General features: G+C 72.4%; 100 protein-coding genes and 1 pseudogene (2 of these 101 running past the window's edge). 53 read left to right on the forward strand and 48 right to left on the reverse strand.

Annotated elements, in window-relative coordinates; genetic code table 11:
* Positions 1-638, forward strand: partial view of a glycoside hydrolase family 26 protein gene (locus Actob_RS14080; protein WP_284920611.1) — the 3' portion only. Its footprint begins 385 nt before the window's first position; the window shows 638 of its 1,023 coding nt (coding positions 386-1,023); its start codon lies beyond the left edge, outside the window; the stop codon is at positions 636-638.
* Here the strand turns inward: Actob_RS14080 and Actob_RS14085 are convergent.
* The 6 genes from Actob_RS14085 to Actob_RS14110 form a co-directional block, all read right to left on the reverse strand.
* Entirely contained in the window at positions 635-1,771 is a 1,137-nt protein-coding gene (locus Actob_RS14085; RefSeq protein WP_284920612.1) for a glycoside hydrolase family 26 protein, read from the reverse strand. The genes Actob_RS14080 and Actob_RS14085 overlap by 4 nt on opposite strands.
* On the reverse strand, positions 1,768-2,577 hold the full coding sequence (locus tag Actob_RS14090) for a DUF1616 domain-containing protein (RefSeq protein ID WP_284920613.1): 810 nt from the start codon (positions 2,575-2,577) through the stop codon (positions 1,768-1,770). Before Actob_RS14090 ends, Actob_RS14085 begins: the two co-directional genes overlap by 4 nt.
* Positions 2,574-4,925 (reverse strand): hypothetical protein, encoded by a 2,352-nt coding sequence (locus tag Actob_RS14095; RefSeq protein WP_284920614.1) that lies wholly within the window; start codon positions 4,923-4,925, stop codon positions 2,574-2,576. The genes Actob_RS14090 and Actob_RS14095 overlap by 4 nt, the downstream gene beginning before the upstream one ends.
* Positions 4,926-5,038: 113 nt before the next feature.
* Positions 5,039-6,346 (reverse strand): glycosyltransferase, encoded by a 1,308-nt coding sequence (locus Actob_RS14100; RefSeq protein ID WP_284920615.1) that lies wholly within the window; start codon positions 6,344-6,346, stop codon positions 5,039-5,041.
* Complete coding sequence (locus Actob_RS14105; RefSeq protein ID WP_284920616.1) at positions 6,343-7,290, reverse strand: glycosyltransferase family 2 protein; 948 nt, start codon at positions 7,288-7,290, stop codon at positions 6,343-6,345. The genes Actob_RS14100 and Actob_RS14105 overlap by 4 nt, the downstream gene beginning before the upstream one ends.
* Before the next feature lie 15 nt (positions 7,291-7,305).
* Positions 7,306-8,181, reverse strand: coding sequence for a glycosyltransferase family 2 protein (locus Actob_RS14110; RefSeq protein WP_284920617.1), 876 nt, complete (start codon positions 8,179-8,181; stop codon positions 7,306-7,308).
* Between the two features lie 480 nt (positions 8,182-8,661).
* Between Actob_RS14110 and Actob_RS14115 the strand changes: the two genes are divergently transcribed.
* The 4 genes from Actob_RS14115 (at position 8,662) to Actob_RS14130 (ending at position 12,040) form a co-directional block, all read left to right on the forward strand.
* A complete protein-coding gene (locus Actob_RS14115; protein WP_284920618.1) occupies positions 8,662-8,814 on the forward strand; it encodes a hypothetical protein in 153 nt (50 codons plus the stop codon).
* Between the two features lie 64 nt (positions 8,815-8,878).
* The gene (locus tag Actob_RS14120; protein WP_284920619.1) at positions 8,879-9,832 is read left to right on the forward strand and encodes a sulfotransferase family protein; all 954 of its coding nucleotides are present in this window, start codon (positions 8,879-8,881) and stop codon (positions 9,830-9,832) included.
* Between the two features lie 48 nt (positions 9,833-9,880).
* Complete coding sequence (locus Actob_RS14125) at positions 9,881-10,792, forward strand: glycoside hydrolase family protein (RefSeq protein WP_284920620.1); 912 nt, start codon at positions 9,881-9,883, stop codon at positions 10,790-10,792.
* A gap of 279 nt (positions 10,793-11,071) precedes the next feature.
* Complete coding sequence (locus Actob_RS14130; RefSeq protein WP_284920621.1) at positions 11,072-12,040, forward strand: serine/threonine-protein kinase; 969 nt, start codon at positions 11,072-11,074, stop codon at positions 12,038-12,040.
* Here the strand turns inward: Actob_RS14130 and Actob_RS14135 are convergent.
* Both Actob_RS14135 and Actob_RS14140 read right to left on the reverse strand, forming a co-directional pair.
* Positions 11,969-12,832, reverse strand: coding sequence for a universal stress protein (locus Actob_RS14135; RefSeq protein ID WP_284920622.1), 864 nt, complete (start codon positions 12,830-12,832; stop codon positions 11,969-11,971). The genes Actob_RS14130 and Actob_RS14135 overlap by 72 nt on opposite strands.
* Entirely contained in the window at positions 12,829-14,244 is a 1,416-nt protein-coding gene (locus Actob_RS14140; protein ID WP_284920623.1) for an amino acid permease, read from the reverse strand. The genes Actob_RS14135 and Actob_RS14140 overlap by 4 nt, the downstream gene beginning before the upstream one ends.
* Positions 14,245-14,617: 373 nt before the next feature.
* Here Actob_RS14140 and Actob_RS14145 point away from each other — a divergent pair, with 373 nt between their 5' ends.
* Positions 14,618-14,920, forward strand: coding sequence for an STAS domain-containing protein (locus Actob_RS14145; protein WP_284920624.1), 303 nt, complete (start codon positions 14,618-14,620; stop codon positions 14,918-14,920).
* 739 nt (positions 14,921-15,659) lie between these two features.
* Here Actob_RS14145 and Actob_RS14150 read toward each other — a convergent pair.
* From Actob_RS14150 to Actob_RS14170, 5 genes are read right to left on the reverse strand one after another with little or no spacing between them, the layout of a single operon-like run.
* Entirely contained in the window at positions 15,660-16,916 is a 1,257-nt protein-coding gene (locus Actob_RS14150) for a cytochrome P450 (protein WP_284920625.1), read from the reverse strand.
* Positions 16,917-16,961: 45 nt separating this feature from the next.
* Entirely contained in the window at positions 16,962-19,154 is a 2,193-nt protein-coding gene (locus Actob_RS14155; RefSeq protein ID WP_284920626.1) for a glycoside hydrolase family 9 protein, read from the reverse strand.
* A 32-nt stretch (positions 19,155-19,186) separates the two neighbouring features.
* Positions 19,187-20,425, reverse strand: a complete 1,239-nt coding sequence (locus tag Actob_RS14160) for an ATP-grasp domain-containing protein (RefSeq protein WP_284920627.1) — start codon at positions 20,423-20,425, stop codon at positions 19,187-19,189.
* Positions 20,426-20,438: 13 nt separating this feature from the next.
* Positions 20,439-21,128 (reverse strand): alpha/beta hydrolase, encoded by a 690-nt coding sequence (locus Actob_RS14165; RefSeq protein WP_284920628.1) that lies wholly within the window; start codon positions 21,126-21,128, stop codon positions 20,439-20,441.
* Positions 21,129-21,137: 9 nt separating this feature from the next.
* Positions 21,138-22,154, reverse strand: a complete 1,017-nt coding sequence (locus Actob_RS14170) for a tetratricopeptide repeat protein (RefSeq protein WP_284920629.1) — start codon at positions 22,152-22,154, stop codon at positions 21,138-21,140.
* A gap of 464 nt (positions 22,155-22,618) precedes the next feature.
* On the opposite strand from Actob_RS14170, the gene Actob_RS14175 reads away from it, so the two are divergent.
* From Actob_RS14175 to Actob_RS14190, 4 genes are all read left to right on the forward strand, one after another.
* A complete protein-coding gene (locus Actob_RS14175) occupies positions 22,619-23,044 on the forward strand; it encodes a DUF5990 family protein (RefSeq protein ID WP_284920630.1) in 426 nt (141 codons plus the stop codon).
* A gap of 48 nt (positions 23,045-23,092) precedes the next feature.
* Complete coding sequence (locus Actob_RS14180; RefSeq protein WP_284920631.1) at positions 23,093-26,101, forward strand: DEAD/DEAH box helicase; 3,009 nt, start codon at positions 23,093-23,095, stop codon at positions 26,099-26,101.
* A 38-nt stretch (positions 26,102-26,139) separates the two neighbouring features.
* Complete coding sequence (locus Actob_RS14185) at positions 26,140-26,979, forward strand: SWIM zinc finger family protein (RefSeq protein ID WP_284920632.1); 840 nt, start codon at positions 26,140-26,142, stop codon at positions 26,977-26,979.
* 80 nt (positions 26,980-27,059) lie between these two features.
* Positions 27,060-27,776, forward strand: a complete 717-nt coding sequence (locus tag Actob_RS14190) for a hypothetical protein (RefSeq protein ID WP_284920633.1) — start codon at positions 27,060-27,062, stop codon at positions 27,774-27,776.
* A gap of 49 nt (positions 27,777-27,825) precedes the next feature.
* Here Actob_RS14190 and Actob_RS14195 read toward each other — a convergent pair whose 3' ends face one another.
* The 3 genes from Actob_RS14195 to Actob_RS14205 form a co-directional block, all read right to left on the reverse strand.
* Positions 27,826-29,235: an SDR family NAD(P)-dependent oxidoreductase gene (locus Actob_RS14195; protein WP_284920634.1), complete on the reverse strand. Its 1,410-nt coding sequence runs from the start codon at positions 29,233-29,235 to the stop codon at positions 27,826-27,828.
* A gap of 211 nt (positions 29,236-29,446) precedes the next feature.
* Entirely contained in the window at positions 29,447-33,760 is a 4,314-nt protein-coding gene (locus tag Actob_RS14200; RefSeq protein ID WP_284920635.1) for an MMPL family transporter, read from the reverse strand.
* Positions 33,761-33,805: 45 nt separating this feature from the next.
* Positions 33,806-34,579: a hypothetical protein gene (locus Actob_RS14205; protein WP_284920636.1), complete on the reverse strand. Its 774-nt coding sequence runs from the start codon at positions 34,577-34,579 to the stop codon at positions 33,806-33,808.
* A gap of 241 nt (positions 34,580-34,820) precedes the next feature.
* Between Actob_RS14205 and Actob_RS14210 the strand changes: the two genes are divergently transcribed.
* Entirely contained in the window at positions 34,821-35,399 is a 579-nt protein-coding gene (locus tag Actob_RS14210) for an FKBP-type peptidyl-prolyl cis-trans isomerase (protein ID WP_284920637.1), read from the forward strand.
* Positions 35,400-35,411: 12 nt separating this feature from the next.
* Here the strand turns inward: Actob_RS14210 and yaaA are convergent, their stop codons facing one another.
* From yaaA to Actob_RS14225, 3 genes are all read right to left on the reverse strand, one after another.
* Positions 35,412-36,218 carry a peroxide stress protein YaaA gene (yaaA, locus tag Actob_RS14215; RefSeq protein ID WP_284920638.1) on the reverse strand — a complete coding sequence of 269 codons (807 nt, stop codon included), beginning with the start codon at positions 36,216-36,218 and terminating at the stop codon, positions 35,412-35,414.
* 89 nt (positions 36,219-36,307) lie between these two features.
* The gene (locus tag Actob_RS14220) at positions 36,308-36,652 is read right to left on the reverse strand and encodes an STAS domain-containing protein (protein ID WP_284920639.1); all 345 of its coding nucleotides are present in this window, start codon (positions 36,650-36,652) and stop codon (positions 36,308-36,310) included.
* A 56-nt stretch (positions 36,653-36,708) separates the two neighbouring features.
* A complete protein-coding gene (locus Actob_RS14225; RefSeq protein WP_284920640.1) occupies positions 36,709-37,296 on the reverse strand; it encodes a TetR/AcrR family transcriptional regulator in 588 nt (195 codons plus the stop codon).
* Between the two features lie 52 nt (positions 37,297-37,348).
* On the opposite strand from Actob_RS14225, the gene Actob_RS14230 reads away from it, so the two are divergent.
* Complete coding sequence (locus Actob_RS14230; protein ID WP_284920641.1) at positions 37,349-38,134, forward strand: class I SAM-dependent methyltransferase; 786 nt, start codon at positions 37,349-37,351, stop codon at positions 38,132-38,134.
* A gap of 225 nt (positions 38,135-38,359) precedes the next feature.
* Here the strand turns inward: Actob_RS14230 and Actob_RS14235 are convergent, their stop codons facing one another.
* Positions 38,360-40,048, reverse strand: a complete 1,689-nt coding sequence (locus tag Actob_RS14235) for a copper resistance CopC/CopD family protein (protein ID WP_284920642.1) — start codon at positions 40,046-40,048, stop codon at positions 38,360-38,362.
* 84 nt (positions 40,049-40,132) lie between these two features.
* Between Actob_RS14235 and pgm the strand changes: the two genes are divergently transcribed.
* A complete protein-coding gene (pgm, locus tag Actob_RS14240; protein WP_284920643.1) occupies positions 40,133-41,773 on the forward strand; it encodes a phosphoglucomutase (alpha-D-glucose-1,6-bisphosphate-dependent) in 1,641 nt (546 codons plus the stop codon).
* 46 nt (positions 41,774-41,819) lie between these two features.
* Positions 41,820-44,135, forward strand: coding sequence for a putative bifunctional diguanylate cyclase/phosphodiesterase (locus tag Actob_RS14245; protein ID WP_284920644.1), 2,316 nt, complete (start codon positions 41,820-41,822; stop codon positions 44,133-44,135).
* 254 nt (positions 44,136-44,389) lie between these two features.
* Here Actob_RS14245 and Actob_RS14250 read toward each other — a convergent pair whose 3' ends face one another.
* Together Actob_RS14250 and gndA are read right to left on the reverse strand one after the other, a co-directional pair.
* Positions 44,390-45,655, reverse strand: a complete 1,266-nt coding sequence (locus tag Actob_RS14250; RefSeq protein ID WP_284920645.1) for a hypothetical protein — start codon at positions 45,653-45,655, stop codon at positions 44,390-44,392.
* A gap of 127 nt (positions 45,656-45,782) precedes the next feature.
* Entirely contained in the window at positions 45,783-47,222 is a 1,440-nt protein-coding gene (gene gndA / locus Actob_RS14255; protein WP_284920646.1) for an NADP-dependent phosphogluconate dehydrogenase, read from the reverse strand.
* 230 nt (positions 47,223-47,452) lie between these two features.
* Here gndA and Actob_RS14260 point away from each other — a divergent pair, with 230 nt between their 5' ends.
* From Actob_RS14260 to Actob_RS14280, 5 genes are all read left to right on the forward strand, one after another.
* Positions 47,453-47,767: a type II toxin-antitoxin system PemK/MazF family toxin gene (locus Actob_RS14260; protein ID WP_284920647.1), complete on the forward strand. Its 315-nt coding sequence runs from the start codon at positions 47,453-47,455 to the stop codon at positions 47,765-47,767.
* Positions 47,768-47,926: 159 nt separating this feature from the next.
* A complete protein-coding gene (locus Actob_RS14265) occupies positions 47,927-49,153 on the forward strand; it encodes a PP2C family protein-serine/threonine phosphatase (RefSeq protein WP_284920648.1) in 1,227 nt (408 codons plus the stop codon).
* 163 nt (positions 49,154-49,316) lie between these two features.
* Positions 49,317-49,685, forward strand: coding sequence for a nuclear transport factor 2 family protein (locus tag Actob_RS14270; protein ID WP_284920649.1), 369 nt, complete (start codon positions 49,317-49,319; stop codon positions 49,683-49,685).
* An 84-nt stretch (positions 49,686-49,769) separates the two neighbouring features.
* A complete protein-coding gene (locus Actob_RS14275; RefSeq protein WP_284920650.1) occupies positions 49,770-51,023 on the forward strand; it encodes a hypothetical protein in 1,254 nt (417 codons plus the stop codon).
* Positions 51,020-51,997, forward strand: a complete 978-nt coding sequence (locus Actob_RS14280; RefSeq protein WP_284920651.1) for a glutamate ABC transporter substrate-binding protein — start codon at positions 51,020-51,022, stop codon at positions 51,995-51,997. Before Actob_RS14275 ends, Actob_RS14280 begins: the two co-directional genes overlap by 4 nt.
* A gap of 12 nt (positions 51,998-52,009) precedes the next feature.
* Here Actob_RS14280 and Actob_RS14285 read toward each other — a convergent pair whose 3' ends face one another.
* Entirely contained in the window at positions 52,010-53,599 is a 1,590-nt protein-coding gene (locus tag Actob_RS14285; protein ID WP_284920652.1) for an MFS transporter, read from the reverse strand.
* 78 nt (positions 53,600-53,677) lie between these two features.
* Here Actob_RS14285 and Actob_RS14290 point away from each other — a divergent pair, with 78 nt between their 5' ends.
* On the forward strand, positions 53,678-54,316 hold the full coding sequence (locus Actob_RS14290) for a TetR/AcrR family transcriptional regulator (RefSeq protein WP_284920653.1): 639 nt from the start codon (positions 53,678-53,680) through the stop codon (positions 54,314-54,316).
* On the opposite strand, the gene Actob_RS14295 is transcribed toward Actob_RS14290, so the two are convergent.
* On the reverse strand, positions 54,281-54,748 hold the full coding sequence (locus Actob_RS14295) for a GNAT family N-acetyltransferase (RefSeq protein WP_284920654.1): 468 nt from the start codon (positions 54,746-54,748) through the stop codon (positions 54,281-54,283). The two genes, Actob_RS14290 and Actob_RS14295, sit on opposite strands and share 36 nt — an antisense overlap.
* A gap of 45 nt (positions 54,749-54,793) precedes the next feature.
* Here Actob_RS14295 and Actob_RS14300 point away from each other — a divergent pair, with 45 nt between their 5' ends.
* Positions 54,794-55,204, forward strand: coding sequence for an NUDIX domain-containing protein (locus tag Actob_RS14300; RefSeq protein WP_284920655.1), 411 nt, complete (start codon positions 54,794-54,796; stop codon positions 55,202-55,204).
* A 157-nt stretch (positions 55,205-55,361) separates the two neighbouring features.
* Positions 55,362-58,385, forward strand: a complete 3,024-nt coding sequence (locus tag Actob_RS14305; protein WP_284920656.1) for an ATP-binding protein — start codon at positions 55,362-55,364, stop codon at positions 58,383-58,385.
* A 57-nt stretch (positions 58,386-58,442) separates the two neighbouring features.
* On the opposite strand, the gene Actob_RS14310 is transcribed toward Actob_RS14305, so the two are convergent.
* Positions 58,443-59,195 carry an ABC transporter permease gene (locus tag Actob_RS14310; RefSeq protein WP_284920657.1) on the reverse strand — a complete coding sequence of 251 codons (753 nt, stop codon included), beginning with the start codon at positions 59,193-59,195 and terminating at the stop codon, positions 58,443-58,445.
* Positions 59,192-60,115 carry an ATP-binding cassette domain-containing protein gene (locus Actob_RS14315; protein ID WP_284920658.1) on the reverse strand — a complete coding sequence of 308 codons (924 nt, stop codon included), beginning with the start codon at positions 60,113-60,115 and terminating at the stop codon, positions 59,192-59,194. The genes Actob_RS14310 and Actob_RS14315 overlap by 4 nt, the downstream gene beginning before the upstream one ends.
* Positions 60,116-60,315: 200 nt before the next feature.
* Here Actob_RS14315 and Actob_RS14320 point away from each other — a divergent pair, with 200 nt between their 5' ends.
* Positions 60,316-60,735, forward strand: coding sequence for an RDD family protein (locus Actob_RS14320; RefSeq protein WP_284920659.1), 420 nt, complete (start codon positions 60,316-60,318; stop codon positions 60,733-60,735).
* A 112-nt stretch (positions 60,736-60,847) separates the two neighbouring features.
* Positions 60,848-61,588: a hypothetical protein gene (locus tag Actob_RS14325; protein ID WP_284920660.1), complete on the forward strand. Its 741-nt coding sequence runs from the start codon at positions 60,848-60,850 to the stop codon at positions 61,586-61,588.
* Positions 61,589-61,668: 80 nt separating this feature from the next.
* Here Actob_RS14325 and Actob_RS14330 read toward each other — a convergent pair whose 3' ends face one another.
* Both Actob_RS14330 and Actob_RS14335 read right to left on the reverse strand, forming a co-directional pair.
* Positions 61,669-61,980 (reverse strand): NIPSNAP family protein, encoded by a 312-nt coding sequence (locus tag Actob_RS14330; RefSeq protein ID WP_284920661.1) that lies wholly within the window; start codon positions 61,978-61,980, stop codon positions 61,669-61,671.
* Positions 61,977-62,429, reverse strand: a complete 453-nt coding sequence (locus Actob_RS14335) for a group II truncated hemoglobin (RefSeq protein ID WP_284920662.1) — start codon at positions 62,427-62,429, stop codon at positions 61,977-61,979. The genes Actob_RS14330 and Actob_RS14335 overlap by 4 nt, the downstream gene beginning before the upstream one ends.
* An 86-nt stretch (positions 62,430-62,515) precedes the next feature.
* Here Actob_RS14335 and Actob_RS14340 point away from each other — a divergent pair, with 86 nt between their 5' ends.
* Complete coding sequence (locus Actob_RS14340; RefSeq protein WP_407653642.1) at positions 62,516-63,784, forward strand: erythromycin esterase family protein; 1,269 nt, start codon at positions 62,516-62,518, stop codon at positions 63,782-63,784.
* A 189-nt stretch (positions 63,785-63,973) separates the two neighbouring features.
* Positions 63,974-65,092, forward strand: coding sequence for a lipase family protein (locus Actob_RS14345; RefSeq protein WP_284920663.1), 1,119 nt, complete (start codon positions 63,974-63,976; stop codon positions 65,090-65,092).
* 198 nt (positions 65,093-65,290) lie between these two features.
* Here Actob_RS14345 and Actob_RS14350 read toward each other — a convergent pair whose 3' ends face one another.
* Positions 65,291-65,911, reverse strand: coding sequence for an acetyltransferase (locus Actob_RS14350; RefSeq protein ID WP_284920664.1), 621 nt, complete (start codon positions 65,909-65,911; stop codon positions 65,291-65,293).
* Positions 65,912-66,032: 121 nt separating this feature from the next.
* Between Actob_RS14350 and glgX the strand changes: the two genes are divergently transcribed.
* Positions 66,033-68,141, forward strand: coding sequence for a glycogen debranching protein GlgX (gene glgX / locus Actob_RS14355; protein WP_284922321.1), 2,109 nt, complete (start codon positions 66,033-66,035; stop codon positions 68,139-68,141).
* Between the two features lie 180 nt (positions 68,142-68,321).
* Here glgX and Actob_RS44005 read toward each other — a convergent pair.
* Positions 68,322-68,399, reverse strand: a pseudogene (locus Actob_RS44005) (hypothetical protein); the annotation flags it as partial.
* 302 nt (positions 68,400-68,701) lie between these two features.
* On the opposite strand from Actob_RS44005, the gene Actob_RS14360 reads away from it, so the two are divergent.
* Both Actob_RS14360 and Actob_RS14365 read left to right on the forward strand, forming a co-directional pair.
* Complete coding sequence (locus tag Actob_RS14360) at positions 68,702-69,157, forward strand: hypothetical protein (RefSeq protein ID WP_284920665.1); 456 nt, start codon at positions 68,702-68,704, stop codon at positions 69,155-69,157.
* A gap of 276 nt (positions 69,158-69,433) precedes the next feature.
* Entirely contained in the window at positions 69,434-69,661 is a 228-nt protein-coding gene (locus Actob_RS14365; protein ID WP_284920666.1) for a hypothetical protein, read from the forward strand.
* 852 nt (positions 69,662-70,513) lie between these two features.
* Here the strand turns inward: Actob_RS14365 and Actob_RS14370 are convergent.
* From Actob_RS14370 to Actob_RS14380, 3 genes are all read right to left on the reverse strand, one after another.
* Positions 70,514-71,491 (reverse strand): hypothetical protein, encoded by a 978-nt coding sequence (locus Actob_RS14370; protein WP_284920667.1) that lies wholly within the window; start codon positions 71,489-71,491, stop codon positions 70,514-70,516.
* A 455-nt stretch (positions 71,492-71,946) separates the two neighbouring features.
* Positions 71,947-72,603: an aggregation-promoting factor C-terminal-like domain-containing protein gene (locus Actob_RS14375; protein WP_284920668.1), complete on the reverse strand. Its 657-nt coding sequence runs from the start codon at positions 72,601-72,603 to the stop codon at positions 71,947-71,949.
* Positions 72,600-72,977, reverse strand: coding sequence for a MerR family transcriptional regulator (locus Actob_RS14380; RefSeq protein ID WP_284920669.1), 378 nt, complete (start codon positions 72,975-72,977; stop codon positions 72,600-72,602). The genes Actob_RS14375 and Actob_RS14380 overlap by 4 nt, the downstream gene beginning before the upstream one ends.
* Positions 72,978-73,066: 89 nt before the next feature.
* Between Actob_RS14380 and Actob_RS14385 the strand changes: the two genes are divergently transcribed.
* The 7 genes from Actob_RS14385 (at position 73,067) to bluB (ending at position 78,551) form a co-directional block, all read left to right on the forward strand.
* Positions 73,067-73,882, forward strand: a complete 816-nt coding sequence (locus Actob_RS14385; protein ID WP_284922322.1) for a DUF72 domain-containing protein — start codon at positions 73,067-73,069, stop codon at positions 73,880-73,882.
* 263 nt (positions 73,883-74,145) lie between these two features.
* On the forward strand, positions 74,146-74,367 hold the full coding sequence (locus Actob_RS14390; protein WP_284920670.1) for a DUF397 domain-containing protein: 222 nt from the start codon (positions 74,146-74,148) through the stop codon (positions 74,365-74,367).
* Positions 74,368-74,460: 93 nt separating this feature from the next.
* Positions 74,461-75,513, forward strand: coding sequence for a glycoside hydrolase family 32 protein (locus Actob_RS14395; RefSeq protein ID WP_284920671.1), 1,053 nt, complete (start codon positions 74,461-74,463; stop codon positions 75,511-75,513).
* A 9-nt stretch (positions 75,514-75,522) separates the two neighbouring features.
* Positions 75,523-75,939, forward strand: a complete 417-nt coding sequence (locus Actob_RS14400) for a DUF1810 domain-containing protein (protein WP_284920672.1) — start codon at positions 75,523-75,525, stop codon at positions 75,937-75,939.
* Positions 75,940-76,055: 116 nt separating this feature from the next.
* A complete protein-coding gene (locus tag Actob_RS14405; protein ID WP_284920673.1) occupies positions 76,056-76,763 on the forward strand; it encodes an HAD family hydrolase in 708 nt (235 codons plus the stop codon).
* A 200-nt stretch (positions 76,764-76,963) separates the two neighbouring features.
* Entirely contained in the window at positions 76,964-77,848 is an 885-nt protein-coding gene (locus tag Actob_RS14410; RefSeq protein WP_284920674.1) for an RNA polymerase sigma-70 factor, read from the forward strand.
* Positions 77,849-77,930: 82 nt separating this feature from the next.
* A complete protein-coding gene (bluB, locus tag Actob_RS14415; RefSeq protein WP_284920675.1) occupies positions 77,931-78,551 on the forward strand; it encodes a 5,6-dimethylbenzimidazole synthase in 621 nt (206 codons plus the stop codon).
* Between the two features lie 117 nt (positions 78,552-78,668).
* Here bluB and Actob_RS14420 read toward each other — a convergent pair whose 3' ends face one another.
* Positions 78,669-79,043 (reverse strand): MmcQ/YjbR family DNA-binding protein, encoded by a 375-nt coding sequence (locus tag Actob_RS14420; protein ID WP_284920676.1) that lies wholly within the window; start codon positions 79,041-79,043, stop codon positions 78,669-78,671.
* 23 nt (positions 79,044-79,066) lie between these two features.
* Here Actob_RS14420 and cutA point away from each other — a divergent pair, with 23 nt between their 5' ends.
* Positions 79,067-79,399 (forward strand): divalent-cation tolerance protein CutA, encoded by a 333-nt coding sequence (gene cutA / locus Actob_RS14425; protein ID WP_284920677.1) that lies wholly within the window; start codon positions 79,067-79,069, stop codon positions 79,397-79,399.
* 25 nt (positions 79,400-79,424) lie between these two features.
* On the opposite strand, the gene Actob_RS14430 is transcribed toward cutA, so the two are convergent.
* Complete coding sequence (locus Actob_RS14430; protein ID WP_284920678.1) at positions 79,425-80,195, reverse strand: discoidin domain-containing protein; 771 nt, start codon at positions 80,193-80,195, stop codon at positions 79,425-79,427.
* Positions 80,192-81,715 (reverse strand): alkaline phosphatase D family protein, encoded by a 1,524-nt coding sequence (locus Actob_RS14435; RefSeq protein WP_284920679.1) that lies wholly within the window; start codon positions 81,713-81,715, stop codon positions 80,192-80,194. The genes Actob_RS14430 and Actob_RS14435 overlap by 4 nt, the downstream gene beginning before the upstream one ends.
* A gap of 825 nt (positions 81,716-82,540) precedes the next feature.
* On the opposite strand from Actob_RS14435, the gene Actob_RS14440 reads away from it, so the two are divergent.
* The 3 genes from Actob_RS14440 to Actob_RS14450 all read left to right on the forward strand — a co-directional run bounded on the left by Actob_RS14440 (position 82,541) and on the right by Actob_RS14450 (position 84,768).
* Positions 82,541-83,350, forward strand: a complete 810-nt coding sequence (locus Actob_RS14440; protein ID WP_284920680.1) for a CPBP family intramembrane glutamic endopeptidase — start codon at positions 82,541-82,543, stop codon at positions 83,348-83,350.
* A gap of 687 nt (positions 83,351-84,037) precedes the next feature.
* Complete coding sequence (locus tag Actob_RS14445) at positions 84,038-84,343, forward strand: hypothetical protein (RefSeq protein ID WP_284920681.1); 306 nt, start codon at positions 84,038-84,040, stop codon at positions 84,341-84,343.
* Positions 84,344-84,447: 104 nt separating this feature from the next.
* Positions 84,448-84,768: a hypothetical protein gene (locus tag Actob_RS14450; protein WP_284920682.1), complete on the forward strand. Its 321-nt coding sequence runs from the start codon at positions 84,448-84,450 to the stop codon at positions 84,766-84,768.
* A gap of 170 nt (positions 84,769-84,938) precedes the next feature.
* Here Actob_RS14450 and Actob_RS14455 read toward each other — a convergent pair whose 3' ends face one another.
* Positions 84,939-86,612 (reverse strand): discoidin domain-containing protein, encoded by a 1,674-nt coding sequence (locus Actob_RS14455; protein ID WP_284920683.1) that lies wholly within the window; start codon positions 86,610-86,612, stop codon positions 84,939-84,941.
* Positions 86,613-86,841: 229 nt separating this feature from the next.
* Between Actob_RS14455 and Actob_RS14460 the strand changes: the two genes are divergently transcribed.
* A complete protein-coding gene (locus Actob_RS14460; protein WP_284920684.1) occupies positions 86,842-87,408 on the forward strand; it encodes a sugar O-acetyltransferase in 567 nt (188 codons plus the stop codon).
* Entirely contained in the window at positions 87,401-87,949 is a 549-nt protein-coding gene (locus Actob_RS14465; RefSeq protein ID WP_284920685.1) for a TetR/AcrR family transcriptional regulator, read from the forward strand. Before Actob_RS14460 ends, Actob_RS14465 begins: the two co-directional genes overlap by 8 nt.
* Here the strand turns inward: Actob_RS14465 and Actob_RS14470 are convergent.
* Positions 87,937-91,710 carry a hypothetical protein gene (locus Actob_RS14470; RefSeq protein WP_284920686.1) on the reverse strand — a complete coding sequence of 1,258 codons (3,774 nt, stop codon included), beginning with the start codon at positions 91,708-91,710 and terminating at the stop codon, positions 87,937-87,939. The two genes, Actob_RS14465 and Actob_RS14470, sit on opposite strands and share 13 nt — an antisense overlap.
* Before the next feature lie 63 nt (positions 91,711-91,773).
* On the reverse strand, positions 91,774-92,397 hold the full coding sequence (locus Actob_RS14475; RefSeq protein ID WP_284920687.1) for a GGDEF domain-containing protein: 624 nt from the start codon (positions 92,395-92,397) through the stop codon (positions 91,774-91,776).
* Positions 92,398-92,482: 85 nt separating this feature from the next.
* Here Actob_RS14475 and Actob_RS14480 point away from each other — a divergent pair, with 85 nt between their 5' ends.
* Positions 92,483-93,664: an acyl-CoA dehydrogenase family protein gene (locus tag Actob_RS14480; protein WP_284920688.1), complete on the forward strand. Its 1,182-nt coding sequence runs from the start codon at positions 92,483-92,485 to the stop codon at positions 93,662-93,664.
* A gap of 223 nt (positions 93,665-93,887) precedes the next feature.
* On the opposite strand, the gene Actob_RS14485 is transcribed toward Actob_RS14480, so the two are convergent.
* Complete coding sequence (locus Actob_RS14485; protein ID WP_284920689.1) at positions 93,888-94,550, reverse strand: GNAT family N-acetyltransferase; 663 nt, start codon at positions 94,548-94,550, stop codon at positions 93,888-93,890.
* A 147-nt stretch (positions 94,551-94,697) separates the two neighbouring features.
* A complete protein-coding gene (locus tag Actob_RS14490) occupies positions 94,698-97,751 on the reverse strand; it encodes a putative bifunctional diguanylate cyclase/phosphodiesterase (protein ID WP_284920690.1) in 3,054 nt (1,017 codons plus the stop codon).
* Between the two features lie 176 nt (positions 97,752-97,927).
* Here Actob_RS14490 and Actob_RS14495 point away from each other — a divergent pair, with 176 nt between their 5' ends.
* From Actob_RS14495 to Actob_RS14515, 5 genes are all read left to right on the forward strand, one after another.
* A complete protein-coding gene (locus Actob_RS14495) occupies positions 97,928-98,761 on the forward strand; it encodes an alkaline phosphatase family protein (protein WP_284920691.1) in 834 nt (277 codons plus the stop codon).
* 4 nt (positions 98,762-98,765) lie between these two features.
* Complete coding sequence (locus Actob_RS14500) at positions 98,766-99,992, forward strand: MFS transporter (protein ID WP_284920692.1); 1,227 nt, start codon at positions 98,766-98,768, stop codon at positions 99,990-99,992.
* The gene (locus tag Actob_RS14505) at positions 99,985-100,971 is read left to right on the forward strand and encodes a hypothetical protein (protein ID WP_284920693.1); all 987 of its coding nucleotides are present in this window, start codon (positions 99,985-99,987) and stop codon (positions 100,969-100,971) included. Before Actob_RS14500 ends, Actob_RS14505 begins: the two co-directional genes overlap by 8 nt.
* An 8-nt stretch (positions 100,972-100,979) precedes the next feature.
* On the forward strand, positions 100,980-101,363 hold the full coding sequence (locus Actob_RS14510; protein WP_284920694.1) for a PRC-barrel domain-containing protein: 384 nt from the start codon (positions 100,980-100,982) through the stop codon (positions 101,361-101,363).
* A gap of 232 nt (positions 101,364-101,595) precedes the next feature.
* Positions 101,596-101,958 carry a DUF6401 family natural product biosynthesis protein gene (locus Actob_RS14515; RefSeq protein WP_284920695.1) on the forward strand — a complete coding sequence of 121 codons (363 nt, stop codon included), beginning with the start codon at positions 101,596-101,598 and terminating at the stop codon, positions 101,956-101,958.
* Between the two features lie 123 nt (positions 101,959-102,081).
* Here the strand turns inward: Actob_RS14515 and Actob_RS14520 are convergent, their stop codons facing one another.
* The gene (locus tag Actob_RS14520; RefSeq protein WP_284920696.1) at positions 102,082-102,936 is read right to left on the reverse strand and encodes a PRC and DUF2382 domain-containing protein; all 855 of its coding nucleotides are present in this window, start codon (positions 102,934-102,936) and stop codon (positions 102,082-102,084) included.
* A gap of 617 nt (positions 102,937-103,553) precedes the next feature.
* Positions 103,554-104,123 (reverse strand): TetR family transcriptional regulator, encoded by a 570-nt coding sequence (locus Actob_RS14525; RefSeq protein ID WP_284920697.1) that lies wholly within the window; start codon positions 104,121-104,123, stop codon positions 103,554-103,556.
* A gap of 36 nt (positions 104,124-104,159) precedes the next feature.
* Here Actob_RS14525 and Actob_RS14530 point away from each other — a divergent pair, with 36 nt between their 5' ends.
* Positions 104,160-105,044: an SDR family oxidoreductase gene (locus Actob_RS14530; RefSeq protein WP_284920698.1), complete on the forward strand. Its 885-nt coding sequence runs from the start codon at positions 104,160-104,162 to the stop codon at positions 105,042-105,044.
* 117 nt (positions 105,045-105,161) lie between these two features.
* On the opposite strand, the gene Actob_RS14535 is transcribed toward Actob_RS14530, so the two are convergent.
* Positions 105,162-106,070, reverse strand: coding sequence for a 5'-3' exonuclease (locus tag Actob_RS14535; RefSeq protein WP_284920699.1), 909 nt, complete (start codon positions 106,068-106,070; stop codon positions 105,162-105,164).
* A gap of 147 nt (positions 106,071-106,217) precedes the next feature.
* Positions 106,218-107,414: an alpha/beta hydrolase family protein gene (locus Actob_RS14540; RefSeq protein WP_284920700.1), complete on the reverse strand. Its 1,197-nt coding sequence runs from the start codon at positions 107,412-107,414 to the stop codon at positions 106,218-106,220.
* Positions 107,415-107,578: 164 nt separating this feature from the next.
* On the opposite strand from Actob_RS14540, the gene Actob_RS14545 reads away from it, so the two are divergent.
* Both Actob_RS14545 and Actob_RS14550 read left to right on the forward strand, forming a co-directional pair.
* Complete coding sequence (locus Actob_RS14545) at positions 107,579-108,766, forward strand: sensor histidine kinase (protein ID WP_284920701.1); 1,188 nt, start codon at positions 107,579-107,581, stop codon at positions 108,764-108,766.
* Entirely contained in the window at positions 108,754-109,395 is a 642-nt protein-coding gene (locus Actob_RS14550) for a response regulator (protein WP_284920702.1), read from the forward strand. The genes Actob_RS14545 and Actob_RS14550 overlap by 13 nt, the downstream gene beginning before the upstream one ends.
* Before the next feature lie 18 nt (positions 109,396-109,413).
* On the opposite strand, the gene Actob_RS14555 is transcribed toward Actob_RS14550, so the two are convergent.
* The 3 genes from Actob_RS14555 to Actob_RS14565 all read right to left on the reverse strand — a co-directional run bounded on the left by Actob_RS14555 (position 109,414) and on the right by Actob_RS14565 (position 113,464).
* Positions 109,414-110,379 (reverse strand): aldo/keto reductase, encoded by a 966-nt coding sequence (locus tag Actob_RS14555; RefSeq protein WP_284920703.1) that lies wholly within the window; start codon positions 110,377-110,379, stop codon positions 109,414-109,416.
* Positions 110,380-110,447: 68 nt separating this feature from the next.
* Positions 110,448-112,778 carry an ABC transporter permease gene (locus Actob_RS14560; RefSeq protein WP_284920704.1) on the reverse strand — a complete coding sequence of 777 codons (2,331 nt, stop codon included), beginning with the start codon at positions 112,776-112,778 and terminating at the stop codon, positions 110,448-110,450.
* Positions 112,775-113,464, reverse strand: coding sequence for an ABC transporter ATP-binding protein (locus Actob_RS14565; protein WP_284920705.1), 690 nt, complete (start codon positions 113,462-113,464; stop codon positions 112,775-112,777). The genes Actob_RS14560 and Actob_RS14565 overlap by 4 nt, the downstream gene beginning before the upstream one ends.
* A 240-nt stretch (positions 113,465-113,704) precedes the next feature.
* Here Actob_RS14565 and Actob_RS14570 point away from each other — a divergent pair, with 240 nt between their 5' ends.
* Positions 113,705-114,421, forward strand: coding sequence for a sensor histidine kinase (locus tag Actob_RS14570; RefSeq protein ID WP_284922323.1), 717 nt, complete (start codon positions 113,705-113,707; stop codon positions 114,419-114,421).
* Positions 114,418-114,746: the start of a response regulator gene (locus Actob_RS14575; RefSeq protein WP_284920706.1), read on the forward strand. 379 nt of this gene lie beyond the right edge of the window; only the first 329 of its 708 coding nucleotides appear in the window; the start codon lies at positions 114,418-114,420; the stop codon falls past the right edge of the window. The genes Actob_RS14570 and Actob_RS14575 overlap by 4 nt, the downstream gene beginning before the upstream one ends.

Genomic DNA, 114,746 nt, shown 5'->3' on the forward strand with positions numbered 1-114,746 from the left:
GGCGGGGCACGGCGTACGCGGAGATCACCAGCGGACGCAGCGACAAGCTGATCGCCGCGGCGGCCCGCAACCTCAGGCGGTTCGGCCGGCCGGTGCTGCTGCGCTGGGCCTGGGAGATGAACGGCAACTGGTTCGACTGGTGCGGCGCGCGGAACGGCGACGACCCGGCCGGCTACGTCACCGCGTGGCGGCGGATCCACCGGATCTTCCAGGAGCAGGACGCCACCAACGTGGCCTGGGTGTGGAGTCCGAACTGGAACTCCTGGCCGCGTACCGACTGGAACGTCTACGCGAGCTATTACCCGGGCGACAAGTACGTCGACTGGGTCGGCGTCTCCGGCTACAACCTGGAGGGCGAGCGCCCCGGCACGCTGTACGACCCGATCTACCGGGCGTACGCCAAGCGTAAGCCGATCATCCTGAGCGAGATCGGCGCGGTCGATCACGGCGGCTCCACCAAGGCCGACTGGATCGCCGAGTTCAGCCGGTACATGCGGACCCGGCCGAAGATCGGCGCGGTGGTCTGGTTCGACACCGACACGCACCCCGGTTACGCGGAACGCTGGCGGATCGACACCGACAGCGCGTCGCTGGCCGCGTTCAAGGCGATGGGCCGCACGCCGCGGTTCAGCGCCTAGGGCTGCCGGTACAGCGAGCGGTACGTCTCCGACGACCCGGTGTTCGGCAGGCAGTCCGGGTCGTCGGGGCGCAGCAGGCTGGACTGCGCCTCGGTCCCGTCGCACCGCTGGAAGTACGCCTCGTACGCCAGGTAGGGCGCGTGCGCCGCGAACCAGTCGTACATCCAGCGGACGAAGTCCGGGTTCTCCCGGCCGGCGTCCCCGGTCGGCACCACGCCCCACTCGCCGACCGAGAACAGCTTGCCGTGCCGGCGGGCGAACGCGTAGAGCCAGTCCAGGCCCTCCGGGGCGGCGGCGGTCCGGGCGAAGTCGGCCTTCGTCGGCGACCACGGGTAGTGGTCGTAGTTGTCGATGCCGACGATGTCGACGTAGTCGTCACCCGGGTAGCAGCCGGTGCTGACCCCGCCGCACAGGCCGCTCGGCGTGGTGTGCGCGTTGATCGTCCAGTCCAGCAGCACGTCCGGGTCGGTGGCCCGGATCGCGTCGGCGGCGTGCCGGTAGCAGGCCAGGTAATCGGCGGTGTCCCGGCCGCGCCAGGCCATCGTCGGCTCGTTCATCTCCCAGCCGAGGCGGACGATCGAGTCACCCCGGCCCTCGGCGACCATCAGGCTGCCGAAGGCGCGCCAGCGGTCGTCGTACCGGCCGGCCGCGCAACCGGCGAGCAGGTCCTCGCCGCCGTCCGGGACCAGCCCCTGGGAGACCACCAGCACCCCGTCGAAGTCAGCGAACTCGGCGAACGTCCACCCCGTCCCGCTGGTCATCGAGGCGTACGAGGTGCGGTCGGTGTAGGTCTGCGCGACGGTGCAGGCCCGTTCCCGGGCGGTGCAGAACTCGCGTACCGCGGCGCCGGTCAGCAGCGGATAGCCGTTCACCCCGGAGAGCCCGGCGGTACCCGGCCAGCTGCCGGCGGTCCGGGCGCGGGTGACCTGGCTGCGGGCCGAGCGCAGCCGCCGGCTCGCCGCGCTCAGCGAGGGCACCGAGATCGACGGCTGGGGGGTCGCGGACGGCTGGGCCGGCGGCGTGCCGGCCCGCTCGTCGCCGCCGGTCGCCAGGACCACCCCGGCGGCCAGCACCCCGGCGGCGATGCCGAGCGTCAGCAGAGCGAGCCGGCGGCGCCCGCGGGCCTCGCTCACCGCCGCGCGGCCGCCGCCGCGGCGATGACGAGTTCCCGGTACGCCCTGGCCGGCGTCCCCGTGAGCAGCTTGACGGTGACCCGCTGGTCGGCCGGGTATTTCACGGTCGCCGACCAGGAGCCGCGCGCGTCCGCCTCGACCTTGCGCCGGTCGATCTGCTCGCCCACGCTGTCCGTGGCGACCAGCGTGTACGGCCCGGCGCCGGTCAGCCCGGTCACGCTGAGCCGGACCGCCCGATTGCCGTCGGCGGCCACCGGCCCGGGCGGGGCGGCCGAGAGGGACACCACCGCCATGTTGTAGGTCCGTTCCGAGTCGCGGAACGAGTACCACCCGAACCCGGCCAGCAACGCCACCACGAACACCAGCGGCAGCACCTCGTGGACCAGCCGCGGGCGGGTCAGGCGCGGCCGGCGGGCGGCCGGGCCGTCCCCGGCGGGCTCCGGCCGGTCGCCGGCCGGGGCGCCCCAGCGCTGCCGGGCGACGGCCACGGCGACCGCGACCAGGGTGGTGGCGGCGCTGAGGCCGAGCCAGCCGACCCGGTTCAGCGTGCCGCCGACCGCCCACAGCAGCAGCCCGCCGAGCACCAGCGTGGCCAGGCTCAGCGCCGGGATCAGCACCAGCCGTTCCACCCCGCCCAGGTCGTCCGGCCGGTCCCGGCGGAACAGCGCGCCGACCAGGGCGGCGCCCGGCAGCACCAGGCTGAGCAGCAACCCGGCCGGCGCCGACACCGGCAGCGGGCCGAGCAGCACGGCGGCCCCGGACACCACGGTCAGGCCGGTCAGCACACCGGCACGCACCGCGTTCACGACGTTCCCATCTGGTAGATCCGGACGTTCCCGTTGTCGTAGAGCCGGGACAGGCCGGCCGCGGTGTCGAACTTGCCGAGCTGGGCGGCGGTCAGCGGCTCGGTGATCCGCCCGGCGTTCGGGTCGGCCTCGAAGTACGCGCCCTCGGCCGGCAGCGCGTCGCCCAGCCGTTCGTCGACCACCAGGTAGTCCAGGCCGAACGCCTCGGCGAGCCGGCCCTGCGCGGTGCCCCAGGTGCGGGCGTAGAAGAGTTCGCCGACCTCGCGGACCGGGTCCTGCCGGCCGTACGTGGAGGAGAGCGCCACCGCGGTCAGGTCGCCGCCGACCCGGTTGCCCGGGCCGAGCGTGCGTTTCTGCCAGTAGGCCGCCTCGACGCCGTACGCGTCCACCGACCGCTCGTAGGCGGCCGGCAGGTAGTCGCCCGGCAGCAGCGCGGAGACCGGGGGATAACCGCCGGTCCGGGCGCCGATCATCAGGATGGTGATCAGCGCGGTGCCGAGCCAGACCTGCTGCGACAACCGGCGGCCGGTGGTGATCGAGTACCCGGGGACCAGCGCGGAGCGCCACCGCCGGCCGTGCTCGTCCTTGGGCGGGATGATCTGTACGGCGTAGACGATCGCGCTCGCCGCGACCATCGAGATCGGGATGTAGGTGAAGGTGGAGAGCCGGCCGGCGATCTCCGGCCCGTTGGTGCCCAGGAAGCGGGCGCCGTTGCCGGCGAAGAAGACCGCGCCGCCGATCAGTGCGGCCCACCGCCAGACGTCCCGGTCCCGGCGCAGGATCATGTCCCGGGCCACCGCCAGGAACAGCACCAGCAGGCCGAGCAGGCCCAGGCCCTGCACGGCGAGCTGGATCAGCGGCACCGGCACCGAGGCCGAGGAGTCGGCGCCGGCCGCGCCGCCGAACATGGTCCGCAGCGAGGCGATCATGCGCTGCGCCGGCGACTCCAGGTAGGCGATCACGTCGTGCGCCACGAAGAGGATCCAGCCCAGCACCACGATCAGCGAGACGCCGGGCAGGATCAGCGCGTTCCACGGCCGCGGCCGCCGCATCGCCAGCTCCGTGCCGGCCAGCAGCACCAGCGTGGCGACCAGCGCGAACGCTGTCACGTGGTGGCTCACCGTGGTCATCACCGCGCCGACCGAGCCGAGCACCAGGAAGCGGCGCCCGCCGCCGGTGCGCCAGCGGCGGGACGCCCAGATCGTCATCATGAAGAACGGCAGCGCGGCGGTCTGGTACAGGAACATCGAGTTGAAGAACAGGTAGTGCATCGCCGTCGCGTAGGTCACGCAGGTCACCCCGGCCATCGCGGGGGAGTTGCTGGCCCGCAGCACGGTGACGAAGAGCAGGCCGACGAAGACCAGGTGGGTCACCCCGGCCACCAGGATGCCGGCGGCGGTGACCGGCAGGCCGGTCAGCTCGGCGAGCGCGGCACCCATCTCGGCCAGTCCGGGGAAGTGCACCGCGGGTGGCAGCGCCGCGTTCGGCCGGAACAGCTCGCCGGTCTCGGTGATCAGGGTGGTGGCCAGCCAGTGCTGCAGCTCGTCGGGGAACCGGAACTGGTCCGGGCTGTACATCCACTTCAGCATGTACTGGTTCGCGGCCAGGCCGATCACCAGCACGAACGACTCGGTGGCCCCGGGCATCCGGCTGAGCAGGCGGAACACCACGGGGGTGAAGACGATGACCTGGCCGGTCCAGTAGGCGGTCAGGGCCACGTCGTTGCCCGCGCGGCCACCGACGTACGCCATGGCGACCAGCACCACGCCGAGGCTGGAGAGCAGCAGCACCCAGGGCGCGTAGCCGAGGCCGGCGGAGGTCGCCGCCGGGTCGTCCTCGACCACCACCGCCGGGGCGGCGGCCCTCTCCTTCGGCTCCTTGTGCGGGAGCTTGATGATGACGGTGTCGTCGGCCGGCTCGGTGACCGGGGCGGAGCCGCGCGGCTTGGCCTTGCCGGACTGGGACTTCGGGCCCTGGGGGAGCCGGATGATGACCGTGTCGTCACCGGCCGGCCGCTTGCGCACGCCGCCGGCGGGCAGGCTGATGATCGCGGTGTCGTCCGGTCTCGGCGTGCGACCCGCCAGCGGGACCGAGTCGACACCGGGCAGCCGGATGATCACGGTCTCCTCGCCGGCCGGTTTCGCCGGCTGGGGCTTCGGGATGACCTGGGTCTGTTCGCCGACCGGCTTCTCGGGCGGAAGTTTCGGGATGACCTGGGTCTGTTCGCCGACCGGTTTCGCCGGCTCGAGCTTCGGGATCACCTGTGTCTGCTCGCCCACCGGCGGCTTCGACTCGGCGGTGACGTCTTCCGGCGTCCGTTTCGGGTCGGACGTCGGCTGGTCCCCCATGAAAAGAGCCTCCACGGTATGTCTCGATCGAGCAGGGTGGGACGGCCCGCATCACTCCTCGCGATGATACGAGCCGATATGCCGGATTTTCCGGGCAATCCGCGAGTCCGCGGTCAGCTCCCGGCGGCCCGCAGTTTGGCCCGGGCGGCCCGCCGCCCCCGCAGGTAGGCGCGCGGACCGGCGATCATCCCCTTGCGGTTGGCGCCGAGCAGCTCACGGGGGAAGTCGTCGCGCAGGGTGGAGACCCGCAGGCTGTCCGAGCCGGTCAGATCCCGGTACGCGGTGGGCGCCAGCTTGAGCAGCCGCCAGATCAGCCCCGGCCGGCCCAGCAGCAGGCTGGTGTACGCCGCGGTCAGCCCGGTGCCGTACCCGACCATCTGCTTCTCCAGCCCGGCGAAGTCCCGCCGGTGGAAGTGGTGGGTCACCGCGGTCGGCTGGTAGACGATCGTCCCGCCGGCCAGCAGCACCTGGGTGAAGGCCAGGGTGTCCTCGGACCCCATCGCCGGGGTGCCGGCGCCGAGCGCGGTGTCCCAGCCGCCGACCCGCTCGATCACGCCGGGCCGGAACGTCATGTTCGCCCCGGTGCCGAACGGCGGCAGCGGGTAGAGCGGGCTCTGCGGGTGCCGCGGGCCGAACACGTCGGGGACGAACCCGCGGCCCTTGCTGTGCCCGCCGAACTGCTCGAACCAGATCTGCGCCCGGGTCTCCAGCTCGGCCGGGACGATCACGCCGGAGACCACGTCGGCCTCCGGGTGCTCGACCAGCGCCCGGGCCACCTCGGCCAGCCAGTGCGGGTCGGCCAGCTCGTCGTCGTCGATCCAGGCCATGATCTCGCCCGGGCAGGCGGCGACCGCCGCGTTACGGGCGAACGACAGGCCGGCCTTGGGCTCCTTGAGGTAGGTGACCGGGCCGCGCCGGGCCGCCGACCGGACCACCTCGGCGGTGGCGTCGGTGACCGGGGCGTTGTCCACCACCAGGATCGTGAAGTTCGGGTACCGCTGGGCCAGCAGGCTGTCCAGGCAGCGGGCGAGCGCGCCGGGCCGTTCCCGGGTGCAGACCACCACGGTGATGTCCGGGGCGACGGCCAGCACCGCGCGCCGGCTCGCCAGGAACGCCGGCTCGGTCGCCGGGGTGAAACCGTTGGCCGGGATGGCGGCGCCGCCGAGCCGGGGGCGCACCACGTCGCCCAGCTCGTCGTCGATGGCGGCGGCCAGGTCGACCGGGCTCAGGCCGTACTCCGGGACGTCCACCAGGATGGTGCCGAGCGGCTCGGTGAAGAGCCGGACCAGCGCCCAGGCCTGCTGCACCCGGCGGCCGTCCGCGGTGGCCGGGCCGACCCGCGGCAGCGGCTCGGACAGTTCCAGGTCGAGCACGACGGCGGGCAGCGGGGTGTCCGTCTCGAAAACGGGTGCGGTGGTCACGGGGCGGCCTTCACTGCGGGGCGCCGGGCGGACCGGCGCGAACTGACGGTTTCCACGACGCCGCCGACGCCGGCGGCGGCCACTCCGGCGGCCACGCCGCCGGCACGCAGCAGCTGGTTCAGGCCCTGGCCGCGGGCGGCGCCGGCGAGGTGCCGCAGGAACGCCTTGGGCAGCGACCACAGGTAGCTGCGCTCGGCGCCCAGGGCGTCGTTGTCGTGCAGGCCGGCCATCTGCACCTTGCCCCGCCCCTCGGCGTAGCAGCGGCGCACGAAGAACCGGAACGAGGCCCGCTCGGCGGGGACCTCGTGCTGGATGACGGCGCTCGGCACGTACATCCAGCGGCCGCCGGCCAGCTGGCTCATCCGCAGGCAGAGGTCGGTGTCCTCGGGCCGGTTGCGGTCGCCGAGCTTGCCGAAGCCCAGCCGGAAGCCACCGACGGCGAGGAACGCGTCCCGCCGCACGATCATGTTGGCCGACCAGACGTTGCGGATCGGTGCGGTCTCGGTGGGCATTCCGGCGTACGACCCGCCGACGGCCCACAGGAACTCGGCGGGCATCCAGCGCGGCTCGGCACCCTCCCACGCCGGGACGATGGCGCCACCGGTGCCGACCACCGCCGGATCCGCGAACGGCTCGATCTGCCGGGCCAGCCAGTGCCGGTCGGCGATGATGTCGTCGTCCAGGAACGCCACCAGCGGCGTAACCGCGTGCTCGGCGCCGGTGTTCCGGTTGCCCGAGACGCCCCGGGGGTAGGCGTTCGGCAACACGGTGACGCCGGTCAGCTCGGCCTTGGCCCGGGCGTACATGTCCGGGTTGTGGTCGACGGCCACGACGATCTCGTCCGGCCGGTGGGTCTGCGCGCGGGCCGACTCCAGCGTGCGCAGCAGGTAACCCCAGCGCTTCTCGGTGTACGTGGGGATGACGATCGTGGTGGGGTGGGTCACGAGGGGGGTGCCGTCCTACTTCTGCCGCGACCGCAGGTCTCGGGTGGGCTGGTTGCCGAGGTCGTCCACTGCCGAGTGCCGCGGCTTGTTGATGTCCTGGGCGGTACGGGCGGCGCGGTTGACGTGACCGCGGGGGTCGACCGGGTGCGGCCCGCTGGCGTTCGTCGCCTGGCGGGCGGCGGTCTGCTTGGCCAGCTTCACGGCGAACAGCTCGACGCCGGCCTTACGGCGTGACCGGGCGCGGCCGAACTCGCTGAAGATGGTGCGCAGCACGCGGAAGCCGTCGCGGAAGGTGTTCAGGTTGCTCTGCCCGTGGATCCGCTCGTGCTCGGTGCTGCCGACCTCGCCGACCTTGAGCTGCTCGGCCACCGCGCGGATGTTGATCATCGTCTCGATCTCGAAGCCGTCGCCCCACAGCTTGCTGCCGTCGGCCGGCCGGGGCAGCTCCACGGCGGGCAGGTCGAGGGCCGGCACCACGTCGCGCCAGAACGCGTTGTAGCCGTAGCAGAGGTCGGTGAACTTCGTCTTGAACAGGACGTTGACCACCAGGTTGAGCCCGTCGTTGCCGAGCTTGCGCAGCCGGGTGATGTCGTGGCTGTGGCCGCCGAAGTTGAACCGGGTGCCCTTCACGAACTGGTCGCCGCCGGTCAGCTTGGCGACGAACAGCGGGATCTCGGCCGGGTCGGTGGAGCCGTCGGCGTCGATCATCACGATGATGTCGCCGGTGCAGGCCGCGAAGCCGCAGGCCAGGGCGTTGCCCTTGCCGATCCGGGTCTGCTGCACGACCACCACGTCGGGGCGCAGCTCGCGAGCCACCTCGACGGTCCGGTCCTTCGATCCGCCGTCGACCAGGATCACCTCGGTGATCATCGGCGGGAGCTTCGCGAACACGTGGGGCAGGTTCCGCTCCTCATTCAGCGCGGGAATGACCACGCTTACGGTCGGTGAGTGGGGGCGGTCACTGTCGGTACTCGTGGGCACGTGCGAAAGCTCCATGTCGGTCCCTTCCGGGGGCGGCAATACGGCCGATGGCGCGGATTCTGAATCGAAGTCCGCGTGGCCGCTCGCTTCAGGCAACGAATTTAGCAACGCATTACGCTGCGTCAACAGCCGACGAGTTGGTCTCACGTCACAGCCGTTCGTCTGAGCGTGAGATCTGTCCGACGGAGGGGCGATCTTGGTCACACCGCTACGTTGAGTAACTGACATACCGGCGCTGGGTGGATCTTCCCGGCGATCCCGGCGCGAGTCTTCCTATCGCCAGAAAAACGGATCTGTCGGATATTCGCGATACGTTGGCATATCGTCACACTGGGTAGGCGAGCCCGAGGCGTGTGACGGCGCGTGAGGTGGCACCCTGAGGGAGTGGGAATGACGAGCGAGGCCGCCGGCTGCGTGTGCGGGCACCCCTTCGAGGCGCACCAGCACTACCGGGCGGGCAGCGAGTGCACCTTCTGCGGACCTCAGCGGTGCCCGCGGTTCCGGCGTCCGCGCTGGTGGCGGCGGTTCCTGCCGGCCTCCTGAGCGCCCGGGTGGCGAAAGCCTATTAGTTCTGTAGGCTTAGCTCACTTTGACGCAGGGAGGCACCATGTCACTTCCCGACTTCCTGATCGCCGGAGTCCCCAAGGCGGGCACGACGGCCCTGCACGCGGCCCTGACCGCGCACCCTCAGCTGTTCCTGCCGCCGGTGAAGGAACCCAAGTTCTTCCTCTCCGACGGACCGCCCCCGGCCCACGGCGGACCCGGTGACGTGCAGACCTACCAGGAGCACGTCTGGCGCCGCGCCGACTACGAGGCGCTGTTCGCGCCGGCCCCGCCGGGCGCCAGGAAGGGCGAGGCCACCCCGTTCTACCTGCACGACCTGGCCGCCCACGACCGGATCAAGGCACTGGTCCCGGACGTGCGGATCATTCTGCTGCTGCGCGACCCGGTGGACCGGGCGCACTCCAACTGGACCCACCTGTGGAACGCGGGCCTGGAGCCGGAGGCCGACTTCCTGGCCGCCTGCCGGGCCGAGCCGGGTCGCCGGGCGGCCGGCTGGGCGCAGTTCTGGCACTACCTCGACCTGGGCCGGTACGGCCACCAGGTGGAGCACCTCTACCAGCGGTTCTCCCGCGACCAGGTGCTGCTGCTGCGGTACCGCGAGCTGAAGGACGCGCCGCGCGCCACCCTGGACCGGGTCTGCGCGTTCCTCGGCGTGCGCACCGGCCTGCTCGGCGCGATCCCGCGGGAGAACGTGAACCGGCACGTCGTCGAGGACACCGCTGTCAACCGGGTGCTGCGCGGCCTGCTCCGCTCCGGCGGGAACTTCGGCCACCGCTTCCCGGTGCCCCTGCGGCTGGCCGCCCGCGGCCCGCTGCTCACCCTGCTGCACCGCAAGACGGGCACCCGGCCGGTGACCACCCCGGCCGAGCGCGCCGAGCTGCTGCCGCACTTCGCCGCGGACATCGCGCTGCTGCAGGACGTCACCGGTGAGCGGTACGACGACTGGCTCAGCGTGGACCGACACGCCCGGACCGCAGATACTCCACCAATTCAATAGGTTATGTCACCATTGTGCCCGTCGTACCGAAATGACCGGGAGGCGAAGTTGTCCGTCGGAACCACCACCCTGCCCCTGCCCAGCTGGGACGACTCCACGGTGGTGGTGGAGCCGCCCGGCACCGAGCCGGGAGCCTGGTCCGGGGCCCCGAGCACGATCACCGTGGACGGTCACGTCTACCTGGCGTACCGGCTGCGGCTGCCGATCGGCGCCGGGCGGGGCATCGCCAACGTGGTCGCCCGGTCCGCCGACGGGCTGGCCTTCACCGTGGTGGCCGAGGTGAGCAAGGACCGCTTCGGCGCCGAGTCGCTGGAACGGCCGGCGCTGGTGCACACCCCGGACGGGCGCTGGCGGCTCTACGTCAGCGCGGCCACCCCGGGCACCAAGCACTGGCGGGTCGACCTGCTCGAGGCGGACACCCCGGAGGGGCTGGCCACCGCGACCCCCCGGACCGTACTGGCCGGTGACGAGACCGCCGGCGTCAAGGACCCGGTGCTGCACCACGACGAGCACGGCTGGCACCTGTGGGCCTCGGTGCACCCGCTGGAGTCCTGGGACGACGCCGACCGGATGACCACCGAGTACGCCACCAGCCCGGACGGCGTGCACTGGACCTGGCGGCGGACCGCGCTGGCCGGGCGGCCGGGCCGGTGGGACGCGCGCGGGGTGCGGGTGTCCTCGGTGCACGTGGTGGGCGACGAGATCACGGTGGCCTACGACGGGCGGGCCACGGCGGGGGAGAACTGGGAGGAGCGGACCGGGGTGGCCCGCGGCACCCGCCTGCCGGACGGCACGTTCGGCGCGCTCACCGCCGAGGAGCACGAGCCGGTGGGCAGCCCGCACCCGCCGTACGGCCTGCGCTACCTGAGCCTGGCCGACGCGCCGGACGGGAGCCGGCGGCTGTACTACGAGGCGACGCGGGCGGACGGGGCGCACGACTTGCGTACCGAAAAGGTCTGAGAGGGTTGTCACTCTCCGTGGGGGCGCTGAGTAGCGGCCGGAGCGCTGCGGCATAGCGTGGAGCACGGCGCTGGCGGTTGCGCACAGTGACGGCGCGTCGATGAGGCGGAATCGGGCTCACCAGGCCCGGTTCCGCCTTCGCATTTCTGCGGAATAGATGGACGACAATTCTTCGGCCACTGTGGAGTCCATTGTTCGTCCCGATCGGTGGACAGCGACGTTTGTGTCCGGAGCGCGAGGGTATCGGCGACACCATCGAAATCATGGGAGGGAGCGCCGGTGCGGACGCTGGGCGGGCGGTATGAACTGGTGCACCGCATCGGCCTGGGCGGCATGTCCGAGGTGTGGCGCGGGCACGACCAGGTCCTCGATCGCCCGGTCGCTGTCAAGATCATGGCGCCGGCGGTGGAGGGCACCCTGGGTGCGGCCGGCGTCGAGCTGATCCGCGCCGAGGCCCGCTCGGCGGCCCGGCTGGCCCACCCGAACGTGGCCGGCGTGCACGACTTCGGCACGTCGCCGGCGCCCGGGCGGCGCGACGTGCCGTACATCGTGATGGAGCTGGTCGAGGGCCAGACGCTGGGCCAGCACCTGGCGCTCGGCCCGCTCGACTGGCGGATCGGGGTGCGGATCTGCGCCGAGGTGGCCGCCGCCCTGGCCGCCGCGCACGCCGAGCAGGTGGTGCACCGCGACATCAAGCCGGCCAACGTGATGCTCACGCCCAGCGGCGCCAAGGTCCTCGACTTCGGGATCGCCGCGGCGGTCGGCGCCCCCGAGCCGGACCCGGACGGCCCGGTGATGGGCACCCCGGCCTACGTCGCACCGGAACGCTTCGAGGGCCGCCCGGCCACCCCGGCCTCCGACATGTTCGGGCTCGGCTCGCTGCTCTACCACTGCCTGGCCGGCCGGGTGCCGTGGACCACGAAATCGCACACCGAGCTGATCCACGCCCAGCGGTACTGGGACCCGGAGCCGCTGCCGCGCCTGGACGGGCTGCCGCCCGAGGTGCTCGACCTGTGCTTCCGCTGCCTGCGCCGCGATCCCACGCAACGGCCCACCGCGCTGGTCGCCGCGCTGCTGCTGGCCGAGGCGGTGGACGCGCGGGTGTACGTACCGATGTCCGATCTCGATCCGGCGCCGCCGACCTGGGACCGGCGGGCGATGGAGGAGCCGACCTACTCAGGCCCGCGGCACCACGACCAGTGGCAGACCCGCCCGACGCAGCATGCGGCCCGACACGCCGCCGAGTAGCACCCGCCGGGCGGGGCCGTAGCCGCGGGACCCGCAGAACAGCAGGTCCAGTCCGGTCAGCGCGGCCAGCTCCTCGACCACGTCACCGGCCCGCAACTCCCACTCCACCGGCACGTCCGGGACACTGGCGGCGGCCTTGCGCAGGGCGTCCTCGTACGTCTCCCGGGCGGTGTCCAGGAACGCCCGCTCCGCGTCGTCACCGATCAGGAACGGCAGCGCCGCGTCGCCCGCGGCCACCACGGTGACCAGCAGCAGCGGGAGCCCGGTACGCCGGGCCAACTCGGCCGCCGCGTCCAGCGCCGCCCGCCCGTCCGGGGTGTCCACGTAGGCGACCCCGATCCGCCCGGCGCTGCCCGGCGCCGCCGGACCGCCGGCCGGAGTGACCGCGACCGGGCAGACACTGCCGGCCAGCAGCCGCTCGGCGGTGCTGCCGGCGAAGAGCCGGGCGGCCGGCGCCGCCGCACCCGAGCCGACCACCAGCATCGCCGCCCCGGTCTGCTCGGCCAGGTCGTGCAGGCCGTGCGCCGCCGAGCTGGACGCCACGATCCGGTACTCCACCCCGGGCGGGTCGCCCAGCGTGGAGCGGGCCTGCGCCAGGATCCGCTCGGCGGCCCGGTGCCGGTCGGCGATCCACTCGGCGTCCACCCGGCCGGAGCCGATGGCCGAGGGTGCCGGGTGGACGACCACGACGACCAGCGGCGCCTGCCGGGCCTCGGCCAGCCAGCGTCCGAGGGCCAGCGCGTCGGCCGCACCCGGACTGTGATCCACCCCGACGACCACCGGCCCGCTCATGACTCGGCCCCCTCCCGGTTACGGAGCCGGGAGTGCCGGTACCCGTAGAGCCCGTAGATGATCAGGCCGACCGCCAGCCACACCACGAACCGGAGCCAGGTGTCCCAGGGCAGGTCGGACATCAGGTAGACGGCGAACGCCACGCCGATCAGCGGGAGCACCGGCGACCACGGCACCCGATACGGCCGGGGCATCTCCGGCCGCGTCCGGCGCAGCACTATCACCCCGATGTTGACCAGCACGAACGCGAACAGCGTGCCGATGTTGACCAGCTCCACGATGGTGCCCAGCGGGACCAGCGCGGCCAGGATCGCGATCAGGCCGCCCAGGACGAAGGTCAGCTTGGCCGGGGTGCCGTACCGAGGGTGCACGGTGGCCATCCGGCGGGGCAGCAGACCGTCCCGGCACATCGCGAAGAAGATCCGCGTCTGACCGTAGAAGATCACCAGCACCACGCTGGTGATCGCGACCACCGCGCCCAGCGCCAGGATCCCGGCCGCCCAGCTCATCCCGGCGCCCTGGTCGAGGGCCGCGGCGAGCGGCGCGTCGCTGTCCTTCATCTGGTCCGGGGTGGCGATGCCGAGCGCGCCCACCGTGGTGAGCACGTAGAACACCGTGCAGATGGCGAGCGAGCCGATGATCGCCCAGGGCAGGTCGCGGGCCGGGTTGCGGGCCTCCTCACTGCCGGTGGAGACCGCGTCGAACCCGATGTAGGCGAAGAAGATGATCGCCGCGGCCGCGGTTATCCCGTCCACCCCGGCCGGTGCGAACGGGTGGAAGTTGCCGGTGCCGAAGTTCGCGAACGCCACCACGATGAAGAAGACCAGCACGACCAGCTTGATCACGACCATCACCAGGTTCACCCGGACGCTCTCGGTCACGCCGCGGACCAGCAGGAACGTGATGGCCAGGACCACGAAGACGGCGGGCAGGTTGAAGATGCCGCCGTCCTCCGGGGACTTGGCGATCGCGTCCGGCAGGCTGACCCCGAACGCCGCGTCGAGGAACGCGTTCAGGTTGCCGCCCCAGCCGATGGCGATGCCGGCCACCGACACGCCGTACTCCAGGATGAGGTCCCAGCCGATGATCCAGGCGACGATCTCGCCGAGGGTGGCGTAGGTGTAGGTGTACGCGCTGCCGGAGACCGGGATCGACGACGCCAGCTCGGCGTAGGACAGCGCCGAGAACGTGCAGGCCACCGCCGCCAGGACGAACGAGAGGATCACCGCGGGCCCGGCGATGCCGGACCCCTTGCCGATCACCACGAAGATCCCGGTACCGATGATGGCGCCGACCCCCATCGCGGTCAGCTGGGTCACCCCGACCGCCTTCTTGAGCTCGCTGCCCTCCTCGGATGTCTCGTGGATCAGCGACCCCACGTCCCGGATGGCGAACAGTCCGGATCCGGCCATGCCGTGCCCCCTTCCGCTGCGTCAGATCACCGTCATCCCGCGATCACCCCGACCGCAAGCGGAACGGGGAGACGATCGGCGCGATGTGGGAAGTTCGGTTTCCCGGCTTGCCCCCGGACAGACCCGGTGGATGAAAAAACCTTCGGCGTACGCGGTGTGCGCCGTCCCCGACAAACCGCGCGGCAGCCTGCGAGGGGTACGGCGGGGCGGGTACGGTGGGTAGGTCGGGCAAAACGCCCGACTCGGAGTTTTTGCCCGGTTCGGAGCTTCTGGCCACGTCCAGATGGGTTCCTCCGGTCGGCTCGGAGTTTCTGGTCAGCTCGGGCTTCTGCCGGGCTTCTCGTGGGGCGAGGTCACGATGGGGCAGGCCGTGATGACGACACGGCAGCAGGCCGACGGCGCCATGGTCGTCGACGTACGAGGCAGCCTGGACGCGGCGACCGTCGACTCGCTGCGCGAGCTCCTGCGCGAGACTCTGCAGCGCGACCGTCCCACGGCGATGATCGTCGACCTGACGTACGTCACCTTCATGGACTCGGTGGGGATCGGCGCCCTGGTCGCCGGCCAGCGTGCGGCCCGCGACATCGGGACCCGCTTCCAGCTGCGCAACCCGAGCGAATTCGTCCATCGGCAGCTCCGCGTGACCGGGCTGACCGAGCTCCTCGGCTGCATCTGACCCCTGCTCGCGGGTCTGCACTCCTTCTTTCGCCGCACCCGGGGCTGCTCAGGGTCCGCGGCCGGTCGCGGTCCGGCCTGGGGGTTGTTGGTCGCGGTCCCGGCCGCCGGTTGTGGTCCGTGGTTGGTTGCGGTTGGGCTGCCAGGCCAGGGGGTTGTTGGTGGCGGTCTCGGCCGCCGGTTGTGGTCCGTGGTTGGTTGCGGTTGGGCTGCCAGGCCAGGGGGTTGTTGGTGGCGGTCTCGGCCGCCGGTCGTGGTCCGTGGTTGGTTGCGGTTGGGCTGCCAGGCCAGGGGGCTGTTTGTCGCGGTCCCGGCCGCCGGTCGCGGCCCGCCGACGATCTGGCCCGATCTGGTGTGCGGTCCGTGGGCCGGCTTTCCGGCCGAGCCCCTACATTCCCGGTACGCCCCACGCCCGGCACCGCCACCACCCCGCCCCGCACCGCCCGGCTGGTCGTCACGGTGGTGTCCGGGCTCGGGATAGGGCGCTCAGTGCCAGCCGGGGTTGTCCGGCTGGTCGTGGTGGTGGTGTCCGGGCTCGGGATAGGGCGCTCAGTGCCAGCCGGGGGTGTGTGGCTGGTGGTCACGGTGGTGTCCGGGGCCGGGATAGGGCGTTGGGTGCCAGCCGGGGTGTGTGGCTGGTGGTCACGGTGGTGTGCGGGGCCGGGATAGGGCGTTGGGTGCCAGCCGGGTGTTCGGCTGGTTGTCACGGTGGTGTGCGGAGCGGTGGGGACTGGCCGGGGTCAGTGGCTGACCAGGACTCGGGCGCGGACCGGGAGGGAGAGCGGGCCCCGGATGATGCTGGCGTCGCGGCGGCGGAGCGGGCTGGCGCGCCGCAGGTCGGGCATCCGTTCGGCGAGCATGCGCAGGGCGATGCTCGCCTCCAGGCGGGCCAGGGGAGCGCCGACGCAGTAGTGGATGCCGCTGGAGAAGGCCAGGTGGTCGGCCTCCGGGACGCGGTGGATGTCGAACTGGTCGGCGCGGGAGTAGACGGACGGGTCGCGGTTGGCGCCGCCGAGCAGGGCGACGACGAACTGGCCGCGGCGGACCGGGACGCCGGCGATCTCGACGTCCTCGCGGGCGCAGCGGGCGGTGCGCTGCACCGGCGGGTCCCAGCGCAGCGTCTCCTCGACCGCGGCGTCGGCCAGGCCGGCCGGGTCGGCGCCGAGCGCGGCCCACTGGGTGGGGTGGTCGAGCAGGGCGTTGACGGCGTTGCCGATCAGGTTGACGGTGGTCTCGAAGCCCGCCACGAGCAGCAGCCGGCACATGGGCAGCAGCTCGTGTGACTGGATCTGATCACCCTCGGCGGCGAGGATGCGGCTCACCGCGTCGTCCGCCGGTTCGCGGCGGCGCAGCACGAAGAGCCGGATGAAGACCTCGTCGATGGCGTTGCTGGCGGCCACCAGCCGGGCCGCGTGGCGCAGCGAGCGGACCCCGTCGAGGGCGCTGCCGACGACCGCGCCGTGCGCCGCGAACGCCTCGGCGTCCGCGTCCGGTATGCCCATCAGGTCGGTGATCACCGCGATCGGCAGCGGTGCCGCGAAGTCGCTGACCAGGTCGAACGTGCCCTTGGCGGCGGCCCGGTCGAGCAGCTCGCCGACCACCCGCTCGACACGCGGCCGGTAACCGGCGATCTGTTTCGGGCTGAACGCCGGCTGGGCGAGCCGGCGCAGCCGGGTGTGCTCGGGCGGGTCCTTGTCCAGGAACGACATGTCGATCTCGTCGCCCGGCGCGCCCGGCCCGTTCATCGCCACCGCGCGCGGCCCGAACCGCCTGTCGCGCAGCACGCTGTTGCAGACGGTGTGCGTCGCTGTCGTGTAGTTGCCGAGCCGGGTCGGCATCAGCGGCCCGTACGCCCGCACCTCGTCGTAGACGGCGTACGGATTCTCCCGGCCCTCGGCCAGGTGCAGGCGGGACAGTGGATCCCGCCGCACCCGGCCCCAGTAGTTGATGGCGAGCTGACGGCCGTACAGGGCGGCGGCGAATCGCAGCGCTTGCATGCTGGGCACGTTACGCCACGAGACGCCGCCGTCGCGGTAAGTGATCTAGTGGATTTCGGCGACGTACCCGGTCAGGCGAGCCAGCGCCGCGTTCCAGTTGATGGCCAGCTCGTTGGTGGACCAGGACTGGATGTCGTCGATGTAGCAGAACTGCCCGACGCAGCCCTTCAGCTTCTCCTGCGCGAGCGGGTCCTGGATCGACGAGTTCGGGCCACCGGCCAGGCTGCCGGCCGGCGGGTGCGGCAGCGCCGGGTCGAGCTGGGCGGCGTACCAGCGGCTGTGCTCGTTCTGCGCGCTGACCTCGCCGTACCCGGTGACGTAGGACCGGTTCAGCGCGTTGCGGCCGAGCAGGTAGTCCAGGCCGGTGAGCACGCCGTCACGGTACTTGGCGCGCCCGGTCAGCTGGTGCGCCGCGGTGAGCACCACCAGGTTGTTGGCGATGATGCTGTTCGAGCCCCAGTCCCAGACGTTGTTCGCGGGGGCGTACGCGACGCCGTACGGATGCGCCCGCTGCACCGCCAGGTACTTGTCGGCACCGGCCACCACCTGCGCCTTGACCCCGTTCAGGCCGGGCAGCTTGTTCGGGAGCAGCGCCAGGTCCATCTTCGCCGGGGCCGCGGTGGCGGCCCAGTCGAACGCGGCCGGCCCGAACGAGTCGGCGGTGTGCTCGGGCGAGGTGATCACGTCGGTGGCGTACCGCTTCTCGCCGGTGGTCAGGTAGAGCTCGGCGGCCGCCCAGTAGAAGTCGTCGGTCACCTTGGTGTCGTTGTACGCGCCGCCGCCGACCCCGTCGGACTCCGGGGCGAGCGCGATCGGGTGGGTCTTGGCGGCGGTGTACGCCTTCGTCGCGGCGGCGAGCGCCCGCTTGGCGAACGCCGGGTCGTACCGCGAGTAGATCCGGGCGGCCTGGGCGGCGGTGGCGGCCAGGTTCAGCGTCGCCGCGGTGGAGACCGGGTGCAGCTCGCGGGGCTGCGGGTCGGCCGACGGCAGCAGCGGCAGGCCGGTCCACGCCTGGTCATGGATCTTGTGGTGCACCATGCCGTCCGGCGCCTGCATCTCGAGCAGGAAGTCCAGCTCCCAGCGGGCCTCGTCGAGGATGTCCGGGATCCGGTCGCCGCTCTCCGGGATGTTCAGACTCACCTTGCGTACGCCACGGGACTGCTCGTACTCGCTGAGCAGGCCCCACACGGAGATGCCGCCGTTGACCACGTACTTGCCGTGGTCGCCCGCGTCGTACCAGCCGCCGCGCACGTCCAGGCGGTAGTCGCAGACGCCGGGCTGGCAGGGGACGTCGCCGTCACCCTGGTTGGGGGCGACGTCGACGTGGCCGGCCGGGCGGCCGTAACCGGGGCGCAGGGCGTCGTCGATGGCGATACCGGAGCGCTGGGTGTAGAAGAACTTCAGCGAGTCGGCGCGCAGCCGGTCGTAGGCGGCGGCGCCGATGTCGAACGGCCGGGAGGTCTCGCCGTCCGCCGTCAGGGTGTAACCGCTGCCCGGCTTGGTGAAGCGCGAGAAGTCGATGCTGTGCACGTTCTGTCCGGAGGAGGCGTCGACGCCGCGCGGCACCGACCGCCCGCTCGCCACGACCTTGCCGTTGTCGTCGGACAGGTGCCACGGCAGGGCGCTGGTGGCCTCGGTGACCAGCGTGGCGCCCTTCGGCCCGGCCGGCAGGTAGGCGACCTGGTTCACCCGGACCCGGGGCCCGGTGTCCGGCACGTAGACCTCCGGCGGCACCCCGCCCACCAGCGAGACGTTGTCCACGCAGAAGTGCCACGGCTCGGCACTGCCGCCCACCTGGAACGCGACCTGCCCCTGAGCCGTGCTGGTCGAGGCGGTGAACGTGTACTCGTAGTGCTGGAGCCCGCCGAGCGCCGGCGACTGCTCGAAGTACGTGTCGTACGGGCTGACCGCGAGCCCGGTGACCGCCCGCACCACGTGCCCGGCGTCGCCGCTCGCGTCGAAGGCGAACCGGTACGTCTCACCGGCCACGAGGTCGATGTCGTTCTGCCCGATCGCGGCGTCCCACCGGTTGGCGGTGCCGCCGGGCACGTCCACGCAGGCCTGCCCGTCGCTGAGCGCGATGGGCATGCCGGACGTGGACCAGAAAGGGTCGGTACCGCTGTCGAAACCGCCGTTGACCACCTGCTCGACCTCGTCCGCCAGGGCGGGGACGACGGCGGCGCCGACGAGTAAGAGGGTTGTCGCACTGATGGCGAGGGAGCGCTCCCATAGATGCATGGAGACATACTGATGACCGGTGTGTTGCCACGTCAACGCCCTTGGTCACGAATCCAGGCGTCGATCAGGCCACCGAAGTGCGCGAGGAACTTCTCGTGCTCGTGCACCGGGTACGTGGCCCGCACCGTCTCGCGCAGCAGCGAGCGGAACTCCTCCGAGGTCACCCAGTCGTAGACGATGTCGTCGAGGTTGCTCAGGTGCTTGTCGCAGAACTCGCGGTACCTGTCGATCTCGAAATACCGGTCGGCCAGCTCCCGATAGCCGGACAACTTGTCGGCGTACGTCCGCGACGGGTCGTCGGCGATCGCGAAGTAGTCCCGGGTGTCGGTGTCCAGCCGCATCCGCCGCCCGGTCACCACGCAGAACACCGTCCAGCGCACCAGCGCGGTCATCGCCCACGGGAAGTAGTAGTGCAGCGAGGTGAGCGCCACGTCGGGGCAGGCGTTCGCGTAGTCGATCGGGAACACGTCGTCGCCGCGCACCAGTGACTCGCAGGAGTTGAACTCCCACCTGAAGAACGCGTTGACCAGCCGGGACACCGTCACCACCTCGTCGCCCGCGGTGTCCGACAAGAAGTTGTGGTCGACCTGGTAGCGGGCGTGCATCGGCTGGTCCGGCTGGAACCGCATCACCATGGTCTCCGGCCCGATGGTCAGCGAGCGGGCGAACACGTCGTAGTCCTCGACCGACGCCTGCAGGTGCATCAGCCGCTCACCGGACGCGTCGTACGCGGCGTGCAGCTCGTCCGTGTTGCGGATCTTCGAGACGCCGACCCAGGCGCCGCCGTCGTACGGCTTCATGTAGAGCGGATAGCCGATCGACGCCGCGGTGGCCTCCAGGTCGAACGACTTGTTGTAGCGCGCCGCGGTGTACGCCCACCGCGAGTTGTCCAGCGGGTTCTTGAACGGGACCAGCACCGTCTCCGGCACCTTGAGCCCGAGCCGCATCATCGCGCAGTACGCCGCGTGCTTCTCCATCGACTGGAACGTGAACGGGCTGTTCAGCAGGTACACGTCGTCCATCAGCGCGATCTTCTTGAGCCACTCGCGCGGGTGGTAGTACCAGTACGCCAGCCGGTCGATGACCAGCTCGTGCCGTGGCTGGTCGCGCAGGTTGAACGGCTCGATGGTGACCCGCACCGGCCGGGTCCGGTGGGTGCGCCCGTCGGCGGCGCTCACGTTGCCGAGCCGGCGCAGCAACGCCTCGTAGGCACGTGGCCAGTCGTCCTCGGTACCCAGCAACAGTCCGATGGTGTGCTCGACGTCGGCCACGGTCGCCTCCGATTCAGTCCGGCCAGACCCGGTCCAGCAGGGTGGTCAGGTGTGGATCAAGGGTGTTTCGCCAGTTGTCCCAGTCGTGCCCGCCCCGGGTGACGGCGAGATCCACGGGATACCCGTGTTTCGCCAAGGCATCCTTCATGTCCCGGTTGTTCGCCAGGTTCTCCTCGGCGGAGCCGCAGGTGAGCGTGGCCGGCACGGCGGGCCCCGAGTCCGCGGTGCGCACCCGCCGGACGTACCGGATGATCCGCGCCCAATGCCGGAACCCGGCCTCCTGCCGGTCGTGTCGCGGCTGGAAGTAGCTGCCGGACTGCAGGAAGAGACCGGCGAAGCCGGCCGGATGCGATCGCTGCGCGTGCAGCATGGCAAGCGCGCCGAGACTCACCCCGGTGCCGACCGCCCGGCCGGCGCCCAGCCGCGCCCGCAGCCGGGGCAGGATGTCCAGGGCGAGCGAGTCGGCCCAGGCCGGACAGGCCGCGTACCAGTCCAGGCGGTCCCCGGGCGGCAGCAGCGCCAGGTGGTAGCGGCCGGCCGCGGCCGCGTGGGCGGCCAGCCCGCCGCGCTCCGCGTACTCCGGGCCGTCGTGGGCCACCAGCAGCCGGTCGGTGCGCTGGTCAGGTGACCAGACACTGGCGGTGACGGTGGTGTGCAGCCGGGGCAGCGGGAGCCGGATCCTGCGCCACCGGCCCGCTCCCATGCACGCACATTAACGCCGGCCCGCCGATTCCGCCGATCTCGCCGGGATCCCGAGCTCGGTCATCCGGGCCGTCACGTCGTCGACCAGCGCCGGATCCCCGGTCGCCGCGGCGGCCCGCAACAGCACTGCCAGCGCCGCCGCGCTCCGCTCCGCCGCGCACCCGGGCAGCAGCGCCGGCAACCGCGCGGTGAGCAGCTCGACCGCCGCCCGCGGCCGCCCGCGCCGCCGATGCAGGAAGTCGCCGCGCATGGTGACCGCCTCGAGCGCGTTCTCCGCGCCGACCGAATGATGCCGGGCCAGTTCCGCGGCGTGCCGCGTCAGCCGATCCACCCGGCCGGTGTCGCGCCGCAACCCGGCCGCGTCCGCCCGGTTCAGCACCGACCGCAGATAGTCGTCGAGCGCCTCCGGCAGCACACTGCGGAACAGCCGCTCCGCCGCCGCGAAGTGCCCCTCCGCCTCCCGCAGATGCACCGCCGCGAACCTCGCCGCCCCGCCCCGCGCCGCCACCCGCCCCGGATCCGCCAAGTCGCCGTCCGGCGAGTCCGGATCCGCCGAGTCCGGATCCGCCACGGTCCCGTCCGGGTGGGCAGCTGTTTCGTCCGGGCACGCCGCCTCCTCCGGGCGTGCCGCCGGCACTTCACCGGCGAGCCGGGCCAGCTCCACCTCGACCACCCCGAGGTTGTCGTAGGTGATCGCCCGCCCCACCGGATCACCGACCAGCGGCCCCACCTCCAGCGACCGCACCAGATAGCGCCTGGCCAGCGGGAGTTCCCCGCGCTCGTGCGCGCTGAGCGCCAGGTTGTTCAGGATCGCCGAATGCGTTCCGGGATCCGGGTCGGCCACCCCGTCGAGCGCGGCCAGCGCCCGCCCGAAACACTCGGCCGCCTCCGCCGGTCGCCCGGCCCGCCGCAGCAGTTCGCCACGCTCGTTCTCCGCCGCCGCGCCGGCTGCGGCCGCGTGCGCACTGCGATAGACCTCGGCTCTCCTGGTCGCCGCCGCGTGCGCACTCCGGTAGACCTCCGCCACCCGTCAATCATAAAAGCGACATATCGGAAATATGTGCGCTCACGGTAGGCGTCTTCCTCTTTTTCGTACGCCTACGCAAACTCCCCGTGGCTAAGCGCCAGGTTCGCCTGCCGTCCGGGCCGCGACGCAGCGCCGGGCTGAATCCCGGCCTCACCGGAACAGCCGCCCGGCCGGCCGTCACTCCCTAGTCCCGGCCCGCCCGGCGTTGGAGCAGTGAGGCGCCCGCCCGGACGGATCGAGGGCGGGACTGCGGGGGCGGCGAGAGGGCCGTAGTGCAGCAGGGCCGATGCGTCGGGGTGCTGCGGGAACGGAGTGGTGCGGACGGCAGTGATGCGGATGGGCGGCGTGTGCACGGGCGGGGGTGGACGGGAGGGGTGCGGAGGGGGCCGCTTCCGGGCGTACCGGGAAAGTGCGGACCGGATGGGGAGCGGGCCGGGAGTGGGCGGGCGGCCTAGGGTTGAGGGGTGCGGATCCGGATCGAGGGGCGGGAGCTTCCGCAGTCGCCGGAGCTGCGGCTGAACAACGTGCACGTCGGGGTGCAGCGGCGGTCCGAGGTGGTCGGGCGGGTGCCGGTGACCGAGAGCGACGCGGTCTGGGAGATGGAGGTCGCCGGGCGGGAGGTGGACGGGCTGCTGGACGTCGGCGGGCCGTGGGTGCACGGGCCGCCGGGGGCCCGCTTCCTCTACCTGAGCTGGGGCGCGGTGCACGGGGCGGACTTCGTGATGTTCCGGCGGGCCAAGCTGCTGTTCGGCGACATCCCGACCGAGCTGCTCCGTGCCGCCTTCGAGGAGGAGGGCGTACTGGTCGGGCGGCTGACGCTGACCGACGGGGCGGGGGATCCGCGCTGTGCCCGGGTCCGGCCGCCGGTGATCGCCTGGACCCTGGAATGACGGTGGCCGTGCCGGAAAGTGTCGGTGGGGCGGCCTAGAGTCGTGCGCGTGCCGAACCTGCTGCCCGCTGCCGAGACCGGTGTCCGAGTCCTGCACGGTTTCGTCTCCCGGGACGGGTCGCTCAACCTGTGGGCGGAGGGCGGCGCGACAGGCGTGGCCGGCGGCCGCGGGGTGCCCGGGCACCCGTTCGCCGTGCCGGCCGGTGAGCTGCCGGCCGGCGAGCCACGCGACCCGGCCCTGCTGCTCCTGCCCTCCACCGGCGCCGGCCCGCTGCCGTCGCCGCAGGTCGGCGTGCCGCCCCGGCGCGGCGTGCGGCGCGCCCGGGTCTGGCGGGTGCCGGCGGTCGGCGTGCCGTTCCTCGACGCCGACCTGGCCGCCGAGTTCGACGGGCGGCTCGCGCCGAGCGTCCGCTGGCTGCTCGAGCTGTGCGGGTTCGCCGCGAGCCTGGTCCGCCGCGGCCGGGTGCTGCCCGGCGTCCGGCTCGACGGCCCGCGGCCCGTGGCGTGGTGGCGACCGGTCCTGATCGGCGCCGACGCGGCCCGGCACGCCACCCTGCTGGAGCGGATGCCGCCGGCCTGCCGCGCCGAGTCGGCCCAGGGCGCCGAGACCCGCCCGGTCCGCGCCGGCGACACCGGTGCCGCCGTCGCGAGCGCCGCCGAGCTGCTCACCGCCGCACTGGAGCGGCTGGTCGACGGCCTGGTCCGCACCCGGCTGGCCGAGACCGGGGTGACCCTGGCCGGCGACGGCTGGCTCGCCGCGCTGACCGGTGAGCCCGAGTTCCGGGCGCCGGCCGACGAGCTGGACGAGCTGGTCCGGGCCCTGGACGCCTGGTTCGCGCAGGCCGCCCGCGGCGCTGAGGTGCGCGTCTGCTTCCGGCTCAGCGACCCGCGCGAGCACGAGCCGGTGCTGCCCGGCGAGGTCCGGCTGCCCGCTGACGCGTGGCGCCTGGAGTTCCTGCTGCAGGCCGTCGACGAGCCGAGCGTGCTGGTCCCGGCCGCCGACCTGTGGCGGGACAGCTTCGCCCCGCTGCGCCGGTGGACCCTGCACCCGCAGGAGCGGTTGCTCGCCGGGCTGGGCCGGGCCGCCCGGCTCTACCCGGCGCTCGGCGACGCCCTGCGGGCCGCCCACCCGGCCGGGATGATCCTGGACACCGAGGGGGCGCACGGGTTCCTCAGCCACGCCGCGCTGCTCGAGGAGGCGGGTTACGGCGTGCTGCTGCCGTCCTGGTGGCGGCGCAGGTCCGGGCTCGGCCTGTCGCTGCAGGTGCGCGGGCGGGAGCCGATCGCCCGGATCATGCGGGACCGCACCACCGGCCTGCGCGACCTGGTCGACTATCGCTGGGGCCTGGCGCTGGGCGGCCGCACCCTCACCGAGGACGACCTGACCGACCTGGCCAAAGCCAAGGTGCCGCTGGTCAAGCTGCGCGGGCGGTGGGTGTTCCTGGACGCCGAGCGGCTCGCGGCCGGGCTGGCGTTCCTGAGCCGGGGCGGTGGGACGATGACCGCCGGGGACGCGCTGCGGGTGACCCGGCTGCTGCCGCCCGAGGAGCTGCCGCTGCCGGTGACCGACGCGCGCGGCGAGGGGTGGCTGGCCGACCTGCTCAGCGGGGAGCTGGACGAGCGGCTGGAGCTGATCGAGCCGCCCGCCGAGCTCCGGGCGACGCTCCGGCCGTACCAGAAGCGGGGTTTCTCCTGGCTGGCCTTCATGGATTCGCTGGGGCTGGGCGCGTGTCTCGCCGACGACATGGGGCTGGGCAAGACGATTCAGCTGCTCACCCTGCTGCTGCACCGGCGGGACGGGCCGGCCCTGCTGGTCTGCCCACTGTCGGTGCTGGGCAACTGGCAGCGCGAGGCGGAGCGGTTCGCGCCCAGCCTGCGGGTGCGGGTGCTGCACGGCGCCGACCGGTCACCGCCGGCCGGCGATGCCGACCTGGTGCTGACCACCTATGCCACGGCGGTGCTGGACGCCGACGCCCTGGCCGCCATCGAGTGGGACCGGGTGGTGCTCGACGAGGCGCAGCACATCAAGAACAGCGCGAGCGCCGCGGCCCGGGCGGTCCGGCGGTTCCCGGCCCGCAACCGGATCGCGCTCACCGGCACCCCGGTGGAGAACCGGCTGGCCGAGCTCTGGTCGATCCTGGACTTCGTGAACCCGGGGCTGCTGGCCTCCGCGCACACGTTCCGGGCCCGGTTCGCCGTCCCGATCGAGCGCTACGAGGACGAGGAGGCCGCCGCCCGGCTGCGTCAGGCGACCCGGCCGTTCCTGCTGCGGCGCACCAAGGCCGACCCCGGCATCGCCGGCGACCTGCCGGCGAAAAGGCAGGTCCGGCACCTGTGCGGGATGACCACCGAGCAGGTCAGCCTGTACCGGGCGGTCCTCGACGACCTGCTGGAACGCCTCGCCGAGCGCAACCAGGCCCGGCACAAGGGGCTGGTGCTGGCCGCGATGACCAAGCTGAAACAGGTGTGCGTGCACCCGGCGCTGCTGCTCAAGGACGGGTCGGCGCTGCCCGGCCGGTCCGGCAAGGTGGACCGGCTGGAGGAGATCGTCGACCGGGCGCTCGGGATCGGGGAGAGCGTGCTGGTGTTCACCCAGTTCGCCCGGTTCGGCGGGATGCTGGCGCCGCATCTGGCGGCCCGGTTCGGGGTGCGGGTGCCGTTCCTGCACGGCGGCACCCCGCGCGGCGCCCGGGACGCGATGGTCGCCGAGTTCCAGGCGGCCCGGCAGCCGGGGGTGTTCGTGCTGTCGCTCAAGGCCGGTGGCACCGGGCTGAACCTGACCGCCGCCAACCATGTGGTGCATGTGGACCGCTGGTGGAACCCGGCCACCGAGACGCAGGCCAGCGACCGGGCGTTCCGGATCGGGCAGCATCGGGACGTGCATGTGCACACGCTGGTCTGCCTCGGCACCCTGGAGGAGCGGATCGACCAGCTGCTGGCGGACAAGGGTGTGCTGGCGGAGCGGGTCGTCGGGTCCGGGGAGGGCTGGTTGACGGCGTTGTCCACCAGCGAGTTGCGCGACCTGTTCGCGCTGGCACCGGAGGCGATCGTTGACTGAGCCCGGACCCGTTGTGCTCCCTTCCCCGGAGGCGATCCATGACTGATTTCGCACCCGCCTTTCTCGGCATGTTCGAGTCGCTGCGGATGGGGTCGACGTTCTCCCGCGGCCGCCGTGACGAGCGGGCCGGGCACGTCCGCAGCCTCACCGTCTCGTCCAGCCTGGCGGTCGCCCAGGTGCGCGGGCCGGACGATTCGACGGCGTTCCGGTCCCGGATCGCGGTCCGCGCGTTCGGCGCCGCCGACTGGGCGCGGGTGGAGTCGGCGCTGGTCAAGGAGGCGCGCTATGTGGCCGATCTGCTCGACGGGCGGATGCCGGCGGGGATCGAGGCGGTCTTCGCCGAGTCCGGGCTGACCCTGCTGCCGCTGTCGCTGGACGAGGTGGCGATGGACTGCACCTGTGAGCGGTGGCCGATGCCGTGCACGCACCTCGCGGCGACCTGTTACGCGCTGGCCCGGGCGTTCGAGACGGACCCGTTCGAGGTGTTCACCTGGCGCGGGCGGCATCGGGACGAGCTGTTGATGCGGTTGCGGCGGCTGCGGGAGGCGGCGGCCGTCGACGACGCCGGTGCGGCCTCGGCCGGTGCCGATCCGGGACAGGGCGGGTTCGCCGGTGCTGCCAAAACTGCCACCGAGGCGGAAAGCTCCGCGCGGGCGGAGGCCGGGCTGATCGACGCCGATGATGCCGACGCGTTCTGGGGCACCTTCCTCGATCTCGCCGAACCGCCTGATCACGCCGTCTCCGGCGGGCGGTCCGACGCGCTGCTCGACCAGCTCGATCCGCCCCGGCTCACGCATCACGGGCGTCCCATAAACGAGGTGCTTCGTGCCGCCTTCCGAAACCTTTCGGACACGCCGGGGGTCGGCCGAACGGATTAGATCCGGGGAAACCCCGAAACCGCTCGGGCCGCCATGATGCGCTGAACTCGTAATGGCGTTATGTCCGAAAAAGGTGTGACATGAACAAGGCACAGCGTTTCCTCGCGCTCGCCGGCATGGGTTTCGCCGCCGGCGCGATGATCAGCATGGGCCCGGCACAGGCCGCCCCGTCCACGACCCAGGCGTCCTCCGGCGGCGGTAGCGCCACCCGGGCGTCGGACTGGGGCGACGACCACGTGGTCGGCTACTACCGCACCGAGTGGTCGTGCGAGCGGGCCGGCTGGACCGGCAAGCGGTACGGCGCCTGGTACGACTACGACTGCGACCCGATCCGCTACGGCTGGCGCGGCTGGGTGTTCCGGCTGGTCGTCGACGAGGACGACTGGGGATGGGACGACTGGCGCGGGTCGTGGCCGGGGGACTGGCCGTACCGGCCGGACTACCTGGGGCGGCCGTTCCACATCGGCGGTCACCATAGGCCGCACGGTGGTCCGTTCGGCTTCCCGCACCACGGCGGGCCGATGGGTCACGACGATGACGACGGGCCGATGGATCACGACCACCACGGCGGGCCGATGGGCGGGCCGATGGGTCACGACCACCACGGCGGGCCGATGGGCGGGCCGATGGGTCACGACGACCACGACGGGCCGATGGGTCACGACGACCACGACGGTCCCAAGGGCCACGGCGGCCCCAAGGGGATGCCGAACGGGCCGAAGGATCTGAAGGACATGCCACCGAAGGGGATGCCTCCGCAGGGTCCCGGCGACAAGGCCGGCTGGCCGCAACCGTGAACGGGCACGCGGGCCGCACCCCCAGGGGCGCGGCCCGCGGCCGTTGTGGTCACCAGGCGACCGGGACGTAGTCCTTGAGGAAGCAGCCGTAGACGTCCTCGCCCTGCTCGCCGCGGACGATCGGGTCGTAGACGCGGGCGGCACCGTCGACCAGGTCGAGCGGAGCGTGGAAGCCCTCCTCGTGCAGGCGCATCTTGGTCGGGTGCGGGCGCTCGTCGGTGATCCAGCCGGTGTCCACGCTGGTCATCAGGATGCCGTCGGCGAACATGTCGACGGCGCTGGTGCGGGTCAGCATGTTCAGCGCGGCCTTGGCCATGTTGGTGTGCGGGTGGCCGGCGCCCTTGTACCCGCGGTTGAAGATCCCCTCCATGGCGGAGACGTTCACGACGTACCGCCGGGGGAACTTCGATCGGGTCATCGCCGGCCGCAGGCGACTGACCAGGATGAACGGCGCTGTCACGTTGCACAGCTGGACTTCGAGCAGTTCCAGCGGGTCGACCTCGTGCACCCGGTCGCTCCAGCTGTTCGTCGGCGTGGTGTCCGGCACCAGCCCGCCCGCGTCGATGGCCACCGACCGCGCGGTCAGCGCCAGCTCGGTGACCTGCTGCGCGGTGAGCGCCGACGTCCCCGCGGTCAGCACCGCCGCCGGCGAACTCCCGGCCGTGCCGAAGTACTCCAACTCGGGCAGCTTGCCGCTGGGCAGGGGCTCGGCCTCGGCGGCCGCGATCGCCGCGTACGACCCGGGGGTCCGGCGTACCGTCTGCGCCGCGTTGTTGATCAGGATGTCCAGCGGGCCGCGCGCCGCGACCGACTCGGCCAGCCCGACCACCTGCGCCGGGTCGCGCAGGTCGATCCCGACGACGTGCAGGCGGTCGATCCAGTCCGCGCTGTCCGGCATCGCGGTGAACCGCCGCACCGCGTCGTGCGGGAACCGCGTCGTGATCGTCAGATCCGCCCCGTCCCGCAGCAGCCGCAGCGCGATGTACATACCGATCTTGGCCCGGCCGCCGGTCAGCAGCGCCCGCCGCCCGCTCAGGTCGGTCCGCGCCTCGCGGCGATCGTGGTTGAGCTTCGCGCAGTCCGGGCAGAGCTGGTGATAGAACGCGTCGACCACGGTGTAGCGCTGTTTGCACACGTAGCAGCCACGAGCCTGCTTCAGTACGCCGGCGGTCGCCCCGGCGGTCGCGCTCTTCAGCGGGATCCCGGCGGTCTCGTCGTCGATCCGGCCCGGCGCCCCGGTCGCGGTCGCCGCGGTCACCGCCCGGTCGTTGTCCAGCACCGCCTGGCGCCGGTCCTTGCGCCGCTGGAGCTTCACGGTCTTGAACAGGGCCGCTGTCGCACGCCGCACGGACACCGCGTCCGGATGCTCCGGCGGCAGAGCCTCCACCTCGGCCAACACGGCGAGACAGACCGCCAGGCGGTCCGGGTCCACGCCCACGGTCGGGTCACTGCCGGTCATCCGTAACTTCCCCCTCTGCACCGCACTGACGGAGGCACTGTATTACCCGGCGCTCCTATCGGCCGCCACGCGCGTCCCCCAAGGGGTCTCGGTCACCACAAATGGGCGGCGGCGGCGCTCCGCGCGGTGCGGCCGACGCCCCGGGGCCCCGATACGCGCCGGCCCGCCGGGCGGGACCGGGCGGGCAGGCGGCGGGATGCTCGGTCAGGGGTCAGGACACGGTCGGGTCCGGGTCGGCCTCGCGGTCCGGGCGGCGACCGGCCGAGGCGGGGCCGCTGTTGGCGGGGCGATCGCCGGGTTCGGCCGGGTCACCGCCGTCGGCGCGGTCGTTGGTGGCCGGGTGGTCGCCGGGTGGAGTGTTGTCGTTGCCCCCGGTGCGGTCGCCGTTGGCCGGGCGTGGGCGATGCGGGCCGGGGGAGTGGTCGGCCAGCGTGGCGGGGCGGCGGGCCGGTGCTGTCGCGCCGGTCAGCCAATCGCTGAGGCTCTGCGGGCGCGGGCCGGCGGAGCTGGTGGGGCGGTTGTCGCCGGTCGGCAGGTCGCCGAGAGTCCGCGGGCGGACGGCGGCCGAGCTGACCGGGCGGTTGTCGTCGGCCGGCAGGTCGCTCAGGGTCCGCGGGCGCGCGGCCGGGGCTTCCGGTGCCGGGGTGCGCGGGGTGACCTCGCGGTTCTCGCCGGTCACCCAGTCGTCGAGGCTTTGCGGGCGGGGCTGGGCGGGGTTGCCGTGCAGCCATTCGTCCAAGGTCTGCGGGCGCCGGGTGGGTGCCGCGCTGACCGGGATCGAGCTGACCGGGGACAGGTCGCCGAGGGTTTGCGGACGTCGTTCGGGCTGGACCGGGCCGGCCGGTGGGGTGACGAGCGGCGAGGCGCCGGAGAGCCACTCGTCCAGGGTCTGCGGCCGGCGGCCGGATGCGCTGACGGGAGCGGCATCCGGGGCGGGGATGACGGCCGGCGTTTCCAGAGGTGGGTCGGCGGGCGTCGTGGCGGTGTCGATGGCCGGCTGGAGGCCCTGCGCTTGCTCCGGCTGGGCCTCCGCGACGGGCTCGGCCGGGGCCGGCGGGAGGTCCGGCGAGGTAGGTGCCTCGGTGGCGGCGGATTCCTCGACCGGGGTGGGCTCGGCGCTGCGAGGCGGGGGAGTGGGCAGGTCGCCCAGCGTGGAGGGACGGCTCGGCCGGGCGGGTGCGTCGGCGGCCGGCGCGGTGCCCAGCCAGTCGTCCAGGGTTTGCGGGCGGCGCAGGTCCGGCGGCTCCGGGGCGGTCTCAGGTTCCGCGGGAGTGGCGGACTTCGACGTGGTGGTGGGCAGGGCGGTTGTCGGGCCGGTCAACCAGGCGAAGTCGGGGGCGGACTCGCCGGTGGGCTCCTGGCCGCCGACGATGCCGGCGATCCGGGGGTCGGACATCCAGGTGAAGGCGTCGGCCACCGCCGCGGGGATCGCGCTGACCGGGGCGGGGTCCGGCTCCGGGGCGGGTTTCGAAGCGGCCGGCTCCGCGAGGGGCTCGGCGTCGGCCGCGGGTGCGGATTCCCGGGACGTGGCGGGCTCGGCGGCCGCGCCGGACCCAGTGGTGTCGCCGGCCGGGCTCTCGTCGGCGGTGTCGCTGGGCGGGATCTCGTCCGTGGCGGTGTCGTCGGCCGGGCTCGCGTCGGCGGTGGTGTCGCTGGGCGGAATGTCGTCGGTGGTGGTGTCGCTGGGCGGGATCTCGTCGGTGGTGGTGTCGCTGGGCGGAATGTCGTCGGTGGAGGCGACCTCGGACGGACTCTCCTCCGCCTCGGACAGGGTCTCGACGGCGGACTCGGCAGGCTGAGCAGGCTCCGCCAACTCACCGGGCTCGGAGGGCTCAGCGGGCTCAGTGGGGTCCGACAACTCGGTGGACTCGGAGGGCTCAGCCGACTCGACCGGTTCGGCGGGGAGGGCGTCGGCGTCGTCCGCCGAGGCCGCGACGGGATCCGGCTGATAGAGAGGAAGGAGTTGGGTGGCGTCGGCGGGTGGATTGTCCGCTATGAGTTCGTCGGCAGAGGGCTCTTCGTCGCTGGCTGCGTCATCCGGGGAAGCCGAGTGTGCATCGACCGGCGCGGAGGCGTCATCCGAGGAAGCGGACGATTCGGCCGCAGGATCCGAGGAAACGGACGAGTCGGAGTCGGAGCCGGCGTCGGAGTCGGAGCACGTGGCGGAAGAGTCGGAGGCGGAGGAAGAGTCGGAGGCCGGCGAAGGTTCGTCGGCGGAGTCACCGTTCCAGACCAGGATGGAGGTCTCGTCGGGGGCGGCCACCAGCGGCTCCTCGTCCGCCTTGATCACCGGCAGCACCGTGGTCACCGCGTTGGAAGCCGACAGGTGCGCCGCCACCGCCGCGTAGTCCAGCACCTCCGTCGCGGCGTCGGCGGCTGACGGCGTACCGGAAAGCGCAGCCGGCGAACCGGGAGCGGGCAGCGGATCCGGATCCGAGTGTTCCGCGAGGCCCGCCTTCTCCTGAAGGCGCCGCAGCGGCCCGGGTGCCCACCACGCCGCGTCCCCGAGCAGCGCGAGCACCGCCGGCACGAGCAGCATCCGGACCACCGTCGCGTCCAGCACCAGCGCGATGATCATGCCGACGCCGATGAAGCGCATGGTGGTGATCGCGGACAGCGCGAACGCGCCGGTGACCACGATCAGCAGCAGCGCGGCCGCGCTGATCACCCGGCCGGTGCTGGTCAGGCCGGTGCTGACGGCGTCCCTGGTGCTGGCGCCGCGGGTGCGCGCCTCCACCATCCGGGACAGCAGGAACACCTCGTAGTCGGTGGAGAGGCCGAACACCACGGCGGCCATCAGCACCACGATGCCGGCTTCCAGCGGCGCCGGGGTGACCGAGAGCAGCCCGGAGCCGTGGCCCTGCTGGAACAGCCAGACCAGCACGCCGAAGGTGGCGCTCAGGCTGAGCGCGCTCATGATCACCGCCTTGATCGGCAGCAGGATCGAGCCGAAGGCGAGGAACATCAGCAGCAGGGTGGCCCCGGCGAGCAGGCCGATCATCAGCGGCAGCTGGTCGCCGATCGCGTCGAGGCTGTCCACGTTGCGGGCGGTGACGCCGCCGACCAGGATCCGCGTTCCGGCCGGCGCCGGGAGCGCGCGGATCGCCTCGACCACCCGCCGGGACTCGGCGCTGAACGAGTCGGTGCCGGTCAGGGCCGCGTTCAGGACGGTGACGTCGCGCGCCGCGCCGGTCCGGTCCACAGCGGCGACGCTGGGGATCTTGGCGATGTCGGCGGCCAGGTGGCCGGCCGGGCCACGCAGCACGACCTGCACGCCGTCGCTGCTGAACTGCGGGTAGGACGACTTGAGCGTCTCCACGGCGACCCGGGCCGGGTCGCCGGCCGGGAGCACCCGCTCGTCGTTCTCGCCGAACCTGACGTCCTTGACCGGCAGCGCCAGCACGATCAGGCCGGCCAGGATCGGGATCGCCACGACTACCGGGCGGCGCAGCACGAACGCGGCGAGACCCTGCCAGCCACTGCCGGTCCGGGCGGCGAACGGCAGCCGGATCGGCAGCTTGTCGACGCGCGGGCCGAGGATCGCCAGGATCGCCGGGAGCAGGGTGAGCGAGAGCAGCATGGCGAGGAAGACGGCGGCCAGACCGCCGTACGCCAGCGACTTGAGGAAGCCCTGCGGGAAGAGCAGCAGGGTGGCCAGGGCGGTCATCAGCAGGGTCGCGGAGAAGACCACGGTACGGCCGGCGGTGGCCACGGTACGCCGTACCGCCTCGCCCGGCTCGTGCCCGGCGGCCTGCTCCTCCCGGAACCGTCCGACCATGAACAGCCCGTAGTCGATGGCCATGCCGAGCCCGAGCAGGCTGGCCACGTTGACCGCGAACGAGTTCACCTCGTGCCCGAGCGCGACGGCGTGCAGCACGCCCAGCGCGCCGAGCACCGAGCAGCCGCCGATCAGCACCGGCAACGACGCCGCGACCAGCGAACCGAAGATGACCAGCAGCAGGATCAGCACCACCGGCATCGAGACCATCTCGGCGAACCCGAGGTCGTCGGTGGACCGCTCGTTGGAGGCGTGTGCGAGCGGGATGCTGCCGGCCAGCTGTACGGTGGCGCCGTCGACGGCGAGGCGGTGCTCGATCTCGGCGTACGCGTCGGCCTTGGCCGCGTCGTCCGCGCCCGCCAGGCTGATCACCGCGACCGCGCTGGACTTGTCCTTCGCGGCGTACGCCGGGTTCCTCTTGTCCCAGAACGACGTGCTCGCGGTGACCGCGCCGGCGGGCAGCGAGGACAGCCGGGCCCGGATCCGCTTGCCGAGCGCGGCGTCGGTGATCGCGGTGCCCCCGGCCGGTGTGTAGATCGCGATCACGTCGCCGCCCTGGCCACCGATGGCCGCCGCGGCCACGTCGGCGGCCCGGGCCGACTCGCTCGTGGGATCGGCGTAGCCACCCTCGGTGAGCTGCCCGAAAACGCCCACGCCCCAGAGTCCGGCGCCGAGAACCGCCACGAGCGTGACGATCAGCACCGGCCAGCGGAGGCGGGCGACCCGCGATCCCCAGCCCGCGAACACCCTGTTCCCCTTTCCCGGCGGACACCGGTTAGTCACGAAAAATGCTCAGAAAAGAGTGGCCGCCTGGAGGGCCACCCCACCGCATCCGGAGCCGAACGACTCCTCGGTGATCCACTCGATGGAGATCTTGCCAGCCTCGGTGGCCTGGTAGTCGATGGTGTACTTGGCGGTCTCCAGCTCGTTCCCGCGCTGGACCATCGCCGAGGTCAGCGTCTTGCCGCCGGTGGAGAGCCGGAGTCGCAGCAGTCCCCGGGCCGCTGACACGCCCAGATAGAGGCGCAGCCGCATCGGGTTGGTGGTGGCCGGCGCGGAGAGCGTGAACCCGTTGCCCGCCCCGCAGGTGCGGATCCCGCTGGTCGTTCCCCGGTTGCCGGCCGCCGGGGTCCCGCCGCTCCACCGGAACCGTTGCGGGCTGAGCGTGTGCCGCTCGCGCGGGGCGTCCGGGGTGCCCTCCAGGATCGCGAAGCCGCCCTTGGCGCTGCGTTCCAGCGCGTACGGGCCGCCCTCGCCCCAGTGCACCCAGTCGATCTTGCCCTCGGCGGCCAGGTCGACGGTGTCCGGCACCCCGCCCTGCTCCACGACTATCGAGTCGACCGGCTTCGGGCTGGTCGAGGGGGACGGGCTGGGCAGCGGGATCGGCACCTGTGCCACCGGCGGATCGGTCACCTCGGCGACCACCGGCTCGGCGGGCACCGGCTCCTCGGCACGGCCGGCCCGCAGGACCAGGCCGACGGCGACCACGACGAGCACGCCGACCAGGATCACCGCGGCCGGGCCGAGATGGTCCCGCCAGCGCGGTCTGCCGGGTTCCAGCAGCACATCCGGCACCTCGGGGCGTCGACGGCGCAACGATTCTCCAGTGGCGGGGGCGTGGGACTCACGGAAAGGGAGGCGGTGAAACGATCTCATCTTCCCCGCGCAGGGTGAAGGGCGGGATCGGGTACCGCCCGTACGGTTGATCAACCGCCTCGGTGATTCGGCGGAGGTTCTTCGTGGCATTTCTGCCGCCTGCGAGTACGGTGTCCGAAGTTTCCGAACTGATCACCGGAGGAGCTGGCGGATGAGTGACCGGACCGTAGCGGCGGGCAAACGCCGTGGCCAGGCCATCGCGGGCGGGGTGGCCGGCGCGCTCGTCGTCGCGGTGCTCGCGATCGTCTTCTTCGTGGTGCGCTCCGGCGGCGACGACAAGCAGCCGAGCGTGGCCACCGCCGCGGCCCCCGCGACCGCCGCCGCCGACGCGACGACGGCCGCTCCGCAACCGGCGCCGAGCGGCGCCGCCGGCTCGCTCTCCCCCGAGCTGTCCAAGGAGCCGGAGGTCAAGCCGGGCACCGGCGGCCCGCTCCGCAAGCTGGTGATCACGCCGCTGGTGCGGGGCACCGGCCCGGTGGTCAAGGTCGGCCAGACGGTCACCTTCAACTACAAGCTGATCCCGTACGCCGGTGGCGCCGTCGTCGACTCGTCGTGGAGCCGCCACGAGCCGTTCACCTCGGTGGTCGGGGCCGGCCAGCTGATCAAGGGCTGGGACCAGGGCATCCCCGGGCAGCGGGTGGGCAGCCGGATCCAGCTGGACGTGCCGGCCGCGCTCGCGTACCAGAAGCAGGATCTCCGCTTCGTGGTGGACATCCTCGACGCCAGGTAGGCGTCCGGCCGGTCAGAGTTCCGCGACGACGATGTCGAGCTGGCGGGGTCGCCCCGCCGGCGCCGGCCGCTCCTCGACGGTGAAGCCCAGCTCCCGCATCGTGGTGACCAGCTCGTCCACCGAGCCGGGCGACGCGCCCTCGGTGGCCAGCGCGCGTACCAGCCGCCCCTTCGTGGCCTTGTTGAAGTGGCTCACCACGGACCGCTTCGGCACCCCGCCGACGACGCGCTCGTGCAGCACCCGCAGGGCCGCGACGCGACCCTCGGCCTCGACCGGCGGCGCCCACATCGCCGCGTAGGCGCCGGACCGCAGATCCAGTACCGGTCCGCCGGCCGCCGCCTGGTCGAGGGCCTTCCGCAGATTCTTCTTCCAGTACGCGGTCAGCCCGCCCAGCGCCGGCAACGTCACCCCGACCGAACAGCGGTAGGCCGGGATCCGGTCGCCGAGCCGGACCACGCCCCACAGCCCGGAGAAGACCACGGCCGTCTCGAACAGCCACTTGCGCGCCGCCTCGTCCAGCGACCCGGCGTCCAGCGCCTCGTAGAGCACCCCGGTGTACACCTCGACGGCCGGCGCGGCGGGCGCCACCGGCAGCTCCGCGTTGCGCGCCAGCTCACCCCGCTGCCCCTCGCTGAGCCCGAGCACGCGCAGCGAGTCGGCCACCGAGCGGGCGCTGGTCCGCTTGCACAGCGCCACCAGCCTGCTCTGCACCCGGGCCCGGGCGGTGCCCAGCTCGGGCAGCCACAGCGTGGTGTGGTCGACCGGTTCCCCGGTGGTGGCAGGGGTCTTCCCCTCGGACGGCGGCAACAGGATCAGCACGCCGCGACACTAGGACATGCCGGCGGCTCGCGGCCCGCGGACCCGCGTCCCGTCCGGTCCGCCCGCTCTCCGGTACGCCCGCAGCGGCGTCACATCACTTCGGGCCGGTCGGCCAGCGCGTCGTCAACCGTCGGGTACACACCCAGCCGGGTGGCCAGCCCGAGCGTGTCCAGCAACCGTTCCAGGAACTCGCCCGGTGCCGCCAGCCGCAGCCATCCGCCGGCCGCCTCGGCCCGGTTGTGGCCGACCACGAACGTGCTCAGGCCGATCGAGTCGCAGAACTCCACCCCGGCCAGGTCGACGACGATGTGCGGGCGCGGCGCGGCGAGTGCCTCGTTCAGGCACGCGGCCAGCTCCGGCGCGCTGTCCAGATCGAGGTTGCCCCGGACTTCCGCGACGACGGCGCCGGCCCGGTGGTTCAACGAGACGAACATGCCCCCGGTGTGCCCAGGAACCGGAGCGGGACTCGGTTTCGCCCGAATATTCAGCACTACGGGGAGGTTTGACTGAGCACCGAGGTGACCATCCGGTGCACCCGCTCGGGGCCGGGCGGCTCGCCGGTGCGGTCGGCGAAGAGCAGGTGCCCGGTTCCGATCAGCATCGCGGCGATCGTCTCCACCTCGGCGCCGGCCGGGATCCGGCCCAGGTCGCGCTCGGCCGCCAGGTAACCGGCGATCATCTCGGCCGCCTCGGTGAGCACCGGCACCCCGGCCGGCCAGGTGCGGCGCAGCCGGGCGCGCAGCCCGTCCCGGAAGGTGACCAGCGCGACGATGGCCACCGCCACCGACTCGAAGACGGCGGTCAGCGTGGTGGTCAGGTTGCCGGCCACGGTGCCGCTGCCGGCCGTCTCGCGCAGCGCGGCCGCCTCCGGGGCCAGCCGCTCGACCCGGTCCAGCACGTAGTCGGCGAGGAACGCGTCGAAGTCGTCGAAGTGCCGGTGCAGGACACCCTTGGCGCAGCCGGCCTCGGTGGTCACCGCCCGGCTGGTCAGCCCGCTCGGCCCGGCCCGCAGCAGGATCCGGTCGGCGGCCTCGAACAGCTGGCGGCGCACGTCGCGCAGGGCAACCCCGGTTGGCACCAGGTCAACCTACCGCCTTCCGTAGTGGGCGCTTGCCCATTAGAGTGGGCGCATGCCCACTCATCGGTACCGCCAGGCCGCCGAGTCGTTCGGCGTCGACGCCGCGCGCTACGACCGCACCCGTCCGCCGTACCCGGCCGAGCTGCTCCGGCGGATCCTCGACGCGTCCCCGGGCCGGGCCGTGCTGAACGCCGGCTGTGGCACCGGCATCGAGGCCCGGCAGCTGCGCGACCTCGGCTGCACCGTGCTCGGGGTCGAGCCCGATCCCCGGATGGCGGCGTTCGCCAGGTCCACCGGGATCGCCGCGGAGGTGGCCACGCTGGAGGACTGGGATCCGGCCGGTCGCACGTTCGACCTGGTCGTCGCGGGGACCGCGTGGCACTGGATCGATCCGGTGGCCGGTGCCGCGAAGGCCGCCGCGGTGCTGCGCCCGGGTGGCCGGCTGGCCCCGTTCTGGCACACGTTCAAGCTGCCGGACGAGCTGGCGGCCGGGTTCGGCGAGGTCTACCGGCGGCTGGTGCCGGACTCGCCGTTCCAGCTCGGCCGGATGCCGGCCGGATCGGCGCTGGACGGATACCGGCCGATCCTGGACCGGGCGGCGGAGGGCATCCGGGCGGCCGGCGGCTTCGGCGAGCCCGAGCTGTGGCACGTCGACTGGGATCGGGAGTACACCCGCGAGGAGTATCTGGACCAGCTCCCCACGTCCGGGGCGCTCACCCGGGTCGCCCCGGCCCAGCTCGCCGAGATCCTGGACGCGGTCGGTGAGCGGATCGACCAGCTCGGCGGCACCTTCGTCATGAGCTACACCTCGGCCGCCGTCACCGCCTCCCGCCGCTGACCCCGGCTGGTCGGCACGGTTGTCTCAGGGCGGTGGAGACCACCGTGAGGACCAGCCCGGGGTGGCGGCCGTGGGCTGCTGCTTCCGGGCTGGTGCTGGTGGTTGTCTCCGGGCGGTGGAGACCACCGTGAGGACCAGCCCGGGGGTGACGGTCGTGCGGCGCTGGGTGCGGCTGGTGGTGGGGGTTGTCTCAGGGCGGTGGAGACCACCGTGAGGGCCAGCCGGTCAGGGCTTCGGGGGCACGGTGACGGTGGTTTTGACGGTGGCACGGTTGAGGTCGTCGACGCGGATGGTGAAGGCGATCTCATAGGTGCCGGGCAGCGGGAACGAGACCGACCCGAGCGCGTGGTGCGGCGGGTTCAGGCCCAGCAGCGGCTCCTTCACCGCCTCCAGGCCCTGGCCGGCGAGCTGGGTGCTGATCTGCCACTCGGCCGGCGGCAGCGGCTTGCCCTCCGGCGTGTAGAGGAACGCGTGCACCGTGTTGTACTCGCCCAGCTCCACCGGATAGATGTTGAACTGCAGCGTGTAGAGCGGGCAGGTGAGCGTCTGCGACACCCCGTCGCCGGTGACCGCGCCGGCCTGGGCCTCCGCGGTGCGCCCCGGATCCACCTGGACCAGGACCGCGCTCAGCGCCAGGATCACCGCGGTGGCGGCCACCTCGATGCCGACGGTGCGGCGCAGCCCCGGGCCGGCCTCGGAGCGGCGCACGAACCGCCGGGCCACCGCGGCGGCGACCAGCACCAGCACCAGGATGCCGAGCTTGGCGAGCAGCAGCCGGCCGTACCCGGTCCCGGTCAGCGCGGCCGGCGTGCCCACCTGGATCACCGCCTGCACCACGCCGGCCAGCGCCAGCCAGATCACCGACAGGGTCGCCCAGCGGGACCAGACCGGCAGCAGCACCCGCAGCACCCGGCGGTCGGTGCCGCGCAGCAGGATGGCGAGCAGCGTGACCAGGCCGCCGATCCAGACGCCCATCGCGGCCAGGTGCACCACGCCGACGGTGACCGTGACGGCCGGCATCGGTGCGGCGATCGCGTGCCCGGTCAGCGGCCAGGTGGCCAGTCCGGCCAGACCCAGGAGCACGATCAAGATCCGATTCGGGTACGCCCACCGCGGCTGCTCCCGGCGCGGCTCCCGTGCCCGGTCCGCGAGCGGCCGGCGCTCCCGGGCGAACCGGGCGCCGAGCAGCCCGCCCAGGACCAGCAGGATCGCCAGCCGGGCCAGCAGGATCAGGCCGAACCTGCTGGCCGCCACCTCGCCCAACTCGCCGGCGGACACCTGCCAGAGCGCCGCACCGCTGCCCTGCTGCGCCTGGCTGCCGAGCGCGCCGAGGGTGGCCACCACGGTCAGCGCCAGGCCGGTCCACACCAGCCGGATCGCGCCCGCCCGGGAACGGCGCGGTGGCCAGAGGAAGAGCAGGAACATCAGCGGGCCCACGATCAGCGTCAGTCCGGCGTACCCCAGGAAACGGATCGTGGGAACGGCGATCCGGACCGAGGGATGGGTCCCGATCGCGGCCGCGGCCTGCGGTCGCGCCGAGGGCGCGCCGACCGAGAAGGTGATGGCGCCACCCACCGGATGGCTGTCCGCGGAGATCACCCGGAAGCTGATCAGGTACGTGCCGAGCGGGTGCGCGGCGGTGCGGACCGGGATGTGCAGCACCGCGCCGCGGGCCGTGGCCAGGCCGGAGATGCGCTCGCCGTCCGGCGCGACCACCTGGATGTGCCCGCCGACCGGGGTGATCGCCTCGCTGAAGGTGACGGTGACCTCGGTGGGTGAGGTGCCCACCACACTGCCCGGCGCCGGGCTCGACCCGACGGTGGCGGCGTGCGCGAGAGCCGGCTCCGGGATCGCCAGGATCGCGCCGAGGGCGATCAGGAGCAGTAGAAACAGGCGCGGAAGTCTCCCGGTCACGCAGGATAGTTCGGATCGGGGTGCGGAAAGGTTCAAGATGCCCGCGGCTGGATACGATCCGGGAAACCCCGAGGAGGCCACGCCATGTCCGTCCACGCCCGTGCCGGCAAGCCCGCCGAGTCGTCCGACCTGATCGACGTGCCGCAGGTCATCTCGCGCTATTACACCGAGCATCCGGACCCGGCCGAGGTGGGTCAGCGCGTCGCGTTCGGCACCTCCGGGCACCGCGGATCGAGTCTGGGCACCGCGTTCAACGAGGACCACATCGCGGCCACCAGCCAGGCGATCGTCGAGTACCGGCGGGAGCAGGGCATCGAGGGCCCGCTCTTCCTGGGCCGGGACACCCACGCGCTGAGCGAGCCGGCCCAGGTGACGGCGCTGGAGGTGTTCGCCGCCAACGGTGTCACGGTGCTGATCGACAGCCGTGACGGGTACACCCCGACGCCGGCGGTATCCCACGCCATCTTGGCTTTCAACACGAAAAATCGGGCTAAAGCGGATGGGGTGGTGGTCACTCCCTCGCACAACCCGCCGGCCGACGGCGGCTTCAAGTACAACCCCCCGAACGGGGGCCCCGCCGACACCGACGCCACCAGGTGGATCCAGGACCGGGCGAACGAGTTGATCGCCGGCGGGCTCAAGGACGTGCACCGGGTGACCGCCGCGCAGGCCCGTGAGTCGGCCAGCGTCTCCGGCTACGACTTCCTCGGCAGCTACGTCGACGACCTGCCCTCGGTGATCGACATCGAGGCGATCCGGAGCGCCGGCGTCCGGATCGGCGCCGACCCGCTCGGTGGCGCCAGCGTCGCCTACTGGGGCGAGATCGCCGACCGGCACCGGCTCGACCTGACAGTGGTCAACCCGGCTGTCGACCCGCGCTTCGGCTTCATGACCCTGGACTGGGACGGCAAGATCCGGATGGACTGCTCGTCGCCGTACGCGATGGCCTCCCTGATCGAGCAGAAGGACCGCTTCCAGATCGCCACCGGCAACGACGCCGACGCCGACCGGCACGGCATCGTCACCCCTGACGGCGGCCTGATGAACCCGAACCACTACCTCGCCGTCGCCATCGACTACCTCTACCGGGTGCGCGACGGCTGGCGGGCTGACGCCGGCATCGGCAAGACCCTGGTCTCCTCCTCGATGATCGACCGGGTCGCCGCCGACCTGGGCCGCAAGCTGATCGAGGTGCCGGTCGGCTTCAAGTGGTTCGTGCCCGGCCTGCTGGACGCGTCGATCGGGTTCGGTGGCGAGGAGAGCGCCGGGGCGTCGTTCCTGCGGCGCGACGGTGGCGCGTGGAGCACCGACAAGGACGGCATCCTGCTCGACCTGCTGGCCTCCGAGATCATCGCGACCACCGGCAGGACGCCGAGCGAGCACTACCGCGAGCTGGCCGCCAGGTTCGGTGAGCCGGCCTACGCCCGGATCGACGCACCGGCCACCCGCGAGGAGAAGGCGGTCCTCGGCAAGCTGTCGCCCGAGCAGGTGACCGCGAAGGAGCTGGCCGGCGAGCCGATCACCGCGGTGCTGACCAGCGCGCCCGGCAACGGCGCGGCGATCGGCGGGCTCAAGGTGGTGACCGGCAACGGCTGGTTCGCCGCCCGCCCGTCCGGCACCGAGGACGTCTACAAGATCTACGCCGAGTCGTTCCACGGCCCGGACCACCTGGCCCGGATCCAGGAGGAGGCCCGCGCGGTGGTGTCCGCGGCACTCCGCGGCTGACCGTTCGGCTCAGATCCGGGCCCGGACGGCCGACTGGTAAGCCATCATGAGCGGACGCGAGACTGCCGGTGACCGGCCACGAGCCGGCGGCCTCGCGCCCGCCGCCGTCGCGCTCGCCGCCACCCTGGCGGTGCTGCTCTGGCTGCTGGCCGGCACCCCCGGCACCCTGTACTGGGGCTTCGCCGGCGCCCCGGTCGCCATGGTGCCGGCAATCGTCGCCTGCCGGGCGATCGGCTCGCAGGTGCGGCTGGCCCGGCCGGTCCGGTCGTTCTGGCGGCAACTCCAGGTGGCGTGCACGTTCCTGCTGGCCGCCGGGGTGATCGCGCTGTGCCGGGCGAACAACGAGACCGGGCTGTCGCCGTACATCGGTGTTCCGGCGCTCCTCGGCGTCCTGCTGCTGATCGTCGCGTTCCTGCGCCTGCCGATCGGCGAGCGCACGGTGCTCGGATGGTGCCGCGCCCTCCTGGACGGCGCCACCGTCGCCGTCGCCGGCACGCTCGTCTTCTGGTACGTCGTGTTCGACCTGGCCCCGGCCGGCACCTCGCTGGTGGCCCGGGTGGCCGCCGCGGCGGTCGGGGTCGGCGGCGTGCTGCTGCTCGTGGTGATCGGCAAGGCGGCCGCGGCACCCGGCGCCGCCGTGCACCCGGCGTCCCTGCGCCTGCTCACCGTCGCCCCGATGGCCGGCGTCGCCAGCGGCGCCCTGCTGATCACCGGCCCGGACGCGGGCCGGCTGGCCCTGTCCGTGCTGGCGCTCCCGCTGGTCGGGCTCGCCGTGACCGGGGCGGCGCTGCTGCAGCGGCGCTCGCTCGGCGCGCCGGCCCGCCCGGCCACCGGTACGGCCGGCCGCTCGGTGTTCAACCTGCTGCCGTTCGTCGCGGTCACCGCCACCGCCGTCCTGGTGATCAGCGTCAGCGCCCGGGACATGAACGCCCGCCAGCGCACCGTGATCGTCGGGGCGGTGCTGATCGCCGGCTTCGTCGTCGCCCGCCAGCTGCTCAGCCTGCGCGAGAACACCCTGGCGCTGCGTGGCATCCGCCGCCAGCAGGCCGAACTGGAACGGCTGGCGCTCAGCGACACCCTGACCGGCCTGCCCAACCGCACCCGGTTCGGCGTCGCCCTGGCGGACCGCCTGGAGAACCGGCAGCCGGCCACCGCGCTGCTGATCGACGTCGACGACTTCAAGATGATCAACGACACGCTCGGCCCGGCCGCCGGCGACCAGCTGCTCTACCACGTGGCGCAGCGCCTGCGCGAACACTGCCTGCCCGGCGAGCTGCCGGCCCGGCTCGGCGGCGACGAGTTCGCGGTGCTGCTGCCGGACGAGGAGCCGGCGGCGGTGGAGGCGGCCGCGGCCCGGCTGCTGGCCGCGCTCGGCGAGCCGTTCCGGGTCGGTGACCAGCAGCTCCTGGTGCACGCCAGCGCCGGCATCGCGGTGGCCGGCACCGGTGAGACCGCCGACGAGGTGCAGCGCAACGCGGACATCGCGATGTATGCCGCCAAGGAGTCCGGCAAGGCGTCCTGGGTGCGCTTCGAGCCGCGGATGCGCCAGGACATGGTGCACCACGCCCGGCTGGCCAGCGAGCTGCACAACGCGATCGTCCGGGGCGAGCTGCGCCTGGTCTACCAGCCCGTCTTCGACCTGGTCACCGGCCGGTTGGCCGGCGCCGAGGCGCTGGTCCGCTGGCAGCACCCGGTGCGCGGCTTCGTCTCGCCCGCCGACTTCATCCCGGTCGCCGAACGCTCCGGCCTGATCGTCCCGCTCGGCGCCTGGGTGCTGCGCGAGGCGTGCGCCCAGCTGTCCCGCTGGCGGGCCGCCCACGGTGCCGCCGCCATCGAGTCGATCAACGTGAACGTCGCGGTCCGCCAGCTGCGCGAGGCCGGCTTCGTCGACGAGGTGGCCGCGGTGCTCAGCGAGCACGGCCTGACCTCCGGCAACCTGATCCTCGAGGTCACCGAGTCGTCGGTGGTCGACGGCTGGCAGGTCCGGGACACCCTGCGGGCGCTGCACGAGATGGGCGTCCGGCTGGCCCTCGACGACTTCGGCACCGGCCAGTCGTCGCTCAGCCTGCTCCGCGAGTTCCCCGTCGACGTCCTCAAACTGGACAAGTCGTTCGTCGACGGCATCGCCTCGGGCGCCGACCGCGGGCGGCTCGCGGTCGCCGCGGCGGTCGCCCAGCTCGCCGAGTACCTGCAGCTCAAAACGGTCGCCGAGGGCATCGAGAACGCGGAGCAGCGGGACCGGCTGCGGGAGATGGGCTACCGCTATGGCCAGGGTTACTTCATGGCCAGGCCACTGCCGGCCGAGGAATGCGGCGCGCTGATGTCCGCCACGCCGGTTCCGGCTCGCTTCACGTCCGCCTGAAACCCGCTTCCGGTACGCCCACCCGCCCCGCCCGGTCGGCGCTGGTGCGTGTCCGGGCCGGGCTGGCGGTCATGGTGGTCTCCGCGGTCGGGAGGGCACCACCACGACCAGCCGGTGTCGTGGGCTGGTGGTGACGGTGGTCTCCGGGGTCGGGAGAGCACTCCCACGACCAGCTGGTGTCGTGGGCTGGTGGTGACGGTGGTCTCCGGGGTGCGGAGAGCACCGTGACGACCAGCTCCCGGGCCGGCGCAGGGTCAGTTGGTGACTGTCAGGGTGGAGAGACCGGCTACGGCTTGGAGGTCCACGCCGGCGTCACCGGTGCCCCAGCCCCGGGTGGTGAACGAGCGGCCCGGTGCGATGCCCCGGTGGGTGGTGCCCCCGACGGTGACCTGGCCGGCGCCGGACTCCACGCGGACCCGGACCGGTGTGGTGTCCGGGAGAGTGACCCGGAACTGGTCGACGCCGCCGGTCATCCGGACCGGGACCAGGCCGCGCGGCTCGGGCAGGGACAGGTCGATGCGGCTGGCGCCACCGTTGAGGTCCAGGGCCGCGAGGTCGGCGCCGGTCAGGTCGAGGCGGCTGTGGGTGACGCCGCCGTCCAGGCGCAGGGTCCAGCGGACCGCCGCGTTGAGCACGATCGTGACGGCGGCCGAGCCGCCGCTGCCGTCCGAGCGCAGGCGCAGCCGGACCGCGTCGTGGTCCTGCTCGGCGGACGGGGTGAGGCCGCTGTTCGGCGGGGTGCTGATCCGGAACAGGTCGTCGCCGAGGTCGGCGGCGCTCAGCTCGACCAGGGTGGCGCTGTCGAGCAGGTCGAAGGAGGCCTCGGTGCGGCCGTCGGCCGGGGCGGTGAGCTGACTGCCGGGCGGCGCGTTGTCGGCCGGCGGGTTGGCGGCCCGGTGCGCCGGGGTGGTGGCCGCGGCGGTGGCGGCCGCGGCGCGTGGCGCGTCGGCGTCCTGCCGGGGGACCAGCAGGAACGCGGCGATCAGGCCGGCTAGGCCGAGCGCGGCGGCGGCCAGCAGCACCGGTTTCCGGCGGCGGGCGGTGCCGGGGAGCGGTTCGAGGTCCGGTGGGGCGGTCCAGCCGGGCAGCGGATAGGCCGAGGTGAAACCGGGATCGTCGAACGGGTCGGTGGCCGGGGGATAGGGCAGCCCGGCGACGGGAGCGAACCCGGTCGGGTCGGTGTCCTCCTCGGCGAACTCGGCCGGATCGGGCGCCGGCCACGCACCGGTCGGCTCGAGGTCGGCGGCGGGAGCGGAGGGCTGAGCCGATCCGGCCGCCGGTCCCGGGTGGGGTGTGAGGGCCGCGGAGTGCTCGGCTTCGGCCGCCGAGCCCGGGTGGGGTGCGAGGGCCGCGGAGTGCTCGGCTTCGGCCATCGAGCCCGGGTGGGGTACGACGGCCGGGGAGTCGTCGGATTCGGCAAGGGTGGCCGGGCGGGGTGCGGGGACCGGCTGGTCGCCTGGGCGGGCCCGCACCAGCCGGCCGGCGTCGGGCGGGCGCGTGCCGGCCGAATCGTCGCTCATCGCTCCTCCAGGGGCCGTGGTGTCGACCATGACTACGGAGCGGGGCTCGTCGCGGATCGGTGCGCGCCGACGAAAACGCCCCGGCTGGGCGGCCGGGGCGTCACGCGTACCGAAAAGCGGTGGTGGTCTAGGCGTCGATCTCGGAACGGTCGTCGGTCGCCCAGAGGGTGTGGAAGGAGCCGTCCTTGTCGACGCGGCGGTAGGTGTGCGCGCCGAAGAAGTCGCGCTGGCCCTGGATCAGGGCGGCCGGCAGGCGGGTGGCGCGCAGACCGTCGTAGTAGGCCAGCGCGGAGGAGAAGCCGGGGGCCGGGATGCCCTGCTGGGCGGCGGTGACCACGACGCGCCGCCAGGCGTCCTGGGCGCCGCTGACCGCGTCCAGGAAGTAGTCGTCGACCAGCAGCGTGGGCAGCTCCGGGTTCTTGTCGTAGGCCTGCTTGATGAAGTCCAGGAACTTGGCCCGGATGATGCAGCCGGCCCGCCAGATCTTGGCCATCGCGCCCGGGTCGATCGCCCAGCCGTACTCCTTGCTGGCCGCCTGGATCTGCTGGAAGCCCTGCGCGTACGCGACGATCTTGGAGGCGAACAGTGCCTGCTCGACGTCCGCGCGCAGGTCACCGCCGACGTGCTCGGACCCCGCCGACGGGCCCGGCAGGCCGGCGTCGGCGGCCGCCTTGCGCACGTCCGCGCCGCCGGAGAGGGCGCGGGCGAAGACGGACTCGGCGATGCCGCTGACCGGCACGCCCAGGTCCAGGGCGGCCTGCACGGTCCAGCGGCCGGTGCCCTTCTGCTCGGCCTGGTCGGCCACGACGTCCACGAACGGCTTGCCGGTCGACGCGTCCACCTGCTTGAGCACCTCGGCGGTGATCTCGATCAGGTACGACCCGAGCCGTCCCTCGTTCCACTGGCCGAACACGCCGGCGATCTCCTGCGGGGACAGCCCGCCGACCTGGCGCAGCAGGTCGTACGCCTCGGCGATGAGCTGCATGTCGGCGTACTCGATGCCGTTGTGCACCATCTTGACGAAGTGGCCGGCGCCGTCCGGGCCGACGTGCACGCAGCACGGCTCGCCGTCGACCTTGGCGGCGATGTCCTCGAGCAGCGGCCCGAGCGCGTCGTACGACTCCTTCGGCCCGCCCGGCATGATGCTCGGGCCGTGCAGCGCGCCCTCCTCGCCGCCGGACACGCCGGCACCGACGAAGTGCAGCCCCTTGGCCTTGAGCGCGGCCTCCCGGCGGCGGGTGTCCGCGTAGTGCGCGTTGCCCGCGTCGATCAGCATGTCGCCCTCTTCGAGCAGCGGCGCGAACTCGTCGATCACGGCGTCGGTGGCCGGCCCGGCCTTCACCATGATCACCACGCGGCGGGGGCGCTCCAGGCTCGCCACGAACTGCTCCGGGGTCTCCGCGGGCAGGAAGGTGCCCTCGTGGCCGAACTCCTCGACCAGCTCCTTGGTCCGGCCGTAGGAGCGGTTGTGCAACGCCACGGTGTGTCCGTGCCGGGCGAAATTGCGGGCCAGGTTGCGGCCCATCACCGCAAGGCCGGTGACTCCGATCTGCGCTTTCTGCGACATCCCTACGTCCTTTCGTAACCGGCCCGTGACGGGCCCCGCGTTAGTTTCTACGGGATCCGGGGGCGTTGAGTTCGATCACGTCCACGTGGTGAACACCGGTGGCGCCGGCGGAGGTGACGGCCCGCCGGGCACCGCGACATGCCAACGGGGTGCACGCGGCGTAGATCGGCGCGGCGGTACGCTTCCAGCCATGCCGAACCGGACCGTGCCGTCATCCGGTCGGTGCTGACGTGCGCCGGGGCGAGATCTGGACCATCGGCGATCGCTCCGATCTGCGGTACCGCGTGCTCGTGCTCTCCGCGGACAGCTACAACGAGCGGGACAACGCCTCGCCCTACTGCGCTCCCATCGTCCGTCAGCGCGGCGTGACCGAGCTCCCACCGTACGCGGTGGCCCTCACCGAGCAGGACCCGATCACCGGCGTCGTGGTGGTCAACCGGATGCGCCGGCTGCCCGCCTCGGTCGGCGCCGAGCGGATCGGCATGGTGACCGGGGCCAGCATGGCCCGGTTGGCCGAGGCGATCCGGGACCTCTTCGAGCTGTGACCGCCGATCACGCCGGACCAGCCCCCGAAAGCCTTACGCCCGACCGGGTGACGTGTGGATCGATGGGCAGGCAGCGCGGCAGCCCCGGATGATCGGGGGATACGACCGCCCGGTGCGCTGGCGTAAGCAGGAGGCCAGGGCAGGCGGGGAGGTTGGTCGGTGGGTCATCAGGCGTTCGCGGAGACGTTGAGCGATCGGCGGCAGGTCGCTGATCGGCTCGCCGAGGTGGAGCGCCTGGCCAGCCTCGGCTGGGGCGAGTGGGACCTGGTCACCGGCGAGGTGTACTGGTCGCCCCAGCTGTACCGGATCTACCAGCGGGACCCGGCGCTCGGCCCGCACTCGCACGCCGAGGGACGGCACGCGGCGGTGGACGGCGAGCACTCGCTGCGCGAGATCGCGCTGGCCGCGGCGCGCGGGTCGGATCGGATCGAGCTGTTCACCAGGGTCCGGATCGCCGGCCGGATCCGGCGGCTGCGGACGATCGCGGAGACCGTCCGGGACGCCGACGGGCGGCCGATCCGGCTCTTCGGCATCGTCCAGGACGTCACCGAGCAGCAGGTCAGCGCGAAGCAGTTGGCCGAGGTCGAGCACAAGCTGGACGAGCAGCGCCGGGCCGCCGACGCCGAGCACGACCTGGCACTGCGGCTTCAGGAGATCATCCTGCCGATCCCGGACGAGCCGATCGAGCTGCCCGGGCTCAAGGCCGCGATCCGCTACCTGCCGGCCGGGCAGGACTCGATGGTCGGCGGCGACTGGTACCACGCGGCAGCGCTGCGCGACGGGACGGTGCTGCTCGCGGTCGGCGACGTCACCGGGCACGGCACCCAGGCGGCCAGCAACATGGCCCAGCTGCGGCACGCGCTGCGCGCGCTGACCGTGCTGGACAGCGACCCGGCCACCCTGCTCGGGCACCTCAACCGGCTCACCTGCGAGCTGGAGCGGGAGTCGCCGGAGCTGGCCGCGACGGCGGTGATCGCCCGATTCGACCCGTACCGCCTGGAGCTGACCTGGGCGCAGGCCGGCCATCCGCCGCCGATGCTGTGCCGGGCCGGGCGTACCACGACGCTGGCCCGCCCGGCCGGACCGATGCTCGGCGTGCTGGAGGACGCCCGCTACGCCACGGCGGTCACCGACTTCCGCCCCGGCGACGTGCTGCTGCTCTACACCGACGGCCTGGTGGAGTACCGCGGGCAGAGCCTGGACACCGGCCTGGACGCGGTGATCCGCGCGGTCGACGACGCGGTCCGCGCCGCGCCGCAGCAGCCGCTCGCCGAGCTGGTCGGGCGCCTGCGGCGGGCCAATCCGGACGACGACACCTGCATCCTCGCGGTCCGCCCGTCCACCGGCCACACGCGCGACCTGCGCCACCTGATGACCCGCCGCTAGGCCGGACTCCGAAACACGGCTTAGGTCCGCTGCCCGGTTCCGGCGCTTTCCGGTACGGCTGGTCCGCGAGCCACGCTCGCCGGCGAAACACCGACAGGACGGTGTCGCCGAGTCCGCGCAGGATCGGGGTGGTAGCGATTCCCGCGAGCGAGGAGAACTCACCATGTCGCGTGCCGACGAGCTGGCGGCCGCCTGGGTCGCGTTCTGGAACGGCGACCTGTCCCGGGCCGGGACCCTGCTGTCCAGCGGCTTCCGGATCCACTTCGCCGGCGGCAACGACGCGGCGCTGGCCGGCGACCGGGTGCGCGGCCCGGCCGAGATGGCCGCCTATGTCGAGGACTTCCGGGAACAGCGGCCGGGGCTGCGGTTCACCCTGGACGGGCCGCCGGTCGCGGGCGACGCCGGGTTCGCCATCCGGTGGACCGCCCAGCGGGCCGGGGTGCACGTCGGCGGCATCGACCTGCTGCACCTGGCCGGCGACCGGATCGCCGAGGTGTGGTCGGTGACCGGGGAACGGCCGTTCCCGGGCTGACCACGAGCCCGGCACCGGTCACGTATCGCGTTGTCGGTACCCCGTACTGTCATCGGCAGTCGTCTGTGAACCAGGGGGTGGGCGTTGCCGACAGTCCTGCGCCGTCTCGCCACGCCGGACCTGTATCGCCTGATCGCGGTCACCCTGATCGCGCTCGGCGTCGGCCTGGGCGGCACCGCGCTCGCCACCGTGCACCACCGTGCCGCGCTGACCGAGGACATCACCACGGTGAGCGGGCCGCTCAGCGTCGATGCCCAGGAGCTCTACCGGTCGCTGTCCGACGCGGACGCCACGGCGGCCACCGCGTTCCTGAGCAACGGCGCCGAGCGGACCGAGCTACGCCAGCGGTACCTCGACGACCTCGCCCGGGCCGGTGCCGCGCTGACCGTCGCCACCCGCGACGCCGACGACGCGGACGCGGCCCGGCTCGCGGTGCTCACCACCCAGCTGCCGGTCTACACCGGACTGGTGGAGACGGCCCGGTCGTATAACCGGCTCGGCACGCCGCTCGGCGGCGCCTATCTGCGGGAGGCGTCGGCGCTGATGCGGCACACCCTGCTGCCACAGGCGGAGGGCCTGTTCACCTCGGCGCAGGACCGGGTGGACGCCGCGCAGCGCGACGCCACCGGGTTCCCGTGGCCGGTGCTGCTGCTCGGCCTGCTCACCGTGGCCGGGCTGGTCGGGGCGCAGGTGCTGGTCGCCCGCCGGACCAACCGGGTGTTCAACGTCGGACTGGTCGCCGCCGCCCTGGTCGCCCTGATCCTGCTGGCCTGGCCGGTCACCGCGCTGAGCGCCGCGGCGAGCCGGGTGGACGCCGGCCGTGGCGAGGGCTCGGCGCTGGTCTCGGCACTCGCCGACGGCCGCCGGCTCGCCCTGCAGGCCCGCGCCGACGAGGCGCTCACGCTCATCGCCCGGGGCAGCGGCGCCGCGTTCGAGAAGGACTACGTCACGGTGATGGCGGATCTGGACCGGGTGATGGGCACCGCCCTGAGACACGCCCCGGCCGCCGACCGGCAGCTCATCGAGCAGGCCCGCGAGCAGGCCGACCGGTGGTACGACATGCACCGCCAGCTGCGCCAGCTCGACGACCGGGGTGACTACCTGGCCGCGGTGGCCAGCGCGACGGCGACCGGCAAGGCCGACCTGCCGGCCGTCTTCGGTCAGCTGGACACCGCGGTGACCACCGCCCTGGCCGCCGCGAACGAGCGGGTGGACCGGCAGGCCGGCCGGGGCGGCTCGGCCCTGACCGGCCTGGAGATCGCGTTGCTGCTGCTCACCGGTGGCCTGGTCGCCGCGGTGATCCTCGGGTTCCGTCCCCGGCTCAAGGAGTACCGATGAAACGGGTCGTCGCGACGCTGGCCGCGCTTGTCCTGCTCACCCCGCTCGCCGGCTGCGGCTCGGCGGACGAGCGACCGGGTTCCGCCACGGGGGTCCGCGCCGCCCTGCCGCTGCCGGAGAACGTGCAGGATCCGGCCGAGATCCCGAGCGCCCGGCCGGCCCCGGACTGCGACCCCCGGGCCAGCCTGCGGCCGACCGGCGCGCTGCCGGCACCGGGACGGATGCCGGCCGGCTCGACCATGGCCAGGATCGTCGCCCGGGGCCGGCTGATCGTCGGCATCGACCAGAACGCGTACCTGTTCGGATACCGCGACCCGAACACCGGCGACCTGGTCGGCTTCGAGATCGACATCGCGCGGGCGATGGCGAAGGCGCTGTTCGGCGACGCCCGGAAGATCCAGTTCCTGGCGATCACCACTGCCGACCGGATCCCGGTGCTGCAGAGCGGCAAGGCCGACATGGTGGTCCGGACCATGACGATGACCTGTGAGCGCTGGCAGCAGGTGTCGTTCTCCACCGAGTACCTCACCTCCCACCAGCGGTTGCTGGTCCGCAAGGGCTCCGGGATCAGGGAGTTCACCGACCTGGGTGGCCGCAAGGTCTGCGCGACCCGGGGCAGTACCAGCATCGTGACCATCGCGGAGCAGCCGGCCAAGCCGATCCCGGTGGCCACCGACAGCACCCTGGACTGCCTGGTGATGCTCCAGCAGGGGCAGGTGGACGCGGTGTCCACCATCGACGTGCTGCTGGCCGGGCTGGCCGCGCAGGACCCGAGCACCGAGGTGGTCGGCAGGTTCAGCTCGGACGAGCCGTCCGGCGTGGGGATCGCGAAGAACTCGCCCGATCTGGTGCGGTTCGCCAACGGGGTGCTCGACAAGATGCGTGCGGACGGGTCCTGGACCAGCATCTACAACCGGTGGCTGACGCCGCTCGGGCCGGCTCCGGCACCGCCGGCGCCGGTCTACCGGGACTGACCGCCGGCGCTTTCACCGGTGCCGGCCGCCCCGCGCGGCCGGCGGCACCGACTCGGTGGCCGGTGGGGCTGGGGAAGCGGTTGCCGGCACGGGGTCGGTGGCCGGTGGGGCCGGGGAGGCGGTTGCCGGCACGGGGTCGGTGGCCGGTGGGGCCGGGGAGGCGGTTGCTGGCATGGGGTCGGTGGCCGGTGCCGCCGGGGCCGCCGGCCGCAGGCGGGTCGCGAGCAGGGCGGCCAGCACCATCAGCGCCGCCGCCACCCCGAAGACGGTGTCCACCCCGGCGGTGAGTGCCGCCGGCCGCGCCGCCGCCGCGGTGACCGTCAGGCCGCCGGTCCGCGACTGGACGACGGCTGTCAGCAGCGACCCGAACGCCGCCGCCCCGATCGCCCCGCCCAGCGACTGGAAGAACCGGATCCCCGTGGTCGCCGCTCCGAGCTGATGCCGCGGCGCGCTCAGCTGCACCGCCATGATCAGCTTGCCGAGCAGCTGCCCGAACCCGATGCCGAGCAGCACCAGCTCGGCGCGGATCAGCCACAGTGACGTGTCGGCCCGGGTGAGTGCGAGGGCGCCGAGGGCCAGTGCCGCACAGCCGGTGCCGGCCACCATGGTGGTGCGCAGCGGCCAGCCCAGCCGGGCGAACGCCACGCCGGACAGCGCGATCCCGGCTGCCAGGAACGCCGGGTAGGTGCCCGCCGCGCCGGCGCTGATCCCGCGGCCGACCTGCAGGTACACCATCAGGTAGACCATCACGCCGACCAGCGCGACGCCGACCAGGGCCTGGATCACGAAGCTGTCCCGGACGGTGGGGATCCGGAACAGGCCGGGCGGCAGGATCGGGTCCGGGCTGCGGCGCTGCCACCACAGGAACGCCGCCAGGCAGGTGACCGCGGTGCCGGCCAGGCCCAGGATGGTGGGCGACGACCAGGCGTACCGGTCGCCGCCCCAGTCGCAGGCCAGCAGCAGGGCGCCGGCGAAACCGGCGACCAGGCCGGCCCCGAACAGGTCGACGTGCGTGCCGGTGCCGTGCCGGGGCAGCCGCAGCACGAGCAGGGCGCCGGTCACGATCACCGCGCCGAGCGGCACGTTGACGTAGAAGATCCAGCGCCAATCTCCGTGGTCGGCGAAGAAACCGCCGATCAGCGGGCCGATCGCCATGCCGAAGCCGCCGACCAGACCGGCCATCCCGCCCGGGCCCTGCCTGTCGCCCGGCCGGCGCAGGTGCGCCATCACCACCATGGTGACGCTCATCAGGCCGCCCGCGCCCAGGCCCTGTACCGCCCGGAACGCGATCAGCTGCCCCATCGTCTGCGCCGTGCCGCAGAGCACCGAGCCGAACAGGAACAGCAGCACGGTGCCGAGGAAGACCCGTTTCGGTCCCCACACGTCGCACAGCCGTCCGTAGAGCGGCAGGACCACCGTGGCGGCCAGGGTGAACGCCGCGACCAGCCAGGCCACCTGGTCGACGCCGTGCACCGGGTCGAGGTCCCGGACGATCGGGACGATGGCCGCCGACACGATGTTCTGATCCAGGATCGCCAGCACGATCGTCGCCAGGCACAGGATCATCCCGATCCCGCGCTCCACTTTGCTCATCTCGGTCATGCGGCGACCGTACGCAAGAATTTTGGTCTGGGTCAAGGTTTTGTCTGTGACCAAATTTGACTCTGGTAAAGTTCGGGCATGGACGTCGGCCTTCGGGAGCGCAAGAAGCTGGAGACCCGCCGGGTGCTCTGGACCACCGCCATCGACCTGTTCGTCGAGCGCGGTTTCGACAACGTCGCGATGGCCGAGATCGCGGCCGCCGCCAATGTCTCCAAGACCACCGTCTTCAACTATTTCGGCAGCAAGGAGGACCTGGTCCTGGGTCCGCTGGAGGAGCACGTCGACGAGCCGGCCCGGGTGGTCCGGGAGCGTGCGCCGGGCGAGTCGCCGGTGGCGGCACTGCGGCGGCACTTCCTGGCGGCACTGGCCGCGCGGGATGCCGCGACGGGTCTCTGCGACCGGCCGAACGTGCTGCGGGTGCAGCAGCTGATCCTCGGCACTCCGGCGTTGACGCCGCGGCTCTACACGGCGACGGCGCGCGGCCAGCAGCTGCTGGCCGCCGAGCTGGCGACGCTCGTCGACGCGGATCTCGCGCGGCTGGCCGCGGCGCAGATCGCCGCGACCCGGATGGTCCTGGTGATGGAGAACCGCGACCGGTTGCTGGCCGGCGAGTCGGCCGACGCGGTCCACCCGGCCGCGGTCGAGCGGGCGAACCGCGCCTTCGACCTGCTCGACGGGGGGTTAGCGATGCTCTTTCATCAGGTGGACGAGGGTTAGGCCGGGGCGGATCGGCTCGCGGTGCGTCTCGGCGTAGCCGCAGCGTTCGTACAGGCGGATGTTGCCGGCGCTCAGGTGGCCGGTGAAGAGGGCGAACCACTCGGCCCGGCCGTCGGCGGCGGCCTCGACGGCGGCTAGCAGGCGGGTGCCGATGCCGCGGCCCTGCTGGTCCGGTGCGACGACCAGGCGGCCGATGCGCAGGACCGGGCCGTCCAGTTCGCCCCGGACGGCGCCGACGACGCGGTGCCCCAGGGTGGCCTTCACCGCCAGGTTCCCGGTGAGTTCGGTGATCAGCTCGTCCAGCGGCTGGACCAGGGCCGGCAGGTGCGGATCGTCGTAGAGCTGGGCCTCGACGACGTAGGCGGCCCGCTGCAGGGTGAGGATCTCGCCGGCGTCGGCCGGGCCCGCCGGGCCGATCACGATCTCATCCATGCCGCCCATGATCCTCCGCGCCGCCGCGTTTGACAGGATGTCCCGGTGAAACCATCGGTGTCCTGTGTCTTCGTCTGCCACGACGGTGCCGGCCGGATCCTGCTGGCCAAGCGTTCCGGGCAAGCCCGGGACGAGCCGGGGACCTGGGACTGTGGTGCGGGCGCGCTGGAGTTCGGCGAGACCTTCGAGGCGGCGGTGACCCGCGAGGTCGTGGAGGAGTACGTCGCCCGGCCGCTGGAGATCACTCAGCTCGGGGTGCGCAACGTGCTGCGCGAGGATCCGCCGTCGCACTGGGTGGCGGTGGTCTTCGCGGTGCGGGTCGATCCGGCCGCCGTCCGGATCGGCGAGCCGCACAAGTTCGACGAGCTGACCTGGTGCGCTCCGGACGACCTGCCCAGCCCGCGGCACTCGCAGCTGTCCGCGACGCTGGCGCTGCTGGAGACCGCGGGCGGATAGGTCCGGGTCCGCGGGCGATGCCCGGTACGCCGGCAAGCGGCGGCCGCCACGGGTGGGCGGTGGGCGTACCGGAGATCGGCGGACCGCGGGGCGAGCGGGCCGTGCGCCGGCGGCCGGGGCTGCGTCCGGTTCGCGCGGAGCGCTAGCGTCGTCGTCGATGGACGTGGAACTGACGCTGCTGACGCGGGTGCGTCATCGCGGGGTGGAGATCGGCGGGTCCCGGCTGGGTGATCTGCTCGCGCTGCTGGCCGGCGAGCCGGCGGGGTGCGACTCGGCTCGGCTGATCGCCGCGTTGTGGCCGGGGGAGCGGCCGGCGCATCCCGCGAAGGCGTTGCAGACGCTGGTCGCCCGGGCGCGGGCCCGGCTGGGTGCGGATCTGGTCAGGAGCACCCCGGCCGGATATCGGCTCGCCCTGAGCCCGGAGCGGGTGGACGCGTCGGCGGTGCTGCTCCGGGCGGCGGCCTGTGCCCGGCATGCCGGCGACGGGGAGCATGCCGCCGCGCTCGCCGAGGCCGAGGCCGGGCTCGAGCTGTTCGCGGGGGCCGAGGCGGGGCCGGCGCCGTCCGGACGGGCCGGGCCGTCGGGCGGGCCGGGGGACGGGCCGCTGGCGCGGCTGCGGGCGGCGCGGGCGGCGACCCGGCGGGAGCTGGCCAGGGCGCGGGCACTCGCCCTGGCGCGGCTGGGCCGGCCCGCCGCCGGAGCACTCGAGGAGGTGCTCGCGGAGCGGCCGCGGGACGAGGAAGTGCTGGTGGAACTGCTGCGGTGCGAGGCAGCGGCGCAGGGACCGGCGGCGGCGCTGGCGCGGTATGACGCCTATCGTCGGGGGCTCCGCGAGGAGCTGGGGGCGGAGCCGGGCGCTGCGCTGCGGGCCGTTCACCGGGAACTGCTGCTCAGCGACGCGCCGGTGGTCCGGCAGGGCCTGCGGTACGAGCCGAACGAGCTGCTCGGCCGGGACGCGGACGTCGCCGCCGTCGCCGGGCTGCTGCGCACCCGGCGGGTGGTCTCGGTGGTCGGTGCCGGTGGTCTGGGCAAGACCCGGCTGGCCCAGGCGGTCGCCCGGCGCGCCGCGCACCGGCTGGTCTACCTGGTCGAGCTGGCCGGGGTGACCCGGGACGCCGAGGTGGCCGGCGCGGTCGCCACCGCCCTCGGCCTCGGCGGGACGGCCGGGGCCGCCGGGATCGCCGCCGCGCTCGAACCCGGGCCGGCCCTGCTCGTGCTGGACAACTGCGAGCAGGTGATCGACGGGGTGGCCGCGCTGGTGCGGGCGCTGATCGGGCTGGCCGGTGGGCTGACCGTGCTGACCACCAGCCGGGCGCCGCTGGACCTGACGGCGGAGTCGGTCCATCAGCTGCCCGAGCTGGACCTGCCGACCACCGTGGAGCTGTTCACGCAGCGGGCCCGGGCGGCCCGGCCCGGCGCCGAGCTGCCGGCCGAGGCGGTCCGCGACCTGTGCCGGCGCCTCGACGGGCTGCCGCTGGCGGTGGAGCTGGCCGCCGCCCGGATCCGGACCATGTCCCCGGCCGAGATCGCCGGCCGGTTCGGCCTGCACCAGGGCGGCGGCCGCGACCTGCCGGAACGGCACCGCACCCTGCACGCGGTGATCGACTGGAGCTGGCACCTGCTGGAGGCGGACGGCCGAGCCGCCATGCGCGCCCTGTCGATCTTCCCGGGTGGCTTCTCCGCCGACGCCGTGCGGCACGTGCTCGCCGACGACGCGGTGGTCGCGCAGCTCGTCGACCAGTCACTGGTCAAGGTGCTGGACGGTCCGGCCGGCACCCGGTTCCGGATGCTGGAGACGGTGCGCGAGTTCAGCACCGCGCGGCGCGAGGAGGCCGGCGAGACGGAGGCCGCGACCGAGCGGTTCCTGGACTGGGCGCGGCACCTGGCGATCCGGGACGGCGGGGACTACGCGGCCGGTTTGATCGAGGCCGCCGACGAGTTGCGGGCCGAGCAGGACAACCTGGTGCTGGCCCTGCGGCTGGGGATGGACCGGTCCGACCCGGCCACCGTGGCGGCGGCCGGGGCGCTGCTCGGGACCCTCTGGCTGACCGACTCCGACATCGCCCGGCTGGCGGCGCTGGCCGCCGACGTGCCGGTGGTGCTGGCCCGGTTCCGGCCCGGCCCGGCGTACGTCGAGGCCACCCGGACCACAGCGGTCTGGTGCGCGATGACCGCCTTCGTCACCCGCGGCCCGCGGCCGTTGCGGGCCCTGGCCGTCCTGCGCCGGCTGCCGCCGCCGGCGCCCGGCTCGCTGATCGGCGCCGCGCAGGCGGTGCTCGGCGCCGGCGACGTGCGGGAGCTCTACGACAGCGCGGATCCGCTGCTGGCCGGGCTGGCGTACTACGCGGGCAGCTATCGGGCCGAACACGCCAACGATCCGGCGGCGGCGCTGCTCGCCGCCCGCCGGATGCTCGCCCGGCTGGCGGACCTGGACCCGTGGCTGCGCGCACTCGCCCACGCCCGGATCGGCGAGCTGTGCCTGCAGGCCGCGCCGGGGGAGGAGGCGTTCCAGCACCTCGACATCGCACTGTCGATCATGGAGGAGCTGGGCGCCTGGTCGAGCGCGGCGCGGGCCCGCTGGGCGATCGTGCTGGCCGACCTGCAGCGGGGCGCGTTCGACCGGGCCGAGCAGGGTCTCGACCAGCTGAGTTGCGGGGTGCTGACCGAGGAGGCCGGGGCGATGCGGTTCGACCTGTGCACCCGGGCGGAGATCCGGCTGGGCCGCGGCGACGTGGCCGGCGGGCTGCGGCTGTGGCGGCAGGCGGCCGCCGGGCTGCGCGGCGACGAGGGGTTGTGGGCGAGCGAGATCCTCGCCGTGGTGGTGATCGTGCACTGCCGGCACGGGTGTTCCGGCCTGGTCGCGGACGTCGCCGAGCAGGTGGCCCGGCGGCTGCGGGCGGCGCTGCCGGTCGTCCCGGTGGCGATTTTCCGGATCTGCGGCGTCATGCTGCTGGCCACCGCGGCGTTCGCCGGGGCGGGCGGCCGCGCCGCGGAGGCCGCGCGGCTGGTCGCGGTCGCCGACCGGTTCGGCTTCTCCGGTACGTTCCGGTCGGTGCCCGCCGCGGCCGAGCCGGTCCGGGACGCGGATCGGCCGGCGTACACCGCCGCGGTGGCGGAGTACGCCGGCCTGGACGCCGGCGCGTTGCGGGCGGCGGCGCTGTCGCTGCTCGACGCTTCCTGAGCAGCCGTCGGCCGCGTCGCTGTCCGGGGTCTCCCGGCCCGCTCTCCCGGCGCGTCGCTACTGGGGGTCGCGCCGGAACAGCAGGCGCGCCCACAGGTAGCCGGCGGTCGCCAGGATCAGGCACCAGCCGGTCGCGAGCAGGCCGGTGGCGCCGATCGCGGTGCCGAGCAGCAGGCCGCGCAGGCTGTCGATGATCGGCGTGAACGGCTCGTGCGCGGCGAACCAGCGGACCGTGCCGGACATCGTCTCCGGCCGCACGAAGGCGCTGCTCAGGAACGGCAGCAGCTGGGTGATCAGGGTGAACGGGGTGGTGCCCTCGGCGGTCTTCGCGGCCAGGCCGACCGCCACGCCGAGCCAGGTCATCGCGACGGTGAGCAGGGTCAGCACGCCGGCCGCGGCGAGCCAGCGGGCCGGGTCGCCGGTCGGCCGGAAGCCCAGGGCCAGCGCGACCAGGACGACCAGCACGGCGCTGAGCAGGGTGCGCACCGTGGAGCCGAGGACGTGCCCGGTCAGCACCGAGGCGCGGGAGATGGCCATGGTGCGGAACCGGTTGATGATCCCCTTGGTCATGTCCCGGTTGACGGCGAGCGCCGTGGTCGTCGAGCCGTACCCGACGGTCATCAGCAGGACCCCGGCGACCAGGTAGTCGATGTAGTCGTCGTCGGACATGCCGGCGCTCAGCGTGCCGCCGAGGACGCCGACGAAGAGCAGCAGCAGGACGACCGGCATGGCGACGGTCATGATGATCGCGCCGGGGTTGCGGGAGGTGTGCCTGACGGTACGCCGCAGCATGGTCATCGCGTCTCTCATCGCGCGGCCTCCGCCCGCTGCCCGGTCAGCGTCAGGAACACGTCCTCCAGGTCGGGCGAGCGCATCGACAACTCCTCCGCCTCGATCCCGGCCCGGTCCAGCCGCTCCAGCAGCTCGCGGGGCCGCGCCGCGGGCACCCGCAGCGACAGGTCCTCGTCGTCCGGGACGCCCTCCGGGAAGAGTGCCGCGGCGGTGCCGAGCGTTCCGGCGTCGGCGAAGCGCAGGCGCACGTGGCCGCCCGGCACCCGGCGCTTGAGCTCGGCGGGTGTGCCGGCCGCGACGATCCGGCCGCCGTCGAGCAGCGCCACCCGGTCGGCGAGGTGGTCCGCCTCCGCCAGGTACTGCGTGGTCAGGACGACGGTGACCCCGTCCGCCAGCAGGTCCCGCACGATCTGCCACATCATCCGGCGGCTGCGCGGGTCCAGCCCGGTGGTCGGCTCGTCCAGGAAGATCAGCCGCGGCCGCCCGATCAGCGTCATCGCCAGGTCCAGCCGCCGCCGCATCCCGCCGGAGTAGGTGGCAGCGGTCTTGCCCGCCGCCTCGGCCAGGTCGAACCGGTCGAGCAGCCCGGCGACGCTCCGCTGCCGGCCGGCCCGGTCCAGGTGGTGCAGGTCGGCCATCAGCTCCAGGTTCTCCGCGCCGGTCAGCAGGTCGTCGACGGCCGAGAACTGCCCGGTCACCCCGATCATCGCGCGGATCGCCTCGGGCTCGCGGCGCAGGTCGTGCCCGCCGATGGTCACCTGCCCGCCGTCGAACCCGATCAGCGTGGACAGGATCCGCACCGCCGTGGTCTTGCCCGCCCCGTTCGGCCCGAGCAGCGCGAACGTCGTGCCCTCCGGTACCTCGAAGCCGATCCCGTCGAGCACCGTCCGCTCGCCGAACGACTTCCGCAGCCCGCTGACCGCGATCGTCATGGTCATCCCCTCTCACCGTGGTGGCGAGGGACAGCGTGCGCGGGCCCGGCTTCAGCGCGGTGTCATCGTGGCTTCACCCCGGTGTCGCGGCGGGCGGGCAGCTCGCTGAGCGCGGTGCCGGCCCGGGCGCGGTCCCCGCGGCGGGCCGGAAATCGAGTACCGTCACGTCCCGTCGTCGGGGGACGGACGAGAGGGGGCGGTCGCTCGTGGCGAGTTCATCGCCGGATCTGACCTACGCACACCCGGACGGGGTACGGATCTCGCCGGTGGTGAGTCCGTTCGGACGGCTGATGGCGCAGCTCTTCGACCTGGTGCTGTTCGTCGGCACGCTCGGTGTCGGGTGGCTGGTCTGGGCGTTGCGGGTGTTCGGCCGGGGGCAGACGCCGGGACGCCAGCTGCTCGGGCACGCGGTCGCCGACGTGCGGACCGGGCGGCCGGTCGGGTTCGGGCGGATGCTGGTGCGGGAGGTGCTGGTGAAGTGGGTGCTGGGCGGCGCGCTCGGCGTGCTGACGCTGGGGCTCTACCCGGTCGCCGACGTGCTCTTCGTCTTCGGGGACCGGCAGCGGACGCTGCATGACCGGACGGCCGGGACCATCGTCGTACACAAATGGGGTCTTGATCTCTGATCGGTGAGAACCGCAGGTCAGAGACGATTGTCACTCCGGTTCGGCGGGGACCGGGCGCAGCGGCTATCGTCACGCGCCATACCCGGGTGACACGCCCGCCAGAAATAGGGAAGTGACAGACGTCATGAAGGCTGTCCGCCGCGCCGGCCTGGCCGCGCTCACCATCACCGCCGCCCTGCTCGCCGGCTGCGGCAACGGCGACAAGACCGACACCAAGGCCCCGGCGGCCGCCGGCAACGGTGTCGCCGACGCGGAGCCCGCCGCGATCCTGGACAAGGCCAGGACCGCGCTCAAGGCGGCGAAGTCCTTCCACGTCAAGGGCGCGATGAGCGAGAACGGCGAGGTCACCCAGATCGACCTCAAGGTGGCCGGCGCCGACGTGGTGGGCACCGTCGCGTTCAGCGGGGCGAAACTGGAGATGCTCGCCGTCGGCGGCACCCGTTACGTCCGGCCGGACGAGGCGTTCTGGACGATGATCGACTCGTCGGGCAAGACGGCGAAGCTGATGAAGCAGGCCGTCGGCGACAAGTGGATCAAGCCGGCCGCCGGCGACGCCAGCCTGGGCTCGTTCTTCTTCGGCGCGTCCGACATCGAGGAGATGCTGACGCCCGGTGGCACGGTGACCAAGGGCGAGGCCAAGACCGTCGACGGCGTGCCGGCGATCGGCCTGGTCGACAGCGCCGACACCAAGACCGTGCTGTACGTCGCCACCACCGGTGAGCCGTACCCGGTCAAGATGGAGCGCCCGGCGCCGGAGGGCCTGAGCTTCAGCGAGTTCAACCAGACCTTCGCCGACCTCAAGGCGCCGCCGGCGGCCGAGGTCGTCGATCAGGCCTCGCTCAAGAAGAAGTAACAGCGGCGTGCACCTCGGGGGCGCCCGGTCCCGGACCGGCTCGCGTCTCCGGGAGCACCTCGCGGACGACCGGAGGCGCGTCAGTCCGAGGGCAGCAGCGGGCGCATGAAGGTGCGCTCGTAGCGGATGACGCAGCCGGACTCGTCGCGGATGCGGTCGGCGGCGATGAACTCCGGGTCGGTGCCGAACCGGGCACGGTACCGCTCGTAGGCGGCCAGGCTGGGGAAGCTGAACAGCGCCTCGGCCCGGTCGCTGGCCCCCTCGGCCGGCAGGAAGTAGCCGTGGTGGATGCCGCCGTGGTCGCCGACCAGGCGGATCCACTCGCGGGCGAAGCGCTCGAACGCGTCGATCTGCCGGGGATCGATCGTGTAGTGCAGCACGCAGGTGATCACCGGGCCATTGAACCCGACCACGACCAGCGCGGCATCCCGGCCGTCTCGGGAACCGTGGCCGTGGTGGGGAAGACGGTGGCGACCTCGGTGGTGGCGCAGTGCATGTAGTCGTGCAGCGCCGCCCGCAGCTCCGGATCGTCGGGCAGGGCGTGCGCCACCGCCTCGTCGAACACCTCGGCGAACCGTCGTGAGAACGGGTTCTCGTCGCACTGGTTGGCGTGCACCCGCAGCATCGCGAGGTGCCCGCCGAACCGCTCCGAGTAGACCGGCGGGCCGCCGAGCACCTCACCCCAGTAGTCGGCCAGCCGCTGGACGTGCTCCGGGTTGCCGACGTGCGAGAACGGGTGCTCCAGGACCGGGTCGGCCAGGCAGCGGGCGTGGAAGTCGGTGGCCAGGGCGAGCATCGCCGGCGCTCCGCCGGCGGCTTCGAAAAGCGTGGGGCGCTCCATCACCTCATCATGGCAGGCCGGCGGCCCCCGGGAAGGGGGGCAAAGTCAGACGTATGGGGCGAGCCGCGCCGGGTAACCCTCGGCAGGTGATCCGGTACGGGGACGAGGTGGCGTCGATCGCCAGGGAGCTGCACGACCCGGGCGACCTGGAGATCCTGCTCGACCGCGCGGACTCCGCGCGGGTCGTCATGATCGGTGAGGCCACCCACGGCACGCACGAGTTCTACGCCTGGCGGTCCGCGCTCACCCAGCGGCTGATCACCGAGCGGGGCTTCTCCTTCGTCGCCGTGGAGGGCGACTGGCCGGACTGCGACCGGGTGGACGCCGCGGTCCGCGGCGAACCCGGCGCGCCCGGCGACCCGCGGTCCGCACTGATCCGGTACGACCGCTGGCCCACCTGGATGTGGGCGAACGAGGAGGTCGTCGACTTCACCCGCTGGCTGCACGGGCACAACGCGGTGCTCCCCGAGGGCGACCGGGTCGGCTTCCACGGCCTGGACGTCTACTCGCTGTGGCAGTCGATGCGCGAGATCCTCACCTGGCTGCGCGAACACGACCCGGACCTGGTCCCGGTCGCGCTGGACGCCTACCGCTGTTTCGAGCCGTTCGGCGAGGACCCGAACGCGTACGGCTGGGCCACCCAGTTCGTCAACGCCACCTGCGAGGACAAGGTCGTCCGACTGCTCGCCGAGCTGCGCGGCGCCGACTTCGGGGTGTGGCAGAACGCCGCGGTGGTGGCCGGCGCGGAGAACTACTACCGGACCATGGTGCGTGGCGGCCCGGAGTCCTGGAACGGCCGCGACCGGCACATGGACGAGACCCTGGACCGGTTGCTCACCCACTACGGCCCGGCGGCCAAGGCGGTGGTCTGGGCACACAACACGCACGTCGGCGACGCCCGCGCCACCGACCAGGCCGACCACGGCGAGGTGACCCTGGGGCAGCTGGCCCGTGACCGGTTCGGCTGGGACGAGGTGCTGCTGGTCGGCATGGGCTCCTATCGCGGCAGCGTGGTGGCCGGCCCGCAGTGGGGTGCCCCGATGGAGGCGATGCCGGTGCCGCCCGGCCGGCCCGGCTCGCTGGAGGAGATCCTGCACCTGACCGCGCCGGAGCGGTCGCTGTTCGTCTTCCCGGCCGGCGACGACGCGCCGGACCTGCTCACCACGGTGCTGCCGCACCGGGCGATCGGGGTGGTCTACCGCCCGGAGCGGGAGCGCTGGTCGAACTACGTCCCGACGGTGCTCGGCGACCGGTACGACGCGTTCCTGTTCTTCGACGAGTCGCACGCGCTGCGGCCGCTGCACACCCTGCGGGTCGATACGCACGAGCCGGAGACGTATCCGAGCGGTGTGTAATCACAATTGAAGAGGCGATTAAATCGATCTTTACAATGGCGCCCGCCCATCAGCCTAGTGACGTGCGCCGATGAATGATCGTTTCGGATGCCTGGCCAGGGATTGGTCCCCTTCCGACTGTTATCCGAATTACGCTGAGCCATCAGCAGCCGATCATCCACATCGGAGCTTTTCGGAACTGGGGTGTCCATGAACACAATCGTCCGCCCGATTCTGGCCGCGTTCCTCAGCGCTGCCGGGGTCCTCGCCGCGACCGCCCAACCGGCGATCGCCGAACCCGCGGCCGCGGCTGTCGCGCCAGGCATCGTGCTGACCAGCTCTCCCGCCACCCTCCCGGCCGAGCTGTCCGCGCTGGCGACCGGAAAACGCATCCAGTACACCTCCACCTCGATCACCGGCAGCACCATCACCTCGACCGGGCTGGTCCTCACCCCGAGGTCCGGCAAGAAGAACAAGGTGGTCGCCTGGGCGCACGGCACCACCGGGCTGGCCGACCAGTGCGCGCCCTCGACCAACCAGGCGGTCTTCTGGGAGGAGGCGCGGATCGCGGTGGCCGAGCTGCTCAGCCGGGGCTGGACGGTGGCCGCGACCGATTACGCCGGCCTGGGCACCGTGCTGCCGCACCCGTACCTGATCGGGGCCAGCGAGGGCCGGGCGATCATCGACAGCGTCAAGGCGGCCCGCAACCTGGACCCGGCGCTGAGCACGCAGTACGCGATCGACGGGCACTCGCAGGGCGGCCAGGGCGCGCTCTTCGCCAGCCAGCTGGCCCCGGCCTACGACGGGAACCTGGTGCTCAAGGGCACCTCGTCGATCGCCCCGGTCTCGAACACCGACACCATCGTGCCGCTGATCCCCGGCACCCCCGGGCAGGGTTACCTGGTCATGGCCCTGTTCGGCCTGGCCACCGTCGACTCCTCGGTGCAGCCGCTGAACATCCTGGCCGCACCGGCCAAGGCGCGGCTGGGCGTGCTCAGCTCCGGCTGCCTCAACGAGATCCTCGCCGCGTACCAGGACCTGACCGCTACCGACCTGGTGGTCGGCGGCACCGTGCCGGACGCGGTGCTCGCCAAGTTCGCCCAGTACGACAACCCGGCGCAGACCGCGCCGAGCGCCCCGATCCTCGTGGTGCAGGGCACCGACGACGACGCGGTGCCGTACTTCGTCACCGCGGACCTGCTGATCCCGCAGCTGCAGGCGTACAGCCAGCCGGTCACCTTCGTGCCGATCGCGGGCGCCACCCACGACACCTCGGTCATCCAGTCCGCCGACCTGGTCGCCGACTGGATCGCGGCCCGCTTCGCCTGACGGTCCGGCGGCCGGTCCGGCGCCGAGCGATTTCCGGTACGGCGGGGAGCCCCGTCCGCGCGTCATCGGCGGGCGGGGCTCCCCGCCGTACCGGAAACGGGTCTGCTCGGGCGTGGTCAGCGGGACAGTGCCGAGGCGGGCGGGCTCGCGGCCCCGGCGCCGGTGCTACGGAGGGGCACGCGACAGTTGTACCCGCGGCTATCGGGCGGGAACGCCCTTGACGATCCGGCCGGGATCCACGTCCCGGACCACGCAGCCGTTCGCGCCGACCGTGGCGCCCGCGCCGACCGTGCGGCCCTGCAGCACCGAGGCGTTGGTGCCGATCAGCGCGCCCGCGCCGATCCGGCAGCTGCCGGAGACCGCCGCGGACGGGTTGACCTGCACGCAGTCGCCGAGCACCGTGTCGTGCCCGATCGTCGCGTTCTGGTTCAGGTGCACGTGCCGGCCGAGCGTGACGTTGGTGGTGACCCGGGCGCCGGCGAACAGCACCACGCCCTCGGCCAGGGAGTTGGCCAGGCCCACGGTGGCCGCCGGATGCACGAGCGGGGCGGCGGGCCGCGCGACCCCGTCGAGCCGGGCGGCGACAGCGGCACGGATCCGCGGGTCGCCGATGCCGATCACGAAGCAGGCGTCGAGCCGGGGGAGCAGGTCGCTCGGGCCCAGCCAGGACGTGCCGAGCAGGTCGAGCAGGCGCAGGTTGTCCTCGGACGGGGCGTCGTCGACGAAGCCCACGACCTTCCCGGGCGCGTCGCCCGCGTCGTTGACGGCGGCGATGACGCCGAAGATCTCCCGACCGTGGCCGCCACAGCCCACGATCACGATCGGCTGGTCGTTAACGCGAATAAATCACATGATATCCGGCCTTGACGGACGATGTTGAGCGGCGGGTCACATCGACACCGGGTTTCCGAGCGGCGAGCATGTGGGCATGGCAGGCGGCATGAAAATCTGGCCGGGGAACCCGTATCCACTGGGGGCGACCTACGACGGCGGCGGCACCAACTTCGCCATCTACTCCGAGGCCGCCGAGCGGGTGGAGCTGTGCCTGTTCGACGACGCGGGCAACGAGACCCGTGTCGACCTGCCGGAACGCGAGGCGCTGGTCTGGCACGGCTACCTGCCCCGGGTCACGCCCGGCCAGCGGTACGGCTTCCGGGTGCACGGGCCGTACCAACCCGGCAAGGGACTGCGCTGCAATCCGAGCAAGCTGCTGCTGGACCCGTACGCGAAGGCGATCGACGGGGACTACCGGTGGGATCAGGCGCTGTTCGCGTACAACTTCGGTGACCCGGCGTCGTACAACGACGCCGACTCGGCCCCGTTCGCGCCCCGCTCCGTGGTGATCAACCCGTTCTTCGACTGGGGCAACGACCGGCCGCTGAAGATCCCGATGTGGGAGACGGTGATCTACGAGGCGCACGTCAAGGCCATGACCGTCAACCATCCGGCGATCCCCGAGGACGTCCGGGGCACCTACTCCGGCCTCGCCCACCCCGAGATGATCAAGTATTTCCAGAAACTCGGGATCACCGCCGTCGAGCTGATGCCGGTGCACCAGTTCGTCCACGACAGCGGGCTGGTCGAGCGCGGCCTCACCAACTACTGGGGCTACAACACCATCGGCTTCTTCGCCCCGCACAACGGCTACTCCTCGTTCGGCGGGGGCGGCGGGCAGGTGCAGGAGTTCAAGTCGATGGTCAAGGCGCTGCACCAGGCCGGCATCGAGGTCATCCTGGACGTGGTCTACAACCACACCGCGGAGGGCAACCACCTGGGCCCGACCCTGTCGTTCCGGGGCATCGACAACCCGGCGTACTACCGGCTCGTCGAGGAGGACAAGACCTACTACTACGACACCACCGGCACCGGGAACAGCCTGAACGCCCGGCACCACGAGTCACTGCGGCTGATCATGGACTCGCTGCGGTACTGGGTGACCGAGATGCACGTGGACGGCTTCCGGTTCGACCTGGCCGCCGCGCTGGCCCGCGAGTTCCACGAGGTGGACCGGCTGGCCGCGTTCTTCGACCTGGTCAACCAGGACCCGGTGGTCTCCCAGGTGAAGCTGATCGCCGAGCCGTGGGACGTCGGTGACGGCGGCTACCAGGTGGGCGGCTTCCCGCCGAACTGGACCGAGTGGAACGGCAAGTACCGCGACTCGGTGCGCGACTTCTGGCGCGGCGAGTCGTCCAGCCTCGGCGAGTTCGCCTCCCGGTTCACCGGCAGCTCCGACCTCTACCAGGACGACGGCCGACGCCCGATCGCGTCGATCAACTTCGTCACCGCGCACGACGGGTTCACCCTGCACGACCTGGTGTCGTACAACGAGAAGCACAACGACGCCAACGGCGAGGGCAACCGGGACGGCGAGAGCTACAACCGCTCGTGGAACTGCGGCGTCGAGGGCCCCACCGAGGACCCGGACATCATCGTGCTGCGCGAGCGGCAGAAGCGGAACTTCTTGGCCACCCTGCTGCTCAGCCAGGGCGTCCCGATGATCGCGCACGGCGACGAGCTCGGCCGCACCCAGCGCGGCAACAACAACGTCTACTGCCAGGACAACGAGCTGAGCTGGGTGAACTGGGAGGACGCCCGCGAGGAGGACGTGCTCACCCACTTCGTCAGGCTGCTCACCAAGCTCCGCGCCGACCACCCGATCTTCCGCCGCCGCCGCTTCTTCACCGGCTCCTTCTCCGACGAGAACAAGCTGCCGGACATCGCCTGGCTGCGCCGCGACGGCGAGCTGATGACCGAGGCCGACTGGAACACCCGCAGCGGCATGACCATGACGGTGTTCCTGAACGGCCACGGCATCCCGGAACGCGACGCGCTCGGCGAGGAGATCACCGACGACTCGTTCCTGCTGCTGTTCAACCCGCTCGACGAGGACGTCTCCTTCACCCTGCCGGCCCGCGAGTACGGCAAGACCTGGGAGATCGTCGCCCACACCGCGGACCCGCTGCTCGCCCGCCGCCGCAAGACCGCCCGAGCCGCCACCCGCGTCGACGTCATCCGCCACGCCCTGGTCGTCCTCCGCTGCCGCTACTGAAAAACCGCTTCGGGTACGCCGTGAGCGGTCTCGTGCCTCGCCTCGGGACCGCTCACGTCCCGGGCCCCGGCGCGCTCGCACACGGCGAGCGAACATCGAACCGACCAGCTCGCTCGGCTCGGCAAGGTCGATCTGCCCTGGGTGCACCGCGTTGTCGCCCACCACGCGCACCACATCCATCGCCTTCCGGACGCGCGGGTCGAGCCCCTGCGACACCAGTGTTCCGATCTCGTCGTTGAGGTTCGCCCGGCCCGCCACCAGATCGTCGATCAGCAACCGCAAAGCGAGGCGAAGCAAGCCGGCGGCGCTGCGCGGCGATCGACCGGGCCTGCGCCCCGGACCGGGGCACGCGGTGGTTGTAACGTCACCGTCCTCGGTGGACGCTCAGGCCTCGCGATGGCCGGCACGGCGGCAAGGTGGGGCGTTCGACCCCTGCTCAACGACGCCCCGGTGATCGCGACCTGGACGAGCCGGCCTGTACGCCGGATTCTGGCCGGTGCCGCTTTGATCGTTCATCCGGATGCCGATAGGAAGACGGAGGCACCGCGAGTGGTGCGCTCATGGCATCGATCGCCGAAGGGAAGTCGATGAGTCGCCGCAGCCTCGATCTGCCCCCGTGGGTCCAGCGATCCGTTGCCATGGCAGCCCTCGCGGCCGTCCTGGTGGCGGCGCTGCTGCTGCGCGAACATCGTGTCTCCGAGGGCACTGCCGCTGGTGACGCGGCCCTGTTCGCTGTGGCGCGGAAGCTTTGCGGCGGCAGCGAGGGTGCCGATGCTGATCCCTATCCGGGTTCGTGGGCAAGCTGGCCGTGCGAGGCGAAGCAGTTCACCAGTGAGGCGAGCACCAGGAACTTCCTCGTCGGCGTAGGATTTTTCATCGATCCGGAGCCACCCGTGCGGGCTGTCGCCTGGCAGGTGCGGGCCGACCGCGGTGGTGTACGGATCAATGTCATCGGCTCCAGCCCGGCCGTGCTGGAGCTGCATGCCCTCAAGCGTCGGCCGGGCCTATGGGGCTGACCTTCAACGGGGACACGACAACGTTCATGTCCGCGCGCGCCGCCCAGCAGGGCCCGGCGAAGCCCGCCCCTGCGCCGAGATTCTAGCCCGGCGAGGCGCGACAAAGCATGAAAGCCTCTGTTCCGCTCCCGATGTGGGAGCGGGCAGGGGCTTTCCGGTGAGAGAGGAACCTACCGAGCTAAAAGTCCACGTCGCGGCTGGAGCCGCTGGATACTAGAGGGCACCAGGCGGAGCGGTGTTCCGGCCGACTCGATCTTGCCCATGGAGGTTTCAGGCATGGTTGAAAACAACAACTTCGCGGAGTTTGCCGAGTTCGGCAGCACTGACGATTTCCTAGCCTCGATCCCATGGCAGATCGCTCAATGGACGATCTTCGGAGGAGATTTAGACGGAAGCCCGCAAGGTCAGGAACTCGCTCAGCACGTCACCAACATCCTGACAGGGATGCAGGCCGTCCGAGCGGCCGTAAAGTCTCCAAGTGACGGGTCCGGCGTCTTGCAGTAGGCGAAACCTGTCCTCTGCCGGACGGGTTGTCTCCCGGGAGGACGCGGCTGGACGTTCGGTTATGGCATGGCGAAGTCCAGGCGACCGGGATGACCCAGACTGGACAGTGGTTCAGAGCGTTGCCAGGGCGTCAGACGGTCACCATTGACCGCCGTTGCCGATAAGCGCCTAAAAGATAGGTGGGGATCACCGCCGCCCTGGTGGGCGGCGCACGAACCAGGACTGTACGCCGAATTCAGCGGTCGTGGCTAGCGATACGTCTTTCTAGTTGCTCGGAGGTAACGGCCGCCCTCGAAGACCCGTAGATAAGCTGCATACATTTTTCTGATTGCCATTGCGAATAGAAGAAATACGTAGACTGCGATTGGGAGAACAATTGCAGTCGATGTCACGCTCATCTTATCGTCGGGGTGGCTGCGCATGCCGGACGCAATTATTAGAATCATTGACTCGGCTGCGGACGCGAGGGCGCCAACAAGTAGATGGGCAGCGGTTTCTCGAAATAGCCTACGAGTCGATTCCGTAATGGACTCGTGCCGGTCCTCTAGCCTGTCGCGTAGAGAGGCTAACTGCGTAAAGGCCGTGAAGAGGATGCCGGCCATGAGCGCGCAGCCGGCTCCGATTGAGCCGGGGTCGGTCAATCGGCACTGCTGCCACATCACGGCGGCACCGACAGCGACTGGGGCGCCGTACAAGAAGATGCGGGCTGCCAGGTCGGGCCGCAGCCTATCCTCTTCGACGTCGAGCTGAACTCGACGCATCGAGCGTAGGTGATCCAGGATGAGCGGTCGAACGTCGAAACGATCAAACAGTCCACTACGCATCAGCGCACCTCCCCAAGGTCTCGTCAGTCTAGTCGGGGGGTATGACACCTTCCGTAGCGGCGATCGTCGGGTACAGCTCCCTCACCGATTCGGAAACTGTTTCATACCACTTCTGATTATCGTACCGGTAGTCACCCGTGTCGTAGATCCACTCACCAATATCGGCAGACGGTTTCAATGAGCGCTTCCGGTCGTTCGGCCCATCTACTCGCAGTAGGCTGTCCTCAAAATCGAGCGGAATGGTGACTCCGGTAGCCGTCCGAGCAAGATCATTCGCAAGTTCTACTCGAGCGTCTCTGTTTGTGAGTTTCTCCCATCTTTCGTTAACCCAACGAAGAGCGTGCTCACGCATCGATTCCTGCAGTTTGGAAGCGCCGGGAATCTTCACGCTGAGGCGCACCTGGCTCGCTAGAGGCTCACCGTCACGGGCTGTCTCATGCCGTGTAACCTCAAGCTCCCGTACGACGCCATTGCGAATGAAGTGAGCGACCGCTGCGCGATCTGCCACGCCGGCCGCGAGATATAGCCGCAGATTTGTGGAGTAGAGTCGCCTAAACGCTGCTTCGACTCGGCGATAGGGGCATGCTCGCCCGTGCGTCTCCACTGCGAGGATCGCTGCCCCACCTTCGGGTGGAAAGGCAATCAGTGCCCGGTAGGGCCGCCCAAGAGCGTACTTGTCGATCTCTTGATCTGATTCCACACCGTCAGGATCAATGAGGGTGCCATCCTCACCGTATGGGCCATGATCAAATTCTAGGCGGAGGTCGTAACCAGCACGGGATATTTCCGTCAGGCGGAAGACGGTGCCGGTTTCAGGTGTTGTGGTGCCATCGTCGCCAGGTTTGGGCGCATCCTCGAACTTGATGATCGAATTGAGGCCCTTGGAAAGGTCCGCTTCGAGAAGATTAATGAAGTGGTCATCGTCGGCGTATGCGAAATCGATATTTCGTCGTTTCTGTCCTTCGCGAAGATGGATTACAAAGAGGCGATAACCGAAAGTACCCACCAACCGACCCCCTCGCCGGGATAGACAAGCGTATGTCTCACGCTACACGGCTACCTACGTCGCGCAAACCGGAAGTCATCGCAGTGATCTGATCTTTAGTGCAGCGACTAAGATCACCCGATAGTTTCCTACTTGTCTGCTTAATGCAGATAATTGAATGCTCGGTGTAACTACGATGGCTCTGACCATGTATGCGCGAGAGGTGCATACAGCAGCGGAGTGCGGCAACGAACCCGGCGCTCATAGGGGCTTACGGCACCCGTGCCGACTGGTGACCAGTACAATCAGACCTATCCGACCAGGATGTATGTAATCCCTCGTACGCGGGTTCGAGTCTTCCCTTCGAGGGTGGACCCAGGCCGTCGGAGGATCACCGAAGCCGACCAAGGGCGACCAACATGGACGCCCGATGCCGAGGTCAGCAACGTGATCCGCGATCGTGACCAGGCCGTACGTCAGTAGTTGTTGTACTTCTCGGAGTGGGCCCAGGCGCCGCACGGCGTGTCGTAGCGCTTCTTGATGTAGTCCAGACCCCACTTGATCTGGGTGGCCGGGTTGGTCTTCCAGTCGTCGCCGAACGCGGCCATCTTGCTGCCGGGCAACGACTGCGGGATGCCGTAGGCGCCGGAGCCGCGATTTTCCGCCCGGTAGTTCCAGCCGCTCTCCCTGGCCCACAGCTTGTTCAGGCAGGCGAACTGGTCGAGCCCGAAGCCGGCCTGCAACGTGAGCGCGCACCCGATCGCGCGGCTGCCGCTGAACTCGTTGCAGGACTTGGGGATCGGGCCGGCGTAGGCGACCGGGCCGGCCGCGGCGGCGGCAGCCGCCTGTTTCGCCTTGGTGACGCTCTTGTCGAGGTCCTTGGCATAGGCGGAGGCGGTCTTGGCGACCGCGGCGGCCTTCTGCCGGGCCGCGTTCTCCGCGACGGTCTGCCGGGCGCGGGCCGCGGCGTGCTCGTTCTGCCGGTCCTTGAGCAGCTGCATCTCGGAGATCTCGGCCTGTGCCGCGTCCGGCGTGGTGTCCCGCGCCGGGCGCTGCCGTCCCACGTAGACGCCGGCGGCGAGACCGGCGAGCAGCAGCGCCACCGAGGCGACGCGGATCGCGATCCGGGTCACTGAGCCTCCTCGAACCGAGCGGTCTCGGCACGGTACCAGGCGATCTTGTCGCGTACCCGGGCCTGTTCCCGCCGCAGCCGCGCGACCTTCTCGTCGATCTCCCGGTCGTGCTCGGCGAGCAGTTCGACGCGCTGCTCGGCGGCGCCCGGGCCGTCGTGCAGCAGCTCGGCGAAGCGCCGCAGCCGGGCGATCGGCATGCCCGAGTCGCGCAGGCAGCGCAGCAGCCCGATCCGACTGAGGTCCTCGTCGGAGAAGACCCGCTGGCCGCCCGAGGTGCGCTCGATGCCGTGCAGCAACCCGATGCGCTCGTAGTAGCGCAGTGTGTCGATACTGACGCCGATCTTTCCGGCGACCTCACCGGGCGTGTACGGCATCCCAACCTCCCCCGTCGGAAGAGGTGAACCTACCCGGATACCGTTGCCCGGTGCGATCCGGTGTCCAGGCCCTGCACGTGGGCTGCGCGATGTGGTCCCTGAAGTCCTGGCCGTTCTCCCGGCCGGCCGGTGAGAGACTGCGCGCCTACGCCGGCCGGTGCAACGCGGTCGAGGGCAACACCACCTTCTACGCCACCCCGGCCCGGGAGACCGTTGCCACCTGGGCGCGGCAGACCGCCCCGGACTTCCGCCTGTTCCCGAAAGTCCCCAAGCGGATCACCCACGAGCTGCGGATGTCCGGCGCCGAGGAGGAGCTGCGGGCGTTCCTGGACGCGATCGAGCCGCTCGGGCCGCGCGCCGCGGCGCTGTGGATCCAGCTTCCCGGGTCCTTCGGACCCGCCGACATCGCCGTGCTGTCCCGGTTCCTGCGCTCCTTGCCGACCCATTTCCGGTACGCCGTGGAGGTCCGCCACCCGGATTTCTTCGCCGACCCCCGCGCCCTGGAACGGGTCCTGTCCGAGCACGGCGCCGAGTGGATCCCGTTCGACACCGTCGCGTTCTTCGACAGCCCGCCGACCAGCGACGCCGAGCGTGACGCCTGGCTCAAGAAGCCGCGCATGCCGCGCCGCGACACCGCCCTCACCGACCGTCCGGTGGTCCGCTACCTGGGCCGCGACGACACCGCCCGGACGGTGGCCGGCTGGCAGCCGTGGGTGGCGACGGTCGCCGGCTGGCTGCGCGAGGGCCGGTCGCCGACGGTCTTCGTGCACACCCCGGACAACGCGGACGCGCCGGAGCTGGCCCGCCGTTTCCACGCCGAGGTGCGTGAGCGGGTGCCGGAGCTGCCGCCGCTGCCGGAGCCGCCGCCGCTGCCGGTGCCCGACGAGCCGCTGACCCTGTTCTGAGCGGGCCTGCCTCAGCGGCTTTCGCTCGACCTGCCCGCCGCGGGATGAACGCTTTCCGACTCGGCGCGGCGATCCGCCCGGGGTGCGACGGCGCCTCGATGGGCGTTTCCTCCGATTGAGGACGGCTCGGTGTGTGCGGTTTGCCCGTTGCGTGGGCGCACGCGCGGACGCACGTGCAGCGATCGTGCCGTTCCCGGACGCGAGACAAATCTCGGACAGTCTGGGATCTGAGGCAATGCACAGAATGTGCCAGGAGGTGCGAAATGACAGAGAAGATCTATGCCGCGACGTTCGACCGGCAGGCGGCGACCTGGCGCCGGAGCACTCGGAGCTACTCGGACAACTGCGTGGAGGTGGCCGACCTGCCGGACGGCGGCCGCGCGGTCCGTGACTCGAAGAATCCGGACGGACCGATTCTGTTCTTCACCCCGTCCGAGTGGGCCGCGTTCGTCGGTGGCGCCAAGGACGGCGAATTCGACAACTGACCCGGCATTGGCACTCCGCGCTCTGGCGCCGGCGACCCGGCGATGTTACGCAGAGGCATGGATGTCGGACCGGTTGCCGGGCTTCGGCCCCGGATGCACTTCACACCGCGCGACGGCCGGGTCGGCGATGTCCTCGGAGTGCTCCGGGCCGACGGCCGGTACCACCTGTTCTACGAGCACCGCACCGCCGACGACGAGAACATGGGCTGGGGTTCGGCCGTCTCCGACGACCTGGTGATCTGGCGGGAACGCCCGGTCGCCCCGGTGCCGGACGAGCACGGTCTCCCGCGCTGCGGGTCGGTCGTCGCCGGTCCGGCCGGTCCGGTGCTCTTCCACACCCGGATGGACGCGGGCGTCTGGAGCACCACTGCCGCGCCGGGCCCCGGCGGCTGGCGGGCCGAGCCGGCGCAACCGGTGCTCGGCCCGGCCGTGGAGGGCTTCGCCCAGGCGCGGGACCCGTTCGTCTGGGCGGCCCCCGGCGGCTGGCGGATGCTGGTCGTGGCCACGCCGCCCAACGGCGGCTCCGTGGTCCTGCACTACCGCTCCGCCGACCTGCTCACCTGGGACTACACCGGGGTGCTCGCGGCACGCGCGGACGCGTCGTGGGGCTGCCCGCGGCTGTTCGAGGTGGACGGCGAGTGGGTGTTGCTGGTGGCGGGCGCGGACCCGTCGTACGCCATCGGGGTCTATGACGACAGTGACTTCACCGCCCGCGCCTGGGGTGTCTTCGGCCGGGGCCGTCTCGGCCCGGCCGTGCCGTTCCTCGACGCGGCCGGCCGCCGCTGTGTCCTGGCCAGCGTCGGCGGCCCGGAGAGCGACGGCTCACCGTGGGCGGGCACGCTCAGCATTCCCTGGATGCTTTCGGTACGCGGTGAGCACCTGCTCGCCACCCCGCACCCGCACCTGGACCGGTACCTGGTGACCGGCATCCCGGGGATGACCGCGGTGGACGGCGAGCTCCGCGACCACGGCGACCTGATCCTGCGCATGCCGACCGGCGGCGAAACGGTGGTGCTGGCCGACGCGGACATCGTCGAGGTGGCCGTCGAGGGGGTGAGCGGCCTGGGTGCGGCCCGCCGCTCGGTGCCGGGGGACCCGGGCGCGCGCATCGCCCGCCTGACCGGTTCCGGCTGGTCGGCGACCTAGAATCGGCGGATGAGTGACCTGGAACGGTTCGTCCGCGCCCAGGACGGCGTCTATGAACGGGCCCTCGCCGAGCTGGCCGCGGGCAGCAAGCGGTCGCACTGGATGTGGTTCGTCTTCCCGCAGCTGGCCGGGCTGGGGTCCAGTCCGACCGCGCGGGTCTACGCGATCCGTGACCTGGCCGAGGCGCGCGCCTACCTGGCCCATCCGGTCCTCGGGCCGCGGCTGACCGAGTGCGCCGCCACGCTCCTCGCGGTGCGGGGGCGTACGGCGTCGCAGATCTTCGGCTATCCGGACGATCTCAAGCTGCGGTCGTCGATGACGCTGTTCGCCGAGGCCGCCTCCGATCCGGCGGTGTTCCGGGAGGTCCTGGAGCGGTACTACGACGGCGCCGACCCGCGTACCCGTCAGCTCCTCGGTCTTGGGTGAACGCGCCTTTCACCGAGCCGAGCGGACCGTTGCTTCTCCGTGCGCGGTCCCTCGCCCTGAGCCGGCCGGTGACGCAGCTCATCGGCGCCGGCTCCGGCCTCGGTTATCGTCGCCGCATGCTCGACCCCGCCGCCCCCGCCTTTGACGCCGTGCTCTTCGACTGTGACGGGGTGCTGGTCGACTCCGAGCGGATCACCAACGCCGTGCTGCGCGCCATGCTGCACGAACTCGGCTGGTTGATCAGCGAGGCGGACTGTTTCCGGCTCTTCGTCGGCCGGGCGCTTGCCGACGAGGTCGGCGTGATCACCGCGAACACCGGGTTCACCGTCACCGCCGGGTGGCTCGCCGAGTTCCGCCGCCGGCGCAACGACGCCCTCGCCGCCGGCCTGCTGGCGATTCCCGGCGCGGTGGCCGCGGCGCACGAGATCGACCGGCTGTTCGACGGGCGGCTGGCGTGTGCCAGCGGCGCCGACCGCGCCAAGGTCGAGTTGCAGCTCACCAAGGTGGGCCTGGACCGCGTCTTCGCCGGCAAGATCTTCAGCGGGATGGAGATGCCGCGCAGCAAGCCCGCCCCGGACGTCTACCTGGCCGCGGCCGCCGCGTTCGGCGTCGACCCGGCCCGCGCGGCGGTCGTCGAGGACACCCCGACCGGAGTCCGCGCCGGCGTCGCGGCCGGCGCCGTCGTCTTCGGCTACTGCCCGCCGGACAGCCCCGCGCACCAGGACCCCCGCGTCCTGCTGGAGGCCGGCGCCACCCACGTCTTCACCACCATGGCCGACCTGCCCACCCTGCTGACCCGCCTGCCGTCCGCCGTCCGGGAGTGACCTGTCTCACGGCCTGTCACGGCGGCACCGGGCGCGGTGTCTCGTGGGCATGAACGTCACGCTGTGGATCAGCGAGCTGATGCTGCCGCACGCCCTCTACCGTGCTCTCGCGATCTTCATCGTGGGGGGCCGCCTCGGCCCCGAGTCCTTCGCCGCGTGACGCCGCCCGACCCCGACGACCCCGGAAGGTACGGAGAGTGATGAGTGACCTGGCCACCGAGGCGTTCGTGACGCACCGGAACCTGCTCTTCACCGTCGCCTACGAGATGCTCGGCTCGGCGGCCGACGCCGAGGACGTGCTGCAGGAGACGTGGCTGCGCTGGGTCCAGGTCGACCTCGACCAGGTTCAAGATCAAAGAGCTTATCTGGTACGGACGACGACCCGCCAAGCACTGAACCGGCTGCGCGCCCTGAGCCGCCGTCGCGAGTCCTACGTCGGCCCGTGGCTGCCCGAACCGATGCTGACCTCCCCGGACATCGCCGAGGACGTGGCACTGGCGGACAGCGTGTCGATGGCGCTGATGCTGGTCCTGGAGACGCTGACACCCACCGAGCGGGCCGTCTTCGTACTGCGCGAGGCGTTCGACCTGAGCTACGACGAGATCGCGGCCGCCGTGGACAAGAACCCGGCCGCGGTACGCCAGATCGCCCACCGCGCCCGCCAGCACGTCGAGGCCCGGCGGCCGCGGGCGACGGTCACCGCGGCCGAGACCCGGGCCGCCCTCGCGTCGTTCCAGCGGGCGCTGGCCACCGGCGACCTGCAAACCTTCCTCGACGTGCTGGCCCCGGACATCGTCCTGGTCAGCGACGGCGGCGGGATCAAACAGGCGGCCGTGCGCCCGATCGTCGGCGCGGACAAGGTGGCCCGGTTCATGCTCGGCGGCCTCCGCAAGACCACCGAGACGATCACCCTGGAGCCGGCGGTGGTCAACGCCAACCCGGCCCTGCTGGTCCGCGTCGACGGCGAGATCGACGGCATCATGGCGGTCCGCGTCGAGGCGGGCCGCATCCTCGGCCTCTACTACGTCCGCAACCCGGAGAAACTCACCCGCATCACCACCGAGACGCCCCTCAGCCGCCGCTGACCGCGGACCGGCCGGCACCGTGGGCGCGGAACGGGGGGTACGGGCCGGGAGCGGGTGGAGATCCATCTGGAAGAGTCGGGGGATGTCCGGTCTGCTTTATGACGTCATTCATCGCCGCCGGGACGTGCGGGGCGAGTTCACCGGTGAGCCGCTCGCGGACGGCGTACTGGAAAAGGTGCTGACCGCGGCGCACGCGGCGCCGAGCGTCGGGCTGTCGCAGCCGTGGGATTTCGTGGTGATCCGGGATCGGGCGGTGCGGGCGGACTTCCACCGGCACGTGCACGAGGAGCGGGAGGTCTTCGCGAGCACGCTGACCGGGGAGGCGGCCGAGAAGTTCGCCCGGATCAAGATCGACGGGATCCTGGAGTCGACGCTCTCGATAGTCGTCACCTACGACCCGGAGCGGGGCGGCCCGGCGGTGCTCGGGCGGCACGCGATCGCCGACGCCGGGTTGTACTCGGTCTGCCTGGCGGTGCAGAACCTGTGGCTGGCGGCCACCGCGGAAGAACTGGGGGTCGGCTGGGTCTCGTTCTACCGTGAGGAGTTCCTGCGGAAGCTGCTCGGCATCCCGGAACGGATCCGGCCGGTCGCGTGGCTGTGCCTCGGCCCGGTCAGCCGCCTCCAGGACGTCCCCGACCTGGAACGACACGGCTGGCGGGAGCGCCGCCCGCTGGCCGCCGCCCTGCACCAGGACCGCTGGTGAGCAGGGAGCCGGGATCCCGATGAGCCGACGGCCGGCGGAGCGAACGGCGCCGCCGGCCGCCCGGTCAGCTCCCGGAATCGTCGGCCAGGTCGGCGGGCATCCGCCGCGGCCGCTCCGTCAGCTTCCGGAATCGTCGGCCAGGTCGGTCAGGTCGGCCGGGGCGCGCATCCGCCAGGCGTCGGTGACCAGCTCCGCCAGCCGCTCGCCGCCGACCGCCGCCAGCCGCAGCATGACCAGCGGCAACCCGTCATAGCCCGGGACCGTGAAGAACAGCTCCGGCTCGCCGAGCAGCAGCGCCTGTTTCTCCGCCTCGTCGCCGACGTAGAGCACCGCGATGTCGGTGCGGATCACCCGCGGCTTGCCGGGCAGGCGCTCCGGATACGACCAGACGAACCCCTTGCCACCCACCCGGAAGTCGAAGCCGTCACTGTCGATCTCGACCACCCCGGGCAGGCTCAGCGCGAGCCGCCGGACGTCATCAGCATCCGCCATGGCCGGAACACTAGTGTGACCCTGTGACAGAAACCGTCTGCGAGGTAGTGATCACCGCGAGCGACGCGGCCTGGCTGGCCGCGTTCACCAGGCGGCTGGTGGAGCGGCGGCTGGCCGCCTGCGGGCACGCCGTCGCCGCGATCCGGTCGATCTATCGCTGGCAGGGCGCGGTGGAGGACGAGGCGGAGGCCCGGGTCGCGCTGCACACCCGGTTGTCGCTGGTCGACGAGATCGTCGCGGTGGCCGAGCGGGAGCATCCGTACGACGTGCCGTGCGTGCTGGCGCTGCCGGTGGCCGGTGGGAATCCCCGCTACCTGCAGTGGGTCCTCGACGAGACAGCCGCTCCGGAGTCCTGACGGTGGCCGCCGGCAAGCCGGTCGGCTACCGGATGACGACCTCGGCGAGCCGGGACTGATCGTTCACCGCGTTGCCGGCCAGCGTCACGATGCGCACCGACTTAGTACGACGAGCCGCAAATATCGCGACATTCCGGACGGCGGTGTTGCCGCGAACCGACCGCACCGTCGCCCATCCGTTCGGCACGGCGACCTGCACGTCCCAGTCCCGCAGCCCCCACTCCGCGGTGGTCACCACCTCGACCCGGCTGACCCGGTGCGACGCGTCCCAGTCCAGCTGCCACCAGTCCGGCCAGCGTTTCCCGGTCGCGTCGTTCCAGATCGTCTCGGTCTTCCCGTCGATCGCCGCGCACGCCGGACCGGTGGCCCGCGCGGACGAGGCGCTGACCCGCGCCGCCAGCCGCATCAGGTCCGCGCCCGGCGGCGGCGCGCTCACCCGCACCGGGACGTCGATGCTCGTGCCACCGCCACTGACCCGCACGTGATGGGTGCCGGTACCGGCGCCGGGCGCCGCCCGTACCGCTACCGGAACGCTGCGCGTGTATCCCGGCGGCAACCAGCTGGAGATCAGCCGGCGGGGGAGATGCAGTGCGGGGTCCGCTTCGAGCGCCGCATCCGCATAGATCGGTTTCCGCGTGGTGTTGACCAGCCCGACGACGAGATCCCGTCCGTTGCACTGGCCCGTCATGATCGACAGCGCCCCGGGCGTGACCGTCAGCGGGCGGGCCGGGGGCGGACCGGCCGCAACCGGACTGCCCGCCAGTCCCAGCACCAGCAGTGCCGCCGCCCGGTTCATGCGGTCACCAGTCCCGGACGCGCCCGCTCGGACACCAGCGACGCCCGCGTGGAGATCGTCCCGCCCCGCGTGGTCACCCGGGACATCACCCGGTAGTCCGCCCGCAGCCGATCCCGGGTCAGCTCGCACCGCACGTACCCCCGCTGCCCGTTGGCGAGCCTCAGGTGCGGGTTGTACTCGCGCTGCATGTCGAGCTGTGGCGTGGTGTCGCTGCCGTCCCCGCCGCTCGTGATCGAGGTACCCACCAACTCCACGCCGACCACCGGCGCCTCGGGACGGACCCGCAGGTCGGCCGCGTAGTTGTAGTGGATGTCCCCGGACAGCACCACCGTCCCGGGATGTCGTGCGGCCAGCGCCAGGATCCGTTCGCGATCCGCCGCGTAGCCGTCCCACTTGTCCATGTCGAGGCGATTCGCCGGTCCGCCGTACCGGCATTCGGCCATCATCACCTGCTGGGCCAGCAGGTTCCAGCGCGCCTCGGACCGCCCCATCCTCGCCAGCAGCCAGTCCCGCTGCGGTACGCCGAGCAGGGTGCGGGCCGGGTCGTTCCGGTCCGCGCAGTTCGCCCGCAGGCTGTCGCCGCAAGCCTGGTCCGACCGGTACTGCCGGGTGTCCAGGACGTACGCGTGCGCCAGGTCCCCGAACCGGAACCGCCGGTAGAGCGACATGTCCGGCCCGGCCGGCTGCCGGGGCGGCCGCAGCGGCTGGTTCTCCCAGTAGGCGCGGTAGGCGTTCGCCCGCCGTACCAGAAAGTCGGCGGCCGGAACCGTGGTGAACCGGGGTGTCCCGGCCGCGTAGTTGTCCTGCACCTCGTGGTCGTCCCAGGTCAGCACCCACGGCACGGCGGCGTGCGCGGCCTGCAGGTCGGGATCGGTCCGATAGAGCGCGTACCGCATCCGGTACAGGTCGAGCGTGTCGGTCTCCAGCTCGAAGGTGTCCGGCAGCCGCAGCCCGGTGTCCATCCGGCTCCCGCCGGCGCTGTCGATCGCGCCCTCGTAGATGTAGTCACCGAGGAAGAACACGACGTCCAGGTCGTCCGCGGCCAGGTGCCGCCAGGCCTCGTAGTAACCGTCCCCGTAGGCCTGGCAGGAGGCGATGGCGAACCGCATCGACGCCGGCGACGCGTTCTTGGCCGGCGCGGTCCGGGTCCGCCCGACCGGGCTCAGATGGCCGCCGCTGCGGAACCGGTAGAAGTATTCCCGGCCCGGCCGCAGCCCCTGCACGTCGAGGTGAACCGCATGGCCGTACTCCGGCCGGGCCACGGTGTCCCCGGACCGCACCACCGTGCGGAACGCGCTGTCCTCAGCGACCTGCCAGGACACCGGGCAGCGCACCGGCGGCAGCCCGCCCGCCGGTTCCAGCGGCCGCGGCGCGAGCCGCGTCCAGAGCAGCACCCCGGTCGGCAGCGGATCCCCGGAGGCCACCCCGAGCGTGAACGGGTAGGCACGGGTCGGCGGCGGGAGTGTCGCGACCAGGGCCGCGCCGCCCAGGGTGAAGAGGCGGCGCCGGGGAAGTCGCACGATCAGCACTCCAATTTCCCGAAATTCCGGACATCCGAGGCTACTGCGCGAGCCGCCCGGAACGTCGGCGACCGGCCGCACGGCCACCCGCACGAGATGATCTTCGCGCCTCGGAAACGCGGAGTTCACACCGCGATTCATCCATTGTCGTCAAAGCCCCGTAGATCTTCGATGTCCCCGTCACGCCCCGCCCCGGGGGCATCGCATGCGTCTCGTCACCCGCCTCCTCGCCACCGCCGCCACCGCCGCGCTGATCGCCGGCCTGCCGGCCGGCCGAGAAGACCGCCCTCCAGGGGATGCTCAACACCTGTAGCTGACCGCTTCCCATCACGGCCGCCCCATTTGGTACGGCTGGCCACAGTCCCGTGGCTACTCGCGAGGTCCGCTGTGGTCCGGGCCGCCCGGCGACCGCCGGGCTGAATCCCGGGTCGAGGCCTTCAAGGGCAGCCGCACCCAGTCCTGCCATCCACCCGTTCGGGGGAACTTCGGTGCCGGCCCTGCCGCAGCGTCGAGGAGGGTCCCGGGCCGTTCCCGAGCGCCCGCAGCGTCGAGGAGGGTCCCGGGTCGTCCCTCCGGCGCCCGACCGTCGAGGGGAGTCCCGGGCCGTCCCTGGAGCTCGCGGCGTCGAGGAGCTTCCGTGTCGGCCGTGCGGGACGTCACCGAGATGGCCATCACCGTGCGTAACCCGGACGAACCGCTGATTCCGGCCGGCCCTTCCCGCCTCGCGGGCAGTCGGCCGGCTCGGCGAAACCGAAGAAGTGCCTCGTCCCGGACAGGTGTGACAATTGGTTCATGCGGCGACCACCAGGTAGCTTCGTCCGCGCCATGTCAGACCTCACCGCCGACCATCCTCCGGTCTCCCTGCCCGTCTCCCCGCCCGTCTCCCGCTCGTCGGCCCGCCCGGCCGGCGCCGCGGCAGACCACCCGTCCCGCCGTCGCCTGGCGCTCGTGCTCGGCGCGGTCGTGGCGATCCTCGCCGCGGTCAACATCGCCGACAAGTACGGCCCGCACCACACCGGACTGATCGCCGGCCCGGTCGTGGCCCTCGCCCTGGTGCTGATCGCCCGCCGGGCCGGCCTCTCCTGGCACGCCCTGGGCATGTCCCGGCGCACCTTGCTGCCCGGCCTCAAGTACGCCGTCGGCGCGGTCCTGGTCGTCGCCGTGGTCTACGCGATCGGCGCCGCGATCCCGGCCACCCGGGTCGCCTTCCACGACGTCCGCTACCACCTGCACCCCGGCGCCGCCCTGCTCACCGCGTTCGTGGTGGTCCCGCTCGGCACCGTGCTGCTGGAGGAGGTGGCCTTCCGCGGCGTGCTGATGGGCCTGGTCGACCACCACCGCGGCGCCACCTGGGCGAGCATCACGTCGTCGGTCCTGTTCGGCCTCTGGCACATCCTGCCGTCGCTGCGCCTGGCCCAGGTCAACGAGGCGGTCGGCGCGGCCTTCGGCGTCGGCGCCCTGGGCCGGGTCCTGGCCATCGCCGGCGCTGTCGCCTTCACCGGCCTGGCCGGGCTGCTGCTCTGCGAACTGCGCCGCCGCTCCGGCAGCCTGCTCGCCGCCGCCGCCCTGCACTGGGCCACCAACGGCCTGGGCCTGCTGGTCGCCACCGCCCTAGCCGCCACCAGCCTCTCCTGACCCCCCGAACACCACCGTCCCGCCCAGCCAAGCCCCTAGCGGCTGGCGCCCACAGTGGTCTCAGCACCCCGGACACCACCGTCCCGCCCAGCCGGCTTCTGCGGCTGGTGCTCAGGGTGGTGTCAGTGCCCGGGGAGACCACCGTCTTGGCCAGCCGGGTTGTGTGGCTGGTGCTGGGGGTGGTGTCAGCGCCGGGGAGACCACCGTCCCGTCCAGCCGGGTTGTGTGGCTGGTGCTGGGGGTGGTGTCAGCGCCGGGGAGACCACCGTCCCGTCCAGCCGGCTTCTGCGGCTGGTGCTGACGGTGGTCTCAGTGCCCGGGAGACCACCGTCCTGGCCAGCCGGGTTGTGTGGCTGGTGCTGGGGGTGGTGTCAGCGCCGGGGAGACCACCGTCTTGGCCAGCCGGGTTGTGTGGCTGGTACTCAGGGTGGTCTCAGTGCCCGGGAGACCACCGTCCCGCCCAGCCGGCTTCTGCGGCTGGTGCTGACGGTGGTCTCAGTGCCCGGGAGACCACCGTCCTGGCCAGCCGGGTTGGGTGGCTAGCGCTCACGGTGGTCTCGGCGCCTCGGATACCACCGTCCTGGCCAGCCGGTTCTTAGGGGTGGTGGTATTGCGGGGCTGGGAACCACCGTCCCGGCCGGCGGGGACCTGGGGAGCGCGGTCGATGGGGCGCGGTAGGGTCGGGGGATGCGTGTTCCCACCGCGGTGATCACCGCAGGCTCTCTCATCGGTGGCTGGCAGCTCGCCCGGCGCACCGGCGTCCGGCCGCTGGGCGGCGCGGTCCTCGCGGCCGGTGGCGTGCTGGCCGGCCGGGAGTGGTCCAAGCGCACCAGCCCGGCGGTGACCGGCGCCCTGACCGCGACCTATGTGGCGGCCTTCGGGCTGTCCCACCCGCTGGCCAAGCGGATCGGTTCGTGGCCCGCGGTGCTGGCCGTCTCGGCGATCACCGCCGCCGCCTCCTACGCCGCGGCCGACCGGCGCGTCCCGCGCTGAGGCTGATCGGCGCGGCCCGCGCTGAGGCTGATCGGCGCGTCCCGCGCTGAGGCTGATCGGCGCGTCCCGCGCTGAGGCTGACCGGCGCGGCCCGCGCTGAGGCCGTGCGCGAGACCCCGGAGCAGCTGGCCGAGCCGCAGCGGCTGCTGGCGATCTCGCTGTCCGGTTCGACAGCGCACCTGCGGTCGATCGTCACCGAGCGGACGCTGACCGCCGAGCGGGTGACCCCGGTGCTCACCGGCATGTGCGCGCTGTCGCCGGCCGCCGTCACCGCGAGGGGCGAGCCGCGGATCAGCGCCGTCGACGGGCACGACCGCTGGATCTTCGGTACGGCGCGGACCGCCGCGAAGGCGCCAGCGTGTGGCACCTGCGCGGCGATGATCTGTGCGTCTTCGTGCACGGCCGTGCGGAGACCGCCGACCTGACGGTGAAGCGGGACCTGCTGGACCATCCGCGCGACTTCTCCGGGGCGGACGCGTTCGACTGGGCCAGCGAGGTCGTCCACTACCGGCTGCGGCCGCACTTCACGACCCCGACGCGGGGATGTGGAGGTGACCGCGGTGGGGCCAGGGGGCGAGCCCCACCGCGGCATCTCTCACTGGTAGACGCGGACGTAATCCACCAGCATCCGGCTGGGGAACGGGGTGGTCGCGTCGATCGGGCCGGGGAAGTCGCCGCCGACCGCCAGGTTCAGGATGATGTAGAACGGGTGGTCGTAGATCCACGGGCCCCGGGTGTTCTCCACCGTCTCCTTGCTGGCGTTGAAGACCAGCGTGTTGTCGAGGAAGAACCGCATGCCCTTGCTGTCCCACTCGACCGCCCACACGTGGAAGTCCTGGGACAGGTCCACCGACGAGTACTTCTGGCCGTAACCGCCGGCCCCGTTGTACGCCGGGGCGTGCAGCGTCGAGTACGCCTCGGTGGTGTTGCGCCCCAGCACCTCCATGATGTCGATCTCGCCGTTGTACGGCCAGGGCCGCCCGTTGAGGAAGTCGGCGCCCATCATCCAGAACGCCGGCCACAGCCCGTTGCCCTTCGGCACCTTGATCCGGGCCTCGACCCGGCCGTACTGGGCGTGGAACTTGTTGCTGGTGTTCATCCGGGCCGAGGTGTACTGCCGGCCCTGGTAGTCCTGCTTGCGTGCCTCGAGGACCAGCTGGCCGGCGCCGTTCATCGCCGCGTTCTCGCTGTTCGGCGTGTAGTACTGGACCTCGCCGTTCTGCGGGACACCCGGATCGTACGTCCACTTCGCGGTGTCCGGCTTGGTGCCGTTCGCGCCGTTGAACTCGTCGGCGAAGACCAGGCGGGTGGCCGGGAACATGGGGTCGGCCGGCTTGGCGGGCGGGTCGACCGGGTTGCCCCCGGTGCCGTAGACGCTGAACTCCCAGAGCGAGTAGCCGTACGGGCCGCTGCGGGCGGTGCCGTACATCCGCACGTAGCGGCCGGTGCCGGTGGCGGTGATGACGTCCTTCAGGCCGTCACCGGTGGTGGTCGAGTAGATGCTGGTCCAGTTCGCGGCGTCGCCGGAGACCTGGATCTGGTAGGACTTCGCGTACGCCGGGTCCCACTGCAGCACCACCTGGCTGACCTGTGCGGTGGCGCCCAGGTCGACGTAGATCCAGCCCGGGTCCACCCAGCCGGTGGTCGAGCTGGTCGCCCAGCGGCTGGCCGGGTCGTTGTCGAACGCCTTGTCAGCGGTGCACGGGTTGCAGTTGACGTCGTTCTGCTCGGACGAGGCGCGCGCCGGTTTGGCGTACGAAAGCAGTCTGCTCGTCGGGGTTGTCGTGCCGCTGCCGGAGAACACCTGGAACTCCCAGAACGAGTAGCCGTAGGCCTCCAGGGCGCGCTGGGTCAGGTTGATCCGGACGTAACGCGCCGTGCCGGTGACCGGGATGCTCTGCTGCCCGCCGGTCCCGGTCGTCGTCGCGTAGGCCTGGGTGTACGCGCTGCCGTCGGTGGAGAACTGGATGGTGAACGCCTTGGCGTAGGCGTTCTCCCAGTTGATCGCGATCCGGCTGATCGAGGTGGCCGCGCCCAGGTCGACCTGGAACCACTGGCCGGCCGCGAACGCGCTGGACCACCGGGTGCCGTTGTCGCCGTCGTTGCCGGCGCCGGCCGGCGTGCCGGCCCACTCCACCGAGGACGCGGTGACCGGCTTGTCCTGCGAGACCAGCGTCTCGGCGGCCTGGGCGCCGCCCGGCACGGCCAGCAGCGCGGTGATCAGGCCGGTCGCGGTCGCCGCGACGGCCCATTTTCGGGCAGGGGACATCGGGGACTCCTTGGGGACGGGGATTGTGACGAACACGTTGCGAGCTGGGGAACAAGCTGAGAAATCGCTCTCTTGCCGGACACTGTGTCCTCGCCACCGATCGGTGTCAATGGCTCCCCGGAACCGGTTCCGGCAGCGGTTCCGGCATCGCCGCAGGTCACGCCGGGCGGATCCGCCCGTGGCCGGGGAAGTTCCGGAACTGCGGGCGTCTATGTGTACGCTTGTACACATGACTTCGATGCGTGAGCGGATGCTCGCCGGCGAGCTCTACATCGCCGACGACCCGGAGCTGGCCGAGGCCGCCCTGCGGGCCTTCGACCTGATGGACGAGTTCAACGCCACCCCGATCCGGGACGGCGACCGGCGCCGCCGGCTGCTGACCGAGTTGCTCGGCGAGGTCGGCGAGGGGGTGGAGATCCGCCCACCGCTGCGCGTCGACTACGGCCGGCACATCCGGATCGGCGCCCGCACGTTCGCCAACTTCGGGCTGGTCGCGCTGGACGTCGCCCCGATCACCATCGGCGCCGACGTGCAGATCGGCACCAACGTCCAGCTGCTCACCCCGACCCACCCGATCGAGCCCGGCCGGCGCCGCGACAAGTGGGAGGCGGCCAAGCCGATCACCATCGGCGACAACGTCTGGCTCGGCTCCGGGTCGATCGTCCTGCCCGGCGTGACCATCGGGGAGAACACCGTGGTCGGCGCCGGCTCGGTGGTCACCCGGGATCTGCCGGCCGGCGTGGTGGCGGTGGGCAACCCGGCGCGGGTGATCCGTACCATCGACGCGGATGACTGACCGGCGGGCCCGGCGGCACGACCCGGGGCGGCGCGATCGGCTGATCGACGCGGCCCGTCGGGTCATCGCGGAGCGCGGTGTCGCCGGCACCACGCACCGGGAGATCGCCCGGGCCGCCGACGTGCCGCTCGGCTCGACGACCTACCACTTCGCCTCGCTCGACGAGGTCCTCGCCGAGGCGTTCGGCAGGCACGCCGCGGCGGCGGCCGACGTCTTCGACGAACGGCTGGGCGCGGCCACCGATCGCGACAGCGCCATCGAGGCGGTCATCGCGCTGATCCGCGACGACCTGATCGGCTCGCCCAACGATCTGGTCATGGCCGTGGAGCTGTACGTCGCGGCGGCCCGCAACCCGGCGCTGCGGGCGGTCACCCAGGCCTGGATGCAGCGCAGCCGCGACGCCCTGGAGCGCCACTTCGACCCGACCACCGCCCGCGAGCTGGACGCCCTGATCGAGGGACTGGTCCTGCACAGCGTCCTGTCCACCGACCCGATGACCCCGGAGCAGATCCGCCACGCCGTCGAGCGTTACCTGCGCTGAGCGGGCCGGCTGACGTCCAGGACGAAGGGACGTACGTCGTAGCCCGCCGGCGCGTCCGCCGCCTGGCGCCGCAACTCGGCCAGGAGCGCGGCGGCATCGGGATGCGCGGGCGTGCGCTCGTTCCAGCGGCTCGGACGCTGGCCGGGGTCCACCCAGTACACCAGGAGCAGGCCGTGGCGCAGGTCCATCGCGGTGAGGTACCTGTCGATGAGCTGGTCCCGCGTCGCCGTCCGGATCTCCGGGTTGTTGACCAGCTTCGCCTCGATCACCACGCGCGCGACGTCGACCGCGGCGGTGGCCGAGCGCGCGGAGACCATCAGGTCGGTACGAGTACCGATGCCGGACTTGCTGCGCCGCTGCACCTGGACCTCGCGGTCGATAACGCCGCCGGTGAGCCGTTTCTCCAGGTGCCGCTGCACCCAGTCGGAGATGTCGTCCTCGCTGCCCAGGTCGGTGAGGTCGCGTGACCACAGATCGTGGAACGCGTTCCGATGGGTCAGCTCGTGCTGCAGCTCGGTCAGGTGATCGACGACCGCGTCGAGCAGGTCGCGCGAGTTCTGGACCAGCCGGACGTCGGCGCGGCCGAGGACGAGGAGCAGGTCAGCCGGGGACAACCGGGTCGCGCGCTGCTCCGCGGCCACCACGCGGGCCCGCTCGCTGAAATGCCGCAGGTAGCGGACCTCATGGGCGATACGGTCGCGGGCGAGACGTTCCAGGATCCGTGTCTCACCGCGCTCGGCCAGCAACTCGACGGCGCCGGAGCGCACCTGGAGAGCCGGGTCGTCGAGGCGGTCCGGCAGATCCGGATCCTCGGCGAGCGGGAAACTGTCGAACAGCAGCTCGGTGAGGGCACCCAGCGTGTCGGTGGCCAGCCCGGTCAGGCGCAGCCCGGCGACGCGTTTCCGCAGCACGTCACGATCGACACGGTCCGCCAGGATCGACTCGGCCACCCGCCGCGGCTCGGTTTCGGCGAGATGGCGCCGTGCTCTCCGCGCGAGCCGTGAGTCGTCGTCGCCGGCCAGGTCCCGACAGATCCGCGGCACGTCCTCCGTGCTGTGCCGAAGCACGAAGTCCAGGACGTCGGCGCTGGTCCCGTCGTCGAACCGGCGTTGTTCCAGATAGCCGACCAGCGTGGGGAGGAGCTCCTCGGCGAAATACTCGTACTGCGGCGTGCGCCACCAGTCCGGCCGCGACTCCATGAGCTCGCGAACGGTGTGGAGAACCTGGTCCCTGGCGTCGCCCGGAACCTGGGCGAGCAGTGCTTCCAGCGGTTCGCCCAGGTAGTAGGGGAAGACGCCGCCGATGACCGGTGCCCACCGCGACCAGATCGCGCCGGGCAGCGTGGCCAGTCGCTCGCGATCGTGCTCCGCCAGCGTGGCGAGCAGGTACACGCCGGTCCAGTCGCGGAACACGGCGCGAGGATACGAGGGCTGACCGAGCCACGACTCCGGCTCCGGACGGTGCCGCATGACGTACTGGTGGCCGAGATCGAGGACGTCCCGCTGCTCCGCCGGCGTCAACCACGACCAGCCGGGCCGGGTGGTCAGGTCGAAGGAGACCATCTCCGGCGAGTCGTCGCCGGCCAGGGCGTTGGCGACCTGCCACCAGAGTGCGACGTCGCCGCGGGCCGCGGTGAGCGCGTCGGCGAGGTGGGCGCGATCGCGCCCGGTGCCGAGATCGTCGCGGGGCTCCGTGACCTCCGCCGGTGGTTGCAGCAGCTTCGCCCGGCATCTCGCGAGAACGGGCCGGGCCGCCGCCGGGAACGTCGCCGCGTTCGCCGCCAGCCAGTCGCCGTCGCCGGCGACGAGCAGGCCCGCGTGCAGTGGCTTCCACCAGTGCTCGCCGCTGCGCTCGGCCACCGCCACGGCGAGTTCCCGGCGCTGCGCCGGCCGGTCCGTCCACGGCGGGTCGAACCGTCTGCCGAGGCGGGCCTCGACGAGGAGGTCGCTCAGTGCTGCGAGCAGGCCCGGTTCGTGGAGATGGGCGAACGCCCGGGTGACCGCGGCGGACACGAACTCCTCGTCCCACGGCCCGCCGGACAGCTCGTCGTCGGCCAGGCGGTCCACCGCCCAGGACAGCAGCAGGGTCAGCTCGGCGGGGGGAACCCGCCTCGGGAGGTCGGCCAGGAGGAACTTGTAGGCGCCGATGTGGTTCGCCGCCCTCGGTGGGTGAACCATCGGCAGGATCTCGGCCAGCGGCAGGTGCTCGGGATACATCCCGTCGATGACCGCGGCGAGCAGCTCGTCGTCGGGATCGTCCTCGGCGCGCAGGCTCAGCCGGGAGTGAAGTGCCTCCCGGTCACCGCCGGTGCCCAGCCGGAGAACGACGGCGATGGCGGGTCGTCGTGCCCACGCGAACCACTCCCTGGTGGTCGCCGCCTCGATGGCGAACGGCACCACCGCCGTCACCCGGCACGCCAGCGCGATCCGGCACAGCCACCACGCCTCCAGGTCCCCGGCGGGCGGACCCGCCACGTAGGCGGCGAGCTGCTCGGCGAGCCCGGGGTGGTCGAGCGCGGCGAGGTCCACCGACCAGACCGGGTCGAGCCGCGCCTCTCGCGCCGCGGCGAGCAGCGCCCGGACCAGGGCGGCCCGCACGGACGCCGGGAAATCGACGCCCGACTCGAGGAACGCCCGGACGTTTTCCGCCGCCAGCCGCTCGGCGACCTCCGGCCGCAGCGCGGCGATCCAGGCGGCGACACTGCTCATCGCTCGGGGAAGCACCCCACCGGTCATCCCCAGCACGACCGAGAGCTGGCCGAACGTCGGTTCGCGGCCGGACACGTACGCCGCCGCCAGGTAGTCGGCGTAGACCTGGTGACGGAAGACGACGCTGCCGGGCGTGCCGGACTCGAAGAGCGCGCTGCCGAGCACCTCCTCGTGGACCTCGCGTCCGAACGGGTAGTCCGGGCGATCCGGCTCGGCCGCCGACGGAAGCTCGCCCACGCTGATCGCGGTGCCGGCGTGCGTACCGCGGAACGCGAACTGGTTGACGCCGGAGAAGACGCCGAAGGCGGCGAGCCGCCCGGCGGCGCGTCGTCGCAGATCGGCCGGCACGCGCAGCGGTTCGCGAACCTCCTCCCGTTCGGCCAGCAGCCTCCGGACCTCGCTCTCCAGGATGTCGGCGGGCCGGGCCGAGAGGTGGCCCCGCCGGTGCCAGCGTCTCGCCGCGGCGATGAAGTGCAGCGCCGACCCGGCCAGGCGCTGCGATCCGGCTCCGGTGAGGGCGTCCAGGAACTCCTCGCCCACCTCGGCGGTGGCCAGCCAGTCCGCTGCGGCGTCCCGGCTGAGCGGGAGCAGCCGATAGGCGGTCAGCGCCGGCGCGGGGACGTCGTGCCAGGCGGCCGGTCGGCAAGCGAGCCGCCAGGTGACGCCGGCGGCCCCGGGCTGCCGCATCGCGCGTCGCAGCCGCCGGAACATCGCCGGTTCGAGCGAGTCGGCCTCGTCGAGGGAGTCGATGTAGACCGGTCTTCCGGTGGCGGCGGCCTCGGCGACGACCGGCTCGATCTCGGCGCGTTCCAGGCCGACCAGGTCGACGGCGACGCCGTCCTCCAGGCGCCGGAGCTCGTGGAGCAGCGTCGTCTTGCCGGCGCCGCCGGGAGCCAGCAGAACGAAACTGTGCGCCGCTCCGGCCAGGGTGGTCGCGGGGATCACGCCGGCCGCGCTCGGGTCCAGGAAACCGCCCCGGTCCAGGGGAATCTCCGGAACGGCGCCGGCCGGTGGGATCACCTGGACGTGCCGCCTGATCTGCGAGTCTGCCAACCGTCTTCCTTGCGGCTCCGAGAGGACCTCATCCTAACGGCGCTCCGGGCCCGGGCCGGTGTCTCAGGCCGCCGCGGCGGCCTGGTGTTCCACGGATTCCTGCCAGACGGCCCAGCGGGTCCCCGGGCCGAGCGACTTGGCGCGGTGCATCGCCAGGCCGGCTCGGTGCACGAGCTCGTCGTGGGTGAGCTCGCCCGGAGCCGAGACGGCGACGCCGATGCCGGCCGCCAGGTCGATCAGCCTGTCGCCGACGACGACCGGGCCCATCGCGGCGGCGATCAGGCCGGCCACCTGGTACGCCTGCTCCGGGTGGTCCAGGTCGGTCAGCAGCACCGAGAACTCGTCGCCGCCCATCCGGCAGGCCAGCCCGGGCGCGCGGACGCACCGTTTGAGCACCTCGGCGAACTCGACCAGCACCTGGTCGCCCGACCGGTGCCCGAGGGTGTCGTTGACCTCCTGGAACCCGTTCATGTCGAGCACCAGGACGGCCGAGTGCTTGCCGGTCCGGGCGGCCCGGGCCAGGTTCCGGTACGAACCGGCCCGGAACCGCGCCGGGCTGGCGAGCCCGGTCAGCCCGTCGTTCCGCGCCGGCTTGCGCGCCAGGCCGGCCGCCACCCGGGCCACCGGGAGCAGCAGCGCCGACCCGATGATCCCGAAGACCAGCGCGCCCTCGACGACCTCGACCAATGCCCCTCCTCCGCCGTGCCGACCCGCCTTTGATCGGTCACCGCGCGGACCACTTGAGAGGTGGCCGCAACCGTACGATCGGTGGATGTCCGTTCCACAGACGCACGACGAGGCGGTCACCGCCGCCCACCGGCTCGCCGCCGAGCTCGCCCCCGGCGCGATCCAGCGCGACCGCGACGGCGCGACGGTGATCCCGTCCGAGGCGCTCGCCGCCCTCGACGCCTCCGGCCTGCTCGCCATCACCGTCCCGGCCGCCGACGGCGGCCCCGGGCTCGGCCCGCGCACCCTCGCCGAGGTGGCCCGGGTCATCGCGGCCGCCGACCCGTCGATCGCCCAGGTCCCGCAGGCGCACTTCCTGATCGTCGACATCCTCGCGGTGCACGGCGCCCCGGAGGCCCGCAAGCGCCTCTACGGCGAGATCCTGGCCGGCCGCCGATGTGGCAACGCGCTCGCGGAACGCGGCGGAAAACACGCCCAGGACTTGCGTACGACGATCAGCGGCGGCCTGCTCAACGGCGTCAAGTACTACACCACCGGAGCCCTGACCAGCGCCTGGATCGCGGTCAGCGCGCTCGACGAGCGGGGCCGCCTGGTGCTCGCGTTCGTCGCCCGGGACGCCGCCGGCGTGGCCGTCGACACCGACTGGGACGTGATCGGGCAGCGCGCCACGATCAGCGGGACGGCCACCTTCACCGACGTGCCGGTGGAGCGGGGCCTGCGGCTGGACTACGCGCACGCCTACGAGCAGCCGCAGCAGCTCGGCGCGCGGGCGCAGCTCTACCACGCGGCGATCGAGGTGGGGATCGCCGGGGCGGCGCTCGCCGACGCCCGGGAGTACCTGCGGACCAGGGCGCGCCCGTCGACCGAGGCGGTGCGGGCCGGCGCGTCGACCGCCACCGACGACCCGCACGTGCGGCATCGGTACGGCCGGCTGGCCAGCCGGGTGCGTGCGGCCGAGGCGCTGCTCGACGCCGCCGCCCGTACCCTCGAGGACGTGACACTGACCCCGGCGGACGCGGACGCCGCGGCGCGGGGTTCCCTCGCGGTGGCGGCCGCGAAGGCGTTCGGCAGCGAGGTCGCCGTGGAGGCCGGCTCGGAGCTCTTCCAGATGTGCGGGACCAGCTCGGCGGCCGCGAAACACGACCTCGACAGGCACTGGCGCAACGCCCGCACGCACAGCGTGCACGACCCGCTCGACTGGAAGTACTCGCACATCGCCGCCTACGAGCTGGCCGGCGTCCTGCCGCCGAACCACGGTCAGCTCTGACGCGGTCCCCGGCTGGTCCGCATCGTCGTATCCGTGCCAGTGACAGGGCGATGAGGACCAGCGGGGTGGGTGTGACCGGGCGGAAGCCGGACCCGCACGACACGCGCGGCGGTCGTGCGGGGGCCGGGCCTGGCGAGCCGACCGCCACGGGGCTCCGAGTCGTACCGGAGAAATCAGACCGCGATCCGGCGCGGGAAGCGGACCGCGACCAGCCGCGGACCTCTCAGCCGGTGTAGCGGAAGCTGGCGAACACCACGTCCGCGCTGTGCTCGAAGCCGAGGCGTTCGTAGAGGCGGATCGCGTTCTCGTTGTCGTGCACGGTGTGCAGGAACGGCAGCTCGCCGCGGGCCAGGATGCCGGCCGCGACAGCGAGGGTGAGGCGGGCGCCGAGACCCTGGCCGCGGAACTCCGGATCGGTGCAGACCGCTGACACCTCGGTCCAGCCGGGCATCCGGAAACGCTCGCCGGCCATCGAGATCAGCCGGCCGTCGCGGGAGCGGATGCCCAGGTAGCGGCCCAGGTCGATGGTGCGCTTGCGGAACGGGCCGGGCTGCGCGCGGGCCACCAGCTCGAGCATCTCCGGGACGTCGTGCTCGGTGAGCGGCACGGCCTCCGGGTCGTCGACGGCGGTCATCGCGGTGCCGACCATCTGCACGCCCATCGTCCGGACGTCCGGCACCCAGCCCGGCGGCGGGGCCAGCGACGGCCCGGTGAGCAGCGCGTAGTCGGTCAGCGTGGCCAGGTCACGCCAGGCTGCCGGGTCGGCCGGGTCGGCCACGGCGCAGAACGGAGCGATGTCGGGCTGGTATCGGGCGGCGTCTCCGGCGGCCTCGGCATAACCGGCCTGAGGCCCGGAGAGGGCGGCCCACACGGGGTTGTTCAGCACCCCTGTGACCCTGCCCCTTCCGGGCCGGTCGCGCCAGTCGTTAACCCGCCGGCTCACCCTGTCAGTGAATGTTCAGTTACTGACAGTGGGCAGTTGCCCGAACTTCCCGGGCCTAAGGTGGATCGTTGCACGGTCGGCGGGCCTGGCTCACGCGCTCAGCGCGGCCGGCCGCGGCGACTCGATCAGCGCCGGGATGTCGGCCGGCCACAGCGGCTTGGCGAAGTGGTAGCCCTGGCCGTACCGGCAGCCCATGGTGTCCAGGGCGGCCCGCTGCCCGGCCTGCTCGATGCCCTCGGCGACTACGGCGAGGTCCAGGTTGCCGGCGAGCGTGACGATCGCCTCGACCAGGGCGTGCTGCTGCCGGCTGGTCAGAATGTCGTCGATGAACGACTTGTCCAGCTTCAGCACGTCCACCGGCATCTGCCGCAAATAGCTGAGGGAGCTGTAGCCCGTACCGAAATCGTCGATCGCGACCCGGACGCCCAGGGCGCGCAACGCGCGCAGGTCCTGGACCACCTTGTCGGCGTCCTTGAGGACCAGGCTCTCGGTGACCTCCAGCAGCAGCCACTCCGGCCGGGCACCGGCCGCGGCCAGCGCCGAGCGGACCTGCTCGACGAAGTCCGGGGCGCGGAACTGTCGCGGCGACACGTTGACGCTGACGTAGCGCAGCGAGGTGTCCGGATCCGCTGCCTTCCACGCGGCGATCTGGCGCAAGGCCTCGCGCATCACCCAGTCGCCGATCCCGAGGATCGCGCCGTTCTCCTCGGCGGCCTCGACGAAGTGGAACGGGCCGAGCAGCCCGCGGACCGGGTGCTGCCAGCGCACCAGGGCCTCGACGCCGGTGACCCGCTGGTCGGCGAGTTCGACGATCGGCTGGAACTGCAGCACGAACTGCTCGTCCTCGATCGCCTCGTGCAGCTGGGTACGCAACTCCAGGCGCTGCACCATGGCGTGCGCCAGGTCGCTCTGGTACCGCTGCCAGCCGCCCTTGCCCATCCCCTTGGCCAGGTACAGCGCCAGGTCGGCGTGGCGCAGCAGCTCGGTGGCGTGCTCGGCGCCCCGGTTGGTGGCGACCCCGACGCTGACCTTGCCGCTGACCAGGTGCACGGCACCCTCGCCGTCGGGCACCTCGAGCGGCGCCGCCAGCTCGGCGACGATCCGGGCCGCCACCTCCTCGGCGGCGTCCGCGCTGTCGCTCTGCTCGACCAGGATGGCGAACTCGTCGCCACCCATCCGGGCCGCGGTGCTGCCCGCCCCGATGATCGCCGAGATCCGCTGGGCGACCGCGACCAGCAGCTGGTCGCCGACGGCGTGCCCGAGGGTGTCGTTGACCTCCTTGAAGTCGTCCAGGTCGACGAAGAGCACGCCGAGCGTGGCGCCGTCCCGCTCGGCCACCATGAACGCCTGCTCCAGGCGGTTGCGGAACAGCACCCGGTTGGCCAGCCCGGTCAGCGAGTCGTGGAACGCCTGGTGGGTGAGGTCGTCCTCGAGGCGGCGCTGCTCGGTGACGTCGCGCAGGGTGACGACCACGCCGTTGACCGTCGGGTCGTCGTGGTGGTCGCGCATGTCGCACTCGACCAGCGTCCGGCGGCCGCCGGCGCCCCGCGCGGTCAGCTCGATGCCGGCCAGCTCGCCGTGCCCGCGCCGCAGCCGGCGCAGCACGTCGCGCAGCGCGTCCTGGGCGTCGCCGGTGATCAGGGCGGCCAGCGGGGTGCCGGCCGGGATGATGGCGCCGAACATCTTGACGGCCGACGGACTGGCGTACCGGATGGTGTCGTCGCCGTCGAGGATCAGGATGACGTCGGCGGTGCTCTGGACCAGGGTGCGGAAGTACGCCTCGCTGTCCCGCTGGTTGATCTCCGCGGTCAGTGAGATCCGCTCCAGCACCACGGCGATCTGCGCGCCCAGCGTCTCCAGCGACGGGCGCACCGCGTGCAGCACGTCCTCGGCCGCGCCCAAAATCAGCTGACCGTGCCGCTCACCGCCGGGCACCGGCTGGGTGGCGAACAGGACCAGCGGGAACCCGCCCGCGTCGACGCCCACCGGCAGGTCGGCCGCGGCCCGCCAGTGCACCGCCACCTCGGCGGTGCCCGGCACCTGCGGCGGCAGCACCAGGTGGTACGGCTCGTCCGGCGGCATCAGGCGGGCCACCGCCTGGCGCAGCGCCGCGATGACATCCCGCTCGGAGGTGGCCGCGAACAGCAGCGACCCGGCCTCGCGCAGCGCCCGCTCCCGGGCCATCGCCCGCCGCTGGGCCGTCGCCAGGTCCGCGACCCGGGCCAGCACCAGCAGGAACATCACCGCGGCGGCGGCCGCGATGATCGGCGCGTCGACGATGCCGCCGCGGGCGATCTCGGCCGGCCGGCCCTGCAGGTACTCCACGCCGAGCACCGCCGGGGCGATCAGCGCGGCAACGGTCAGCCAGACCAGGCGGTGCCGGCCCATCTCCACCCGGGACCGGCCGGCCGGCTCGCTGAGCTCGCGCATCGACGGGCGCAGCGCGGTGTAGCCCGTCGTCGCGTAGAACACGATCCAGCCGAGGTCGACCGGGCCGCCCAGCGTCCAGTCGCTGCGCAGCTGGGACTGGCCGTAGAAGACGTCCGAGACGAGCAGGCCGACCATGGCCAGGCCGAGCCCGCCGAGCGCGGCCGGCCGCTTGCCGGTGGCGGTGAACATCCGCAGGATCATCGCCAGCACCAGCACGTCGCCGAGCGGGTAGCCGATCGAGACGACCTTCTCCAGCGTCGAGAGCTCCTCGGCGCGGGTGAACGGGGCGATCCAGTACACCCAGGCCAGCAGGCCCAGGCCGACGGTCGGGACGAGCGCGTCGAGCAGCGCCGCCTTGTTGTCCCCGCGACCCCGGCGGGCCCGGATGAAGATCAGGAACGCGCCGGTCAGCAGCGGGTAGACCAACAGGTAGAACACGTCGGCCAGCCCGGGGAAGCCGGGGTCCCGGCCGAGCGCGAGATCCAGGTTGTACCAGCTGTCGCCGGTGGTGAAGAAGACCAGCGACGCGCTGGTGAGGTACCACGGCAGGCGCTGGGCGGGCCGGTAGAGGCGGACTCCGGCCAGGATCGCGGCGGCCGACGAGTACCCGAGCAGCGCCCAGGTGTACAGCTGCGCGCCGGGGAACGCGTAGTAGAGGCTGACCAGCGCCAGGATCCAGGCGCCGAAGCACGCGCGAGCGGCCCGCGTCGTCATGCGCACTCCGTTCGAAGGGGGGTTCCGACTCTGCCGTTATCGGAGCGGGCGGCATCGGTCTGAGGGGGTTGCCGGGAGTCGCACCCCATTGGCAATCGATTGACGGACGTCTTTACTTAACCTTTCGGCAACGTGCCGTGTCGAAACCCGTCGATGATCTTGTAAAGGATGCGGGCATGTCCCTTCGGCGTATCGCGATCGCTCTCGCGTCTCTCGCTCTCATCGGTGCCGCCACACCGCCGCCGGCCCAGGCGGCCGCCGCGGTACCGGCTTTCGACCACATCGTCCTGGTGATGTTCGAGAACAAGAGCGCCTCGCAGCTCACCTCCTCGTCCGCTCCCTACTTCACCTCGCTGGCCGGGCAGGGTGCCAAGTTCACCCAGTCCTACGCGATCACCCACCCCAGCCAGCCCAACTACATCGCGCTGTTCTCCGGTGGCACCCAGGGCGTCACCAACGACGACTGCCCGAAGAACTTCACCGGCGCCAACCTGGGCAACCAGCTGATCGCTGCCGGGCGCGGCTTCACCGGTTACTCCGAGGCGATGCCCTCGGACGGCTACACCGGCTGCTCCAGCGGCACCTACCGGCGCAAGCACAACAGCTGGGTGGACTTCGCCAACGTCCCGGCCGCCAGCAACCGCACCTTCGCCGGCTTCCCCAGCGACTACACGAAGCTGCCCACCGTCGCGTTCGTCAGCCCGGACATGTGCAACGACATGCACGACTGCTCGATCGCGACCGGCGACACCTGGCTCAAGAACAAGCTGGACGGGTACGCCCAGTGGGCCAAGACGCACAACAGCCTGCTGATCGTCACCTTCGACGAGGACAACTACCTGGCGCTCAACCGGGTGTACACGTTCTTCGTCGGTGACCACGTGAAGGTCGGCTCGTACACCGAGAAGATCACTCACTACACGGTGCTGCGGACCATCGAGACCGCGTACGGCCTGCCCGCGCTGGGCGGCGCCGCGAGCGTCTCGCCGATCACCGACGTCTGGCAGTAACCGCATGTACCTGGCCTCGGTGGAGCGACCGGCCGCCGGCCGGACCGACCGCACCAAGCGCCTCGCCGGCACGGTCCTCGCCCTCGGCACGGTCAGCCTGATCACCGACGTGTCCAGCGAGATGGTCTCGGCGATCCTGCCGCTGTACCTGGTCGCCGGACTGGGGCTCGGCCCCGCCGTCTACGGGCTGATCGACGGCCTCTACACCGGGGCCACCGCGCTGCTGCGCCTGGTCGGTGGCTATGTCGCCGACCGGGCCCGGCGGCGCAAGGCGGTCGCCGGGATCGGCTACGGCCTGTCCGCGGCGATGAAGTTCGGGCTGCTCGCGGCCGGCACCTCGGTGCCCTGGCTGAGCGCCGCGATCGTCGCCGACCGGGCCGGCAAGGGACTGCGCACCGCACCCCGGGACGCGCTGATCACCCTCTCGACGCCCGCGGCGGACCTGGGCCGCGCGTTCGGGGTGCACCGGGCGATGGACACGGCCGGCGCGTTCGCCGGTCCGCTGGTCGCGCTCGCCGTGCTGGCCGCCTCCGGCCAGGCCTACGACGCGGTCTTCGTGGTCAGCGGCTGCGTCGCGCTGATCGGCGTGCTGGTCCTGGTGCTGTTCGTCAGCGACCATCGGGGCCCGCGCCCGCCCGCGAACCCGGTGAGCCTCACCGCGGCGGCCGCCCTGCTGCGCCGCCGCCCGGTCCGGATGCTGCTGCTCGGCGCGGCGCTGCTGGGCCTGAGCACGATCGGCGACGGCTTCGTCTACCTGCTCCTGCAGCGCCGGGAGAGCCTCGCCACCGGCTGGTTCCCGCTGCTCGCCGTCGGCACCAGCCTGACCTACCTGATCCTGGCGGTGCCGTTCGGCACGCTCGCCGACCGGATCGGGCGCGCGCCGGTCGTCCTCGGCGGCTATGCCGCCCTGCTGGCGGTCTACCTGCTGCTCGGGTCGGGGTGGGGCGGTCCGGTCACTGTCGTCCTCGTTCTCTTTCTGTACGGCGGGTACTACGCGGCCACGGACGGGGTGCTGATGGCGCTCGCCGGTCCGCTGCTTCCCGCCGAGCTGCGCACCACCGGGCTCGGATTGATCCAGACCGGCCAGGCCGTCGCCTACCTGGTGTCCTCGGTGTTGTTCGGGCTGGCCTGGCAGCGCTGGGACGCGGCCGGGGCGATCCACGCCTTCGCCCTGCTCGCCCTGCTCACGCTGCCGCTGTCGGCGATCCTGCTGAGGAGGGCTCGTGGCTGACCGGCGGCGCCTTCTGCTGGCCGTGCTGTCGTCGCTGGTGCTGCTCGGCGGCGCCGCCGCCTACGTGGTGGCCGCCGGGCGCCGTGGCGACGCGCCGGCCGCCGCGGCCTCGGCGGTGGACGCCGGACCCGGGGACCGGGTGCTGTTCCGCAGCACGGCGGCGGCCGGGTACGGCACGGTTGGGACGGTGGCCCGCGGCAGCGAGGCCGGCGTACGAAAATTGTCCGGTCTTGATTGTGATCGGGTCTATGCGGCGGCGGGCCGGGGGATCTGTCTGCGGCCGGACGGTCCGCTGGCCACCTACCAGCTGGCCGTGCTCGACTCGTCGTTGCGGGTGAAGGACACGTATCCGCTGGTCGGGGTGCCGAACCGGGCTCGCGTCTCGCCGAGCGGCAACGTTGTCGCCTGGACCGTCTTCGTGACCGGGGACTCCTACAACGGCGGCCGGTTCTCCACCCGGGCCGGCATGATCAACCTGGCTACCGGGGAGACGGTGGACTCGCTGGAGCTGCTGTCGATCTCGCTGGACGGGCGGCCGTACCGGGCGGCGGACGCCAACTTCTGGGGCGTGACGTTCGTCGACGACCAGCACTTCTATGCCACCATGTCGACCGGCGGCAAGCGCTACCTGGTGGCCGGGGACGTGGCGGCCCGGTCGGTGCGCACCCTCGCGGCCAACGTGGAGTGCCCGTCGCTGTCGCCGGACCGGACCCGGCTCGCCGTCAAGGAGGCGATCGGCGGGGACCCGGCGAAAGGGTGGCGGCTGACCGTTCTTGATCTGGCCTCGATGCGGCGGACCGCACTGGCCGAGACGCGCAGCGTCGACGATCAGGCCGCCTGGTACGACGCGAGCACCGTGATGTACGCGATCCGGCGCGGGGCCCGGGGATCGGACGTGTGGGCGGTGCCCGCCGACGGCGGCGGGGCGCCGCGGCTGCTGATCCCGGACGCGGAGTCGCCGGCCGCGCTCTGGAACTGAGTTTCGGCGTGTTCGCTGCCGGGAACTGCAGCGGCATGTTCCCGGCGGAGAACCTGCGCGACTGGCGTGGCCACAAGGTCATCGACCCGGACGGCGACAAGATCGGCGACCTGGAGGCGGTCTACGTCGACACGGCCACCGACGAGCCGTCCTTCATCACCGTGCGGGTCGGCTTCATCGGCCGGCACCGGCTGGTCTTCGTGCCGCTGGCCGGGGCCACCGTGAAACCGGACGCGGTGCGGGTCAGGTACCCGAAGCAGCAGGCGTCCGAGGCGCCGGCCATCGAACTCGACGGTGAGCTGCCGGCGGGGGAGGAGCCCAAGGTGTTCGCGCACTACGGGCTGCCCTATGTGCCCGGTACCGGGGGCGAGCGGCGTCTCGGGCGCCGCTGAATCCGGTCTTCCGGCCGGGCTTGCCCGGCTGATCATCGTGGGCGGCTTCCGGGCGGGTCGTCCGGTCGGTCATCGTGGGCGGCTTCCGGGCGGGTCGTCCGGTCGGTCATCGTGGGCGGCTTCCGGGCGGGTCGTCCGGTCGGTCATCGCTGGCGGCCGAACGGACGAATGTCGGTTACGTCATCGTTGCCGCCGTTGTCGACGCTTCCGGGGCTTTGTACGGTTGGCGGCCATGGAGCTCGATCAACGCGACCAGACCGCCGTGACCGCCGGCGCGCGGCTGGCCCTCAACCAGTGGTCCCGGCGCCTCGGGGTGCCCGGCCCCGCGGTGCTGACCGCGCGACCCGGACTGGTGGCGCTGCTGGACCAGCACACGGCGCGGATCCGGGAGGCGCTCGGCGAGCGGCTGGACGTGGTGAACCTGGCGGCGTACGCGGACGGGGTCGCCGACGCGGCGGCCAGGAGAGGCTGGACGGTGCCGGAGCCGGGCGGGACGGACTGGCGGGAGGCGTCGTGGCCGGCGGTGCACCTGCTGGCCGTGTGCCTGCTCGCCGACGAGCCGGCCCCGCCGGTGCCGGCGGACGGAGCCTGGTAGCGGAGACGGCCGGCCCGCATCAGCGGACGGGTCTGCCGTGCTCCGCCGGCATCAGCGGACGAGGCTGACAGGGCAGCAGGCCCCGCCCGCATCAGCGGACGGGGCCAGTGTTCGGGGAGCCGCTCAGCCGAGCCGGCGGCGGCCCTCCTCGCCGGGCAGGTCGGCCTCGATCCGCTCCTTGCGGACCTCGCCGCCGACCGTGCGGTCCTCGGTGATCTCCTCCTTGCCGAGGCGCACCCGCTCCACCGGAACGGTCTCGGTGTTCACCACCGGACGCTCCTCGTGCAGCGTCACCTCGTGCTCGGACTCGGTCAGGTCCGGGCCGCTGAAGGCCTGGTCGCGGTTCGCGTCGGTGACCGGCTCGCGCTCCAGCCGTACCTCCTCGCGGGTGACCGGCACGCTCACCTGCTCCTGCTCGGTGACCACGTACTTGCGCAGCCGGGCCCGGCCGGTCTGCTCCCGCTCGGTGTCGACGTCCAGCCGTTCCTCGGAACGGGTCATCGCGTCGTCGCCGGTCCGGTAGTGGCCGTTGCCCTGGCCGGCCCCGAGCTCGTAGTCGGTGGCCTCCGGGCGGTCGGTGTCCCGGCCGTAAGCGGCCTCGCCGCCCGCGAAGTTCTCGCCGGTGGCGGTCGCGCCGGCCTGGTACGACCGGTAGCTGTCGTGCTGACGCAGCCCGTAGTAGCCGTAGAGCTGGTCGACCTCGTCCTGGGTGAGCGGCTCGTCGTGGTCGGCGTCGACGTTCGGCGCCTCCTTGACGGTCGCCTTGTCGAATGGCACCACCAGGCGGTCACCCTGCAGCTCGGCGTCCTGCAGCGGGATCAGCGACTCGTTCAGCCCGAACAGGCCGGTACGCACGCTGATCCAGGTGGGCATGCCGGCCGCGTCGGTCCACACCTGGCCGGCGGAACCGATCTTGTCGCCGTCACGGTCGTAGACGGTGGTGCCCTGCAGCGTGCGGATGTTCTCCTGCGTGATCATTGGGGGGTCTCCGATCCTTGGGGGGTTTCTCTACGTCTTCGCGTCCTTTGTGGTGATGCATGGGGGTTTGAGCACCCGGTAGTTCTGATGCCCACCGCTGACGGCTTCTAACGCGAGGCCGGACTCATTCACGCCGCCGACGCTGGGTAACCGGTCGCTGCCGGCCGATCCTGACCCGCGCTGAGCGACGGATCCGCTGGTCAGCCGCCCATTGCGCAGTCCCCGCCCACCCAGGGGGCCGGCCCTGAAAGCAGTCTTCCGGAAAACGCGACATCCCACGGCCGGGCTGTGGACAGGGCGCTGATGTGGATGACGCGCCACCGTGGCGGTGGTGACCTCTTTCGGTCAGGCGGCGGGGGAGAGCCCGTCCGCGCTGACGAGATCACGCCCTGCGGGCTGACGAGATCGCTCAGCGCACGTCATCCCCGATCTGTCGCGGCCGTGTCCTCTGCGATCTCTGGCGGCCGTGTTCTCTGCGATTTCCGGTGGCGGTGTCCTCCGCGACCGCCGTGGCCATGTCCTCCCCGACCGCCCGTGACCGTGTCTTCCGCGACCGCCGTGGCCATGTCCTCCCCGACCGCCCGTGGCCGTGTCCTCCCCGACCGCTCCCGGTTGCGTCATCCGCGATCTTTCGCCGCCGCGTCACCCGTGATCTCTTCCGGCCGGTTGAGTACGCGGGTGAGGGCCGCGCGGACCGCGTCGGCGGGAGTGCCGTCGCCGGTCATCCCCCACGTGATCAGGGCACCGTTGTAAGCCGCGTGCACCGCGCGGGGCAGGCCGGCGTCCGGGCTTCGCAGCACGGTGCCGATCGCCTCCTCGATCGCCGTCGCGTAACCCCGGGTGACCTCCCGGAACTCCGGGTCGGTCACGTCCAGCAGCAGGAACTGCAGATGGTTGGCGAACTCGGCGGGACCGGTGATCCCGCCCGCCAGCCGGGCGAACGTCTCGATCAGCGCCGCCGGGCCGGGCGCCGTGGCGATGCGGGCCGGCAGCGCGGCGGCGTCGCGCCGGGCCAGGGCCAGCAGCAACCCGCGCTTCGAGCCGAAGCGCTGCGACAACGCCCCGGCCGTGAGGCCGGCGAGCGCGCCGATCTGGGACAGCGTGACAGCGGCCGGGCCGGACTCGGCGACGGCCGCCGCGGCGGCGTCGAGGATCTCGTCATCGGAGACGGTGCGGGGACGGGCCATGTTGGCGATGTTACTAAATGATGGTTCACTAACTCCATGCGAACTCACCCTCTTACCGGACGGATCGCGCTGGTGGCCGGCGGGACGCGCGGCGCCGGCCGCGGCATCGCCGTCGAACTCGGTGCGGCCGGCGCGGTCGTCTACGTGACCGGGCGCAGCACCCGGGCGGCCCGGTCGGACATGGACCGGCCGGAGACCATCGAGGAGACCGCCGAACTGGTGACCGCGGCCGGTGGCCAGGGCATCCCGGTGCGGTGCGACCACAGCGATCCGGTCCAGGTGCGGTCCCTGGTCGACCGGATCGCGGCCGCGCACGGCCGGCTGGACATCCTGGTCAACGATGTGTGGGGCGGTGACCCGCTGAGCGAGTGGGGTACGCCGTTCTGGGAGATGGACCTGGACAAGGCCCGGACCATGTGGGAGCGAGCCGTCTTCACCCACCTGGTGACCAGCCGGCACGCGGTGCCGCTGATGCTCCGCACCCCGGGCGGCCTGATCGTGGAGATCACCGACGGGCTGGGCCGCGAGTATCGCGGCAATTTAGCGTACGACCTGGTCAAGACCGCGGTGAACCGGCTCGCCCGGGGGCAGGCCGAGGAACTGCGCGAGCACGGGATCACGGCGGTCGGGGTGACGCCCGGCTTCCTGCGCAGCGAGGCGATGCTCGACCACTTCGGCGTCACCGAGGCGGACTGGCGCGCCGGCGGACTGACGGATCCGCACTTTCTGGCCTCGGAGACACCGCATTACGTGGGCCGGGCCGTCGCCGCCCTGGCCGCCGACCCGGCCGTGGCGAAGCGTTCCGGCCAGGTCCTGACCTCGTGGGACCTGGCCGAGGAGTACGGCTTCACCGACGTTGACGGCCGCCGGCCGCACTGGGACCGCCACCTGCGCGGCGAACCCGAACTCGCCGCCGGCTGACGCGACCGGAATCCTGATCCGCCGACCCGCCCGGCTCGGCGGGACCAGGGTTGGCCGGTGGCGGGCGGCCGATCCGGCGCAGGGCGCCGGCGACGGATCCGCCGGACCCGGCGTCGATCAACCCGCCAGGGCGTCCACCAAACGGCGCGCGGAACCAGCCAGGTTCCACCGCTCCGCCAGCGCCAGCAACGCGTCCGGATCACGCGGCTCGCGTGGCAGGGCCGGATCGAAATCGGGCAACTTGACGTCGAGGGCGACCCGGCACACCGGCAGCGCCCTGGCCAGGTAGTCCCGGCTGGCGTCCAGCTTGGTGCGCACCCCCGGCGCGAACCCGGACTCCGGGTCGTCGAGGGCGGCCAGGATCTCGGCGATCCCCCCGTAGCGCTCGACCAGCCGGGCCGCCGTCTTGTCACCGACGCCGGCCACGCCCGGCAGGCCGTCGCTCGGGTCGCCGCGCATCGCGGCGAAGTCCGCGTAGAAGCGTGCCGGAACCCCGTATTTCGCCTGGACCAGTGCCTCGTCGGCGTCCTCCAGCTTGGCGACACCCCGCCCGCAGTACAGCAATCGGGTGCCGCGGGCGTCGTCGACCAGCTGGAACAGGTCACGGTCGCCGGAGACCACCTCGACCGGGGCGGCCTGGGTGGCGGCGAGGGTGCCGAGCACGTCGTCCGCCTCGTAACCCGGCACGCCGAACGCCGGGATGCCGACCGCGGCGAGCACCTCGAGCAGCACCGGGACCTGCCGCTCCAGGGACGCCGGGACCTCCTCGACCTCGCCGTGGGCGACCCGATGCCTCTTGTACGACGGGACGAGCTCGACCCGCCAGGCCGGGCGCCAATCCGCGTCGAGCGCGCAGACCAGCCGGTCCGGCCGTCTGGTCCGGACCAGCTGGGCGATCATGTCGAGGAAGCCACGGATCGCGTTGACCGGCTCCCCGGCCTCGGTGCGCGCCGCTTTCTCCGGGATGCCGTGGAACGCGCGGAAATACAGGCTCGGGGCGTCGACGGCCAGCAGTGGTCGAGTCACGCGCTAACCCTGCCACACGGGTCCGACACTTCCGGTACCGCGACGGCGGCTCCATCGTCGTACGGAAGGAAACGGACGACGACCGGCATCGGCCCCGCGCCGAGAGGATGGTTTCGCGCCGCGGGCGCCGAAGCCCGCGCCGCGGGGTCAGCGGGTGAAGGTGATCTCGGGGTAGCGGGGGTCCGGGGCGCGGAACCGGTCACCGGCGCGGCGCCGCAGGTGCTGGTCGAAGAAGGCGCGGAGATAGGCGCGCTGGATGGTGATCGAGCGGTGCGGGTCGAGTGTGCCGATCTGCTCGGCCACCTGCTCGGGGGTGAGGCCGAGCGCCGCCGCGAGCTGGGGGAAGAACACCTCGCTGTCGTTGAACGAGGCGTGCGTGGAGCCGCTCAGCCGCAGCTCGCGTTTCCAGCCGCGCTGGTTCGCCCAGAAGGTGTCCCAGGTCGGATCTTCGGGGTCGGTGCCGTGGTCGCTGCTCAGCAGCAGGAACGGGCGGTCGGAGCCGGCGACGGCGGCGGCCCCGACGAGGGTGCCGTCCAGGTTGACGCCGGCCTTGAGACGCCGGTCGTCGTGCATCGTGGCGGCGGCGGTGCTGCCGCCGAGGGAGTGGCCGAACATGCCGACCCGGTTCAGGTCGAACGCGCCCCGCAGGCCGGGCGGGAGCGGACGTCTCCCGGCCCCGGCGTTGAGGGCGGCGAGCTGGTCGAGGACGAACCGGGTGTCGGCCTCGCGGACGGCGACGACCTGGGCGATGACCTGATCGTCGATCTCGGGCGGGATCGCGGAGACCTCGACCCGCCCGCCGGGGAACTCGACCTCGGAGGCGTCGTGGGTGTGGTCGATGGTGACCACGATGTAGCCGTGGGCGGCCAGGTCCTCGACGAGGGCGGTGCTGGTGCCGCGGTCGCCGCCGAGGCCGGGGGAGTAGAGCACGACCGGGCGGGCACCTCGTCCGTGATCCGCCGGCGTGCCCACCCGGGCGTGCGTGGTGGTCGCCCGGATGACGTCGGCGGGGAAGCCGAAGGCCTCGGCGAAGTGGGGGACCGCGCCCGGCGACAGCCACGGCGCCGGTGGGCAGCCCCGGGCGTGCCGCGCCGGGTACCAGATCTGAATCATGATCTCCCGGGCCGGGCGGGACGGTACCCACGGATCGGTACGCGTGCTGTCGACCAGGTGCAGGGAGACGGTGCCGAGGTGCGCGGGGCCGGTCGGCGCGGGAAGCACGACCCCTCGGCTGGTGGGCCGGGCAACGGCGGGCGCGGCGCCGGCGACCAGTCCGAGACCGGAGGTGAGGGCGGCCGCGGCGAGCAGCCGGCGGCGGGTGACGGCCGGGGGGCGTTCGGGCATGGCGGGTTTCCTCTGTTCGCGGCTGCCGTGGACGGTGCTCACGATGCCGGGGACCGGCCGTGCCGTCACTGGGGCCGGCAGCCGGTCCGGGGTGCGGTTTTCCTCACCCCGGAGGGAGGGCGGGCCACCTGGTCCGCGCGTCGTAGGCTCACTACCGTGATCAAGTGATCTGGACAGAAGTGGCCGGCGCGCTGTGGCCGGCGCGCACCTGGCGTGCCATCGGCCACGCGCTCGTGGGGCTGCCACTGGGTGTGCTGGCCTTCGCGCTCACCGGGGGCCTGCCGATCGGGCTCGCCTACTGCGCGGGGTGGAGCCTGCTCTACGCGCCCACCGGCGACCGGCTGCTGACCACGACGCTCGTGGTGCTCACCGTGCTCGTACCGGTGCCGCTGTGGTGGACCGTGCGGGGCCTCACCGCGCTGCAACGACGACGCTTCCGGGCACTGCTCGGCGCCGAGATCCCGCCACCCCGGCCGGGCCCGCGCGGCACCTGGCGGCAGATCGGCTACCACCTGCTCGCACCGTTCATCGGCGCCGGGTTCTGGCTGGTCCTTCCTCTGGTGGTGGCCGGCCTCCGGGGCGACGACCGGCCGCTGCCGGTCACCCTGGGGCTGGGCGCGCTGGTGCTGCTCGCGGCGCCGTGGGTGGCCCGGGGTGTGGCGCGGGCCGACACGGCCGCGGCGCGGGCGCTGCTCGGGCCCAGCCGCAGCGAGGCGCTGGCCGCGCGGGTGGAGTCGCTGTCCCGCAGCCGGGCCGACATCGTCGCCGCCACCGACGCCGAACGCCGCCGCATCGAGCGGGACCTGCACGACGGCGCCCAGCAACGGCTGGTCTCGCTCGCGATGAACCTCGGCATGGCCCGGGCCGGCCTGGGCGACGCGCCCGAGCCGGCCCGCCAGGTGATCGAGGCCGCTCACCAGGAGGCCACCCAGGCGCTGGCCGAGCTGCGCGAATTCGTCCGCGGCCTGCACCCGGCCGTGCTCGACGACCGCGGCCTGGATGCGGCGCTGTCCGGCATCGCCGCCCGTGCGCCGCTGCCGGTGCGGGTCCGGGTCACCGTGGCCTCGCGCTGCTCGCCGGTGATCGAGGCGATCGCGTACTTCGTCGTCTCCGAGGCGCTCACCAACGTCGCCAAGCACGCGGGCGCCACCCGGGCCGAGGTGACCGTCGACCGTAGCGGCGACCGGTTGCGGGTCGCGGTCACCGACGACGGCCGCGGCGGCGCCGACCCGAACGGCGGCGGGCTGCGCGGGCTCGCCCAGCGGGCCGCCTCGGTCGACGGCACGTTCACCCTGCACAGCCCGGCCGGCGGGCCGACGACGATCACTGTGGAGCTGCCGTGCGGATCGTGATCGGTGAGGACTCGGTGCTGCTCCGGGCCGGGCTGACCAAGCTGCTCGCCGACGGCGGGTTCGACGTGGTCGACGCGGTGCCCGACGCCGGGCAGCTGCTGCGTGCGGTCGCCGAGCATCGGCCCGATCTGGCCCTGATCGATGTACGGATGCCGCCCACCCACACCGACGAGGGCATCCGTGCCGCACTCGTGATCCGCCACCAGTACCCGGAGATCGCCGTGCTGGTGCTCTCCCAGTACGTGGAGGAGCGGTACGCCACCGATCTGCTGTCGGTACAGACCAGCGGGGTCGGCTACCTGCTCAAGGACCGGGTCGCCCACGTGTCGGAGTTCCTCGACGCGCTGCGCCGGGTGGCGGCCGGCGGCACCGTGCTCGACCCGGAGGTCGTCGCGCAGCTGCTGGTACGCCGGCGCGACGACCCGGTCGACCGGCTCACGCCGCGCGAGGCGGAGGTGCTGCGGCTGATGGCCGAGGGGCGCTCCAACGCGGGGATCGTGGAGGCGCTGAAGGTCAGTCACAGCGCGGTCGAGAAGTACGTCGGCAGCATCCTCGCCAAGCTCGACCTGCCGCAGACGGAGACCGACCACCGGCGCGTCCTCGCCGTGCTGAGATTCCTGCGCGCCTGAGACAGCACCACGCCCGGGCTAGTAGCCGATCACCGCGTGTGGCCGGTACGGCGCCTCCAGGCGGGCGATCTCGTCCTCGGTCAGCTTCAGGTCGACGGCCGCCACCGCGTCGTCGATGTGCCGCTCCTTCGACGCGCCGATGATCGGTGCGGTGACCGCCGGTTTGGCCAGCAGCCAGGCCAGCGCCACCTGAGCGGCCGGCACCGCCCGGGCCGCCGCCACCTCGGCCACCGCGTCGGCGACCAGGAAGTCCTCCTCCTGGGACAGCCGCGCCACCAGCGGGTCCCGCTGGGCCCGGCGGGTCTCGGCGGCCCGGCCGCGGGCCAGCACGCCCTTGGCCAGCGGGCTCCACGGGATCACGCCGACCCCCGAGTCCAGGCAGAACGGGAGCATCTCCCGCTCGTCCTCCCGGTACGCCAGGTTGTACTGCGGCTGCATCGACACGAACCGGGTCCAGCCGTGCCGCTCGGCCACGTGCTGCGCCTTGGCGAACTGCCACGCGTACATGCTGGAGGCCCCGATGTAGCGCGCCTTGCCGGCCCGGACCACGTCGTGCAGGGCCTCCATGGTCTCCTCGATCGGCGTGCCGTGGTCCCAGCGGTGGATCTGGTAGAGGTCGACGTGGTCGGTGCCGAGCCGGCGCAGCGACGCGTCGATCGCCGCCATGATGTGCTTGCGGGACAGACCCCGATCGTTCGGCCCCGGGCCGGTCGGGAAGAACACCTTGCTGGCCAGCACGTAATCGTCGCGGTTCGCGAAGATCGACCGCAGCAGGCGCCCGGTGATCTCCTCACTGACCCCGTCGGAGTACATGTCGGCGGTGTCGAAGAAGGTGATGCCGAGCTCGGCCGCGCGCCGCACGATCGGGCCGGCCGCCTCCTCGTCGAGCACCCAGTCCCGCCAGGCGGCCGAACCGTACGTCATCATGCCGAGGCAGATCCGGGACACCTGGAGTCCTGTCCCGCCGAGCCGTCCGTAGTCCATGATCCGAGCCTATTCGTGCCGGGTATCGCCCGGCTGCCCGGTTCGTGCCGGGCAGCCGGTGCTCTGGGTCACTCGTTGTGCAGGACCCGGGCGATGGTGAGCCGGGCCGCCGACCGAGCCGGGAACAGCGCCCCGGCGACCGCGATCAGCACGCCGGTCAGGACGAGCGGAACGAGCAGGGCCGGGGTCCAGACCGTCACCACCGACGTCGGCAGGTGGGCCTGGGCCGCGCGGGACACCATCGCCACCACGACGCGGTGCACGGCGATCCCGAGCGGCAGGCCGAGCAGCCCGCCGATCACACCGAGCGCCGCCATCGAGGTGACCATCATCGTCACCACCTGCCGCGGGGTCATCCCGATCGACTTGAGCATGCCCAGGTCACGGCGGCGTTCCAAGGCGTCGAGGGCGACCGTGTTGAGCACGCCGAGCGACGCGACCAGGGCCAGCAGCACGCCGAGCACTGTGGAGAAGCCGGTCACGATGACCGCGAAGTCGTCGGTGCCGACGTTGTTCCACACGTCCAGGCCGCTGTCGGCCGAGCGCACCGCGGCGACGTACCCGTCCAGGTCGGTACCCGGGGTGACCTGCACCTGGTACTGGAAGTCGCTCGGCTCCAGGTGCGGATCCGGGATCGCGGTGACCAGGGCCGCCCACTCGGCGAGCAGCGCGGGCGGGCCGGAAGGTCCGCGGACCGTCTCGCCGACGATCCGGAAGGTGGTGCGCCGGCCGCCGGACTCGACGGTGACCGGGTCACCCACCTTCCACCCCCGCTGGAGCAGCAGTTTCGACGGGGCGACCACCTCGTCCGGCGCCGTCATCCAGTGGCCCCGCAGCAGCTGGGCGCGGTAGCCCAGCTCGGCCACCTCGCCGCGGGCGAAGTTGACCGGGAGCGGGTCGCTGCCGCCCGGCACGCTCAGATCGGTGTTGGCGAACACCCCGACCCGGGCGGCGCCGGGCAGGCCCCGCAGCAACTCCTCGACCCGGGCGTCGGTGCGGGTGGTCGGTGCGCCGAAGGCCGGGTCCAGCCCGCGCACCCCGATGTCGCCGCTGACCTGGTTGTCGATAGCGGTCACCCGGTTCAGCGTGCTGCCCAGACCGGTCGCGAACGTCACCGTGGTCACCCCGAGCAGCAGCGCGGCCATGGTCAGCGCGGTCCGGCCGGGCCGGGCGAACGGCAGGCCCAGGCCGAGGCTCACCGCCCGCGGCAGGCGGGAGCCGCTGAGCGCGCGCTGGGCCCGCAGGCCGCGCCCGCGCCGCTGCGCGCTGCCGGCGCTGATCGCCTGCGCCGCGGAGAGCCGGTGCGCCCGGCGGGCCGGTACCAGTGCGGCGACCAGCACCAGCAGCGGCACGCCCAGCAGCGCGGCCAGCCACACCCACCAGCGGATCGAGGTGTCACCGAACCCGAAGCCGCGGAACGCCTGGCCGATCAGCCCCTGGCCGCCCAGGGCGCCGATCACCGCGCCGGGCACGGCACCGGCCACCGCCGGGACCGAGGCCATCAGCAGGTAGACCGCGACGACCTGGCGCGGGGTGAAGCCGATCGACTTGAGCACGCCGATGTGCCGGTACCCCGAGACGACCGCGCCGGAGACCACGTTGGCCACGATCAGCACCGCCACCAGCAGGCCGAACACCCCGAACGCGCCGAGCAGCGGCAGGTAGGTGCCGAGGTCCTGGGCGGCCTCCTCCTTGAGCGCGAGGTACGGCTCGGCGGCGATCAGCGCCCCGCCGGGGAGCCCCGTGGCCACCCCGGCCTGGCGCGCGGCCACCGCCTCCCGCGTCGACACGTCACCGGCGAACCGGTAGAGCATCTGCCACCCGGTCGGGTGCAGCGCCCGCGCCTGCTCGGGGGTGACCCAGCCGTCCGCCGACTCGCTGATGCTGTCGGCGAACCCGACCACCTTCAGCGTGACCCCGCCCGCGGCGACCTCGGTGAGCCCGGCGAGCGGACCCATCTCGACATCGTCGTCCGGCGGGAAGGCCAGCACGATCTCACCCGGCGCGGACGGCCATCGGCCGCGCCACAGGTCGAGCCGGTCGACGGCGCCACCCGGATCGGCGCGTCCGACCACGGTGATCGGGCCCGGCATCGGCAGCCGCCCGGTCCCGTGCTCCGGCTCCAGCACGACCTGGGCGAACGGTCCGGCCGCGGCGGTCACCCCGGACCGGGCCGCGCTCAGCTGTGCCTCGGTCACCCGGCCGGGGTCGTAGGCGGCCACCGAGTGGGCGCCCTGCCGGGCCGCGAACGCCCTGTCGAAGGGCGCGGACGACGCGTCGAGCAGGGCGAGCGAGACCACAGTCGTGGCGCCGCAGAGCAACACCACCAGGGCGATCAGGAACGTCTGCAGCTTGCGGCGCCGGATCGCGGCCCGCGCCGCCCGCCACACGGCGCTCACGCCCGCTCCAGCGCGGCCTCGTGGGCGATCCGCCCGTCCCGCATCTCCACCAGCCGGCTCGCACAGCGGTGCGCCAGCCGCTCGTCGTGCGTCACGATCAGCAGCGTCTGACCGATCTGGTTCAGATCCAGCAGCAGGTCCATCACCTGCTCGCCGGCGTGCGAGTCGAGGGCGCCGGTCGGCTCGTCGGCCAGCAGCAGGGCCGGCCGGTTCATCAGCGCGCGGGCCACCGCCACCCGCTGCCGCTCGCCACCGCTGAGCGCTGCCGGATAGACGTCGCGCCGGTCGGCGATGCCCAGCTCGTCGAGGAGCTCCAGGGCACGTTTGCGGGCCGGGCCGGCCTTGCTGCCGGTCAGCTGGGCGGCCAGGGCCACGTTGTCCAGCGCGGGCAGGTCGTCCAGCAGGTTGAAGAACTGGAAGATCATCCCGAGGTGGTGCCGGCGGAACAGGGCCAGCCCGGTCTCGTTCATCGTGTCGAGGCGCTCGCCGTGCACCAGGACCGTGCCGGTGGTCGGCCGGTCCAGCCCGGCGATCATGTTGAGCAGGGTGGACTTGCCGCAGCCGGACGGGCCCATCACGGCCACCGCCTCGCCGGGGCGGATCTCCAGGGACACCCCGTCGAGGGCGGCGGTCTCCCCATACTCCTTGCGCACCCCATCGAGGCGCACCACCGTCTCGTTCGTCATGGCCGGTACGCTACGGAGGCGGGCCCGGCCCGGCATCGGGCCGTGGGCTGACATCCCACCGGTGTAGTACCAGGGATGTATGCGGTGTCGGAGCACGGGAGGATGTGCCCGCGCCGCGGTTCTGCCAAGGTGTTGTCCGTGGAGACGCTGGTGCTGGCCGGAGCGCTGGGGACGGCCGTGCTGGCCGCCGCCGGGCTGTGGATCGCGCTGGTCCGGGCCCGCCGCCGGCACGCGCGGGCGATGGGCGAGCGCGGCTGGCTGCTGGAGCGGGAGCGGGAGGCCGCCGCCCGGGCCGCCGTCGGCGAGGAGCGCGCCCGGATCGCCCGGGAGCTGCACGACATCGTCTCGCACAACGTGAGCGTGATGATCGTCCAGACCGCCGCCGCGCGCGAGGTGCTGACCGCCATGCCGGACACCGCGGCCACCGCCCTGACCGAGGTGGAGAAGGCCGGACGGACCACCATGACCGAGCTGCGTCACCTGCTCGGCCTGCTCGCGCCGGACGCCGCCGGAGCCGACGACGACGCCGATCTGGCCCCGCAGCCCACGCTGAGCGCGCTCGGTCCGCTGGTCGACCGGATCGCGTTCGCCGGGTTGCCGGTCGAGGTGCGGGTCTCCGGCGAGCCCCGGCCGCTGCCGTCCGGCATCGACGTCACCGCCTACCGTGTCGTGCAGGAGGCGCTGACCAACGCGCTGAAACACGGCGCCGGCGGCAAGGCCGAGGTGACCATCCGCTACGCCGAGCGAGCGCTGCGGGTGGAGGTGCTGACCACCGGGCCCAGCGTGCTCACCGGGGATGCCGTGCCGCGAGGCGGCGGCGCGGAGGACTCCGGCGCCGGTCGCGGTCTGCTCGGCTTGCGACAGCGAGTTGCGGTGTACGGCGGTCAGCTCGACGCCCGGCGCCGGCTCGGTGGGGGCTTCCGGGTGCGGGCACGGATCCCGGTGGCGGGGGCATGACGGCGTACCCCCATGATCCGGAAGCCTCCCGCAGCGCGCCGCCGCCCGTCGGCCGGCCCGCCCCGCGCGTGCTCGTCGTCGACGACCAGGAACTGATCCGGGCCGGGTTCCGGCTGATCCTGACCGCGCGGGGCATCGACGTGGTGGGTGAGGCGGCCGACGGCGCCGAGGCGGTCGAGGCGGAGCGGCGGCTGCGGCCGGACGTGGTGCTGATGGACATCCGGATGCCGGCCATGGACGGGCTGGAGGCGGCCCGGCGGATCCTGGCGCGCAGCCCACACTGCCGGGTGCTCATGCTCACCACCTTCGACCTGGACCGCTACGT

It is taken from the genome of Actinoplanes oblitus, assembly GCF_030252345.1.
Classification (GTDB): Bacteria; Actinomycetota; Actinomycetes; order Mycobacteriales; family Micromonosporaceae; genus Actinoplanes; species Actinoplanes oblitus.

What these genes read in the sequence shown, in the direction of transcription:
- gndA (WP_284920646.1), bottom strand. Translation starts at nt 47,222, where the DNA reads ATGTCGCAGAAAGCGCAGATCGGAGTCACCGGCCTTGCGGTGATGGGC.
- Actob_RS14515 (WP_284920695.1), top strand. Translation starts at nt 101,596, where the DNA reads ATGGAGCTCGATCAACGCGACCAGACCGCCGTGACCGCCGGCGCGCGG.
- Actob_RS14395 (WP_284920671.1), top strand. Translation starts at nt 74,461, where the DNA reads ATGCACTTCACACCGCGCGACGGCCGGGTCGGCGATGTCCTCGGAGTG.
- Actob_RS14400 (WP_284920672.1), top strand. Translation starts at nt 75,523, where the DNA reads ATGAGTGACCTGGAACGGTTCGTCCGCGCCCAGGACGGCGTCTATGAA.
- Actob_RS14310 (WP_284920657.1), bottom strand. Translation starts at nt 59,195, where the DNA reads ATGAGAGACGCGATGACCATGCTGCGGCGTACCGTCAGGCACACCTCC.
- glgX (WP_284922321.1), top strand. Translation starts at nt 66,033, where the DNA reads ATGAAAATCTGGCCGGGGAACCCGTATCCACTGGGGGCGACCTACGAC.
- Actob_RS14520 (WP_284920696.1), bottom strand. Translation starts at nt 102,936, where the DNA reads ATGATCACGCAGGAGAACATCCGCACGCTGCAGGGCACCACCGTCTAC.
- Actob_RS14360 (WP_284920665.1), top strand. Translation starts at nt 68,702, where the DNA reads ATGGCATCGATCGCCGAAGGGAAGTCGATGAGTCGCCGCAGCCTCGAT.
- Actob_RS14405 (WP_284920673.1), top strand. Translation starts at nt 76,056, where the DNA reads ATGCTCGACCCCGCCGCCCCCGCCTTTGACGCCGTGCTCTTCGACTGT.
- Actob_RS14345 (WP_284920663.1), top strand. Translation starts at nt 63,974, where the DNA reads ATGAACACAATCGTCCGCCCGATTCTGGCCGCGTTCCTCAGCGCTGCC.
- Actob_RS14420 (WP_284920676.1), bottom strand. Translation starts at nt 79,043, where the DNA reads ATGGCGGATGCTGATGACGTCCGGCGGCTCGCGCTGAGCCTGCCCGGG.
- Actob_RS14165 (WP_284920628.1), bottom strand. Translation starts at nt 21,128, where the DNA reads ATGGGAGCGGGCCGGTGGCGCAGGATCCGGCTCCCGCTGCCCCGGCTG.
- Actob_RS14365 (WP_284920666.1), top strand. Translation starts at nt 69,434, where the DNA reads ATGGTTGAAAACAACAACTTCGCGGAGTTTGCCGAGTTCGGCAGCACT.
- Actob_RS14210 (WP_284920637.1), top strand. Translation starts at nt 34,821, where the DNA reads ATGAGTGACCGGACCGTAGCGGCGGGCAAACGCCGTGGCCAGGCCATC.
- Actob_RS14270 (WP_284920649.1), top strand. Translation starts at nt 49,317, where the DNA reads ATGTCGCGTGCCGACGAGCTGGCGGCCGCCTGGGTCGCGTTCTGGAAC.
- Actob_RS14185 (WP_284920632.1), top strand. Translation starts at nt 26,140, where the DNA reads ATGACTGATTTCGCACCCGCCTTTCTCGGCATGTTCGAGTCGCTGCGG.
- Actob_RS14250 (WP_284920645.1), bottom strand. Translation starts at nt 45,655, where the DNA reads ATGAGCGACGATTCGGCCGGCACGCGCCCGCCCGACGCCGGCCGGCTG.
- Actob_RS14480 (WP_284920688.1), top strand. Translation starts at nt 92,483, where the DNA reads ATGTCCGTTCCACAGACGCACGACGAGGCGGTCACCGCCGCCCACCGG.
- Actob_RS14190 (WP_284920633.1), top strand. Translation starts at nt 27,060, where the DNA reads ATGAACAAGGCACAGCGTTTCCTCGCGCTCGCCGGCATGGGTTTCGCC.
- Actob_RS14500 (WP_284920692.1), top strand. Translation starts at nt 98,766, where the DNA reads ATGTACCTGGCCTCGGTGGAGCGACCGGCCGCCGGCCGGACCGACCGC.
- Actob_RS14245 (WP_284920644.1), top strand. Translation starts at nt 41,820, where the DNA reads ATGAGCGGACGCGAGACTGCCGGTGACCGGCCACGAGCCGGCGGCCTC.
- Actob_RS14120 (WP_284920619.1), top strand. Translation starts at nt 8,879, where the DNA reads ATGTCACTTCCCGACTTCCTGATCGCCGGAGTCCCCAAGGCGGGCACG.
- Actob_RS14490 (WP_284920690.1), bottom strand. Translation starts at nt 97,751, where the DNA reads ATGACGACGCGGGCCGCTCGCGCGTGCTTCGGCGCCTGGATCCTGGCG.
- Actob_RS14150 (WP_284920625.1), bottom strand. Translation starts at nt 16,916, where the DNA reads ATGCAAGCGCTGCGATTCGCCGCCGCCCTGTACGGCCGTCAGCTCGCC.
- Actob_RS14445 (WP_284920681.1), top strand. Translation starts at nt 84,038, where the DNA reads ATGCGTGTTCCCACCGCGGTGATCACCGCAGGCTCTCTCATCGGTGGC.
- Actob_RS14440 (WP_284920680.1), top strand. Translation starts at nt 82,541, where the DNA reads ATGTCAGACCTCACCGCCGACCATCCTCCGGTCTCCCTGCCCGTCTCC.
- Actob_RS14140 (WP_284920623.1), bottom strand. Translation starts at nt 14,244, where the DNA reads ATGGCCGGATCCGGACTGTTCGCCATCCGGGACGTGGGGTCGCTGATC.
- Actob_RS14455 (WP_284920683.1), bottom strand. Translation starts at nt 86,612, where the DNA reads ATGTCCCCTGCCCGAAAATGGGCCGTCGCGGCGACCGCGACCGGCCTG.
- Actob_RS14155 (WP_284920626.1), bottom strand. Translation starts at nt 19,154, where the DNA reads ATGCATCTATGGGAGCGCTCCCTCGCCATCAGTGCGACAACCCTCTTA.
- Actob_RS14305 (WP_284920656.1), top strand. Translation starts at nt 55,362, where the DNA reads ATGGACGTGGAACTGACGCTGCTGACGCGGGTGCGTCATCGCGGGGTG.
- Actob_RS14290 (WP_284920653.1), top strand. Translation starts at nt 53,678, where the DNA reads ATGGACGTCGGCCTTCGGGAGCGCAAGAAGCTGGAGACCCGCCGGGTG.
- Actob_RS14295 (WP_284920654.1), bottom strand. Translation starts at nt 54,748, where the DNA reads ATGGATGAGATCGTGATCGGCCCGGCGGGCCCGGCCGACGCCGGCGAG.
- Actob_RS14380 (WP_284920669.1), bottom strand. Translation starts at nt 72,977, where the DNA reads ATGCCGTACACGCCCGGTGAGGTCGCCGGAAAGATCGGCGTCAGTATC.
- Actob_RS14145 (WP_284920624.1), top strand. Translation starts at nt 14,618, where the DNA reads ATGACGACACGGCAGCAGGCCGACGGCGCCATGGTCGTCGACGTACGA.
- Actob_RS14095 (WP_284920614.1), bottom strand. Translation starts at nt 4,925, where the DNA reads ATGGGGGACCAGCCGACGTCCGACCCGAAACGGACGCCGGAAGACGTC.
- Actob_RS14280 (WP_284920651.1), top strand. Translation starts at nt 51,020, where the DNA reads ATGAAACGGGTCGTCGCGACGCTGGCCGCGCTTGTCCTGCTCACCCCG.
- Actob_RS14555 (WP_284920703.1), bottom strand. Translation starts at nt 110,379, where the DNA reads ATGGACTACGGACGGCTCGGCGGGACAGGACTCCAGGTGTCCCGGATC.
- Actob_RS14385 (WP_284922322.1), top strand. Translation starts at nt 73,067, where the DNA reads ATGTGGTCCCTGAAGTCCTGGCCGTTCTCCCGGCCGGCCGGTGAGAGA.
- Actob_RS14195 (WP_284920634.1), bottom strand. Translation starts at nt 29,235, where the DNA reads ATGACCGGCAGTGACCCGACCGTGGGCGTGGACCCGGACCGCCTGGCG.
- bluB (WP_284920675.1), top strand. Translation starts at nt 77,931, where the DNA reads ATGTCCGGTCTGCTTTATGACGTCATTCATCGCCGCCGGGACGTGCGG.
- Actob_RS14465 (WP_284920685.1), top strand. Translation starts at nt 87,401, where the DNA reads ATGACTGACCGGCGGGCCCGGCGGCACGACCCGGGGCGGCGCGATCGG.
- Actob_RS14430 (WP_284920678.1), bottom strand. Translation starts at nt 80,195, where the DNA reads ATGAACCGGGCGGCGGCACTGCTGGTGCTGGGACTGGCGGGCAGTCCG.
- Actob_RS14335 (WP_284920662.1), bottom strand. Translation starts at nt 62,429, where the DNA reads ATGGAGCGCCCCACGCTTTTCGAAGCCGCCGGCGGAGCGCCGGCGATG.
- Actob_RS14410 (WP_284920674.1), top strand. Translation starts at nt 76,964, where the DNA reads ATGAGTGACCTGGCCACCGAGGCGTTCGTGACGCACCGGAACCTGCTC.
- Actob_RS14135 (WP_284920622.1), bottom strand. Translation starts at nt 12,832, where the DNA reads ATGAGCGGGCCGGTGGTCGTCGGGGTGGATCACAGTCCGGGTGCGGCC.
- Actob_RS14570 (WP_284922323.1), top strand. Translation starts at nt 113,705, where the DNA reads ATGGGCGAGCGCGGCTGGCTGCTGGAGCGGGAGCGGGAGGCCGCCGCC.
- Actob_RS14115 (WP_284920618.1), top strand. Translation starts at nt 8,662, where the DNA reads ATGACGAGCGAGGCCGCCGGCTGCGTGTGCGGGCACCCCTTCGAGGCG.
- Actob_RS14565 (WP_284920705.1), bottom strand. Translation starts at nt 113,464, where the DNA reads ATGACGAACGAGACGGTGGTGCGCCTCGATGGGGTGCGCAAGGAGTAT.
- Actob_RS14230 (WP_284920641.1), top strand. Translation starts at nt 37,349, where the DNA reads ATGCCCACTCATCGGTACCGCCAGGCCGCCGAGTCGTTCGGCGTCGAC.
- Actob_RS14390 (WP_284920670.1), top strand. Translation starts at nt 74,146, where the DNA reads ATGACAGAGAAGATCTATGCCGCGACGTTCGACCGGCAGGCGGCGACC.
- Actob_RS14495 (WP_284920691.1), top strand. Translation starts at nt 97,928, where the DNA reads ATGTCCCTTCGGCGTATCGCGATCGCTCTCGCGTCTCTCGCTCTCATC.
- pgm (WP_284920643.1), top strand. Translation starts at nt 40,133, where the DNA reads ATGTCCGTCCACGCCCGTGCCGGCAAGCCCGCCGAGTCGTCCGACCTG.
- Actob_RS14220 (WP_284920639.1), bottom strand. Translation starts at nt 36,652, where the DNA reads ATGTTCGTCTCGTTGAACCACCGGGCCGGCGCCGTCGTCGCGGAAGTC.
- Actob_RS14540 (WP_284920700.1), bottom strand. Translation starts at nt 107,414, where the DNA reads ATGCCCGAACGCCCCCCGGCCGTCACCCGCCGCCGGCTGCTCGCCGCG.
- Actob_RS14285 (WP_284920652.1), bottom strand. Translation starts at nt 53,599, where the DNA reads ATGACCGAGATGAGCAAAGTGGAGCGCGGGATCGGGATGATCCTGTGC.
- Actob_RS14315 (WP_284920658.1), bottom strand. Translation starts at nt 60,115, where the DNA reads ATGACCATGACGATCGCGGTCAGCGGGCTGCGGAAGTCGTTCGGCGAG.
- Actob_RS14530 (WP_284920698.1), top strand. Translation starts at nt 104,160, where the DNA reads ATGCGAACTCACCCTCTTACCGGACGGATCGCGCTGGTGGCCGGCGGG.
- Actob_RS14525 (WP_284920697.1), bottom strand. Translation starts at nt 104,123, where the DNA reads ATGGCCCGTCCCCGCACCGTCTCCGATGACGAGATCCTCGACGCCGCC.
- Actob_RS14460 (WP_284920684.1), top strand. Translation starts at nt 86,842, where the DNA reads ATGACTTCGATGCGTGAGCGGATGCTCGCCGGCGAGCTCTACATCGCC.